Source organism: Bradyrhizobium sp. AZCC 2176 (genome assembly GCF_036924645.1).
Classification (GTDB): domain Bacteria; phylum Pseudomonadota; class Alphaproteobacteria; order Rhizobiales; family Xanthobacteraceae; genus Bradyrhizobium.
Genome location: NZ_JAZHRX010000001.1, coordinates 974,335 through 1,089,677 on the forward strand (window position 1 = coordinate 974,335; position 115,343 = coordinate 1,089,677).

79 protein-coding genes and 1 pseudogene (2 of these 80 only partly in view) are annotated in these 115,343 nt (G+C 63.9%); 47 read left to right on the forward strand and 33 right to left on the reverse strand.

Annotation, left to right across the window (positions count from 1 at the left end; all coding sequences use genetic code 11):
• Both V1288_RS04395 and nagA read right to left on the reverse strand, forming a co-directional pair.
• On the reverse strand, positions 1-716 hold the 5' portion of the coding sequence (locus V1288_RS04395; RefSeq protein ID WP_334355911.1) for an aspartate kinase. It extends 487 nt beyond the left edge of the window; 716 of the gene's 1,203 nt are visible here — the first part of the coding sequence; its start codon is at positions 714-716; its stop codon lies off the left edge, out of view.
• A complete protein-coding gene (gene nagA / locus V1288_RS04400; protein ID WP_334355912.1) occupies positions 717-1,901 on the reverse strand; it encodes an N-acetylglucosamine-6-phosphate deacetylase in 1,185 nt (394 codons plus the stop codon).
• A 118-nt stretch (positions 1,902-2,019) separates the two neighbouring features.
• Here nagA and V1288_RS04405 point away from each other — a divergent pair, with 118 nt between their 5' ends.
• Genes V1288_RS04405 through V1288_RS04415 form a run of 3 tightly spaced genes read left to right on the forward strand, consistent with a single transcriptional unit; the run spans position 2,020 to position 4,916 of the window.
• Entirely contained in the window at positions 2,020-2,943 is a 924-nt protein-coding gene (locus V1288_RS04405; protein ID WP_334355913.1) for a BadF/BadG/BcrA/BcrD ATPase family protein, read from the forward strand.
• Between the two features lie 15 nt (positions 2,944-2,958).
• The gene (locus tag V1288_RS04410) at positions 2,959-3,906 is read left to right on the forward strand and encodes an N-acetylmuramic acid 6-phosphate etherase (RefSeq protein WP_334355914.1); all 948 of its coding nucleotides are present in this window, start codon (positions 2,959-2,961) and stop codon (positions 3,904-3,906) included.
• Positions 3,903-4,916, forward strand: a complete 1,014-nt coding sequence (locus V1288_RS04415; protein WP_334355915.1) for an SIS domain-containing protein — start codon at positions 3,903-3,905, stop codon at positions 4,914-4,916. Before V1288_RS04410 ends, V1288_RS04415 begins: the two co-directional genes overlap by 4 nt.
• Before the next feature lie 26 nt (positions 4,917-4,942).
• Here V1288_RS04415 and V1288_RS04420 read toward each other — a convergent pair whose 3' ends face one another.
• Positions 4,943-5,305 carry a hypothetical protein gene (locus tag V1288_RS04420; protein WP_334355916.1) on the reverse strand — a complete coding sequence of 121 codons (363 nt, stop codon included), beginning with the start codon at positions 5,303-5,305 and terminating at the stop codon, positions 4,943-4,945.
• Between the two features lie 190 nt (positions 5,306-5,495).
• A complete protein-coding gene (locus V1288_RS04425; protein WP_334355917.1) occupies positions 5,496-5,945 on the reverse strand; it encodes a hypothetical protein in 450 nt (149 codons plus the stop codon).
• Between the two features lie 189 nt (positions 5,946-6,134).
• Between V1288_RS04425 and V1288_RS04430 the strand changes: the two genes are divergently transcribed.
• Positions 6,135-6,959: a 4'-phosphopantetheinyl transferase family protein gene (locus tag V1288_RS04430; RefSeq protein WP_334355918.1), complete on the forward strand. Its 825-nt coding sequence runs from the start codon at positions 6,135-6,137 to the stop codon at positions 6,957-6,959.
• Here the strand turns inward: V1288_RS04430 and V1288_RS04435 are convergent.
• From V1288_RS04435 to V1288_RS04445, 3 genes are all read right to left on the reverse strand, one after another.
• Complete coding sequence (locus V1288_RS04435) at positions 6,956-8,329, reverse strand: lysine N(6)-hydroxylase/L-ornithine N(5)-oxygenase family protein (protein WP_334355919.1); 1,374 nt, start codon at positions 8,327-8,329, stop codon at positions 6,956-6,958. The two genes, V1288_RS04430 and V1288_RS04435, sit on opposite strands and share 4 nt — an antisense overlap.
• Positions 8,277-9,278, reverse strand: coding sequence for a GNAT family N-acetyltransferase (locus V1288_RS04440; protein WP_334355920.1), 1,002 nt, complete (start codon positions 9,276-9,278; stop codon positions 8,277-8,279). Before V1288_RS04440 ends, V1288_RS04435 begins: the two co-directional genes overlap by 53 nt.
• Positions 9,279-9,571: 293 nt before the next feature.
• A complete protein-coding gene (locus V1288_RS04445; RefSeq protein ID WP_334355921.1) occupies positions 9,572-11,272 on the reverse strand; it encodes a cyclic peptide export ABC transporter in 1,701 nt (566 codons plus the stop codon).
• Positions 11,273-11,582: 310 nt separating this feature from the next.
• Between V1288_RS04445 and V1288_RS04450 the strand changes: the two genes are divergently transcribed.
• A complete protein-coding gene (locus V1288_RS04450) occupies positions 11,583-12,644 on the forward strand; it encodes a siderophore-interacting protein (protein ID WP_334355922.1) in 1,062 nt (353 codons plus the stop codon).
• A gap of 70 nt (positions 12,645-12,714) precedes the next feature.
• The gene (locus V1288_RS04455; protein ID WP_334355923.1) at positions 12,715-13,539 is read left to right on the forward strand and encodes an ATP-binding cassette domain-containing protein; all 825 of its coding nucleotides are present in this window, start codon (positions 12,715-12,717) and stop codon (positions 13,537-13,539) included.
• A gap of 34 nt (positions 13,540-13,573) precedes the next feature.
• Here the strand turns inward: V1288_RS04455 and fhuB are convergent, their stop codons facing one another.
• The 9 genes from fhuB to V1288_RS04500 form a co-directional block, all read right to left on the reverse strand.
• Positions 13,574-15,580 (reverse strand): Fe(3+)-hydroxamate ABC transporter permease FhuB, encoded by a 2,007-nt coding sequence (gene fhuB / locus V1288_RS04460; protein ID WP_334355924.1) that lies wholly within the window; start codon positions 15,578-15,580, stop codon positions 13,574-13,576.
• Positions 15,567-16,502, reverse strand: a complete 936-nt coding sequence (locus V1288_RS04465; RefSeq protein WP_334355925.1) for an ABC transporter substrate-binding protein — start codon at positions 16,500-16,502, stop codon at positions 15,567-15,569. The genes fhuB and V1288_RS04465 overlap by 14 nt, the downstream gene beginning before the upstream one ends.
• Positions 16,503-16,563: 61 nt before the next feature.
• Complete coding sequence (locus V1288_RS04470; protein ID WP_334361189.1) at positions 16,564-17,472, reverse strand: alpha/beta hydrolase; 909 nt, start codon at positions 17,470-17,472, stop codon at positions 16,564-16,566.
• 97 nt (positions 17,473-17,569) lie between these two features.
• Entirely contained in the window at positions 17,570-34,009 is a 16,440-nt protein-coding gene (locus V1288_RS04475) for a non-ribosomal peptide synthase/polyketide synthase (protein WP_334355926.1), read from the reverse strand.
• Positions 34,002-40,574, reverse strand: a complete 6,573-nt coding sequence (locus V1288_RS04480; protein ID WP_334355927.1) for an amino acid adenylation domain-containing protein — start codon at positions 40,572-40,574, stop codon at positions 34,002-34,004. The genes V1288_RS04475 and V1288_RS04480 overlap by 8 nt, the downstream gene beginning before the upstream one ends.
• A gap of 2 nt (positions 40,575-40,576) precedes the next feature.
• Positions 40,577-50,338, reverse strand: coding sequence for an amino acid adenylation domain-containing protein (locus V1288_RS04485; RefSeq protein ID WP_334355928.1), 9,762 nt, complete (start codon positions 50,336-50,338; stop codon positions 40,577-40,579).
• Positions 50,339-50,395: 57 nt separating this feature from the next.
• Positions 50,396-51,364, reverse strand: a complete 969-nt coding sequence (locus V1288_RS04490) for a TauD/TfdA family dioxygenase (protein WP_334355929.1) — start codon at positions 51,362-51,364, stop codon at positions 50,396-50,398.
• Complete coding sequence (locus V1288_RS04495; RefSeq protein ID WP_334355930.1) at positions 51,333-52,088, reverse strand: thioesterase II family protein; 756 nt, start codon at positions 52,086-52,088, stop codon at positions 51,333-51,335. The genes V1288_RS04490 and V1288_RS04495 overlap by 32 nt, the downstream gene beginning before the upstream one ends.
• Positions 52,089-52,109: 21 nt before the next feature.
• Positions 52,110-52,337 carry an MbtH family protein gene (locus V1288_RS04500; RefSeq protein WP_334355931.1) on the reverse strand — a complete coding sequence of 76 codons (228 nt, stop codon included), beginning with the start codon at positions 52,335-52,337 and terminating at the stop codon, positions 52,110-52,112.
• Positions 52,338-52,490: 153 nt separating this feature from the next.
• Between V1288_RS04500 and V1288_RS04505 the strand changes: the two genes are divergently transcribed.
• Complete coding sequence (locus V1288_RS04505; protein ID WP_334355932.1) at positions 52,491-52,727, forward strand: hypothetical protein; 237 nt, start codon at positions 52,491-52,493, stop codon at positions 52,725-52,727.
• Here the strand turns inward: V1288_RS04505 and V1288_RS04510 are convergent.
• Together V1288_RS04510 and V1288_RS04515 are read right to left on the reverse strand one after the other, a co-directional pair.
• The gene (locus tag V1288_RS04510; protein WP_334355933.1) at positions 52,717-55,101 is read right to left on the reverse strand and encodes a TonB-dependent receptor; all 2,385 of its coding nucleotides are present in this window, start codon (positions 55,099-55,101) and stop codon (positions 52,717-52,719) included. The genes V1288_RS04505 and V1288_RS04510 overlap by 11 nt on opposite strands.
• A 328-nt stretch (positions 55,102-55,429) precedes the next feature.
• On the reverse strand, positions 55,430-55,747 hold the full coding sequence (locus V1288_RS04515; protein WP_334355934.1) for a hypothetical protein: 318 nt from the start codon (positions 55,745-55,747) through the stop codon (positions 55,430-55,432).
• A 329-nt stretch (positions 55,748-56,076) separates the two neighbouring features.
• On the opposite strand from V1288_RS04515, the gene V1288_RS04520 reads away from it, so the two are divergent.
• Genes V1288_RS04520 through V1288_RS04530 form a run of 3 tightly spaced genes read left to right on the forward strand, consistent with a single transcriptional unit; the run spans position 56,077 to position 58,935 of the window.
• The gene (locus V1288_RS04520; RefSeq protein ID WP_334355935.1) at positions 56,077-56,622 is read left to right on the forward strand and encodes a TRAP transporter small permease; all 546 of its coding nucleotides are present in this window, start codon (positions 56,077-56,079) and stop codon (positions 56,620-56,622) included.
• A 1-nt stretch (position 56,623) separates the two neighbouring features.
• The gene (locus V1288_RS04525; RefSeq protein ID WP_334355936.1) at positions 56,624-57,931 is read left to right on the forward strand and encodes a TRAP transporter large permease; all 1,308 of its coding nucleotides are present in this window, start codon (positions 56,624-56,626) and stop codon (positions 57,929-57,931) included.
• 14 nt (positions 57,932-57,945) lie between these two features.
• Positions 57,946-58,935, forward strand: coding sequence for a TRAP transporter substrate-binding protein (locus V1288_RS04530; protein ID WP_442893910.1), 990 nt, complete (start codon positions 57,946-57,948; stop codon positions 58,933-58,935).
• Between the two features lie 149 nt (positions 58,936-59,084).
• Here the strand turns inward: V1288_RS04530 and V1288_RS04535 are convergent, their stop codons facing one another.
• Complete coding sequence (locus V1288_RS04535; RefSeq protein WP_334355937.1) at positions 59,085-60,533, reverse strand: DUF5107 domain-containing protein; 1,449 nt, start codon at positions 60,531-60,533, stop codon at positions 59,085-59,087.
• 38 nt (positions 60,534-60,571) lie between these two features.
• A complete protein-coding gene (locus V1288_RS04540) occupies positions 60,572-61,501 on the reverse strand; it encodes a DUF2066 domain-containing protein (RefSeq protein ID WP_334355938.1) in 930 nt (309 codons plus the stop codon).
• A gap of 367 nt (positions 61,502-61,868) precedes the next feature.
• Here V1288_RS04540 and V1288_RS04545 point away from each other — a divergent pair, with 367 nt between their 5' ends.
• The 25 genes from V1288_RS04545 (at position 61,869) to V1288_RS04665 (ending at position 89,472) form a co-directional block, all read left to right on the forward strand.
• Positions 61,869-63,119 (forward strand): ABC transporter substrate-binding protein, encoded by a 1,251-nt coding sequence (locus V1288_RS04545; protein ID WP_334355939.1) that lies wholly within the window; start codon positions 61,869-61,871, stop codon positions 63,117-63,119.
• A 140-nt stretch (positions 63,120-63,259) separates the two neighbouring features.
• On the forward strand, positions 63,260-64,087 hold the full coding sequence (locus V1288_RS04550) for a helix-turn-helix transcriptional regulator (RefSeq protein ID WP_334355940.1): 828 nt from the start codon (positions 63,260-63,262) through the stop codon (positions 64,085-64,087).
• A gap of 129 nt (positions 64,088-64,216) precedes the next feature.
• Positions 64,217-65,227, forward strand: coding sequence for a branched-chain amino acid ABC transporter permease (locus V1288_RS04555; protein ID WP_334355941.1), 1,011 nt, complete (start codon positions 64,217-64,219; stop codon positions 65,225-65,227).
• A 1-nt stretch (position 65,228) separates the two neighbouring features.
• A complete protein-coding gene (locus V1288_RS04560) occupies positions 65,229-66,308 on the forward strand; it encodes a branched-chain amino acid ABC transporter permease (protein WP_334355942.1) in 1,080 nt (359 codons plus the stop codon).
• On the forward strand, positions 66,301-67,083 hold the full coding sequence (locus V1288_RS04565; protein WP_334355943.1) for an ABC transporter ATP-binding protein: 783 nt from the start codon (positions 66,301-66,303) through the stop codon (positions 67,081-67,083). The genes V1288_RS04560 and V1288_RS04565 overlap by 8 nt, the downstream gene beginning before the upstream one ends.
• Positions 67,076-69,313, forward strand: a complete 2,238-nt coding sequence (locus V1288_RS04570) for an ABC transporter permease (protein ID WP_334355944.1) — start codon at positions 67,076-67,078, stop codon at positions 69,311-69,313. The genes V1288_RS04565 and V1288_RS04570 overlap by 8 nt, the downstream gene beginning before the upstream one ends.
• Positions 69,314-69,315: 2 nt before the next feature.
• A complete protein-coding gene (locus V1288_RS04575) occupies positions 69,316-70,149 on the forward strand; it encodes a phosphoenolpyruvate hydrolase family protein (RefSeq protein ID WP_334355945.1) in 834 nt (277 codons plus the stop codon).
• Positions 70,150-70,173: 24 nt separating this feature from the next.
• Positions 70,174-73,074, forward strand: a complete 2,901-nt coding sequence (locus V1288_RS04580; protein ID WP_334355946.1) for a flotillin family protein — start codon at positions 70,174-70,176, stop codon at positions 73,072-73,074.
• A 9-nt stretch (positions 73,075-73,083) separates the two neighbouring features.
• The gene (locus V1288_RS04585) at positions 73,084-73,521 is read left to right on the forward strand and encodes an SRPBCC family protein (protein ID WP_108517242.1); all 438 of its coding nucleotides are present in this window, start codon (positions 73,084-73,086) and stop codon (positions 73,519-73,521) included.
• Between the two features lies 1 nt (position 73,522).
• Positions 73,523-73,966 (forward strand): SRPBCC family protein, encoded by a 444-nt coding sequence (locus tag V1288_RS04590; RefSeq protein WP_334355947.1) that lies wholly within the window; start codon positions 73,523-73,525, stop codon positions 73,964-73,966.
• A gap of 16 nt (positions 73,967-73,982) precedes the next feature.
• Positions 73,983-74,801, forward strand: a complete 819-nt coding sequence (locus V1288_RS04595; RefSeq protein WP_334355948.1) for an FAD binding domain-containing protein — start codon at positions 73,983-73,985, stop codon at positions 74,799-74,801.
• 5 nt (positions 74,802-74,806) lie between these two features.
• Positions 74,807-75,286: a (2Fe-2S)-binding protein gene (locus V1288_RS04600; RefSeq protein ID WP_161852166.1), complete on the forward strand. Its 480-nt coding sequence runs from the start codon at positions 74,807-74,809 to the stop codon at positions 75,284-75,286.
• 11 nt (positions 75,287-75,297) lie between these two features.
• Positions 75,298-76,881 (forward strand): xanthine dehydrogenase family protein molybdopterin-binding subunit, encoded by a 1,584-nt coding sequence (locus V1288_RS04605; RefSeq protein WP_334355949.1) that lies wholly within the window; start codon positions 75,298-75,300, stop codon positions 76,879-76,881.
• A gap of 2 nt (positions 76,882-76,883) precedes the next feature.
• The gene (locus tag V1288_RS04610; protein ID WP_334355950.1) at positions 76,884-77,906 is read left to right on the forward strand and encodes a xanthine dehydrogenase family protein molybdopterin-binding subunit; all 1,023 of its coding nucleotides are present in this window, start codon (positions 76,884-76,886) and stop codon (positions 77,904-77,906) included.
• Between the two features lie 7 nt (positions 77,907-77,913).
• A complete protein-coding gene (locus V1288_RS04615; protein ID WP_334355951.1) occupies positions 77,914-78,795 on the forward strand; it encodes an AAA family ATPase in 882 nt (293 codons plus the stop codon).
• A complete protein-coding gene (locus V1288_RS04620; RefSeq protein ID WP_334355952.1) occupies positions 78,792-79,910 on the forward strand; it encodes a vWA domain-containing protein in 1,119 nt (372 codons plus the stop codon). The genes V1288_RS04615 and V1288_RS04620 overlap by 4 nt, the downstream gene beginning before the upstream one ends.
• The gene (locus tag V1288_RS04625) at positions 79,907-80,797 is read left to right on the forward strand and encodes an amidohydrolase family protein (RefSeq protein ID WP_334355953.1); all 891 of its coding nucleotides are present in this window, start codon (positions 79,907-79,909) and stop codon (positions 80,795-80,797) included. Before V1288_RS04620 ends, V1288_RS04625 begins: the two co-directional genes overlap by 4 nt.
• Before the next feature lie 45 nt (positions 80,798-80,842).
• Positions 80,843-81,691, forward strand: coding sequence for an MBL fold metallo-hydrolase (locus V1288_RS04630; protein ID WP_334355954.1), 849 nt, complete (start codon positions 80,843-80,845; stop codon positions 81,689-81,691).
• A gap of 19 nt (positions 81,692-81,710) precedes the next feature.
• Positions 81,711-83,288: an isochorismatase family protein gene (locus V1288_RS04635; RefSeq protein ID WP_334355955.1), complete on the forward strand. Its 1,578-nt coding sequence runs from the start codon at positions 81,711-81,713 to the stop codon at positions 83,286-83,288.
• Between the two features lie 13 nt (positions 83,289-83,301).
• A complete protein-coding gene (locus V1288_RS04640; RefSeq protein WP_334355956.1) occupies positions 83,302-83,928 on the forward strand; it encodes an FMN-dependent NADH-azoreductase in 627 nt (208 codons plus the stop codon).
• A gap of 73 nt (positions 83,929-84,001) precedes the next feature.
• Entirely contained in the window at positions 84,002-85,015 is a 1,014-nt protein-coding gene (locus V1288_RS04645; RefSeq protein ID WP_334355957.1) for a zinc-dependent alcohol dehydrogenase family protein, read from the forward strand.
• A gap of 303 nt (positions 85,016-85,318) precedes the next feature.
• On the forward strand, positions 85,319-86,392 hold the full coding sequence (locus V1288_RS04650; protein WP_334355958.1) for an efflux RND transporter periplasmic adaptor subunit: 1,074 nt from the start codon (positions 85,319-85,321) through the stop codon (positions 86,390-86,392).
• Positions 86,393-86,441: 49 nt separating this feature from the next.
• The gene (locus tag V1288_RS04655; protein WP_334361191.1) at positions 86,442-87,122 is read left to right on the forward strand and encodes an ABC transporter ATP-binding protein; all 681 of its coding nucleotides are present in this window, start codon (positions 86,442-86,444) and stop codon (positions 87,120-87,122) included.
• On the forward strand, positions 87,119-88,279 hold the full coding sequence (locus tag V1288_RS04660; RefSeq protein ID WP_334355959.1) for an ABC transporter permease: 1,161 nt from the start codon (positions 87,119-87,121) through the stop codon (positions 88,277-88,279). Before V1288_RS04655 ends, V1288_RS04660 begins: the two co-directional genes overlap by 4 nt.
• 2 nt (positions 88,280-88,281) lie before the next feature.
• Positions 88,282-89,472 carry an ABC transporter permease gene (locus tag V1288_RS04665; protein WP_334355960.1) on the forward strand — a complete coding sequence of 397 codons (1,191 nt, stop codon included), beginning with the start codon at positions 88,282-88,284 and terminating at the stop codon, positions 89,470-89,472.
• Between the two features lie 5 nt (positions 89,473-89,477).
• On the opposite strand, the pseudogene V1288_RS04670 reads toward V1288_RS04665, so the two are convergent.
• Positions 89,478-90,454: pseudogene (locus tag V1288_RS04670) on the reverse strand (Bug family tripartite tricarboxylate transporter substrate binding protein).
• A 203-nt stretch (positions 90,455-90,657) separates the two neighbouring features.
• On the opposite strand from V1288_RS04670, the gene V1288_RS04675 reads away from it, so the two are divergent.
• Both V1288_RS04675 and V1288_RS04680 read left to right on the forward strand, forming a co-directional pair.
• Positions 90,658-91,602 (forward strand): LysR family transcriptional regulator, encoded by a 945-nt coding sequence (locus V1288_RS04675; RefSeq protein ID WP_334355961.1) that lies wholly within the window; start codon positions 90,658-90,660, stop codon positions 91,600-91,602.
• 382 nt (positions 91,603-91,984) lie between these two features.
• Positions 91,985-94,660: a flavin-containing monooxygenase gene (locus V1288_RS04680; RefSeq protein ID WP_334355962.1), complete on the forward strand. Its 2,676-nt coding sequence runs from the start codon at positions 91,985-91,987 to the stop codon at positions 94,658-94,660.
• A gap of 47 nt (positions 94,661-94,707) precedes the next feature.
• Here the strand turns inward: V1288_RS04680 and V1288_RS04685 are convergent, their stop codons facing one another.
• Together V1288_RS04685 and V1288_RS04690 are read right to left on the reverse strand one after the other, a co-directional pair.
• Positions 94,708-94,869 (reverse strand): hypothetical protein, encoded by a 162-nt coding sequence (locus tag V1288_RS04685; protein ID WP_334355963.1) that lies wholly within the window; start codon positions 94,867-94,869, stop codon positions 94,708-94,710.
• Complete coding sequence (locus V1288_RS04690) at positions 94,866-95,093, reverse strand: TfoX/Sxy family protein (protein WP_334355964.1); 228 nt, start codon at positions 95,091-95,093, stop codon at positions 94,866-94,868. The genes V1288_RS04685 and V1288_RS04690 overlap by 4 nt, the downstream gene beginning before the upstream one ends.
• A gap of 168 nt (positions 95,094-95,261) precedes the next feature.
• Between V1288_RS04690 and V1288_RS04695 the strand changes: the two genes are divergently transcribed.
• The 3 genes from V1288_RS04695 to V1288_RS04705 all read left to right on the forward strand — a co-directional run bounded on the left by V1288_RS04695 (position 95,262) and on the right by V1288_RS04705 (position 97,141).
• Positions 95,262-95,645, forward strand: a complete 384-nt coding sequence (locus V1288_RS04695) for a nuclear transport factor 2 family protein (RefSeq protein WP_334355965.1) — start codon at positions 95,262-95,264, stop codon at positions 95,643-95,645.
• Between the two features lie 38 nt (positions 95,646-95,683).
• Positions 95,684-96,184 carry an L-2-amino-thiazoline-4-carboxylic acid hydrolase gene (locus V1288_RS04700; RefSeq protein ID WP_334355966.1) on the forward strand — a complete coding sequence of 167 codons (501 nt, stop codon included), beginning with the start codon at positions 95,684-95,686 and terminating at the stop codon, positions 96,182-96,184.
• A 105-nt stretch (positions 96,185-96,289) separates the two neighbouring features.
• Positions 96,290-97,141 carry a phytanoyl-CoA dioxygenase family protein gene (locus tag V1288_RS04705; RefSeq protein ID WP_334355967.1) on the forward strand — a complete coding sequence of 284 codons (852 nt, stop codon included), beginning with the start codon at positions 96,290-96,292 and terminating at the stop codon, positions 97,139-97,141.
• 33 nt (positions 97,142-97,174) lie between these two features.
• Here V1288_RS04705 and V1288_RS04710 read toward each other — a convergent pair whose 3' ends face one another.
• Both V1288_RS04710 and V1288_RS04715 read right to left on the reverse strand, forming a co-directional pair.
• Positions 97,175-98,839, reverse strand: a complete 1,665-nt coding sequence (locus V1288_RS04710; RefSeq protein ID WP_334355968.1) for a flavin-containing monooxygenase — start codon at positions 98,837-98,839, stop codon at positions 97,175-97,177.
• 167 nt (positions 98,840-99,006) lie between these two features.
• Positions 99,007-99,738 (reverse strand): gamma-glutamylcyclotransferase, encoded by a 732-nt coding sequence (locus tag V1288_RS04715; RefSeq protein ID WP_334355969.1) that lies wholly within the window; start codon positions 99,736-99,738, stop codon positions 99,007-99,009.
• A 191-nt stretch (positions 99,739-99,929) separates the two neighbouring features.
• Here V1288_RS04715 and V1288_RS04720 point away from each other — a divergent pair, with 191 nt between their 5' ends.
• A complete protein-coding gene (locus tag V1288_RS04720) occupies positions 99,930-101,522 on the forward strand; it encodes a gamma-glutamyltransferase (RefSeq protein WP_334361192.1) in 1,593 nt (530 codons plus the stop codon).
• A gap of 102 nt (positions 101,523-101,624) precedes the next feature.
• Here V1288_RS04720 and V1288_RS04725 read toward each other — a convergent pair whose 3' ends face one another.
• The 5 genes from V1288_RS04725 to V1288_RS04745 all read right to left on the reverse strand — a co-directional run bounded on the left by V1288_RS04725 (position 101,625) and on the right by V1288_RS04745 (position 106,475).
• A complete protein-coding gene (locus tag V1288_RS04725; RefSeq protein ID WP_334355970.1) occupies positions 101,625-102,914 on the reverse strand; it encodes a DUF1236 domain-containing protein in 1,290 nt (429 codons plus the stop codon).
• A gap of 100 nt (positions 102,915-103,014) precedes the next feature.
• A complete protein-coding gene (locus V1288_RS04730; RefSeq protein WP_334355971.1) occupies positions 103,015-104,307 on the reverse strand; it encodes an NAD(P)/FAD-dependent oxidoreductase in 1,293 nt (430 codons plus the stop codon).
• A gap of 16 nt (positions 104,308-104,323) precedes the next feature.
• A complete protein-coding gene (locus tag V1288_RS04735) occupies positions 104,324-105,055 on the reverse strand; it encodes an amino acid ABC transporter ATP-binding protein (RefSeq protein WP_334355972.1) in 732 nt (243 codons plus the stop codon).
• Entirely contained in the window at positions 105,052-105,705 is a 654-nt protein-coding gene (locus tag V1288_RS04740; RefSeq protein WP_334355973.1) for an amino acid ABC transporter permease, read from the reverse strand. Before V1288_RS04740 ends, V1288_RS04735 begins: the two co-directional genes overlap by 4 nt.
• Entirely contained in the window at positions 105,705-106,475 is a 771-nt protein-coding gene (locus V1288_RS04745; protein ID WP_334355974.1) for an ABC transporter substrate-binding protein, read from the reverse strand. The genes V1288_RS04740 and V1288_RS04745 overlap by 1 nt, the downstream gene beginning before the upstream one ends.
• A gap of 213 nt (positions 106,476-106,688) precedes the next feature.
• Here V1288_RS04745 and V1288_RS04750 point away from each other — a divergent pair, with 213 nt between their 5' ends.
• From V1288_RS04750 to V1288_RS04760, 3 genes are all read left to right on the forward strand, one after another.
• Positions 106,689-107,312 (forward strand): cupin domain-containing protein, encoded by a 624-nt coding sequence (locus V1288_RS04750; RefSeq protein WP_334355975.1) that lies wholly within the window; start codon positions 106,689-106,691, stop codon positions 107,310-107,312.
• The gene (locus tag V1288_RS04755; protein ID WP_334355976.1) at positions 107,309-109,630 is read left to right on the forward strand and encodes a molybdopterin-dependent oxidoreductase; all 2,322 of its coding nucleotides are present in this window, start codon (positions 107,309-107,311) and stop codon (positions 109,628-109,630) included. Before V1288_RS04750 ends, V1288_RS04755 begins: the two co-directional genes overlap by 4 nt.
• Positions 109,631-109,866: 236 nt before the next feature.
• Positions 109,867-110,148, forward strand: coding sequence for a hypothetical protein (locus tag V1288_RS04760; RefSeq protein WP_334355977.1), 282 nt, complete (start codon positions 109,867-109,869; stop codon positions 110,146-110,148).
• Between the two features lie 53 nt (positions 110,149-110,201).
• On the opposite strand, the gene V1288_RS04765 is transcribed toward V1288_RS04760, so the two are convergent.
• Positions 110,202-111,467, reverse strand: coding sequence for a D-amino acid dehydrogenase (locus tag V1288_RS04765; RefSeq protein ID WP_334355978.1), 1,266 nt, complete (start codon positions 111,465-111,467; stop codon positions 110,202-110,204).
• A gap of 64 nt (positions 111,468-111,531) precedes the next feature.
• A complete protein-coding gene (locus V1288_RS04770) occupies positions 111,532-112,860 on the reverse strand; it encodes an aspartate aminotransferase family protein (RefSeq protein ID WP_334355979.1) in 1,329 nt (442 codons plus the stop codon).
• Positions 112,861-113,012: 152 nt separating this feature from the next.
• Between V1288_RS04770 and V1288_RS04775 the strand changes: the two genes are divergently transcribed.
• Positions 113,013-113,561 (forward strand): cupin domain-containing protein, encoded by a 549-nt coding sequence (locus V1288_RS04775; protein ID WP_334355980.1) that lies wholly within the window; start codon positions 113,013-113,015, stop codon positions 113,559-113,561.
• Positions 113,562-113,648: 87 nt separating this feature from the next.
• Here V1288_RS04775 and V1288_RS04780 read toward each other — a convergent pair whose 3' ends face one another.
• Positions 113,649-114,260, reverse strand: a complete 612-nt coding sequence (locus tag V1288_RS04780) for a TetR/AcrR family transcriptional regulator (protein ID WP_334355981.1) — start codon at positions 114,258-114,260, stop codon at positions 113,649-113,651.
• Between the two features lie 106 nt (positions 114,261-114,366).
• Here V1288_RS04780 and V1288_RS04785 point away from each other — a divergent pair, with 106 nt between their 5' ends.
• The gene (locus V1288_RS04785) at positions 114,367-114,855 is read left to right on the forward strand and encodes a tautomerase family protein (RefSeq protein WP_334355982.1); all 489 of its coding nucleotides are present in this window, start codon (positions 114,367-114,369) and stop codon (positions 114,853-114,855) included.
• A gap of 45 nt (positions 114,856-114,900) precedes the next feature.
• A protein-coding gene (locus V1288_RS04790; protein WP_334355983.1) for a crotonase/enoyl-CoA hydratase family protein crosses the window boundary here: on the forward strand, positions 114,901-115,343 show its 5' portion. Its footprint extends 337 nt past the window's final position; 443 of the gene's 780 nt are visible here — the first part of the coding sequence; its start codon is at positions 114,901-114,903; its stop codon lies off the right edge, out of view.

Genomic DNA, 115,343 nt, shown 5'->3' on the forward strand with positions numbered 1-115,343 from the left:
TTAATGCCGCCCCACTGCTTGAGAACCAGGGGCACATCCTGACTTTGCGCCAGCTCTACGCTGCGAAAATGCAGGATCTTTGCACCCCAGAAGCACATTTCGGACAGGGATGCGAAGTCCACTCGCCGCAGGGGCTTTGCGTCCGGCACGATGCGCGGATCGGCCGAACAAATTCCGTCGACCTCTTTGATGATTTCACAGCGTTCGGCCCTCAGCGCCGCGGCCATCGCGACGGCCGTGGTGTCGCTGCCGCCCCGGCCGAGCGTGGTGATTTCCCTGGTCACCGGATTCACGCCCTGAAATCCTGCCAGCACCACAACGCGCCCGCGATCAAGTTCCTCACGCACGCGAATGGGCCGTACATCGACAATGCGTGCGGAGGAATGGGAATCGTCGGTCATCACGCCGGCCTGGCTGCCGGTGAAGCTGATCGCGGGCACGCCGAGATCGGCAAGCGCCATGCTCATCAGGGACATGCTGATGCGTTCGCCGGTCGTCAGCAGCATGTCCAGTTCACGGCGATTGGGAGCAGGGCTTACCTGATAAGCCATCTGGATCAATTGGTCGGTGGTCTTGCCCATGGCGGAGACGATCGCCACGACACGATGACCACGGCCATGCAGGTCGGCGAGACTGCGCGCAACCGCACGAATTTTCGCCGGTGTTTCAAGACAGGCACCGCCATATTTTTGCACGATGGTGGGATGGTTGCGCATTTAACCTCGGTGAGAAGCCTCGCTCGCCTCGCCCATCGAACCGGCACCGCCTATCCATGTGCCGACGATTTCAAAGTTCGGATTGAAGGCGACAAGGTCGGCGCAGTATCCGGGCGCGATCCGTCCAAGCTCGGACTCAAGGCCCAGAAATGCCGCCGGCGTTCGCGAGGCCATCACGAGCGCATCGGCCAGGGGGACGCCGAGAAGACTGACTGCGTTCCGCACCGCCTCGATCATGGTGAGGTGAGCGCCCGCAAGCGTGCCATCGGGGCCGGTCAGGCGATTTTCGTGCAACGTTATCTGTCTTCCCTGCAGCGTGAATTTCGTCTCGTTCGTGCCCACCAGCGGCATGGCATCGGTGACCAGCATCAATCGATCGCGCCCCTTGCAGCAGAAGGCGATGCGCAGGCTGGTAGCATCGACATGGATGCCGTCGCAGATGATTCCGGCAAACAGCCTGTCGTCCGCAAGCGCGGCGCCCACCAGCCCGGGCTCCCGCGCCTGTAGCTGCGACATGGCATTGAACAGATGTGTCACCCCTCGCACCCCGAGAGCGGCCGCCTGCTCCATCTCGGCCGTGGTGGCCTCGCTATGGCCGGCAGCGATACGTAGTCCAGCGCCCATGAATTCCTCGATCATGGATGGGGGCACGCATTCCGGGGCCAACGTCACGACAGAGCGGCCGCAACCGCCGAAGCCCTTGATGGCGGCGCGATCGCGGCCATCGGGCAAGCGTATCTCGGACTCTGGGTGAATGCCCTTGCGGGAACGGTTGAGGGCGGGGCCTTCGAGATGAAATCCGAGCACGCCGGGAATTTTCAGGCAAGCCTGCGCGACATCAGCCAATTGCCCGATGACTTCGCCGCGATCCGTGATCAGCGTCGGCAGGCAGCCTGTGGTCCCGGCCTTGCGATGCGCCTCGACGATGCGCCGCACGCCGGCTTCCGTTGGCTGGTCGTTGAGGAGAACGCCGCCGCCGCCATTGACCTGGATATCGATGAATCCGGGGGCGAGGATCGCATCTGGCGGCAACTGGATGGACGCGCGCGAGGCGGCCTCGCCGAAGGTGACGTTTTCAATCCGGCCGTTCGAAATCCTGACCGATCCCGGCCCGCGCATGTCGGCGCCGTCAAAGATGTGCTGCGCGGCAATGGTGAAAGAGCAGGAAGACCCAGCGTGGTCCATCAACATTCATCCGAGCATGGCGGTCACGGACTCGTGAGAGAAGTGCCGTTCAGGACTGCATATGTGCCCCAGAGGGCTTTTGAGAGGACCCGGAACGAGGCCCTGGCGTTAACTTTCGATGGCAACAAAAGATACCACGTATCTCGGCATTGACGGAGGCGGAACCCGCTGCCGTGCCCGGATCGAAGACAAAAACGGCAGGCTGCTCGGTGAAGCAAGCTCGGGGCCTGCCACGACGCGCATCGGCGTGGACAAGGCGTGGCGGTCCATCATGGAAGCCACTGAAGCCGCAGCCGTAAAGGCCGGCCTTGCGCATGCGGATTTCGCCCGGATGCACGCTGCAATCGGCCTTGCAGGCCTTGGCCGCCGTGGCTCGGAGGCGGCGCTCAACAAGATCTCGCATCCCTTTGCGTCCGTCATCTTCATCAGTGACGGCATGGCCGCCTGTCTTGGCGCCCACAGCGGTGCCGACGGCGCCATCGTGGTGGCCGGCACCGGCTCGGTTGGCGTCGGCCTGATCGGCGGTCGCGAAATCCGTCTCGCGGGTTATGGCTTTCCGGTCTCGGACGAAGGCAGCGGCGCCGACATCGGCCTGCAGGTCGTGCGGCTGGCGCTGCGGGCCGCAGATCGCCGCGGCGAGCTCACGCCCTTGCTTTCCGAAGTGCTGGACGCATTCGATCACGATCCCTATCAGGCGGTCGCCTGGTCTGAAGAAGCAAGGGCCACGGATTACGCTGCTTTCGCGCCTATCGTGATGCGGCACGCCAACCAGGGCGATCCGATCGGTCGTCGCATTGTCGAGCGCGCGGCCGACGCCATCGGCGACCTCCTCGATCTGTTCCTGGCCAAGGGCATCGAGCGGCTCTCGCTGGTGGGCGGGCTTGCCGATGCCATTGCGCCCTGGCTGACGCCGGATCTGCGTGATCGCCTGAAGCGTCCCGATGCCGATGCGGCGGCCGGCGCATTGCTGGTGGCGCGCGGGCGGCTTGCCGTGCCCAGAAGGGAAATTGCCGATGAACAGGCGGCAAAGTTCCGCGTTTAAGGATGGATCAACCTGATGGCCACCGAGGAAATCGACCCCCGCTTTGCCGATCTTGATGCATGGTCGCTTGCCTCGGCGATGGAAGCCATGTGGGAGGGCCAGCTTGCGGCGGTGGCAGCGATCGGGCACGCGCTGCCGTCCATCACGGCGGCCACGGAGGCAGCGAAGGCCGCCCTCGGCGATCGCGGACGTATTGTATATGTCGGCGCCGGCACCTCCGGCCGGGTGGCCGTCCAGGACGGCGCCGAACTGATGCCGACCTTTGCCTGGCCTAGCGAGCGGGTGCACTTCATCGTCGCCGGCGGCGACAGCGCGTTTGTTACCAGCGTCGAAGGTGCGGAGGACGATGTCGACGACGCGGTCAGGCAGGTCAATGCCGCACGGCTCACCCCGCACGACGTGGTGATCGCGGTAGCCGCCAGCGGGACGACGCCATTCACGGTAGCGGCGCTGCAGCAGGCAGGCTCCTGCGGTGCGGTGACGATCGGCATCGCCAACAATCCCGGCACCGCACTGCTGGAAGCGGCAAGGTTTCCGATCCTGGTCGAGACCGGCCGCGAACTGATCGCGGGCTCCACGCGAATGAAAGCGGGAACGGCGCAGAAGGTCGTGCTCAACCTGATCTCCTCGGGGATCATGCTGCGGTTCGGGCGGGTCTATCGCGGCATGATGGTGAACATGCAGCCGACCAATGCCAAGCTGAAGCGGCGCGCCGAGGCCACGGTTGCCCCCCAGATCGCGCACTGCGATCCATCGCAGGCGGCAAGCTCGCTCGAGCAGGCGGAGGGAGACATCAAGAGGGCTGTCCTTCTGGCGCTCGGTATCGGCAAGGATGATGCCGAGACCATCTTGCGCCGATGTGACGGCAACCTGCGCCGCATCTTTGCCGAGCTTGCCAAAGAACCTGACCGAAATTCCAAGGCGCCGGCCACGCGAAGGCAGGCTGGAGCGGTTGAGCCATGACGATTTCGGCGATGGCGGCTGAGATCGGAGAAAGTGCCGACGTCGTCGCCAGGATTGCCCGTAACCGCATCGCCACGCGTGACATCGCCCAACGAATCGGGATCGGCGCTGCGCCCCTGTGCGTCGTGTGCGGCCGGGGAAGCTCGGGACACGCCGGCGTCTTCCTGAGATATCTTGTTGAGACCCGGCTTCGCCTTCCCGTGTCAGCCAGCGCCCCTTCGGTGACGACGGCATTTCGCACGCCCTTGAAGCTGCGCAATGCGCTGTTCATCGTGATCTCGCAATCCGGACGCAGCCCGGATCTGGTCGCAGCGACCAGGTCGGCGCGCGCCGCAGGTGCCCGCACCATCGCCATCGTCAATGCGACGTCGTCGCCGGTGGCCGATGAAGCGGAGTTCGTTGTTCCAGTCGAGGCAGGCCAGGAGCACTCGGTGGCGGCGACCAAGACCGTGATCGGCTCGATGGCTGCGGGCGCTGCGCTTGTTGCGGAGCTGGCTGATGATCGCGCGCTACGGTCCGCTCTCGACAGACTGCCCGAGCGGCTCGATCGGGGGCTGGCGCTTGAATGGTCCGAAGTTGCCGATGATCTCGCCACGGCGTCGGCCGCCTTTGTAGCGGCACGGGGCATGGGCCTAGGCTCGGCGCGGGAGATCGCGCTCAAGCTTTCGGAAATCCTGCGCCTACCCTCGATCGGTCTGTCCGCCGCCGAGCTGCAGCACGGGCCGCGGGCCGCCCTCTCCTCGCGCACGCCGGTTGTCATGATGCGGATCATGGACGAAACGGCCGCCGCGGTCGACGCGCTGGCACAGGAGTTGCGCGAGCAGAAGATCGTGCTGCATCTGTGCGGCGGACCGCATGGCTCGTTGCCGTGGCTGCGCGAGGATGACCCCGCCACCGACCCGATCGCCATGCTCGTTCCGGCCTATCGGATGATCGAGCAGGCGGCACGCGCCCACGGATTTGATCCGGACCGCCCCCCTCGCCTGAGCAAGATTACCGAGACGTTTTGACAGCTCTCGGTCCGCTGGCTGCGCTCTCAGTTTTGAAGTGGATCGACGGGTACGAGAAAGGCAAAAACATATTTCGTATCGCCGTCTTCGGCTTCAGCCCATTTCCTGCCAATCTCCAGTTCAGCACTTTCGGAAAGATTTGCGCGCCGCACGGTGAGCGCGGCTTTTCCGTCCCAGACAGGGCGCCCGCCGGACGCGTAAGCGCCCAGTTCCTCTGCGAGCCACTTCTGCTTCCTGAATTTTTCAGCCGAACGCGCTGAAGTTGCAGAGAAGACCAGCACAGGGGTGCCTGCAACTTCCAGTACGAAGCCATCCTGTTTATCCAGGCTCGGACGTGTTCGAGATGCGTCTGTTGACGTAGATGTTGGAACACGAATGCCCTTGCTCATTGAACCGCCTTCTCCGGCATTGGCTGCCAGGACTGTAGGTTCTGAGCACCAACATGTGTCCCGGACATGTTGTCGCGCCAAATCTTCCCGATCAGTCATTTGATATGACGGCCGGCACCGAAAACGTTCAGGCGGGGATGCTCACCAGTCCTTCAAAAGCGCCCTCCGATGCAAGGCGGACGGCTTCGCTTCAGTTGCTCTGGCTCATCGACATCCGTCGATCCGGCCGGGGGAACTGTTCGTCGCACGGGCTGCATGCACGGAGCTCGTGCAAGATCCTGTCCCTGTCCTCGGGAGAGATAACCGATGCAGACGCGGACCGGCTTGGCTTTGACCCCATAAATACCTGCCGAACGCCGAAACGACAGATCACACTGTCCAGACTCTCCTCGTCGCGGCGAAGGCGGTGTCCATGGAATTTCATCCATCTTTCGATCCGGTGCAGGCTCAACCGTCCCAGGCCCGGCTGCTCAAGAAGCTCGCTTCTGGTATGCAGCGATGCGATCTCGAGGAGGTAATTGATGCGCGTGGATAGCTCCTTGCCGACGAGCCCGCCGTGCTGGCTGCGAAGCAGTATGGTTGCAATTCGTTCGGGCAAATAGATATCCATCTGCTGATCGAGAAGGACGGATCTTGTCATAATCAGTTCCACGTTGACCTGCAGCTTCCGCAGATGCGTCTAAGAATGAATCTACCAGCGCCACCGATGTCTGTCGCAGAACACATTGCCTTGCTGACGTCTGTTAGATGGATTCTAAGCCAGATCTTTTCCATGTGACGCCTAACACACGTAAAAGTTGCTTCCGGTTGTGTGTTTATCGAGTAGCCGATGGATATGGCGAACTCTCACGAAGCTGAACAGGGACCGCTTGCGGCATCGCTATCGATGGCGCGCGCAAGCCGCTCCCTCGCGTGGTCGATCGCGGTCAAATCCACGACGCCGCAGGATGCACTGCGCGTGCGATGCCTGCCGGAACCGGGCATCGTGAGTCCAATCGGGCAGCTACAGCCGGAAGAGATCGCACTCTGGCTCGCCGCGGTGCCTCCCGCCCCGGACTTCATCGGCGGTTCTCCCGGCGCGCTCAGTTTCGCGCAAGCCGCAAGTGTGATCGACAGCAGCGAATCCGATCGTCTGGCGCGGTTCCTGCACATTGAGGATCGAATCAGTTATCTGGCTGCGCATGCTGGCGCTCGCTTTCTGCTGGGCAGCCTTGTGGGGCAACCTGCCAATGCCCTGCGGTTCGAGCCGTCCACGCACGGCAAGCCGGTGCTCGTTGCTGGCCCGCCGAAGCTCGACTTCAGCCTGAGCCACTCCAGGGGTGCGGTTTCCATTGCAGCCGCATCCATGCCGGTCGGGGTCGATGTCGAGCCGTTGCGTGACATCACCGATATGGAGTCCGTCAGCGAAATCGTCCTGGCCGCAGAGGAGCGCAAGGTCCTATCGAAGGCTCCAGCGGCGTTCCGATCCCGGCTCTTTCTGCGCTACTGGACCCTGAAGGAAGCGGTACTGAAAGCAGCCGCTGTCGGATTTGCGATTGCCCCGAATACGCTGATTGTCGATGCAGGCCCATCACCTGCAGTGCTTTCGGTGCCGGCCACGCTTGGATCAGCCACGCAATGGCGGCTCATCGCCCCCGCGATCGAGCCGTTCTAGGCGATGAGCTCACGGCGCGAAATCGTCGAAAGCAGAGACTCGGCGATTTCCTGCGAGCGCGTCGCCAGAACAGAGAGCAACGTGTCGCTCAGGCCGTGAGATGACTCGGAATATCCCTGGAGATGAACTTGCGGTCGAAACGCGGGGCTGGTCGCGAGCCTGTAGTTGCGGTCGACCGCGGCATCGCGGATATAGCGTCGGATCGGTTCCAGAAACGCGTGCGGCGTTTCCCTGTCGTAGCCGGTGGCGAGGATGACGGCATCGTAGCAGGAGCGGCTGTCCCGGCCCTCGAATTTGTCAACCTTACCGATTTCGATGCCTTCAACTGCTGCTTTGACGCCCGTGATCTCGCTGCGCGGATGCAGCTCGACGCCTGTCGTGCCGCTGACGCGCTGCTGGTACAACAGCCGGTACAGTTGATCGAGCAGATCGGCATCGACGACGGCATAGTTGGTGTTCCGGAAGTTGCGCACGATCGCATCCCGCCGCTCGCCCGGCTGGGCGAAGATAAAGTCCGTGTAGTCCGGGTTAAAAATCTCGTTAACGAAGGGACTGCTGTCGGACGGCTTCAACGCATGGCCGCGAAAGATCAGATCAATGCTCGCTTCGGGAAAACGACCGCGAAGGTCGACGGTCACCTCGACCGCACTCTGCCCTCCCCCAATAACGGCCACGCGCGTCGCTTTTCGGCCAAGCCCAGCGGCCCCGACCGTATCGAGATAGACGCTTGAGTGAAACAATCTGCGATCATCGGCGATGTCAGCGAACATCTCTGGAATAAAGGGCTTTCCCCCTACTGCGACCACCAGGTTCCTCGCCAGCCGCACTGTTTCATCGCCGGCAAGCGTGCGCGAACGAACGCGCAAGGATGTCACGGATTGTCCAGCCATCACCGGCTCGACGGCGACGATGGCTTCCCCGTAGACCGCCTGAGATTTGAACTGGGCGGCGACCCACCGCAGATAGTCATTGAATTCCAGCCTGCTCGGATAGAACGTTCGGCAGTTGATGAAATCCTGCAAGCGACCGCGCTTGTGCAGATAGTTCACGAAAGTGAACGGACTGGTCGGATCGCGCAACGAAACCAGATCCTTGAGAAACGAGATCTGCATGTCGCTGCCCGGCAGGAGCATGCCACCATGCCAGGTAAATCGGGGCTGCTTCTCCACGAACAGAGGGGCGCATTTCAGGCGGAACTTTCTGGCGGACTCGTCCAGCGCGATCGCAAGCGCAAGATTGGAGGGCCCGAATCCGACGCCGATGACGTCGTGCTCGATCGCAAGCTGGTGAGACATGAAGCTGCGCTCCGTTCGCGCGTCAGGACGTGGCCGCCGGGACTGTGGCTGCCGGCAGCCACAGCCGGTCGCCAAAGAAGCGTTCGCGCAGCAGCATGACGAGGGTAGCCCGCTTGTGCGGAAAATCGAAATTCTTGATCTTCGCGAATCCCGAGAGGTCCAGATTGCGGAGTTGCTGCGAATGCGCCGCCGCCGGCTCACCGACGATTCGCTGCGTCCGGCAATCGTCCAGGAACACGTAGTGCATCAGCGATGGCAGCCAGGCACTGATGTAGCGGCGCCCGCGATAGGCATCCTCGCCGACGACGACATGCCAACCGCGATCGTAGTCGCCGGCATCGTAGAACGGCGCGATGCGGTTTTCCTTGGCCCAGTAGAGTTCGAAATAGCCGAATGGCTCGTCATCGAAGCAACCGATCAGCGGCAGCATATGCGGGTCCGCCAGAATGCCGGACAAATACCGCCGATGCTTATCGAGATCGCCCGCTTCGTTCCAGAACGCGTCGACGCGAGGATCATTCATCCAGCGGTGCAGCAGATGCAGGTCGTCGTCCGTATTGGCGACGCGAAAGGAGATCACTTCGCCGAGCCAGGGTATGAAGCGGGCATACACCTTTCCGGCCGGCTTTGGCGAGCGTCGCGGATGGCGCTTGCCGTCCGTCATGACGTGGAGTTGCGGCAATGGCGGCCGCTCGGCATTGACCAGCCAATTATCCCGCCGCTGCATGATCAGTTCAGGAAGCAGCACGAGATCCGCCTCCGCCATGACGGCGAGGCCATGGTCCATCAGCTCCCGTGCAACGGATTCTTCGCCGCTTGACTCCAGCACAATCCGGTCAAGGCCCGGGCGCCACCCGAACATGGCTTCTGCTGCTGCCGAAACCGCTGATATCGCGAGTTGCGGATCGTCGGGAGCGTTCAATATTTTCAGGCGATCCAGCCGATCGTCGAGGCGCAGACGCATCACCGTTGCGGCGCCCGCGGCAACACGGAGGTCTCTCTCGCCGTCTTGAACGACCGTCATGGCGGAATGCGGTCCGATCGGGAACGCGCGAGAGCCTGTCGCGGAGCTCGAAGCTTTGTTCATCAGGCCCTCGCATCGCAAACATGATTGCTCAAAACAGAACCGCGATCTTCACTCGCGCTTGCGATGTAAAGCACTCCCGCACAGGATGACAAGGAATGCCGGCACACGCAGATTAGATTCCTTACAAATCCCACGAGCCGGCATCGCAAAAGGCATCATATGCTTTTCGCGGAATACATTTTGAAAGAGCCCGAACTTCGACTCAAATTTTTATTGAGAATAAAATAGCTCTAAAGCGATGCGTCGGTTGGAACCGATGACGACTTGATGACGTCATGTTCCGTCGCCTCGCCTGTGACAATCTTGCCGTGGCGAAGTCGCACAAGGAGATCGGCCGCACCGAAATAGCGGTCGTCATGCGAGATCACGATGATCGTCTTGCCCATGCGCTTCAGGTCAGGCAGTAGTTCCGTGTAGAAGATATGCCGGAAGGCAGGGTCCTGATCCGCGGCCCACTCGTCGAACACGAGGACGGGCCTCTCCTCCAGCCATGCGTTCATCAGAGCCAGCCGCTTGCGTTGCCCGGTCGACAGGTCCGTCGTTGTAAAAACGCCGTTCTCGACCGAAACCTTGTGCGCGACCTCCAATCGCTCCAGATAGCGTTCCGCGACATCCGGCACCACTCCCGCGCCGTGAAGCAGGTCTTCAAACAGGTAGTAGTCGGAAAAGATCGTGGTGAAGAGTTGCCGGTAATCATCCCGCGTTTCCGTCACGACAGGCAGGCCGTCGCGAAGCAGCGTACCGTTCTGCGGCGCGTAGAGACCGAGCAGCAACTTGATCAGCGTGGTCTTTCCGCTTCCGTTTTCGCCGACAATGAAAACGACATCCCCCCGGCGGACATGCAGGTCAATCGGTCCGAGAATGAAGGCGGCGCTGCCGGGCAGCGCGCGAAAACCATACGATACGCCGCGGAGTTCGATCGATTCGATCCTGCCTGATCCGTCAGGCGCAGTCGAAGGCGCGGCCAGCAAGTCCGGTTCGGGTGTCGAGAACTGTTCGGAAAGCTCGGCAATGCGCTTCATCGCCACCTGCGCGCGGCCCAGCGCCGGCAGGATTCCGATGACCTGATCGATGGGCCCGCGCATATAAAGCAGCACCAGGACAAAGCCGCTGGAGACCGCAGCAGGACTGTCGGGCCAGAAGAACGGACGCAAGGTCAGCGCTACGCCGATCACGACGAAGAACAGTATCGTGCCCAATGCCCGCGCCGTCACGAACAGATTGATCGACTTCACCTGCACCGCGCTGATCCGGTCGACAGTGCGCTGAAGCTGCTCGACATAGACGCGCTGACGGCGGGCGCGATTCAGGCGCAGCTCCTTCGCACCCTCGGCTATCGCGCGGTAGTGCTTCTGCAGTTCGTCTTCCGACTCCCGGGCGATATTGAAGCCCTGAACGCCCCGCGTTCGCGCATATGCGTGCGCTAGCGAACCAAGGATGATGACCAGCCCCGTGATCAGAAAAAGCGGCCACGACAGCACCGCCAGGTAAACCATGCAGCCGAACGTGATGACGAGGGATACGAAGAAGGAAGAGAAGAAGAACGCGAAATCGCTGATCGTATCGACGTCCTGCGTCAGAACGGGGATCAGGCGATGTGTCCGATAGATTTCGAGCTGATCGATCGGGGCTGCCAGAATCTTGGCGGCGAGCGACTTGCGAAGCTCGGCGATGATCCGCTGTCCGACATAGTTGGCGCTGATATCGGCACCGACGGATCCGATCAGGATCAGCAGGCACAGGCCGGCGAACGCGTAAAGCAGCGTCGTAACGTCGTCCTGCGACGCGTAGAGCCCGCGATTGACGACCGCGAGCAATCCAGCAACGCTGGCGCCACCGGTAACGCCGAGGACGATACCGCCGAGCACGATCGGCCAGTATGGCCGCAGGAGATGCAGGATCTGCGCGGTCAGGCCGCTTCGTGGATTCATCATGAGTGCCGCGCGCTGGAGTAGAGCTGAAGCGAACCTACACGGCCCGTTGTGATACGAACAGCCTTGCCGGAGTGATGCGAATACATGATGGCACCATCGTTCTTCCAGAGCTTATTTTTCGGCCTTTTCGATGGATTCTAATTTGTGATCGGCAACGCGTTTAATAAAATGAGACGACTGGTACCGCCTTTGCATTGCAGCCGATGAGCGAGTAGGACATGGATCCAGCCGCCGTGTCGGCGCCGCGATATCCGAAAAATCGAAGCGCTTGCAGGCCAGCATCGGACAGGCCCGACTGGAGGACGACTTGGATTCGCTTATCTCCGAAACCCGCATCCGGCTTGCCGATGCCGCCGGTCTTGCCGCCCGGATGATCGATCATTTGGCAGAGCATGACATCGCCTTCGAGGACCAGGATGGCCTGATGGTGGCGAAGCTGCCGTTTGGAACCAGCTCGCTCGCCGTTGAGGCCGAGGCGCTCAAGATCCGCGTCGAGGCCAACGACAAGGGCAACCTCGAAATGCTGCGCTCCGTCGTCGCGTCCCACGTCATCGAGTTCGCCGGCGACAACGCGCCAGCCATCGTTTGGTCCGGCCATGAATCCAATGGCGGCACGCTTGCCAATTTCCGCGAAGTGCGACTGACGGCAGCGATCGACCTGACGCCGCGCATGCGCCGGCTGACTTTCACCGGAGACGACATCGCCCGCTTCGTGAACGATGATGACCTGCATGTTCGCCTGTATTTCCCGCCGGAGGGCCTCGCCAAGCCTGAGTGGCCGTGGCCTGCCTCGGACGGACGCATCCTTTGGCCCGAACCGGACCGCCGGCCGGTCACTCGCTACTATACGATCCGCCGCATCGACCTGCCGACCCGCGAGATCGATATCGATTTCGTGGTGCATGATCATGCCGGCCCCGGATCGGCATTCGCCCTCAACGCGCAAGCCGGCGCCATTTGCGGCATGGCCGGCCCCCTTGGGCGAAGTATTCGCCCGGCGCGCTGGTTTTTGCTGGCTGGCGACGAAACCGCCCTGCCCGCCATCGCACGAATTCTCGAGACGCTGCCGGCAACGGCTGCGGGTGAAGCCTTCATCGAAGTCGCCGATCGGCTTGAAGAGGTTCCGCTGATCGCGCCTGCCGGCGTGTCGATCCGCTGGCTGCATCGCGGCGACCGTCCGGCCGGGACGACGCAGTTGCTGGTCGATGCCGTCAAGGCCGTGCGATGGCCAGACCATCGCGAGGTCTTTGCATGGGTCGCTTGCGAAGCACAGGCGCTGAAGGCGCTGCGAAACCATTTGCGCGACGAGCGCAAGCTCACTCGCGAGCAGCATCTTGCGGTCGCGTATTGGAGCCTGCGTCAGCCATGACGTCCCCCCATTCGCGGATCGACGGGACGGCGTTCACCTCGCACCGCATACTTTGCTCAGGCGATTTCCCATGCACGTAGTTCGGCCAAGCGAAATCGCGCAAGCCTCGCCCGACGCGCCCGCGCCCCTGTTCGAGCTCGACCAGGTCGGCTTTGCAGTGGCTGGCCGCGCGTTGCTCGAACCGCTCACCCTGTCGCTTCCCGCGCGCAGCGTCGTGGGCCTGATCGGGCACAATGGCTCTGGCAAATCGACCTTGCTGAAGCTGCTGGCGCGACAGCAGCCAAGCTCATCCGGCACGATCCGTTTCGAAGGACGCCCGCTACGTGAATGGAGCGACCGGGAATACGCCCGCAAGGTCGCCTATTTGCCGCAGCAGACGCCGCCCGCCGCCGGCATGCTGGTCAAGGAGCTGGTCGCGCTGGGCCGCTATCCCTGGCATGGCGCGCTCGGCCGATTCGGCGACACCGACCGCGGCAAAGTCGCGCAAGCCATGGCGCTGACCCATATCGAGCCGTTTGCGGATCGGCTGGTCGATACATTGTCGGGCGGTGAGCGCCAGCGGGTCTGGATCGCGATGCTGGTTGCGCAGGACGCCGAATGCCTGCTGCTCGATGAGCCGACTTCGGCGCTTGATATCGCCCATCAGATCGAAGTTCTGTCGCTCGTGAAGCAGCTCGCCCGCGAGCGCAATCTCGGCGTGGTCGTCGTGCTCCATGACGTCAACATGGCGGCGCGCTTCTGCAACGAGATCATTGCCCTGCATTCGGGCAAGCTGATAACCCGCGGCGCGCCCGACAGGATCATGACGCCGGCCGAACTCGAAACCATCTACGGCATTCCGATGGGCGTAATGCCGTCTCCGGATCACAGCCATCTCATCAGCTTCGCGCGATGAAATGGGCGGTCATCCGCCCTTCCATCGCGGCATGTCATGTTCGCCGCGGGCGCAATAGCCAAACCAGATAGGGTCCGGCGAGCATCATCGCGAAAATTCCGGCGGGCATCTGGAACGGAAATATCACCATCCGCCCGGCCCAATCCGCTGATACCATCAGTGTAGCGCCAATCAGCGCGGCCAGCGCCGCCTGATGAAGCGCGCGCTGCGCTCCCATCATCCGCGCCATATGCGGCGCGATGAAACCGACGAGACTTAGAAGCCCCACCATCAAGGTCGCCGTCGCCGTCAGCAACGCGGTCAGCAGCATGATGATGACGCGGCTTGTCGCCATCGATACGCCCACCGAACGCGACGCCGCAGCGCCGAGCGGCAGGATATCGAGCCAGCGTGACAGCATCGGCACCATCACCAGCAGGACGATGGCGGCGGTGGCCAGTATCGCGGCCTCGGTCGGACCGATCTGATAAAGCGATCCCGCCAGCAACGACAGCAGCATGCCTATGCGGGGATCACCGGTCGCAAGCACCATGGCCATGATCGCGCCGAACGCCGCGCTCATGGCGACACCAGCCAGCAGCACACGCTCCGGACTGAATTCGGACCGCCGGCTGAACAGCAGAACCAGCCCGAGCACGATGAAGGCTCCGATCCCGCCGCCTGCAATCTGCGCCACGCGAGTGTGGGAAGGCAACAGGTACAGGAGAACGAGCACACCCATCGCGGCGCCGTAGCTGATGCCCATCACCTCTGGAGCCGCCATCGGATTCCCGGTCATGCGTTGCAGCAGCGTGCCGGCCACGGCCAGCGTAGCCCCCGCAGCCAATGCCGACACGACGCGCGGCCAGCGCCACGGCAGAAACTCCTGGATGCCGGTCAGGCCGCTCCAACTCCAGCCCTCTGAACCGACCCCGACGGCGAGCGCGATCCAGACCACCAGCAACAGCAAGGCGACGGCGGACAGGATCACCCGCCAAGGATGGTCAAGACGTGATGGAGCGGATGGCGTGAGGTTCCCTACCGGCACGGTGGCCCGTAGCCGCGGCAGCAACACAAGCAACATCGGCGCACCGATCAGGGCCGTGGCGGCGCCAGCCGGCATTTCGCGATAGCCGGGCGGAATCAGCAGCACAAGCTCATCTGTCAGCCACAGCAGCAGGGCGCCGCAAAGTGGAGCCCAAATCAGCCGGTCGCGAAAACGGCGCGCGCCAGACAGCATGACGATGGCCGGCGCCGCAAGACCCACAAAACCCATGACGCCGACCACGCTGACAACCGAAGCGCTGAGCGCGATCGCAATGCCAAGCGCGCAGACCCGTGCTCCCGTCAATCCGAGGCCGAGATTGCGCGCGGTCTCGTCATCGAAGCCGAGCAAGGTCAGCGGGCGGACCATCGTCGCGATGAGCACAAAGGAAATAATGAAACGCGGCGCGAGGAACGCGACGGTGTTCCAGTCCTGCTGATTGAGAAAGCCCGCGCCCCAGATGAACAGGCCGATCAGGTATTCATGATTGAGCAAGACCAAGGCCTGGGTCGTCACGGCGCAGTAATAGGCGACGATCAGCCCGGCAAGCACCAGCACGACTGGCGATAGCGCGCGGCGCCAGGTGAGACCGAACACGCACAGAAACGCGGCGAATCCGCCTATCAATGCAATCCACTCGCGGCCGAAGGCAAGCAGCGACGGCGCCCACAAGGTTGTCACGGCCAGCGCGAGATAGGCTCCATTCAGCACACCGAGGGTGCTCGGCTCGGCCAGCGGATTGCGCAGCACCTGCTGGCACACGGTGCCGGCCAGACCCAGCGCAGCGCCGGCGAGCAGCGCCACCGCGATGCGCGGAAACACCGTGTAGTGCACCAGCATCTGCTGCGGATCGTTAATCTCAGGACGCCACAGCACCGGCAACCATGCGCCAGCCGGCAGGTATCCCGACAGATGCCGCCACGTCAGCGCAGCGGCCGCCGCAAACAGCAAACCGATCAGCATCGCCGGATGCATCTCGATCCCGGACCGGGCGGGCAGCGCGTCAACCTTGCTCATTGTTTTCCTGCGGCAGACGTTCGGCGAGAAGACGTGCAAAGCGTTCGGCCGCCGGCACACCGCCATAGAAGAATTGATTTCCCAGCACCGTCAGCCGCCCCGACCGGAGAAACGGCAGGGTCCGCAGCACCGGGCTTGCCTTGAGCAGGGCTTCGATATCGGCGACCCGCGAACTCATCAGAACCAGTCGCGCGTCAGGGACCGCGGCGAGCACTTCGAGGCCCAGGCTGGTATGTCCCCACGGACCGCTCTGTCCGGTCCAGGCATTCTGCAATCCGAACTGGCTGAGCACCTCCTGATAGAGGCTGTTCGGGCCGAACACGAGCGCGCGGTTGCGCGCGATCTCGCTGACGAGATAGAGCGGCTTGCCGCCGCGGCCCTGAAGCTTCTCGCGATAGCCGGTCATCGCCGCATCGAAACGCGCCAGATAGGCCTCGCATGCGACCTGCACGCCGAGACGCTGCGCGAGCTCCATCGTCGAACGTCGCGCGGTTTCCAGCGGATGTCCGCCGGGCTTGAAAATGGTAAAGACCTCGACCGGCGCGATCAGCTTGAGCCGGGGCATTGCCGCCGTGATGCTGGGATCGATGATGATAATATCCGGCGCGAAGCTCTGCAGCAGTTCGAGATTTGGCTCCGAGCGCAAGCCGATTTCCTGAACGCTTGAGGGGACAGCCGGCTCGACGACGAGTCTGCCGTAGCGCTCGATTTCCGGAATGACCAACGGCACGACACCGAGCGCCAGTATGGTCTGTGCACAGGCCCAGCCAAGCGCGGCAACGCGGGGGCCGGATTGCGATCCACCGGTTTGCGCAAGCGCGATCGGCAAGCCACCCGCAAGCATCCCGCCGCCAAAGCCCAGACCCGCGGCCAGAAGCGCGCGGCGAGATGGCCTGTGATCGGAGACTGACCTTTTGCTCATGGGATCCGGTTCGGGAATGCCTTGCGGCGAGGCCGCGGTGGGTGAGAGCTATGACATACCTTCATCCGCGCCGTCTTTCCACATCATGCCGCGTTGCGCCAGCGGCCCGAAAAGCGCGGGCCAGCGCCTGCCCAATCGCGGCCCGCGCCTGCAAGGCATCGGCCACGACGTTTCCCATGCGCAGGAACTCATGGATCATGCCCGGATAGATCTGCAGATCGGCGGCAACGCCGGCGGCGCGGAGCCCTGCCGCGTAGTCGCGCCCCTCATCCACCAGAGGGTCATATTCGGCCAGCACGATGAGCGCCGGCGGCAGCCCTGAGAGGTCGTTCGCGGCCAGCGGCGCAAAGCGCCAATCGTCGCGATCGGACTCGTCGCGGAGATATTGCCGGAAGAACCAGTCGACGGTGCTGCGTTCCAGCAGATACCCGGAACCGTACCGTTCGTAGGAACTGGACGTTTGCCGCGAGCTCAGGCCGGGATAGGCGAGAACCTGAAGCACGGGCTGCGGCAGACTTCGATTCCCCCTGGCCTCGATGGCGAGCGCAGCGGCAAGCGTTCCGCCGGCACTGTCGCCGCCGACGGCCACGCGGCCGGCGTCTATCCCCACAGCAACCCCCTCGCGGCCGATCCAGGCCAACGCATCGACCGCATCCTCGAATGCGGTCGGAAACTTGTGCTCCGGCGCAAGCCGATAGCCGACCGACAGCACGGCCGCGCCGCTGTCTTCGGCGAGCCCGCGGCACAATGGCTGATGCGAATCGAGACTTCCGACGACAAAACCCCCGCCGTGCATGTAGAGAAGGACCGGCGCCGGATTGCGAGTGTCTGGCTCCCCGTGCGCGTAAAGCCGCGCGTCGATCATGGCGCCATCGCGTGTCGGCAGCGCGAGTTGACGCTCATACGCGAGCGCCGGCGGATCGACATCGAGCAGCGGCGAGGATGCATCGAAATCAGCCCGCGCCTGCACGGCCGTCAATTGCGGAAACGGAATGCGCGCGCCGCTTTCGGTCCCAACCTGCACCATCTCAAGCAGTGCGGCGATGTCAGGATCAAGACTCATGTGCTCACTCCGCCGGCTCCGGAACCGAGTCCTGCGAAGCCGTCGATGCTGTCTCCGGCACGAGCAAGGCGCAGATTTCATGGAGCAAGCCGGCATCCCTCAGGATCGTGAAATGGTTGTCTCCGACCACGCCGCGATCGATGGCGTCCGGCAGTTGCGTCTCCAGCCGATCGCGCTGCGCCAGGCGGCCCGATGTCCACCAGCACAACGGCACGGCCGCAAGACGGCGCGGCGGCGCGGCATTCTGCGTCAGGGTCTTGAGGTGCCGGCCGACCGTGAACGCGCCGGCCAGGTCTTCGACGCCGAGCAGTGTGTCGTCCGTCGGAGTTGCCTCTTCCAGTATCTGTGCGACCAGACGCCGGACAATCTCGGATGTCTCCGGCATGCCGGCACGCTTCGCAGCTTCGACATGCGGTTGGACATGAGCGGTTGCAGAGTGCGGAAGAACAGCCGAGAGCAATCCGGCGAGGTCATCGGTCCAGTGGACCACCGTTTCCTGCTGGTTCGATCTGCCATGCGGCCGCAGCACAAAGCTGTCGACCAGGGCGAGATAATCGACGCGTTCACCGCAGCGTTCGAGTTCGGCCGCAACGAGCGTGACGAGAAGGCCTCCGAGCGACCAGCCAACCAGGCTGTAGGGACCGTGCGGCTGCGCCTGCCTGATCTCGTTCGCATAGTCCGAGGCCATCGCCTCGAGCGACCGGTCGCTCCACGAACTATCGACAAGCATCCTGGATTGCACCCCGATCACCTGCCGGCGCCCTTCGAGGCGGCGCGCCAGCGGTCCATAATCGAACACGGTGCCGAAACCGCCATGCACGCAGAACACCGGATGCGCGCCACGAACCGCGGCATTCAGCGGCAGCAGCGCTGACGGCGCCAACGCAGCGGCGGGAGAGGCGCCGGCATCCGCGAGCAGCGCGCGGATCGTCGGCTTCTGCAGGAGATCGCGAAGCTTGATCTCGATGCCGAAGGTTTTGTCCTGCCGGAGCCGAGCCACGACCTTGAGGCTGAGGATCGAATTGCCGCCCAGCTCGAAGAAATTATCGGTGACGCCGACTTGCGGCAGCTTGAGAATGTCGGCCCACAGCCGCGCCATCGCGGTTTCCGCAGGTCCTTGCGGTGCCACGAAGCTTCGTCCAGCCGAGTCGGGAGCCGGCAGCGCACGCCGGTCAATCTTGCCGCTCGACAATGTCGGCAGCCGCTCAAGCACCATGATCCGCGCCGGCACCATGTAGACCGGCAAGGTCTGCTTCAGGAAACCGATTACTCTTTCGACCAGAGCCTCGGCCGCGGCTTCCGACGCGTCCCTTGCCGCCTTCGGCGCGATGTAGGCAACGAGCTGGCTTCCGGCAGCGCCGGCCAGCGCCACCACGGCCGCCTGCTCGATCTCCTCGTGACGAAGCAGCGAGGTCTGAATTTCTCCGAGCTCGATCCGGAAGCCGTTGACCTTGACCTGGTCGTCGCTGCGGCCGAGATATTCGACGGTACCGTCTTCGCGCCATCGCGCAAGGTCACCGGTGCGGTATAGCCGGCCCCCCGGCAGCGCAGAGAATGGATCAGGCACGAAACGCTCGGCAGTCATGCCCGCCTTGCCGTGATAGCCGCGCGCCAGTCCAACCCCTCCAAGACAAAGTTCACCGGCGACACCAGCGGGAATGACATTGAGCGAACTGTCGAGAATGTAGGCGCTGCGGTCGCCGACCGGCAAACCGATCGGCGCGTATGGTGTCTCGCATTCGGAAGCGCCGTCGACCTTCCAGACCAGCGGCGTGACGACGGTTTCGGTCGGGCCGTAGCCGTTGATCAGGATCCGCGGCTTCAGAACGCGCTTGACCTTGTCGAAGCCCGCCTTCGGCATCGCCTCGCCACCGAACGAGTACAGCTTGACCGGCGGCGGGTTGCCCGTCTGCTCGACGGCCTCCGCGACCTGCTGGAGGTAGGCCGGCGGCAGCCCGATATGGCTGACACGATGCGCGTGCAGGTTTTCGACCGTCTGCTCCGGCGTCCACAATTCGGCGTCACGCATCAAGAGGCGCGCACCATGCGACAATACTGTCAACCAGCGCTCATGGGCGCCGTCGAAGGCCAGCGACAGGAAATGCAACTCGCAGGAATTCTCGTCGATCTCGTAAAGGCTGCCCGTGACGTGGCAGTGCATCGCGAGCGGCCCATGGGCGACGGCCACTCCCTTTGGCGTTCCCGTCGAGCCGGAGGTGTAGATCAGATAAGCGAGGTTCTCGGGATGCAAATCCGGTTGCGGCGCATGGTCCGGCCCCACGTCGAAATCAAATGTAGAAAGAGAAATCTTTTCGACGCTATGCAACTCCTCTTCAACGTCGAGCTGTCCCGTCAGCAGGAACGAGATCCCGGCATCGCGCATGACAAATGCGCGCCGCTCGGGCGGAAGCTCCGGATCGAGCGGAACATATGCGCCGCCCGCCTTCAGGATCGCCAGCAGCGCGACCATCGTGGCTTCGGTCCGTTCGACCACGACACCGACGCGCTGCTCGGACTTGAGCCTGCGGGCAACCAGGTGATGGGCAAGGCGATTGGCTCTGGTGTCGAGCGCTCCGAACGAGAGCGTCTTGCCGCCGATGGTAAGCGCCGTCCGGTCCGGATGACGCTGCGCATGGCCGCTGATCGCTTCATGTACCAGCTGCAACGGGACGGCCGACGTGGCATGGCCGTTGCAATTCTCGGCGCGACCGGCGTCGATCGCCGTCACCGGATCGATGCTGCCAAGCACCACCGACGCGTTCCGCGTCAGCGCGGCCAGCAGATGCTCGAACTGCGCCTTGATCTGCGCCGCCTGTGCCGCCGTGAAATGGCTCGGCATATAGGTGTATTCGATCTGAAGCGTGTCCTCGACGAGCACCGACAGGTCCATCGGATAGTTCGTCACGTCGACATTCTTCAAGCCGCTGAACTGCAGCGAACCGTCACCGCGACGCATGCTGCGTTCGATCGGATAGTTCTCGAACACGATGATGCTGTCGAACATGGCCTGGCCGGCACGGCCGGCCCAGCCCTGGATATCGTAGAGCGGCGTATGCTCGTAATCCCGGATCGCCGAATTGCGGTCCTGAAGCGCCCGCAACCACTCTCCGATCGGGCTGGCGGACGGCGGCGTTTCGATTACGGGCAGCGTGTTGATGAAGAGCCCGAGCATCTGCTGCGATCCGTCGAGGCTCGCCGGACGGCCGGCGACGGTAACCCCGAACGTCACGGTCTGCTGGCCGGTATAGCGTTGCAGCAGCAGCGCCCATACGCCCTGGACGACAGTGTTGAGCGTGATCCGCTCACGGCGCGCGAATGCTTTTAGCTCCGCGGTCACCGTCTCTGCAAGGCGCGTGTAACAGCGCTCATGGCCGGATGCCTGATGGCGGCGAGCGCCGAAGGCATCGGCCAGTTGTGTCGGCTCGTCGAATGCCTTGAGCTGTTCGCGCCAGAAACCTTCGGCAGCCTGGGCATCCTGCGCCAGCAGCCAGGCGATGTAGTCGCGGTAACGCGTCGGGTCCGCCGCGGACGTCCCGCCGTAATAGCATTCCAGAACTTCCCTGATGAACCTGGCCGAGCTCCATCCGTCCATCAGGATGTGATGATAGGTCCAGATCAACCGATGGAGATCGTCCTCAAGGCGCAATAGGCGCACGCGCTGCAGCGGAGGCGTCGAGAGATCAAACTCGGCGGCGCGTTCGCCGGCAAGCGCCGCCGCAATCCGTTTGTCGCTAATGGTTTGCCCGCGCCAGTCCTCCTGTTCGAACGGCGCGACGGCATCGCGATAGACGGCTTGCAGCGGAGAGCCGGCAAGCTCGCGCCACAGGAAGCCGGTCCGAAGCATCTGATGACGCGCGCTCACCTCGCGCCATGCTCTCCCGAGACGCTCAGCGTCAAGCCCGCGGATTTCAACGCTGACCTGATTGACGTAAACGCCGCTGCCGGCGTCGCGCAGGCTGTGAAACAGCATGCCCTGCTGCATCGGCGACAGCGGGTAGATGTCCTCAATGCGACTCCAGTCCAGATCTAGCCGCCCAAGCTGTTCGCTGGTCAACCCCGAGAGCGAGCCGGGCGCTGATGCCGATGTGTCCGGGCTCGGGCCAACGTCACGGGATAGCGCGGCCAGCGCTTCGATCGTCTGGTGCCGAAAGACGTCGCGCGGCTCGATCAATACGCCTTCGCGGCGCGCGCGGCTCACCATCTGCAGCGAAATGATCGAGTCGCCACCGAGTTCGAAGAAGTTATCGGTGACGCCGATCTTGGGCTGGCGCAGCAGGTCGGCCCAGATCGCGGCGAGCGCCGCCTCGGCCGGCGTGCGCGGCGCGACATGCTCGGCCGGTACTGCGAGTTGATCCGGCGCCGGCAGCGCCTTGCGGTCGACCTTGCCGTTCGGCGTCAGCGGCAGCCGGTCCAGCACCACGATCCGGGCCGGGACCATGTAGTCCGGCAGCAGCGACGTCAGCGCCGTCTTGAGCGCCGCGCCATCGAGCGAATTCTCGCCGCTGACATAGCCGACGAGCTGGCGAGTAGCGCCAACCTCGCGCGCGACCACCACCGCCGATCGTACGCCATCCTGTGCCAATAGCCGCGCCTCGACCTCCCCGAGTTCGATCCGAAAGCCGCGGATCTTCACCTGGTGGTCGGAGCGGCCGATATATTCGATCGCGCCGTCGGACCGCCGGCGCGCCACATCGCCGGTGCGGTAGAGCCGCGCCCCTGCGGTACCGAACGGATCGGGGATGAAGCGTTCCGCCGTCAGCGCGCCGCGCCGCCAGTAGCCGCGCGCCAGGCCTGCGCCGCCGATATAGAGTTCGCCCGCGACGCCGACCGGCGCCAGGTGGAGGTCGTTGTCGAGGATGTGCAGCGTGGTGTTGCCGATCGGGCCGCCCAAGACCGGACGGTCGTCCCGCGCATCGAGGCGATGGCGGGCCGACCACACCGTGGTCTCGGTCGGGCCGTACAGGTTCCAGACTTCGCCGGCCTGCGCCACCAATCGTCGCGCCAGATCCGGCGCCAGCGCCTCGCCGCCACACAGCACGCGGCAGCTTGCCGGCAGCGATGGGCCGTCATGATCGAGCAACATCCGCCAGGTCGACGGCGTCGCCTGGATCAGGGTCACGCCTTGCTTGGCGACCATCGCCTTCAGCCGGGCCGGATCATGCGCGGCGGCGCGATCCGCCAGCACTACCCGAGCGCCGATGGTCAGCGGCAGCCACAGCTCGAGCACCGCGATGTCGAACGACAGCGAGGTCAGGCCGAGCACGCGGTCCTGCGGCGTCAGGCCCGGCCGCTCCGCCATCGTCGCCAGAAAGTTCGTCACCGCGTCGTGGCGAACCATCACGCCCTTGGGCAGCCCGGTCGAGCCTGACGTGTAGATCACGTAGGCGAGGCTGTCGGGATGGATGGCGATGTCGAGATTGCCGGCATCACCGCCCTCGCCGCCGTCCTGCTCGTCAAGCAGCCAGGCCTCGGCGCCGGTCTCCTTCAGCACCGGGGAGAACTGATCGAGCAATGTGCTTTGCGTCAGCACCAGCGCCGCGCCGCTGTCGCGCATCATGTGCGCCAGCCGCTCCGGCGGGTACTCCGGATCGAGCGGCAGATAGGCCCCGCCCGCCTTCAGCACCGCCAAAAGCGCGACCATCATCTCGACGCCGCGGTCGAGCGCCAGCCCGACCACCACGTCAGTTCCGGCACCGCGATCCCGCAGCCGCCACGCCAGCCGGTTGGCCCGGCCGTTCAACTGGACATAGCTCAGTTCCTCGTCGCCAAACACCAGCGCGACCGCGTCAGGTGATTGGCGGACCTGCGCTTCGAACTGCTCGACTATCCCCCGGCGCGGTTCATCGCGGCGCGTATCGTTCGCCCGGGAGAGCAGCACATCATCAGCCGGATCGCTGGCCGCGATCATGCCGACCGGCCGATCGGCATCGACGCTCAACGCTTCCATCAACCGCACAAAGGCACGCTGCAGCCGCGCGATCTGCGCCTCGCCAAAATGCTTGCGCTGATAGTTGAACACCAGCCGCAGGCGCTCATCGAAGCCGACGCTCGCGAACAGCGGATAATTGCTGGTTTCGACGATCCTGGTCTCGCCGACACGGATCTGCCGATTTTTCTCCATCAGCGCGTGGTCAACAGGATAATTTTCGAACACCAGGATGCTGTCGAACAGCGGCCGTCCGGGACGCCCCGCCAGGCGCTGAATCTCATAGAGCGGCGTCCAGCCGAATTCGCGCAAGGTCAGATTGCGATCCTGCAAGTGACGCAGCCACGCGCCGACTTTCTGCTGCGGACCGACATCGTCGACGACCGGCAATGTGTTGATGAACAGGCCCACCATGTCTTCGGCGCCGGCCAATTCCGGCGGCCTGCCCGACACGGTGACGCCGAAGCAAACCGTGCTCTGTCGGGTATGCTGACGCAGCAATTGCGCCCATGCGGCCTGCACCAGCGTGTTCATCGTCACGCGCTCGCGCGCCGCAAATTGCTGCAGCCGCCCGGTCAGCGCAGCGTCCAGCTCCAGTGCGAGCATGCAGTGGCCGGATGACTCCGCATCTGCATGCTCGGCCGGGCCGTTGGCCAGGAAGCTCGGTTCATCCAGCCTTGCCATTGCATTGCGCCAGAACGCCGCCGATGCGTCGGTATTCCGGCTCTGCAGCCAGCCGATGTAATCCCGATAGCGTCGCTGCAATGCCGGCAGCCGGCCTTCGCCGTTATGTTGCATCACCTCGGCGATCAAGCGCGCCGAACTCCATCCATCGAGCAGGATGTGATGGTGCGTCCAGATCAGCCAATGGCGATCTTCCCCGAGCCGGATCAGCCGCACCCGCTGCAAGGGCGGCCGCGACAGGTCAAACCCATCGACCCGCTCGCGCCGCGAAACATCGGCGAGCGCAGTCTCCAACTGAGGCTGCTCCCATCCCGCGGCCCGCGTGCGCCAGTCTTCATCGACAAACGGCACTTCGGCATGACGATAGACGATCTGCTGCGGCGAGCCGGAGAGATCGCGCCAGACGAAGCCGGTTCTCAGCACGGCATGACGATCGCTGACCGCCTGCCATGCACGACGGAGCCTCCCGGCATCGAGGCCGCGCACTTCCGCGGCGACCTGGTTGACATAGAGCCCACTTTCGCCGTCGTGCATCGCATGGAACAGCATGCCCTGCTGCATCGGCGACAACGGGTAGATATCCTCGATCTCTCGCCACTCGAGCTTCAGCCTATCGAGATCGACCTGGCCAAGGCCTGATAGTGCCACATCCGACGGCGTCAGGCCGCAGCCGCCGCCGCTGGTGCAGTGATCGACCAGCTCGCGCAGCGCCGCGTCGTACAAGGCGGCCAATCGCTGCACCGTCTCGCGCCGATAGCGCTTGCGGCCGAAACCGAACGATAGCCGCAACCGGCCTTCGCGCACCGTGCCGTTCACGCTCAGCCAGCGCCGCAACGGGCTCGATGTGTCACGCGACGGGCCCGCGCTTTCCGGCGCCATGGCGAACAACGCTGCCTCATCAACGCCGCCGTCGACCTGGCCGAGATAATTGAAAGCAATCTTCGGCTCGGCAATGTCAGACAGTGCCGCGCGCTGCCCTTCAGAGCCGAGATAACGCAACACGCCATAACCGAGCCCGCGGCCGGGAATGCCGCGAAGTTCCTCCTTCACGGTCTTGATCAACGACGCAGAGTCCTGTGACCCGCCAGCCAGCCGCACCGGAAAGGCCGTCGTGAACCAGCCGACCGTGCGCGAAATATCGAGATCGCCGAACAGGTCCTCGCGGCCATGGCCTTCCAGTTCGACCAGCACATCGTCCCGTCCGCTCCATTGCCAGACGGAACGCGCAAGGCCGGCGAGAAGGAGATCGTTGATCTGCGTGCGATAGGCGGACGGCGCATCCGTCAGCAGGCGCTGCGTCAATTCCTGTTCGAACGTCAGCAGGATTTCATCGGCATCGGCGACAAGATCGGTGCCATCATGGTCGTCATCGCAGGGAATATCCGCATCCGCACGGCGATCGAGCCAATAGGACAGTTCGGTCGCCAGTCCGGGCGATGTCGCATGGGCATGCAGCCGCTCACTCCACGCTGTGTAGGCATGCGTCTTCGGCGGAAGCGCAACCGTCGCGTCGCCCTTCGCAAGTTGCGCGTATGCGGCGGCGATGTCTTCCAGCAGAACCCGCCATGACACGCCGTCGATCACCAGATGATGAATCGCGATCAGGAAGCGCTGACTGCCATCGGCGACATCGATTCCGACCGCACGCAGCAACGGCCCCCGGGAAATAGAGAGGCTTGCCTGCGCCGACGATGCCAGCGCCGTCACGGCTTCTGCATCAGCCGCGGTGCGGACCCAAAGCAGATCCGCGGCGGCCGGTGCGACGCCGTGCTCCGCGCGCCACGTCCCTTCGCTTTCTTCGAAGCGAAGCCGCAGCGCGTCGTGATGATCGACCACGGCTGCGATCACGCGCTTCAGTACTTGCCAGTCGAGGCAGTCCCTCGGCCGCAACAGCACCGCCTGATTCCAGTGATCGCGCTTTCCCGCTTCTTCCGCAAAGAACCGGGCCTGGATCGGCAACAGCGAATGTGGGCCGGAGACCGGCCCCTGATCGACGGGTGCTTCGCTGCGCGGCTCGGTGCGCGCCGCGAGCGCCAGCGCCTCGAGCGTCTGATGCTGGAACACATCGCGCGGTTCGATCAGATAACCGGCACGACGGGCCCGGCTCACCATCTGCAGCGAGATGATCGAATCGCCGCCGAGTTCGAAGAAATTATCCGCAAGACCGACGGCTGAACGACCGAGCAGTTCGGCCCAGATCGCGGCGAGCGCCACCTCGGTCGGCGTGCGGGGTGCCTCATACGCCGCGCCGATGTATGGCGCGTCGGGCGCCGGGAGCGCCTGGCGATCGACCTTGCCGTTCGGCGCCAGCGGCAGCCGCTCCAGCACCGCGATCCGCGACGGCACCATATAATCAGGCAGAGCAAGCGACAGTGCCGCGCGCACGGCCTGCTCTGCGAGTTCGGCCGCCCCGCTGACGTACCCGATGAGCTGGCGGCCGGCTCCGACCTCGCGCGCCACCACCACCGCGGAGCGGACACCGGACTGCTCGAGCAGCCGCGCCTCGATCTCTCCGAGCTCGATGCGGAAGCCGCGGATCTTGATCTGATGATCGGATCGCCCGACATATTCGATCGCGCCGTCGCAACGCCAGCGCGCCAGGTCTCCCGTTCGATAGAGCCGCTCGCCCGTCCCTCCGAACGGATCGGGAATGAAACGTTCTGCCGTCAAGCCTTGCCGCTGCCAGTAGCCGCGCGCCAGCCCTGTTCCGCCAATGAACAATTCGCCGGTCACGCCGGCCGGAACCATGTTCAGGTCGGTGTCGAGAATGCGAATGACCGTACCCGGGATCGGCCGTCCGATCGGCACCCCTGCTGCGCCATCGTCACGACAGTTCCAGAACGTGGCATTGATCAGGGCTTCGGTCGGACCGTAGCGATTATCGAAGCGCGCATCGGGGAAGGCTGCGAGCACACGCGCCTTCAACTCCGCCGACAAGGCTTCGCCTCCGGCAAACAGGCGCTTGAGCGTGACGCAACGCTGCGCTTCGGGCTCGGCAACAAAATGCTCGAGCATCTGCGGCACGAAATGCAGCGTCGTTATGTCGTGGGCGATGATGGCCTCAACCAGAAGCCGCGGCTCGCGATGCACGCCGGGCGCTGCGATCGCAAGCCGTGCGCCGGCCGCAAGCGGCCACAGGATTTCCCAGACCGAGACGTCGAAACTGAATGGGGTTTTCTGCAGCAAGGTCTCGCCGGCATCGAGGCGATATTCCGCCTGCATCCAGCCGAGCCGCGCGGCCACTGCGCCATGCGAGCAGGCCACGCCCTTGGGCATGCCCGTCGATCCCGACGTGTACATTACATAGGCCAGGCTGTCCGGATGTAGCGCCACGTCGAGATTGCGCGTCGACTCGCCGGTCCGAGCCTCACACTCTCCTTCGATGGTCCAGGCCTCGACCGCCGCTCCCGCAATCACCGGCGCAAGGTGCTCCTGCAGCCGGCTTTGCGTCAGTATCAGCCTGGTTCCGCTGTCGCGCAGCATATGCAGAAGACGATCCGGCGGATAATCCGGATCGAGCGGCAGATAGGCTCCACCAGCTTTCAGCACGGCGAGAACACCGACGATCAGTTCGACGCTGCGCTCCAGCGCGAGGCCGACCAGCCGATCGCGACCGATGCCGTGACCTCTCAACTGCCGCGCCAGGCGATTGGCGCGAGCGTTCAGATCGCCATAGCGGACCTGCTCGTCCCCAAAGACCAACGCCATGGAAGACGGCGAAGCTGCGGCACGTGCCTCGATCCGGGCGACGATTCCGCGGCCAGAATTCGAGGTCTTGGCAATGCCGCCGCTCCAACCGAGCACCTTCCGCATCTGATCCGCATCGAGGCCGCCGAGTTCACCGAGCGGCCTGGAGGCGTCCGCTACGATCTCGGCAAGCAGTCGCGACAAGCAGGCCTGCAGATACCTGATCTGGCCGTCATCGAACCGGCGGCGATCATAGCGGAAGCCGAGATTGATGCCGTCGGTCCTGGCGAATACCGCCACCGTGAGGGCATAGTTGGTGATCGAGACCTGCTCGACCCGCCCAAAGCGTCGCCCGCTTTCGTTCTCCCCGCGGAGCGCTTGATCGATCGGGTAGTTCTCGAACACCAGGATATTGTCGAACAGCGCGCGTCCCGATCGGCCGCCGAGCCGCTGGATCTCGTAGAGCGGCATCCAGCCGTGATCGCGCAAATCGATGTTGCTTTCCTGCAGGTCACGCAGCCATGTACCCACAGCGGCTTGCGGGCTTGCCCGATCCACGACCGGCAGGGTGTTGATGAACAGGCCCACCATGTCCTCGGACCCGCTGATCTCTGCGGGCCTGCCGGACACCGTCGCGCCGAAGCAGACAGCGCGCTGGCCGGTATGGCGGCGCAACAGTTGCGTCCAAGCGCCTTGCAGGAGGGTGTTCAGCGTGACGCGCTCGCGCTTTGCAAACGCCTGCAGTTTTGCAGTCAGGTCCGCCGAGAGAAGCAGATCCAGTGAACCATGGCCGGATGCACCGATGGCCGCAGGTCCTCCCAGCGTATCCGCCAGAAAGCCCGGCTCGTCCAGTTCTGCCAATGCCGTACGCCAGAACGTCGCCGACGCATCGCGGTCCTGTCTTTGCAGCCAACCGATGTAGTCGCGGTAGCGGCCCTGCACGGCGGGCAACCGGTTGCCGCGTTCATGCTGCAGTATCTCGGCCACCAGGCGCGCCGAACTCCAGCCGTCCAGAAGGATATGGTGGTGCGTCCAGATCAGCCAGTGGCGGTTTTCGTCAAGCCGGATCAGCCGCACCCGCTGCAACGGCGCCTGCGACAGGTCGAATCCCTTGGCACGCTCGGCCTGTGACACACGCGCCAGTGCCGCCTCGAGTTCGCTGCGATCCATGGCTGCGGCCTGCCCGCGCCAGTCTTCGTCCACGAATGGCAGCGTCACATGGCGATACACCACCTGCTGCGCCGCGCCTGAAAGCTCGCGCCAGGCAAAACCGGTTCGCAGCACCGCATGGCGCGCGCTTACCTCGTGCCACGCCGCTCGCAACCTGTCGGAATCGAGACCGCGCACTTCAAGGCCGACCTGGTTGACATAGTTGCCGCTTTCTCCATCGCGCAATGCGTGGAACAGCATGCCCTGCTGCATCGGCGACAGCGGATAGATGTCCTCGATTTCCCGGCAATCGATCGTTGTACCGAGGGTGTCGAGATCGGCCTGATTCAACCCTGACAATGCGAAGTCCGAAGGCGTCATGCCGCGGGCGCCGCCGGTACAATGATCGACGAGTTCGCGCAACGCCGCCGCATAATGCTCTGCGAGGCGTTCGATCGTGGCCCGCCGGTAGCGCCTGCGGCCATAGCTGAACGACAGCCGCAACTGCCCTTCCCGCACCTGGCCGTTGATGCTGAGCCAACGGCCAAGCGGCGCGCTGTCGCTGCGCGCCGGCCCGGCGCTCTCCGAGGCGATGCTGAACGGCGTGCCGTCGCCGACGCTGGAATCAAACTGGCCGAGATAGTTGAAAACGATGCGCGGCTCGGGGAGCGAAGCCAGCGCGCGACGCTGCTCCTTGCTGCCGAGATAACGCAAGACGCCGTAACCCAACCCGCGAGCGGGAATCGCCCGAAGTTCCTCCTTGACGGATTTGATCAGCGAAGCGTCGTCGCCGCAGCCGCCCGGCAAGCGCACCGGGAAAGCGGTGGTGAACCAGCCTACCGTGCGGGAAATGTCCATACCGGAGAAGATGTCCTCGCGGCCGTGCCCTTCGAGCTCGACGACAACATCTTCAATTTCGCTCCAGCGCGATACCGCCCGCGCCAACGCCGCCAGCAGCAGATCGTTGACCTGACTCCGGTAGGCCGACGGCGCTTCCTTCAGCAGCCGCGTCGTCAACCCTGCATCGAATGCGAGCAGGATCTCCTCGCCCTCGGCAACGAGATCGACGCCGCCATAATCGTCGTCGCAGGGCAGGTCGGCGTACGATCCCCGTTCGAGCCAATAGGGTAACTCGGCAGCCAGTTCTTCGGTGCCGCCATACACCTGCAACCGTGCGCTCCACGACGCGTAGGACTGGCTCCTCGCCAGTGCGACCAGCGCCGCGCCTTGCTGAAATTGTCTGTAAGCCGCCGCGAAATCTTCGAGCAGCACGCGCCACGACACGCCATCGATAACGAGATGGTGCACCGATATCAGGAGCCGCTGACTGCGGTCGGCGAGCTCCATGCCGACCACGCGCAGCAGCGGTCCTGCCAACGACAGGCTCGCCTGGGCGGCAGAAGCGACTGCCGTCACCTCGGCTGCATCGCGTATGCCGCTTCGAATCCACAATAGTTCCGAAACCGCCGGTGCCGCGCCATAAGTTGCCCGCCAGACGCCATCGGTCTGCTCGAAACGAAGGCGCAAGGCGTCGTGATGCGCCACCACGGCGGCGATGGTTCGCTCCACGATCCCCCAATCCAATCGCGATTTCGGCATCAACAGGACAGCTTGATTCCAGTGATGACGCTCGCCGGCGTCCTCGCTGAAGAACCGTGCCTGAATCGGCAGCAGCGGATGTTCGCTGCCCTCCAGAACATTCCCGGGCGCGGTGCACTCCTCCGCCCGCTCGATGCGCGCGGCCCGTGCCAGCTCCTGCAATGTCTGGTGCCGGAACACGTCTCGCGGTTCGATCCGCAGGCCCGCCTGGCGGGCGCGGCCGACCAACTGCAGCGAGATGATCGAATCGCCGCCAAGCTCGAAGAAATTGTCGTCAACGCCAATGACGGATTGGCCAAGAAGCTCGGCCCAGATCGCGGCCAGCGTCGTCTCAGTCGCGGTGCGCGGCGCGACATGTGCCGCCGCAGCGGCTTGCATATCAGGAACCGGCAAAGCTTCACGGTCTACCTTGCCATGCGCGGTGAGCGGCAGCCGCTCAAGCTTCACGATACGGGCCGGCACCATATAATCGGGCAGTTCGTCCGAGAGGGCAGCGCGCATTGCCGCTTCGTCGAACGCGCGCTCGCCCACGACATAACCGACCAGTTGGCGGGTGACGCCGGCCTCGCGGGCAACGACGACCGCCGAGCGAACGCCGGGTTGGCGCATGAGCCACGCCTCGATCTCGCCGAGCTCGATCCGGAAGCCGCGGATTTTCACCTGGTGATCGGAGCGGCCGACATATTCAATCACGCCGTCGGCGCGCCATCGGGCCAGATCGCCGGTGCGATATAGCCGCGTGCCAAGCGCTCCAAAGGGATCGGGGATGAATCGCTCAGCCGTCAGCTCGGCGCGGCGCCAATAGCCTCGCGCCAGTCCTTCGCCGCCAATGAACAATTCGCCGGTCGCGCCGATCGGTACGATGTTCAGATCACCGTCCAGAATGTAGGCCGAGCGGCGCCCCACCGGACGACCGATGGGCGCATAATTGCCTTCGATCTCTTCGCTGGCATCGACCTTCCAGACCAGCGGCGTGACGACGGTTTCGGTCGGGCCGTAACCGTTGATCAATGTCCGCGGCTTGAGCGTGCGCTTGACCTTGTCGAACCCGGCCTTCGGCATCGCCTCGCCGCCGAACGAATAAAGCTCGACCGGCGGCGGATCGCCGCGCCATGCGGCAAAATCGGCGAGTTGCTGCAAATAGGCCGGCGGAAAGCCGGCGTTGGTGACGCGTTGCTGGCGCAGTATGTCGAGCGTCTGCTCGGCGGACCAGAGACTCTCGTCGCGCATCACGAGCGCGGCGCCGCAGGTCAGCGCGGTCCAGAGCCGCTCATGGGCGCCGTCGAACGTAAAGGACAGGAAGTGCAGTTCGCGCGAGTGCCGATCCATATCGTAGAGCATAGCCGTCACCTCGCAATGCATCGCGAACGGTCCGTGCTCGACCGCGACACCCTTCGGAATGCCGGTGGAGCCCGAGGTGTAGATGACATAGGCAAGGCTTGTCGGCCCTACGGCGATTCCCGGATCGTTCTCCGGCTCCCGGCTGGGATCGATCGCATCGAGCGGAACAATCTCGATCCCGGACGGAGGCGGTATCAGTGCCGAGCCTTCTGCATCGACCAGCACAAAACGCACGCCGGCGTCGTGCATGGTGGTGGCCTGCCGCTTCGCCGGATGCTCGGGGTCGAGCGGCAGATAGGCTGCGCCGCTCTTCAATATGGCCAGCAGCGCTACAACGAGGGATGGCGACCGCCGCGCCGAGATGCCGACGAGGTCCGAGCGACTGACGCCCAAATGGATCAGGCGATGCGCGAGCCGATTGGCGCGGCGGTCAAGCTCGGCATACGAGATCACATCGTCGCCGAAGATGAGCGCTGGGGCGTCGGGTGTTTTCGCGCCCAGCCGGGCGACTGTTTGATGTACCGGAGTGAACGGCGCGGCTGCGCCGGCCTCCGCGCCGTTCCATTGGCTCAGCCTGGCCAACTCCTGCTTGGAAAGCAGCGCGATGCCGGCGATCGATTGCGCGCGATCCTCAACCATCACCTTCAGGATCGTGACCCAATGCGACGCAAGGCGTTCGATCGTCGTCGCCTCGAACAGCGCAGTCGCATAGGTAAAGATCGCGCGAATCTCTCCTGATGGTCCCTCTTCGCTATCGAGAGCCAGGTCGAACTTGACGGTGTCGACTTCGGCGTCGATTTTTTCGATCTGCAGCCCGGTGCGATCGGGCGGGTTGCCCGACACACGGCGGCGCTGATGGTTATAGAGGACTTGAAACAGCGGATTCTGGCTCAAGCTGCGCTTGGGCTGCAGGGTTTCCAGCAATCGCTCGAACGGAAGGTCCTGGTTCTCCTGTGCTTCGATCGTGGCCAAATGGACGGATGCAATGAAGTCAGCGATCGTCGCGCGCCCGTCGAGCTGCGTGCGAAGCACCTGGGTATTGACGAACAGCCCGATCACGCCGCGGGTCTCATCGCGGTGCCGATTGGCGACCGGCACGCCAACGCTGATGTCGGACTGGCCGGTGTAGCGATAGAGCAGCAACTTGAAGCTCGCCAGCAGCACGACGAACAGCGTCGTCTGGCGCCGTCGCGCCAGCGCGCGCAACCCATCGGCGAGCGCCGGCTCAAGTGCCAAACGAATCGCGGCGCCGGCGAGATCAGGAGCCGCCGGCCGCGCCCGATCGACCGGAAGCTGCAGCACCGCCGGATCCGCAAGGCGCGTTGTCCAATAATTGACCTGCCGTTCGCCATCGACCGCGCTCATCCAGAGCCGCTGCCATTCCGCATAGTCGAGGTATTCGATTTGAGGTTCCGGCAGCGCCGGCGTCTCACCACACGCAGCCGCCGCGTACCAGCGCCAGAACTCGTCGACCAGCACGCCCATCGACCAGCCATCAGCCACGATATGGTGCAGGCTGACGACAAGAAAATGGTCGTCCTCGTCCAGCGTCAGCAACGCGGCGCGTATCAGCGGGCCGGCTTCGAGATCGAACGGCAGCGATGCTGCCCGCCGCGCCAGCAGGCGCGCCTGCTGTTCGCGGTCATGGCCATCAAGCGTTACATGCTGCAATGCGACCGGTTGCGGGTCGAGCACGAACTGTTCAGCTTCCTTGCCCTCTTGCCGAAACACCGTGCGAAGCGCGCTGTGGCGGGCGACCAGCCCATCGAAGGCCTGCTGCAGTGCATGTCGTTGAAGTCTGCCTCGAACGCGCACCGTTGCCGAGATGTTATAGGCAGCACTGCCCGGATCCATGCGCCACAAGAACCAGAGGCGCGACTGCGCAAAGGACAGCGGCGCTCGCGTTTGCTCCCGGCGTACAATTGGCAGCATGTCGAGATTGACGCCCTTCGCCGCGAGTTGCGTCAGGAACGCATGCTGCTTGTTCGCATCGAGGCGCATCAAGCGCCGTGAGATGTCGCGAAGCTGCTGCTTCTGCGTGGTGGCGGTGTCACTCATCGGAAAGTTCGACTTCCTTCAACATGTCGAGCATCGCGGCGATGTCATCGCTGCGCTTGTCGACCTGAATGTCCGGGGCGACCGCCGCCATCGCTTCGACGGTCGTCATCTCGAACAGGCGGTGCAGCGGCAGGTCGTGACCGAGGTCGCGCTTGATGCGGCTGACGAGCTGGACGGCGATCAGAGAGTCGCCACCGAGTTCGAAGAAGTTATCGGTGACGCCGATCTTGGGCTGGCGCAGCAGGTCGGCCCAGATCGCGGCGAGCGCCGCCTCGGCCGGCGTGCGCGGCGCAACATGTTCGGCCAGCGCCGCGAGTTGATCCGGCGCCGGCAGCGCCTTGCGGTCGATCTTGCCGTTCGGCGTCAGCGGCAGCCGGTCCAGCACCACGATCCGGGCCGGGACCATGTAGTCCGGCAGCAGCGACATCAGCGCCGTCTTGAGCGTCGCGCCATCGAGCGAATTCTCGCCGCTGACATAGCCGACGAGCTGGCGAGTAGCGCCAACCTCGCGCGCGATCACCACGGCCGATCGCACGCCATCCTGTGCCAATAGCCGCGCCTCAACCTCCCCGAGTTCGATCCGAAAGCCGCGGATCTTCACCTGGTGGTCGGAGCGGCCGATATATTCGATCGCGCCGTCGGACCGCCGGCGCGCCACGTCGCCGGTGCGGTAGAGCCGCGCCCCTGCGGTACCGAACGGATCGGGGATAAAGCGTTCCGCCGTCAGCGCGCCGCGCCGCCAGTAGCCGCGCGCCAGGCCTGCGCCGCCGATATAGAGCTCGCCGGCGACGCCGACCGGCGCCAGGTGGAGGTCGTTGTCGAGGATGTGCAGCGTGGTGTTGCCGATCGGGCCACCCAAGGCCGGACGGTCGTCCCGCGCATCGAGGCGATGGCGGGCCGACCACACCGTGGTCTCGGTCGGGCCGTACAGGTTCCAGACTTCGCCGGCCTGCGCCACCAGCCGCCGCGCCAGATCCGGCGCCAGCGCCTCGCCGCCGCACAGCACGCGGCAGCTTGCCGGCAGCGATGGGCCGTCATGATCGAGCAGCATCCGCCAGGTCGACGGCGTCGCCTGGATCAGGGTCACGCCTTGCTTGGCGATCATCGCCTTCAGCCGGGCCGGATCATGCGCGGCGGCGCGATCCGCCAGCACTACCCGAGCGCCGATGGTCAGCGGCAGCCACAGCTCCAGCACCGCGATGTCGAACGACAGCGAGGTCAGGCCGAGCACGCAGTCCTGCGGCGTCAGGCCCGGCCGCTCCGCCATCGTCGCCAGAAAGTTCGTCACCGCGTCGTGGCGAACCATCACGCCCTTGGGCAGCCCGGTCGAGCCTGACGTGTAGATCACGTAGGCGAGGCTGTCGGGATGGATGGCGATGTCGAGATTGCCGGTATCACCGCCCTCGCCGTCGTCCTGCTCGTCAAGCAGCCAGGCCTCGGCGCCGGTCTCCTTCAGCACCGGGGAGAACTGATCGAGCAGCGTCCGTTGCGTCAGCACCAGCGCCGCGCCGCTGTCGCGCAGCATGTGCGCCAGCCGCTCCGGCGGATAATCCGGATCGAGCGGCAGGTAGGCCCCGCCCGCCTTCAGCACCGCCAAAAGCGCGACCATCATCTCGACGCCGCGGTCGAGCGCCAGCCCGACCACCACGTCGGTTCCGGCACCGCGATCCCGCAGCCGCCACGCCAGCCGGTTGGCCCGGCCGTTCAACTGGACATAGCTCAGTTCCTCGTCGCCAAACACCAGCGCGACCGCGTCAGGTGATTGGCGGACCTGCGCCTCGAACTGCTCGGCAAACGAACGATCTCGTCGTCGATATTGAGCCTGCGTCTGATTCCACGTCTCCAGCAGAAGCTGACGCTCTTCGTATGGCAGCACATCCAGTTGCCGCACCGGAGCGCGAGGCGCGCGTTCCAGAGTCTCGGCCATTTGATCGAGCGCCTGCTGCATCAACGCGCAGATGCGATCAGGTGAAACTGGTTGGACCACCTGCACCGTCAATCCCAGTGCCTGGCCATAGTCCTCGATCGCCAGCATCAAGGGATAGTTGGTGCGCTCTTCGCCACCGAGCCACTCGATGCCGTGTAGGCCCACGGGGTCCTCATCTGCGGACGAACTATCCGGCTTTGCATTGTGCCGGTAATTCAGGATCGAACTGAACAAGGGCGCAGGCGCAGCGACGCGGCTGCAGCGTTGCGCGAGCGCCAGCGAAGCATGTTCATGCGCCATCAGTTCGGCCAGCCGGGCGTGCACGTGACGAACACTGTCTTCGATCGCTGTGCCATCGAGATCGAGCCGCAGCGGCAGCGTATTGATGAATAATCCCATCGGGCGATCGCCGCCGGCGCCGGCATGCATGCGGCCGAACAGGACGGTGCCGAACACGACCTGCTCACGGCCGCTGCTTCGCGCCACCACCCGGCCCCAGGCGAGATGGCAGAGGCTGGCAAGACTCACACCCAGCCGCCGCGCCAGAATGCGGAGCCGCGCGTTGAGCTCATCCGGCAGCGTTCGCCGGGCTTCCGCCACCCCGCCACCGTCGCCATGCACCCGATCCAGCCCAAACGGCATGGTCGGCTCATCGATATCAGACAGCATGCTGCGGAAGAACTGCTCGTGCTCTGCGGTGGCAGCCGATCCTCGCGACTGCGCCACCAGATTTCGGAACGGATACGGAGCGGGCAGTTCTGCACCGCGCCCTGACAACATCTTCCGGACTTCGTCGTGCATCACCTCCAGGGTGGAATGATCGCCGATTAAATGATGCAGCAATACCAGCAGCAGCCAGCGCTCCTTGCCGGGATCGCGGGCGACCGCAAATCGCAACAGCGGCGCCTGGCCGAGATCGATTCGATTGCGGCGCGGGTCGAAACGCCGCGCGAGCTGTTCATGCGCCGGACCGTCGCGGTCCAGTACGATCTCGGTGACGACCAAAGGAGCCTGTCGCCAAACCACCTGCGCCGGCGTGGCCAGGCCATCCCACGCGATGGATGTGCGGAGAATGTCGTGGCGAGCGATCACGCGCTCGACGGCGGCGAGATAGCGGTCGAGCAAGTCGCGGCTTGCAAACGCCATCTGGCCCACCAGCAGGTAGGGATCGCCCTGCGCGGATAGAAGATGATGAAACAGGATACCGTCCTGAAGTGGCGACAGGCCGTAGATGTCCTGGATGTTGGCAACGCCGCCGGGAACCCTGGCCACGATGCTGTCGATGTCGGATTGCTTCAATGCGATCAACGGCAACAGCTCGGGCGCAATTGCCGTCGTTTGCGGCGTGATCGGATTGGCCGGAACATCGGCGACGACACCGCCATTGAGGCTGGCGGCAAAATCGGCCAGCACAGGCTTGGCGAACAGCGTACGCACATCTGCGCTCAGCGAGTGCCGCTGCAGCCGTTCCAGCGTGCGGACCGCGAGCAGCGAGTGGCCGCCCAGTTCGAAGAAGTGATCGTTGCGGCCAATCCGATCAACGCCCAGCAGCTCGGTCCACACCTTCGCGACGATTTGCTCGATCTCGCCTTGCGGCGGTTCGAAGCTCCGTCGCGCAAACGCATCGTCCTCCGGCGCGGGCAGCGCCTTGCGATCGACCTTGCCGTTTGGCGTGAGCGGCAATGCATCCAGGCGCACAAACGCCTGCGGCACCATGTATTCCGGCAGGCACGCACGGAGGTGACTGCGCATCGCAGCCGCGAATTCGCCGGCCTCAAGTCTCGCGCCGCCCTTCGCGGCCACATACGCGACAAGCCGCGGGTCGCCGCTGCGATCCTGCCGCGCCAGCACCACCGCATCGGTCACGCCGGCGTGCTCGTTGAGGCGAAACTCGATCTCGCCCAATTCGATGCGGAAACCGCGGATCTTGACCTGGTGATCGTTGCGGCCGAGAAACTCGATATTGCCGTCCGGCAGGTAACGTCCGAGATCGCCAGTGCGATACATTCTCGCGGCAGCATCGCCACCGAAGCGATCCCGCACGAAACGTTCCGCCGTCAGATCGGCGCGATTGAGGTACCCGCGGGCGACCCCTGCCCCGCCGATGTGGATTTCGCCGATCGCTCCAAGCGGCACGGGTGCACCGAACCTGTCCAGCAGATAGAGCCGCGTATTGGGAAGCGGACGGCCGACGGGGACAACGTCGCCATCAAAGCCCGTCGGTCGCCGCCAGGCGGTGGCGCAGACCGTCGTCTCCGTCGGCCCGTAGCCGTTGAAGACGGTAACGGCCGGAGGCAGCCCCTTGACCAGCTCGGCCTTCGGCAATTCGCCGGCGAGAACGAGCACCCGCAGCGATGCCAGCCTGTCGAGATCGGCGCGTCCCTGCAGCATGGCCGGCGGCAAGGTCGCGTGCGTGATGGCATGGCGCGAGAGATAGTCGAGCAACTCCGACGTATTGCGGTGCTCCCGCGCGCTGAGGAGAAACAGCCCGGCCCCCGAACAGAGGGCCATGATGATTTCCCAGATACTGGCATCGAAGCTGAACGACGCAAACTGCACGATGCGGCTGCGTGGGGAAACGTCAAACATCGCCCTCTGGGCCAGCGCCAGATTCACCAGGCCGCGATGCTCGACCATCACCCCTTTTGGTCTGCCGGTAGAGCCGGACGTGTAGATGATGTAGGCGAGATGCCGCGATGTTAATCCGGTAACTGCCGGCGTGGATGTCGCCAGGCCGGCAATAACCGAAACGCTCGTATCCAGATCGACGATCTTGCACGGCGCATTCGCGAACGTCGCGCGTCCGGCACTATCAGAGATCAACAATCCTGGTTTTGCGTCATCGACGATCTGTCGCAGCCGCTCCGCCGGATAGGCCGGATCCAGCGGCAAATAAGCGCCGCCCGCCTTGAGCACGGCCAGCAGGCCGACGATCATGGAGATGCCGCGTTCCAGGCAGATCGCGACCGGCTGGTCCGGACCCACGCCCAAACCGATCAGGTATCGCGCGAGCTGATTGGCTTTTGCATCAAGTTCGCCATAACTGAGGCGAACGTCCTCGTGAGCCAGCGCAATGGCTTCGGGCGCCTTTCGGACCTGCTCCGCGAACAGTTCATGGATGCACTGCTCGGACGGGAACGGGGCCGCGGTTTGGTTCCATGTGTCCAGAACGAGCTTGCGCTCCCTGGCGTCTAAAATATCGATCCGCTCGACGATCTGATCCGCATCGGCAACCATGGCCCGCAGCATGCCGAGCAGGTAGTCCCGGTGACGCCTGATCGTCGCTTCGTCGAACAGCGCCGTCGCATAGTTCAAGGCGCCGACGATCCGCCGGTCTGCCTCCCCCAAATTGAGCTCGAGATCGAACTTGACCTGCTGCAGCGGGATATCGGCAATCTCGGCCTGGAGGCCGGGCAGTTCAAATTTTGCCGTCTCGTTGTTCTGCCAGGCGAACACGACCTGGAAGACTGGTGTGTGGTCCAGCCGACGCGGCGGCTGAATGATCTCGACGAGTTGCTCGAACGGCAGATCCTGATGGTCCTGAGCCCTGAGCGCTGCACCGCGTACGCGGCCGAGCAGTTCCACCACGCTCGGCTCTGCCGACAGGTCCACACGCAGCGCCAGCATATTGACGAAGAAGCCGACCAGGCCTTCGATTTCACGCCTGTTGCGGTTGGCCGTCGGCGTACCGATCACGAGATCGGCCTGGCCGGAGAGTTTTGACAACACCGCCGCCCAGGCCGCCAGCACCGTCATGAATGCCGTCGTGCGGTGTGATTGGCTGAGCCGCCTGATGCCGAGTGCAAGGTCGGCGTCGATCTCGATCGGCAGCGACGCGCCGGCGAGAGACCTCACCGGCGATCGCGGCCGGTCCGTCGGCAATTCGAGCACCGCTGGCGCGTCCTTGAGCGCGTGCCGCCAATAGTCGACCTGCCGCTGCAAAAGTTCACCCGCCAACCATTGCCGTTGCCAGGCAGCGTAGTCCGGATACTGAATTGCCAGCGGTGGCAGCGAATCGTCCTGGCCGGCCGTGAACGCCCGGTATAAGGCACCCAGTTCGCGCACGAGCACGCCCATCGACCAGCCATCGGATATGATGTGATGCTGGGTGAGCAGGAACAGGTATTCCCTCTCCGCGATCCGGATCAGGCGACCGCGGATCAATGGTCCCGCGGCGAGGTCAAACGGCGTGTCGGCCTCCTCGCAGCGCAAGCGCGCGAGTTCCTGTTCAGCATCGTCCCGTTGCCGCAAATCATGTTCGAGCACCGGCAGATGTTCGTGGGCCGGCAACAGTTCAACGCGCGGCTTTTCATCGACCACACGAAAGACACTGCGTAGCGCTTCGTGACGTCCAAACACCCGATCCAGGCTCCGACGCCATGCACGGACGTCAAGCTCGCCCGAAAGGCGCAACGCGCCGCGAATGTGATAGTTGGAACTGGCGCCATCGAGCTGCGCCAGCAGCCAAAGCCGCTGTTGAGCAAAGGACAATTCCAGCGGCTCGTCGCGTGGTACCGCCGGTATCGAGGCGGGTCCGTTCCTGTTGGCGTTTCGGCCGCGGTCCCTGGCTAGCGACAGCAGTTTTCTCACCTCCGCGGCATCCAGATCGCGCAAGTTCGGCTTTGATGCAGCCACCATGTTCACCGCCCCGCCGCGATCAGATCCTGGAGTTCTTCCGCATCGAACTCCTGCTCGATCAGCCTGATCGACACGACGCGCGCGAATGACGCGAGTTCCGGATGAACGAACAGATCCGAAACCGGTATAGACACGCCGATCTCCTGCGACACCCGGCTGAGCACCCGCACCGCGAGCAATGAGTGTCCGCCGAGCTCGAAGAAGTGATCGTTGCGTCCGATCTGGCTGACACCGAGCAGCTCGGACCAGATCTTCGCCAGCGCGATTTCGATTTCGTCTTCGGGCGCCTCGTAGCCGCGGCGCGCCTCGGCATCCTCGTGCGGCGGCAAGGCTCGCCGGTCGATCTTGCCGTTCGGGGTCAGCGGCAACTGTTCGAGCACCACGAACGTCGATGGCACCATGTAGTCCGGCAGAATAGCCGATAGCGCATCGCGCAATGCGCGGCCGTCGAGCGTCGGCTCGCCGCTCGCATAGGCGATCAACTGGCGCCCGGTCCTGCTCTCGCGCGTCACCACGGCGGCAGCGCGCACACCGCGCTGCTCCACCAGGCGCGCTTCAATCTCTCCCAGTTCGATACGGAAGCCGCGGATCTTCACTTGCTGGTCGGCGCGGCCGACATATTCGATCACGCCATCAGCGCGCCACCGCGCAAGGTCGCCGGTACGGTACAGGCGATCGCCGCTGCCGCCGAACGGATCCGGGATGAATCGTTCCGCCGTCAGCGCGCCGCGATTCAGGTAGCCACGCGCCAGCCCAAGGCCGCCGAGGAACAGCTCTCCGGTGACACCGATGGGTACGACGTTGAGGTCGGCGTCGAGGATGTAGGCGGACCTGACACCAACGGGACGTCCGATCGGCGCCGGCTGCCCCGACGTCAACGCGGCGTCGTCGACCAGCCACGCCGTCGGCGCGATCACCGTCTCGGTCGGGCCGTAGGCGTTGATCAGGAGCTCTACATCGGCGGCCTGGCGAAGCGCCGTGATTCCGGTATCCGACCAGGCTTCGCCGCCCACAATGCATGCCCTGATCGACAGCCTGCGTTCGCTCTGCCGCAACGCCGCACTCAATTGATCCGCATAAGCCGGCGGCAGAAAAATCGATGTTACGGAGTTTCCTTCGATCTCCTCGACGAGGTCGTCGATCAAAAGACCTGGCCTGGACGGCAGAACGAGCGCTCCGCCCGTCATCAGCGGCACCAGCCACCGTTCGTGGGCAATGTCGAAATTGATCGAGGCTGACTGGAATTCCCGGTCGCGGGCCGTCATGCGGTACAACCGGCCGATCGCCTCGCAATGCATGGCCAGCGGCCCGTGCGACACCGCAACGCCCTTCGGCATTCCAGTCGACCCCGACGTGTAGATCACGTAGGCGAGGCTGTCCGGATGAATCTCGACATTCAGGTTGCCTGCATCTTCGCCGGCGATGTGCCGCGGTTCGTCGATGCACCAGGCCTCGACGCCGGTTTCGCGCAGCACTGGCGCAAGCGGTTCGAGCAGCGCAGTTTGCGTCAATACCAGCGTCGCCGCGCTGTCGCGCAGCATATGGGCGAGCCGCTCGACCGGATAGTCCGGATCGAGCGGGAGATAGGCGCCCCCTGCCTTCAGCACAGCCAGCAGCGCCACCATCATTTCCGGGCTGCGCGACAAGGCGATGCCCACCAGGCGGTCCGGACCGACGTCCCCGAGACGAAGCCGTCGCGCAACCCGGTTCGCCCGGGCGTTCAGCTCGCCATAGCTGATGCGCTGGTCGCCCCACACAATCGCAACGGCAGAGGGCGCCTGCGCGGCCTGCGCCTCGATATACGTGACGACCCCGACATGGGACGCAGGCGACGCCAGACGCGCTGCACCGCTCCAGTCCAGTACGCGCCGCGCTTCATCATCGCCTGCTGATCCAAGACTACCGAGCGGACGGTCCGCATTGGCTATGATCCGCTCCAGTAATCCATGCAGCATGTCCCGCAGACGCAGGGCTGCCGCCTCGTCGAATCGGGCCCGGTCGTAGTTGAACTCCAGGTCTAGCCGCTCGCTTCCGGAAAACACGGCAACCGCCAGCGCATAGTTCGTCGGCGTCTCATGTTCCACGCGTCCCAGGCGAGGGCCGCTCGCCCCGGTTTGCCGCAACGCCTCATCGATCGGATAATTTTCGAACACCAGAATGCTGTCGAACAGCGTCTGTCCGGCATGACCGGCGAGACGCTGGATTTCGTAAAGCGGCGTCCAGCCATGCCCGCGCAAAGCCAAATTCATTTCCTGCAACTGGCGCAGCCAATCGCCAACGCTTGCTTGCGGGCTCGGCGCGTCGACGATCGGCAATGTGTTGATGAAGAGGCCGACGATCTCCTCGGAGCCTGGCAGTTCCTCTGGCCGGCCCGATACGGTGACGCCGAAGCAAACGGCGGCTTGCCGCGAATGCCGCCGCAGCAACTGCGCCCATGCGCCCTGTAGAAGCGTATTGAGCGTCACCCGTTCGCACTTCGCAAAGGCCTTCAGCCGCTCGGTCAGCTCCGCATTCAGTGCAAGCGCAATGCTGGCGTGCCCTGCGGCCTCGGATGCCTTGTTATTCGCGACCAGCGTATTCGCCAGCAAGGTCGGCGTTTCGAGCCCCGCCAACGCATCGCGCCAGAATTTTTCGGCGCCTGCATGATCGCGACTCTGCAGCCATGCGATGTAGTCGCGATAGCTGCCCTGCACCGCCGGCAGCGCGCCGCCCCTTACGTGCTGCAGCACCTCTGCCACCAGCCGCGCGGAGCTCCAGCCATCGACGAAAATGTGATGATGGGTCCAGATCAACCAGTGACGCCTGTCGTCGAGCCGGATCAAGCGCACCCGCTGCAGCGGCGGCTGCGAGACGGTAAAGCCGCTTTCGCGTTCCCGCCGCGATGCTTCCGCCAGCGCGGCATCGAGTTCGGCGCGTTCCAGCGCCGCCGCACGCGCGCGCCAATCCTCTTCGGTGAACGGCACCGTCACATGACGGTGCACCACCTGCTGCGCCGGACCGGACAAGGGCTGCCACACAAAGCCGGTCCGCAACGCGGCATGCCGGTCGCTCACCGCTTGCCACGCCATTCGAAGCTTGTCGGCATCGAAGCCGAACAGCTCGAGCCCAACCTGGTTCACATAGGCATCATTGTCGCCATCCCGGACCGCGTGGAACAACATGCCCTGCTGCATCGGCGAAAGTGGATAGATGTCCTCGATGCCACGGAGATCTAAAATCGTTCCGAGCCGATCGAGATCGGCCTGACCCAGCCCGGACAACGCAACGTCCGACGGCGTGAGGCCAGACGCGCCGCTGCAGCAATGCGCCACCAAATCGCGCAGGGCCGCCTCGTAAAGCCCTGCCAGCCGCTCGATCGTCTCGCGTCGATAGCGCTTGCGTCCATATCCGAAGGACAATTGCAGGCATCCTTCACGCACCATACCGATGATGTTCAGCCATCCGCGCAAAGGAGCAGCAGCGCTGCGAGAAGGACCTGCGCTCTCGGCCGCAAAGGCGAAGCGCTGGGAAGTACCCACGTTGCCATCGAACCGGCCGAGATAGTTGAAAACGATCTGCGGCTCCGCCAACTGCGCGAGGGCATTGCGCTGGAGCTCGGAACCAAAATAGCGCAACACGCCATAGCCGAGCCCGCGGTTCGGGACCGCGCGCAGCTTCCCCTTGACCGCCTTGATCAGGGAGGCGTCGTCGCTCGCCGCGCCATCGAGCCGCACCGGGAAGGCCGCCGTGAACCAGCCCACGGTACGAGAAATATCCGCGCCGGCAAATATGTCCTCGCGGCCGTGGCCTTCGAGTTCGATCGTCAGATCGTCGCGTTGGCTCCAGCGCGAGACCGCGCGCGCCAGGCTCGCCAGCATCAGATCGTTGACCTGCGTCCGATAGGCCGCGGGCGCGTCCTGCAGTAGCCTCGACGTCAATTCGGCATCGAAGACCAGCGACACCTCCTCGGCGTCACCGATGCGGTCGACGCCGCCATAATCGTGGTCGCATGGCAGGCCTGGACCCGCCCCACAATCGAGCCAGAACGGCAGTTCGTCGGCAAGCTCCACGGCCGTCGCGTAGGAATATAACCGCTCGCCCCAGGACGCATAGGAATCGCTCTTCGGCGGCAGCGCCGCGGCGGCAGCCCCTTGCTTCAATTGGTCGTAGGCCGAGGCAAGATCCTCGAGCAGGATGCGCCAGGACACGCCGTCGACAACCAGATGATGGATCGCGATCAGCAGCCGTTGGCCGCCTTCCGCAAGATCCATCCCTACTGCGCGCAGCAGAGGACCCGAAGACAGCGACAGACTTTCCTGCGCCGCCGACGCCAGCGCGGTGACCTGTGCCGCATCATCAACGTCTGCACGAACCCACAGCAGTTCCGACGGAGCCGGCGGAGCGCCCTGCTCCGCTCGCCACTTTCCGTTGACCTGCCCGAACCGCATGCGCAATGCATCGTGGTGATCCACGACCGCCGTGAGCGCAACTCGCAGCCTCTCCCAATCCATCCGCGTTTGCGGAACCAGCAGCACCGCCTGATTCCAGTGATTACGGTTGCCGATATCCTCCCCGAAAAAGCGCGTCTGGATCGGCAGCAAATGACGCATGCCGGTTGCCGGCTCGCCACTGGTCGATATCTTCGCGCCCGGATCCTCTTTCTTTGCAGCGGGTGCTGCCGTGATGGCAGCAACCGTTGCCAACCCGACCACGGTTTGCTGGCCGAAGACCTGCTTCGGGGTCAGGCGGATGCCGCGCTTGCGCAAGCGCGCGATGATCTGCAGGCTGAGAATCGAATCGCCGCCAAGCTCGAAGAAATTATCGTTGCGGCCGATGCGCTCGCGGCCGAGCACCTCCCGCCACACCGCTGCGATCGCCTCCTCGGTGTCCCCCACCGGCGCGGCATAGCTCGAGGCCACCGCCGCTTCGGCCGGCTCCGGCAGCGCCTTGCGATCGATCTTGCCATTGGGCGTGAGGGGCAACTGCTGCATGACAACGATGTGCGACGGCACCATGTATTCCGGCACGACCGCTGCCAGTTGCTGCTTGATCACGTCCGGTTTCGCTGTCGCGCCGTTCGCGGGCACACAGTAAGCCACAAGCTCCTGCCGCTCGGCGCTCGTGCCGGTGGCGCGCGCGACAACCACGGCGTCATCGATCCCGTGCAGAGCCTTGATCGCACGGCCGACTTCGCCAAGCTCAATGCGGTAGCCGCGCAGCTTGATCTGATCGTCGCTACGGCCGAGGAACACCAGCCGGCCTGCCCGGTCGCAACGAACGCGATCACCGGTTCGATACAGCCGCTCTCCAGAACGGCCGAACGGATCCGGCACGAACCGCTCGGCAGTCTGGCCGGCTGCGCCACGATAGCCCCGAGCCAGGCCGGCGCCTCCGATATAGAGTTCGCCGCTGACCCCAATCGGCACTTCGTTCAGTGCATCGTCCAGCACATGGGCGCGCAGATTAGTGAGCGGCAAGCCAATCGGAACCGGACCCGCCTCGCCTGCAACCTGCCATTCATGCGTAACCGCGCCGACCGTCGTTTCCGTCGGCCCATAGTGATTCAATATCCGGCACTGCGGCCGCAACTGCCGGATCTCATTCAACAGCGCGGCGTCGCAGGCTTCGCCGCCGAGGATGAGCACGTCGGTTGGCAGGAGATCGGCCGATCGCGACGCCTGCAACAGGCCGCGAAGATGGCTGGGTACGATCTTGAGAATGCCGATTTTACCATCCCGCATGGCTTGCGCGAACGAATCCGCATCGAACACCATTTCCGGAGACAGCAGATGCAGCGTCGCGCCAGACGCGAGCGCGCCGAACAGGACGGTGTGGCCGAGATCGGCCGCCACGGTCGAAACCATCGCCATGCTGGCGATCGGCTGTGGCTGCAGGCGCTGCAGCAGGGCCTGAACATAATTGGCCAGCGCGCCGTGCGAGACGGCTACGCCCTTGGGCGCACCGGTCGATCCGGAGGTATAGATGACGTAGGCGGTCTGCGCCGGGTGGATCAAATTGCCGGGCGGTGCGCTCGATGTTTCCCCGCGCGCCGTTTCGGCGATCGCATCGAGCACCAGGCAATCAAGCGCACGCGCCTCCGCCAGCTTCTCGCCAGCCGCCAGCACGATGTCGATGCCCCCATCCTTCAGGATGCCCCGAACCCGCGCCAGCGGCCATTTCGGATCGAGCGGCACATAGGCACCACCGGCCTTTAGCACTCCGAGCAGCGCCACGACAAAAGCCAGCGAGCGCTCGATCCACAGCGCAACCGGCACCTCGCGCGTCACGCCTTTGCCGGCGAGCATATGCGCGATGCGGTTCGACCTTTGCTCAAGCTCTGCGAAGGTCAATGCCTCACTGCCGCACCGGACGGCGATCGCCGTCTGCCTATCCGCTGTCGACGCGCGATGAAGGCTGACCACATCGGTGAACCCAAACGCGGCGGCCTGGCTCGGCACGAGCTGGCGGTTCGCCTCGTCAATGATGAAGTCCGATATTCGGCGTTCCGCATCTTCCGCGATCTGGCGCAGCAGCGAACCGAACTGCGTCGCCAGCCGCGCGATCGTCGGGACGTCGAATAGATCGGTGGCATAGTTGAAGATCGCCTTCATGCCGCCGGCACCGTCGACGATGTCAAGCGCGAGATCGAAATGCGAACCCGCGAGGTCCATAATGTCGATCTCGGCGGTGAGGCCTTCGACGCCATCGAAGCCGCGCGGCGCCGTCATGTAGTTGAACTTGGCCTGGAACAACGGATTGTGCCCGCCGCTTCGTTCAGGCCGCAGGCGATCGACAAGCATTTCGAACGGAAGATCCTGATGGGACAGCGCCTCGATCACTGCTTCCCTGACCTGCCGGAGCAGGCTCGGGAAGGTTGCTTCACTGACGATCTCGGCACGCAGCACCAGCGTGTTGACGAAACATCCGATCATCCGCTCGAGCTGCGCGTGCCGACGCCCCGCCACCGGCACGCCGACGCGCAGGTCGTTCTGCCCGGTATAGCGATACAACAGCGCCTGGTACGCGCCGAGCAGCAGCATGAAGACGCTCGCCCGATGCTTTCCGGCGATTTCACGGAGCCGGGCGACCAGCGCGGCGTCGATCGCAAGCCTGATCGTATCCCCGGCATGACTTTGCGTTGCCGTACGCGGCCTATCGTGAGGCAAAGCCAGAACCGGGTGGATATCGCCCAGCTTGGCCCGCCAATATGCCAACTGCCGCTCGCCCTCGCCTCCCGCGAGCCAGTTTCGTTGCCAGGCTGCGAAATCCGCATACTGAATCATTGGTATCGGCGGCGCAGCCGCGTCCTGCCCGACGCCGCTCCGATAGAGCCCGGCCAGTTCTTCGAGCATCACGTCGAGTGACCAGCCGTCGACAACGATGTGATGGGCGAGCAACAGCAATTCGTGCTCGTCGTCTGCGAGCTGAAGCAAAGCCGCGCGGAACAATGGTCCGTTCACGAGGTCGAACGGCCTGGCGAGTTCGGACCGCCTCAACTCGGCGGCATGCTCGGCGCGGTCGCGCGCGGGATATGAGCGGAGATCCCTGTGCCTGATACCACCGCTCATGGCATCGTGAATGATCTGCTTTGCGCGACCGTCGATGGCGACGAACGTGGTGCGCAGCACTTCGTGGCGCTGAACGACCTCGCTGATTGCGCGCGACAAGGCGGCATGATCGAGCTTGCCTTTCAGCCGAATCGCGCTCGCAACCGTATAGGCGGTGCCGCGGGGGTCCATGTTCCAGAGGAACCACAGTCGTTCCTGCGCGTGGGACAAGGTCGCGCGAGCGGCCGCCGTTGCCCGGGGAATTGGCGGCAGCACCCGTCCCGCGCCGGTCCGCGCCAGGCCATCGATGCGGCCCGCGAACGCTGCAAGCGTCGGCGCGTCGAACAAACTGCGCAGCTCAAGTTCGATACCGAAGCGTTCGCGGATCGCGGCAGCGACCTGTCCGGCCGCGATCGAGTTTCCGCCCAGTACGAAGAAATCGTCCTCCCGATACACGGCCTGGACGCCAAGCGCATCGCACCAGATCGAGGCCACGGCATGCTCGGTCTCAGTCGCCGGCACCGTCAACACGGCGCCGTCGCGGCGGCGGCCTCTTTCGAAGACCATAAAACTGTCGAGCGTATTGTTGGCCCAGCGCGTGGCGCAGGCCGAACGCTGCAATTTGCCACTGGTCGTCAGCGGCATCGCTTGCGGATTCAACAGGACGATGACGGCCGGATATTCCTGCGCCTGCCGGAGCACCGCCTCGCCGATCGCATGTGCAAGCGCCTCAGGATCGTTGCGCTTGAGGACGGTACGGCTGAACTCCGCCGCCACGCCAATGCTTTCCCGGCCATCCATTTCGACCGCGAACGCGGCAACGCGGCCGCTGCGGACCGACTCGACATCGGCTTCGACCGCCTGCTCGACATCCGTGGGATAGACGTTCTGGCCGCGAACGATCAGCAGATCCTTGAGCCGGCCGGTGACGACCAGGGCGCCGTCCCTGACGAAGCCGATATCTCCGGTACGCAGCCAGCGCACGCCATCGCGCTCGACGAAAGCTTTGTGCGTCGCTTCCGCATTATTCCAGTACCCAAGCGCAACACTGGGACCGGCGACCCAGATCTCGCCGACCTCGTCGGCCTGCGCCGCGGCCAAGCCATCGGTGCGCATGATACGCGTGACATGACCAGCGACCGTTTGACCGCACGCCACGAGATCGGTGCCCTGATCGGCGCTTGCAACACGGCCCGCAGCAAGTGCCGACGTGTCGAGCGTGTAGCTGACGGTCTCGGCGGCGAGGTCACCTGCCGTCACCAGTAGCGTCGCCTCAGCCAGGCCGTAGCAGGCGGTCAGTGCACGCCGATCGAACCCCGCCCGCGCGAATCGTTCTCCGAACCTCTGCAGCGTGCTTTGGCGCACGAACTCCGAGCCGGAGAATGCGAACCTCCAGCGGCTCAGATCGAGCCGACCGATCGTTTCATCGGAAATGCGATCGGTGCACAGCGCGTAGGCGAAATCAGGTCCACCGCTCAAGGTTCCGCCATGGCGATCGACGGCTTCGAGCCACCGTCGCGGCCGCTCGAGAAAACTGCGTGGCGACATCAGGACGGCGGCAAAGCCCACGAACAGTGGATTTAACAATCCACCGATCAAGCCCATGTCGTGATAGAGCGGCAGCCAGCTTACGAAGACGTCGTCGAGCGTTCCGTCCGTCGCGGCCTGAATGGCTCTCTCGTTGGCGGTCAGATTGGCGTGCGAGACGCAAACGCCTTTTGGCTGCGATGTCGATCCCGACGTGTACTGCAGGAAGGCGATGGCATCCGCCGCGGGCCTCGTCTCCCGCCATTCCGCAGCGAGTTCAGGCGGGATCGTATCCACCGCAATAATCTGAACGTTGGCCAGTTCGGGAAGCATGGCTTCCACAAGCGAACGGAGAGCCGTTTCCACCAGAATGAAGCGAGGCGCCGCGTCGCGCAGGATGCCGCTGAGACGTCCGGCATAGCGTTCCGCGCCGCCTTCCGGCGGATACGCCGGAACGGCGATCACGCCCGAATACAGACACGCGTAGAATGCCACGGCATAGTTCAGCCCGCTGGGCAGCAGGATGACCGCCCGCTCGCCCGCACCACCCAACTGCTGCAACCGGGCTGCGACGGCTCGAACCCGGGCATCGAGCGCCGCAAACGTCAGTTCATCCGCGACATCGTCGCCTTCGATGAAGCGCAGCGCCACCCGATGGGGACGCAAGCTGGCGTGGTCGCGTAATCGTTCGACGAGACTGTCTTTGTACATCTTCCAGAAATCCAGTGCGGACGCGATCGAAAATCTTCACCCGGTGACAAAATCCGATCAGCGCTGCCGATGAGCTTCCGCCATGGCGACGATCACTCTGCGCGGTCCTTTGAACGGTGCGCGCGCATGCGCGGTGAGCATATTGTCGAGCATGACCACGTCGCCGGCCTGCCAGGGAAAACTGATCTTGTGCGTCTCGAGGACGTCGCGAACGGTGGACAGCGTTTCATCGTCGATCGGCGAACCGTCGCCGTAGAAGACGTTACGCGGCAGCTCGACCTCGTCGCCGACCACGTCGAGCAAGCTCTCGCGAACTTCCGGCTCCAAATTGGAGACGTGGAACAAATGGGCCTGGTTGAACCAGACCCACTCTCCCGTTAACGGATGACGCGCCGTGCCCTGGCAGACCTGGCGCGTGCGAAGCTCGCCGTCCTCCTTCCACTCGCATTCGATGTCATGCCCGGCGCAATACGCTTCGACCTCAGGCCTGGAATCGGTGCCGAACACCTGCTGCCAATCGACGTCGAGGCCGTTGCCGTAGTTCCGCACATACATCACGCCCTTCTCGGTGAAACGCTCCCGAATCGACGGCGGCATATCGCGATAGATGGCGCGGCTGTCGGCGACAGGCGTTTCGCCGCCCTGCTGCGCCGGCTGCATGCAATAGAACCAGATCTTCATCGGCCAATCGCGTGTATAGGCCTGCTCGTTGTGCAACGGGATGTGCTGGTGCGGCGGATACTCGGTGGAAGTGTAGACGCCCGAGGTGACCTGCGAACGCGGCGTCGACCCGAATTCGTACGTCAGCAGCGGATGACCGAAATCGGCCGCGAAAGCCCGAAAGGCGTCGGGACCATCGAGCGAGAAATCGCGAAACACGATACCGCCGCAATCGGTCAGATGCCGATCGATGGTATCGCGCAGCATGGGAAGCGCCGCACCCAGCGGCTGCCCGACCTTGTCGGCCCTGAGCAACAACGGCAGGCGCTTGCCCTCAATGAGTGGCTGGACGGAGAATACGCTCATGATCCTCGCTCCGATGCAAACCAATCGATCGCCCCGATTGTCGGGCCACGGCCGCTCCAATCAGGTCGAGCAGTTCGGCTTGCTGCGTGTGAATAAAGAAGTGATGACCCGGCAGCACGTCGAGCGTGAATGCCGCCGAGGTCTCCTGCCGCCAGGCCTGCAGCGAATCGGGGCTGGTGTCGTCGTCGGTGCCGCCGAAGACGTGCACCGGGCACGGCAATGGATACCGCGGCCGATAGGCATAGGCCCCGCACATCAGGAAATCGGCGCGCAGAACCGGCAATGCCGATCGCATCAGTTCTGGATTCGACAGCGCTTCGTCCGGCGTGCCCTGCAGATCGCGCAATTCCTTCAGCAGCGCATCGTCGCTCAATGGCAGGCGCCACTTGCTGCCGTCTCGGACGGCCGGCGCCTCCGCGCCCGACGCAAAGAGAATGGCCGGCGCGGGCGCGCCGCGATCGAGCAGGCCATGCGCGAGTTCGAACGCAATCAGCGCACCGAGGCTATGCCCAAACAATGCGTAAGGCGCGTCAAGCTGCGCATGAAGTTCGGCCGCGAGTTGCGATGCGAGCGCCCGTGGATCCGTCGTGAGCGGCTCGTCCATGCGCGCGCCGCGCCCGGGCCACTCCACCGGCTGAACGTCGATCCACGACGGCACGAGCCTGCGCCACCGCGCATAGAACATGGCGCTGCCGCCGGAGTAAGGCAGACAAAGAAGCCGCATCGGAACACTAAGCTCCGTTTGCTAGGCCGACGTCTGCGGAGCTGTCTCATCCATGAATTTGCGCAAGCTCAGCGGGCGCATATCCGTCCACACCTGTTCGATGTGATCCAGGCATTCCTTCTTGCTGCCGGTCTTGCCTACTGCTTTCCAGCCATTGGGAATTTCCTTGAACGTCGGCCAGATGGAATATTGCTCTTCGTGATTGATAACGACGGTGAAGGTCACGTCGTCTCTGTCGAACACCATCATGGTTCGGTCCCTTTTGAGAAAACGAAAGCAATGGTGTTTGACTAAGTCAGAAGCAAATGCCGGTCAAAGCAATATCGCCGCCGAAGTTTTTAATAGCTCCAAGGTGGCGATATCGAGACACAATGCAACCTCCGCGCTTGCGGGCAAGCACGCATGCAAGTGGCTGATTTGCAAAACGATACGCTGTTTCTTGCAATTCTAGTTTGTTGGGTCGGAACAATTTTCGAGATTCGAAAATCGCACATCCAACGTCCGATGATTTTCATCGCATTGTCATCAATTTCTATGAGTCAGTTGCGACACCACCAGATCAAAGAAATGCCGCCGCGGATGAAATCCGCGGCGGCATTTATTTCAGGTAATGCGAACGGCGTAGTGTTCAGAAGTTGAACGTCGTTGACACCAGATAAGTACGCGGGGCAGCAAGCGTGATCACGCCGCTGTAGGCCGAGGCCCAGTAGGCATTGTTGCCAACGTTTTCGATGTTGGCGCGCACCACGATCGGCTTGCCGTTCCAGGGCGACGTGAAGGTGTATCGCGCTCCGATATCGACCCGTGTCCACTCGGGGATCGACAGCGTGTTCGTCAAGTTAGCGTATTGAGAACTGGTGTAGATGACCCGGCCCGAGAACGTCAGGCCAGGCACGAACGGGGTATCCCACTCCGCGCCGATATTGGCGTTGATCGCGGCAACGCCCATCGCCTTGTTGCCATTGTTTTTCGGATCTAGGGCGTTTACCTGTACGCCATCGATCAAGGCGACGCCCCCGAGAACGCGGATATCGGGCGTGATCTCGCCGAACACATTGACCTCCGCGCCGCGATTGCGTTGCCTGCCGTTGAGTTGCTGGGTCGCAGTCAGGCCGGAGCCCACCGAGATCACGCTCGGCTGCTCGATCTCGAACAAGCTCAGAGTCGTTGTGAAGCGGCCCGTATCGATCTTTACACCAGTCTCGGCCTGAGTGGTCTTGCTGGGTGGAAAAACGGTGCCGACGTTTTGGAAGTTTCCGGAGACGACGACAGGTGTCTGGAGCCCTTCAATATAGTTCGCGTAAAGTGAGATATTCTCGACCGGCTTGACGAGAATTGCATAGGCCGGGCTCCACACGGATTCTTCCTGAAAAGGCCGACTCGGATTGGCGGGGGTTGGCAAGAAATTTGTCACCTCGCTCCCGGCCGTCTGGCGACGAACGCCGACCGTCAACTGGACGCGCTTGTTCCAGATCGACATGGTATCGGATACGCCGACGCTCTTCAGAGTTACACCGGTATTTTGGCTGGCACTCAATGTCGTAAAGTTGGGCTTCGGAATGTTGGTCGGTTCGGTATAGAGGTTCCAGAAGATCAGGTCGGTGAGAGGAGAAGCCGAACGCGTCCGGACCTGCTGGTTGTAGGTTCGGTCGTTGATAGAGTAGTTGACATTGAACGCATGATTGACGGGACCCGTATCCACCGTTCCACGAACGCCAGCCTCACCCGCGAGCGTCTCGAATCTCTCCGCGCCAGTAAACGGTCGTGAAAACAAGCCTCCCAACTGGAATGTCGCCGGGGTGGTGGGCGTTAACACGCCCGGCACGGCATTGGAGATATTGGGCGAAGGATAGGCATAATTGATGTTGCTGTCGTGATAACCAAACGCCGCATAGGTGGTTAACCAATCAGTCACATCAACCTCGGCTCTTACGGTCGAGAAGAAGTCCGTCGGCGCATAATAGGCCCAAGGTACCTGGAAATTGGTTCCGGCTTTCGGCGGCGGAGGAATGATGGTGAGGGGAGGATTTGTAGGGAGTGTGAAGAAGCGTAACGGCGGATTCAGATTGTCGGCTTGATAGCCGACATCGACCGCCATGCGCGCATTCTCACCGCGGTAGTCAAGGCCAAGAACAACGTTGCCAAACTCGTCGGTCTGACGGTTCCAAGGCGTACCACCGTTCGAATAGGTGCTGTTCAGTCGAATGCCCCACTCTTTGTGCTCGCCGTAGCGCCGGCTGACGTCGGTAATCTGTCCAAACTGCGACCTGGAGACGTAAGTGCCTGTCAACTGTGTAATGTCGATGTCAGGAGCATGCTTGGTAATGAGGTTGACGCTGCCGCCGACGGCACCGCCGCTCGCAACGCCGGTACCGCCGGCCGTCATGCCGTTCAACAAAGCGCTCGGGCCTTTCAAGACCTCGACGCGCTCGACGAAATTTGCACCCGATGAGTAGTACGGCGCGATCCCGTAAAGGCCGTTCAACCCGTAATCGCCGCTATCATAATAGAAGCCGCGGATGAAGAGTCCGTCGGAGCCACCGCCGGCTGGCTGGATGACCCGGACCGAGGGATCGTTCATCAAGACGTCGCGGATAGTTCGAGCCTGCTGATTCTGTATCAGTTGCGCCGTGTAGTTGGTCTGGTTGAACGGCGTATCCATTACGCTGCGGTTGCCCAGGAGTCCCAGGCTCCCGCCCGTTGCCACTTGTCCACCAGCATAGGGGGCCGGGGGCGCGCCGAGCGTTCCCGTGGAGGGCGTCGCATAGGGAACCGGTTCAGCACGACGAGGCGCCGGCGCAGCGACGCGCCGCTGCACGCGCGACGTCGATGTCTGCGATCTCCGTACTGCGGGCCGCGCTCGTTGCTGGCTTGGAGCATCGACGGTGACGGGCGGCAAATTCTGTGCGAACGCTTGCTGGCCGCCGGCAAAATCCAGCGAAAGCGCAAGATAGCTCACCGCTCCCAGCGAAACAGCGCGCACAACATTTCTCGCAGCGACTTGATACGTCATACTTCCACCCCAAAAGCCCACAAGCAGGTCCCGGCTCGTTCTAACTTCCGGAGTAGAAACAGCGAGTAGAAGCCATCTAAGGTAATGGCGTGTGTACACAACACATTTCGTTAGTGACGATAGAGCAACACCACACATCTTCTGATTGCTCTAAATTGTCGCACCAAGATCCTTGAACGTTCGAACACGCGCTCAAGCGGATCAATTTCATTCTCGAGATTCCGCACGCCATCACGTTTTGAACCCTTCTAGTTTTTATCCGTTCTAATCTTCTGCATGACTGTCCAGCACGGCACAGATCGAACCAACACTATCGCCTTCCCCACGTTCAAATCTTTTCAATCCAACAGGTTACGCAGCGTGCTTCTCGCCTGGCTCCAAGCAAGAACATCGCGGCCTTTGATCGTTCGTTGAACCGTCCGAAATCCTCGGAGCCTCGCAGCGGAAGGCCTTGCGCAGAATGTCGCACGCCTCCCGCATCGAGCTCGGCTTTCAGATGCGCAACGGCCTCCGCGTTGTTCAGGCAATGGTCGAAAACGTCGCGGTGGGTGATCGCCACCGCCAATCCCTCACCTGCCGCCACGCGCCGGACCCCAAGCCCCGTGACGACCTTGTCGGCGCCGGTTGCATGGAGCAGCACCTGCACGGCTTTGGCGATCTTCCTGTCCGGACAGCTCAGGCTTGCTGCGGAGATCGTGCCGTCACGCCATCAATCTGTCAGTTCGCGTTCGGCCAGAAGCATGAGTCGCTCTTTATATTTGGCTCGGTTCGCGACAAACCTTGCTCGGTTTCGCTGGATTTGACTCCCCCGCCTTGACTGTCCGGAGCAACTCCGAGAACCTGTCCCCTTGGGGGCTGATTTCGGTAATCCACCTTCGGCCGGGCCAGGATCGACAGGCCCTTTCCGGAAGCAACGATTACCGAAATGGTACGTCTATTGCTTGCGGGCGACAGGCGTGCAGGGGAGGACAGATCATGGTTCGTGTGTTTCTGGATCGAATCTATCTTCTGTCCGGCTATCTCGCCGGACTTTTCCTCATCGCGATTTTTGTGCTGATGATGCTGCTGTCGGCTGGCCGGCCGCTCGGCCTCAATATTCCGGCTGGCGATGATTTCATCTCCTGGTGCATGGCGGCGACGGCCTTTCTCGGGCTCGCGCACACGTTCAAGCATGGCGAGATGATCCGTGTCGGCCTTCTGATCGACCGCCTCAGCGACAATGTCCGCCATTATGTCGAGATCGCAGCCCTCTTCGTCGGCGTCGGCTTCATCGGCTTTTTCGCGTGGCATGCCGTGATCATGACGTGGCAGTCGTGGAAATTTTCTGACATTTCGCAGGGCGTCATCGCAGTGCCGCTGTGGATTCCGCAACTCGGCTACAGCGGCGGCCTCGTGATTCTTCTCATCGCCTTCGTGGATGAGCTGGTCCATGTGCTGCGCGGCTTCGCGCCGCGCTACGAATTGCCGAAGCCGCAGAGCGCCGAGGAAATCGTCGAACGCGCCATGCAGAGCGGGGTCTGACATGGAGCTTCTCTCGATCGCCGCTATCCTGCTCGGCGTTCTTGCGCTGCTGCTCGGCGCCGGCGTCTGGATCGGCGTCGCCTTGATGGCGACGGGATGGGCCGGCATGCAATTCGCCGGCGGCGGCATTCCGGCGGGCAGCGTGCTGGCGACAACGGTGTGGGGCAACAGCGCGTCGTGGTCGCTGGCGGCTTTGCCGCTCTTCATCTGGATGGGCGAAATTCTGTTCCGCACGCGCCTGTCGGAGGAAATGTTTCGCGGATTTGCGCCCTGGCTGAACTGGCTGCCGGGCCGGCTCGTGCACGTCAATGTGCTCGCCTGCGGCGTGTTCGGTTCGGTATCGGGATCATCGGCCGCGACCTGCGCCACGGTTGCCAAGATCGCCCTGCCGGAACTGAAGAAGCGCGGCTACGACGAAGACTTGAGTCTGGGATCGCTCGCCGGCGCGGGCACGCTCGGCATTCTCATTCCGCCGTCGATCACTATGGTGGTCTACGCCGTGCAGGCGAACGTCTCCATCATTCAGGTGTTCCTTGCCGGATTTCTGCCGGGCCTGTTGGTGATGGCGCTCTATTCCGGCTACATCGCGATCTGGTCGCTCGCCAATCCGAAGCGCACGCCGCCGGCCGATCCGCCCATGAGCTTGCGCAGGCGCATCGCGGAGTCGCTCAATCTCATTCCTTGCCTGCTCTTGATCGTGTTCGTCTTTCTATCGTTGCTGATGGGCTGGGCGACGGCGACGGAATGCGCCGCCTGGGGCGTGTTGGGCTCGCTCGCGATCGCGTGGTGGCAAGGCGCGCTGAGCTGGCAATCCTTCTGGGCGAGCGTCATGGGCGCGACGCGGGTCAATTGCATGATCCTCTTGATCCTGGCGGGCGCTTCCTACATGGGTACGTCGATGGCCTATACCGGCATCCCGCTGGCGCTCGCGAACTGGGTGAACAGCCTCCAGCTCAGCCCCTATGCGCTGATCGCGGCGCTCACCGTCATGTACATCGTGCTCGGCACGGCGCTTGACGGCATTTCCATGATCGTGCTGACCACTGCAATTGTCATTCCGATGGTGAAGCAGGCCGGCTTCGACCTCGTCTGGTTCGGCATTTTCCTGGTATTGGTGGTGGAAATGGCGGAAGTCTCTCCGCCCGTCGGCTTCAATCTGTTCGTCCTGCAGACCATGAGCGGCAAGGATTCCAATACGGTCGCCAAGGCCGCCCTGCCGTTCTTCTTTTTGCTCGTTCTGGCGGTTGCCATCATCACGGTCTTTCCTGATATCGTGATGGTGCTGCCGCGGATAGCGTTCCCTGGCTAGAGAAAGGTATTGTCATGTTGAGGCTTATTAGGGCGTGCGCAACGGCCGCCTGCGTCGCGGCGCTTGCCGTTCCCGCGCTTGTCGTTCCCGCGATGGCGCAGACCAAATGGAATCTGCCGGCGGCCTATCCGGCGGACAATCCGCATTCGGTGAACCTGATCGCGTTTGCCAAGGACGTTGCCGACGCGACCGGCGGCAAGCTGCAGATCACCGTGCATCCCGCCGCGTCGCTGTTCAAGGCGCCGGAAATCAAGCGCGCGGTCGCAACCGGGCAGGCACAGGCGGGCGAGGTTCTGATCTCGCTGCATGAGAACGAAGATCCGATGTTCGGCATCGACGTTATCCCCTTCGTGGCGACGAGCTATCCGGCGGCCAAGAAGCTGTGGCAGGCGTCGAAACCCGCCATCGAAAAGAAGCTCGCCTCACAAGGCCTGATGCTGCTCTTCGCGGTGCCATGGGGTCCGCAGGGCATTTATGCCAAGAAGGACCTCAACACCGTCGAGGACATGAAAGGCCTGAAGTGGCGCGCCTATAATGTCGGTACCTCGCGCATCGCCGAACTTGTCGGCGCGCAGCCCGTCACCATCCAGGCGGCGGAACTGCCGCAGGCGCTGGCTACCGGCGTCGTGAACGCGTTCATGACGTCGGGCTCGACCGGCTATGACAGCAAGTCCTGGGAAACCATGACGCATTTCTATGACACGCAAGCCTGGATTCCGAAGAACGTCACCTTCGTTAACAAGGCGGCTTTCGACGCGCTCGACAAACCCACCCAGGACGCGATCCTCAAGGCGGCGGCGGTCGCCGAAGAACGCGGCTGGAAGCTCGCGGAAGAAAAAGCGAAGTGGTATCTCGAACAGCTTCAGGCCAACAAGATGAAGGTGCTGCCGCCACCTCCGGCGCTGAAGGCCGGCCTCGAAAAAATCGGAGAGCAGTTGACCGCCGATTGGCTCAAGAAGGCCGGCCCCGACGGTGAGGCCGTGATCGCCAGCTACAAGAAGTAGGACGATCGTTGTCATGCTCGTGCAGCGTCCGGCGCTCGATCGCCGGACACTACAATTTTTTGAACTCGCAGAGTTCGGTTTGGTCTCAAAAGCACATGGCTTCTTGAAGGTCAGGTTTCGACGCCGAACAGACTTTTATTTTATGTTTGTCATTTTATGCTCGTCTCAGCCGCGATCAGTTCCTTGCCTTCCGCGGTCCTGATCGTCAGCCGTACCGGTTCACCGCTGCCGCCGCCAGGGATCGTCGCTGAAATACGATTTCCATTGTTCGGGTCGGCTTTCACGGCATCGTTGGACAACACCGCATCGCCGCGTTTCAACGTTACGTGCAGCGGCTTGGCCGGTTCGATGCTGAAGAACTGAAGATTCACGCTCGCGCCCTCGGCCGAGAGATTGACCAGGATGTTCTCGTTCGCATGCGTCACGTTGCTCATGCCGACAGTCGGACTGTAGGTTTCCGGAATCGACACTTCGCCCTGCGCGGGAAATTCAGCGCTGTGGAAGAATTGATCCGACACGCCCGCCCACAATTCGATGTACGGCCGCTGCGGGTTCGGGTCTTTGCGTGGATCGGTTTCGTTCGTGAAGGACGGGAATCCCCACGTCCACATTTTCAAGCCCGGCGTGACCGCATTGTCGGCGATCCGGATGATCCCCTCTTCGTTGTCATGGTTGATCACGCCCCAGAAATTCCCGCCCTGCATATCGGGCGCCGCGTACGCGATGCCCATCGTTGGCCAGTTTCTGAAGTAGCGCAGTTTTTCGAAACGGCTGTTACCCATCCCCGAGCTCTTGTCGCCGCCGGACAGATTAGCCGACCAGCCGGGCGTGCGGTAGGCCGCGATCGGTGCAATGATTTCAGCGCCGCCGGTCGCCCTGGGATTCTTCGGGTCCGACCCCGGCGCTAGCGTCGTGCATGTCCAGTACTCGTATGGAATCGCCCTGTGTTGCGGATTTTTCAGCACCACGCGCGCATCGACCGCGGCGCGATCGGCTTTCAGCGTGACATAATAGGTTGCTTCGATGCCCGTCGAACCCTTCCTGAACTTCCTTGGTGCCGCGGAATACTCGAAATTGTCCTTGAGTGACATCGACACCGTCACTTCGCCGGCCCCCTCCTTCACAATCTTGAAATCCCACGGCTTCAGCCACGTCTTGCCGTGCTCGGCATCCGGGAAAGTGGGGAAGATGCCGCCATAGACCATCAGCCAGTCGTAATAAAAGGTGTCGCCGTTGATTCCGTAAGGCACGCCCACTTCCGTGCGATAAAGCTGTTCGTGGCCGGTCGGCTTGTAAATGATGGAAAGAATGCGCCCGCCAAATTCGGGCAGCAGCGTTACCCTTAGATAAGTGTTCTCGATCACGTAGGTCCTGAACGGGCGATCGAGGATGGTATTCTTGTCGAGCGACCCGCTGACGAATCCGTTTTCCAGATCGGTCGCGTATTTGACGGTGCTCCACGTCACCGTCGACTCGCTGAGCGACACCCTGCCGGGCACCGGCGTCTCCGCATGCCCGACGCCATCAAATGCACAGACCACCGAAAGCGCTGCAACCGCCAAGTGGAAACGGGTACGCGAGGAAGCATGAACGGCCATTGGCGTCGCCTTCGGATGAGCAGGAAGCCGCGAGGAAATCAATGAAGCTTGCTTCCTCCCGCTGACGACGACCGTGCCACCGGATCGCCGTTGCCTGACAAGACCTGGGCCGCACCGCCGATGCCGCGCCGGAAGGCTTCGTCGAAAGTGACGCCGCGAACCTGCCAACGGTGCGTCCGGCCGCCCCAGTCCATCTGCCACTGGGTGGCCCAGCCGAGTTCGCGGTCATCCCAGACCAATCGCCCGACCAAAACCACTTCGCCACCCTGTTCGGCCGCAGCCGGCGCCAGCGCCGGGAACGGTGCCGTCCTGAGCGCCTCGCCGGTGATGTTCGATTTCGCCAGCCCCGCCGTGCTCGGCAGCACAATGTCCATGCCACGCCTGTCGGCTGCAGCGAGCAACGCGTCGCGTTGCAAGTCGGATTGGGCTCCATCCGTTGTCACGATATAGTTCCTCGGGCCCTGCTCCATCTCGACAAAGACGGCAAGGCGCGGACGATGTGAAAGCCAGGGCTTGAGACCTAACGTCCTGAGAATGTCGTCGATCTTGCCTTCCTCGAAGGCCACGGTGAGATCGTAGGGCCGGTCGCGGGTACCCTGCTCGTCACGAATGGGTTTGCCCGAAAACTGGTCGCGATAGCTGAATGAAGTGACCAAACTTTTGGCCTTCGGCTTGTAGGCTGCCAACCGCCGGTCGCCTTGGAGTTTCTGTGCGCCGGATACCTTGATGAGGACGTCCTCCAGACAGGCGGCAAAGCCAATGATGCGGTTGGCCTCGCCCTGGCCGGTCACGGTGACCTTCGCACGATAAAGATCGGCGCCCGCGGCGGCCATGGTGCCGGCGCACCAGGCCCAGGCGGCTGCAAGGAATGTCCTGATAATCGCGCGACCCGCACCATGGCCTATCGGGTGAGAGTGGCGTCTCGTCCTGTGCAGATCGGCCATGACGATGCCTCCGCAGTTCCGCATGCTCTTCTCTTCGAACATTGGTTCGTTTTTGCGGAAAGGCAAACTTTCCCGATGCAGGGTTGCCAATTGACCACGTAGACGGAGCCCAAATCACCGCAAATCTCGTCGCGGCGCAACATGCAAAATGAGACTACCGGTCAAGTTGCGGCCGGTGAAGTTGCGCGCGAAGCCCCAGTCATCGGCTAGCTTTCGCACCGCGGTTCCAGTCGCAAATGCATTCCGGCACACGATAGGCAGCCGGCATCGACCGCATGGCGATTCCTGGAACGACCTCGATACAAGACCATCGATACGGGACTTCGCAACTCAAGACTTCACAATTCAAGGCCTGGCAATACAAAAACTGGCGATACAAGGGAGGGGTTCGATGTTTAGAAGCTGTGCGGGACTGATCGCGCTGAGCAGCCTGTTGCTTTCCGGCGCCGCCTTAGCTCAAGAGAAGATCAAGGTCGGCGTCACCGCGACGCTCGAAGGCACCTACACGGTGCTCGGCGAGGACGGCATACGCGGACACCAGACGGCGCTCAATACGCTCGGCAAGAAGGTCGGCGACAAGGAACTCGAATTCATCATCGCATCGACCGATGCCACGCCCGACTCCGCCATTCGCGCCGTGCGCAAACTGATCGAGCAGGACAAGGTCCAGATCCTGCTCTCGCCGCTGTCCGGCGACGAAGGCATCGCGGTCAAGAATTTTGCCAAGACGCGGCCCGAGTTGACCTTCGTCAACGCCGCCTCCGGCGCGCAGGAAACCACCTACGTCGACCCGGCGCCGAACTTCTTCCGCTACAACATGGACGGCGCGCAGTGGCAGGTTGGTCTCGGCAAATACGCCTATGAGACCAAGGGCTATCGGAAGATCGCAACCGTCGGCGAAGACTACTCATTCATCTATACGCAGGTGTTCGGGCTTGTGCTCGAGTTCTGCGGCGCCGGTGGGCAGGTCACGAACCGGCAATGGGTGCCGCTCGGCACCAAGGACTTTGCCTCCGTCATCGCCGCGCTGCCCGACGACGTCGATGCGATCTATCTCGGCCTTGGCGGCGCGGATGCCGTCAATTTCCTGAACCAGTATCAGCAGGCCGGCGGCAAGGCGCATCTGATGGGCGGCTCGATCATGGTCGACCAGACCATCCTCTCCGCCAAGGGTAACGCCAAGAATGCGCTGCTCGGCACCATTGCCGCCAGCGGCCAGGCCGACACCTGGGAGGATCCGGGCTGGCAGAAGTTCGTGAAAGCCTATCAGGACGCCTTCCCCCCGAACAAGCGGTTCCCGAGCCCCTCGCTGCTCGCCACCAACTACTACGGCTCGACGATGGCGCTCATCCTCGCGCTGCGCCAGGTCAACGGCGATCTCAGCAACAACCAGGCAAAACTCAAGGAGGCCCTCGCCAAGATCGAGCTCGACGCGCCGAACGGCAAGATCAAGCTCGACTCCAACCGCCAGGCCATCGGCACCAACTTCGTCACCGAAGTGGTGGATGACGGCAAGGGCGCCCTGTTCAGCAAGGTGGTGAAGGTGATCCCGAACGTGAACCAGACCCTGGGCTACGACCCGGCCGTGTTCTCCAAGATCGGGCTGCCGAGCCGAACGGTTCCCGAGTGCAAGAAGTACTGAGTTCTTCGCATTTGCGAACGGGCCCCGGTCACGCGCCGGGGCCCGGACGGGACCCGGCAGATTGTGATCTTCCCTTGCATTCTCGCGGCGGATGTTGAACGCTGGTTGAAAAGACAAGAACATCCCGCGGGAGGGAAGGCATGAGCAAGGCTCTGGCCGTCTTCCACGGCCGGTTCGGTCGCGCGACGGTCTATCAGTTGAACCGCCCCTTCAACATGCATGCGCATCGCGAAGGGCATCTGGTTTTTCATGTCGGCGGAACGCCGGCCCGCATCGACGTCTGCGACGAGCGATGGCTTCTCGCAGAAGACTCCGTTGTTGCCGTCAACCCTTGGGAACCTCACAATTTTATTCCCACCGATGTAGAGAACGGCGCGATCTTCTTCGTCCTCTACGTCAATCCCGAATGGTTCGCCCCAGATGCGGCCCGCGCCCATAGCCTGCGGTTCGGCCGCACCTGTTTCAAGCGCACGGCCACGCTCGACAGGCATATCCGGCGATCCGCGGCGCTGGTTTGCGGCGCGCCTTCACTAAGCAGCCTCGATTGCGAACTCAGGCAATTGATCGACAGTTGCTATGACGAGAGCTGGCAGCGGTCCGAGCCGGTGCAGGAGACGCGCACCGCCACCGCCGTCACTGATTTTCGCGTCCGCAAATCCATCAAGCTGATGTCCGAAAGCCCCGGCGCCGAGATCGAACTGGATTCGATCGCGCGGGCCTCCGGGCTGTCGCGTCCGCACTTCTACCGGCTGTTCCGCACCCAGACCGGCGTCACCCCGAACCTGTATCTCAATACACTGATCATGGAACAGGCGCTCGACGCGCTGGTCGCGACCGAGGTGCCGATCGCCGATATTGGCTTCGATCTCGGCTTCTCCTCCCAGAGCGGTTTCACGCGCTTCTTCGCCGCCAATGTCGGGATGGCGCCGACGGAATATCGCCGCGCCGCCAAAGTCTTGCGCCCCTGAGCGCACCCGGTGCGAAAAGATACTGACAATCAAGTGCAGGGTTTGCGGCGCCGTTAGGATGTCCCAAAACGCGAGCCGAAACGGCCGCGGCGTCTGGGAGGACGGTATGGCGACGGCCGGGCTTTTACCGTGACAGGATTCATCGAACGCCATCCGGCATGGGCGCTGATCGTTTTGATCGCGGTCGCGGTGATGCTGTGGCTGACCCTTGCCGTCTGGCCGCCCGGCCTCGAAGAGGCGATCGGCAGGAAGCGGGTCTTTCTCAACGCCGTCTTCAACGGCATCACGCTCGGCAGCCTCTACTTCCTGGTGGCCAGCGGCTTCACCCTGATTTTCGGCCTGATGCGCAACGTCAATCTGGCGCATGGCTCGCTCTATCTGTTCGGCGGCTATATCGGTTACGCCATCAGCGTCTGGACCGGCTCGTGGGTGCTTGGCTTCATCATCGCGTTTCTCGGGGTGGCGCTGGTCGGAATCGTCCTGCAAATCGTCGTCTTCCGCCGCATGGAGGGCGAGGATCTGCGCCAGACCATGGTCACGATCGGGCTCTCGATCGTGTTCGCGGATCTGATGCTGTGGATATTCGGCGGCGATTTCTATCAAATCCAGACCCCGAGCTGGCTGGTCGGCCCGATCGAATTGCCGCTGGTCACCGCGGTCAAATCATCGGGCGAGGCGGTCTATCTGCGCTATCCGATGGTGCGGCTCGTGATTTTCGCAGCCGCGGTGGTGATCGGCATCGTGATGTGGCTGGCGCTCAATCGAACCCGCGTCGGGATGATGGTGCGCGCCGGCGTCGATGACCGCGATATGCTGGCCGCGACCGGCGTACCTATTCAGCTCGTCTTCGTCGTCGTGTTCGCGCTCGGCGCCGGGCTTGCCGGCATCGCGGGCGTCGTCGGCGGAACCTTTCAGTCGATTTCGCCCGGCGAGGATACCCGCTTTCTGCTGGCTTCCCTCGTCGTCGTCATTGTCGGCGGCATGGGATCGATCCCGGGCGCGGCGCTGGGCGCCATCATCATCGGCCTCGCCGAGCAGCTCGGCTCCGTCTATATCCCGACCTACGCGATCGTGGTGACCTTCCTCATCATGGTGCTGGTGCTGGCGCTGCGGCCGCAGGGCCTTCTGGCGAGGCGCTGACATGTCGCTGGTCCAGGGCGCACATCAAGAGACCAGTCGGCCCGCAGGGGCGCGCGCGGCGTTGCTGGCGTGGCCGGAGTTCAACAAGCCGGCCGTCTGGCTGGTGGCGGTCATCCTCCTGATCATGCCGTTCATCGCCAACGGCTTCTTCCTGATCGAGATATTTGCCACGACGCTGATCCTCGGCACCATCGCGCTCAGCCTGATGTTCCTCGCCGGCTATGGCGGCATGGTCAGCCTGATGCAGCTCACCGTCGCCGGTTTCGCCGCCTACATGGTCGCGGTGTTCGGCATGAGCGCCAATACCAATATCAGCCTCGGCTGGCCGTGGTGGCTCGCAACGCCGATGGCGCTGGTGCTGGCGACCATCTTCGGCACGCTCGGCGGCACCCTCGCGGTGCGCACCGAGGGCATCTACACCATCATGATCACGCTGGCGATCGGTGCGGCCTTCTACTATTTCACCAACCAGAACTGGCCGATCTTCGGCGGCCATACCGGCATCAATACCATCGCTACGCCGAAATTCTGGGGCGTCGACTGGCGCTCCGATATCCCGTTCTATTACGTCACGCTGGGCGTCGCGGCGTTCTGCTATTTCGCCGTTCAATATGTCTCGCGCGCCCCGTTCGGCCTCGCGCTGCAGGGCGTGCGCGACAATCCCCGCCGCATGGCGGCGCTCGGTTTCAATGTCAATGCGCACCGCGTGGCGGCCTATGCGTTTGCGGCCTTCATCGCCGCGCTCGGCGGCGTCCTTCAGGTCTGGAACTACCGGCAGATCTCGCCCGGCTCGGTCAGCGTCGGAGCCTGCATCGATATCCTGATCATCGCCGTGGTCGGCGGCATCACCCGTCCCATCGGCCCCTTCATCGGCGCCTTCATCTTCGTCATCTTGCGCACCTTCGCGCTCGATCTGCTGGTCAAGTTCGGGCTCGACGGCAATCGCTTCCGGCTGCTGATCGGCCTCGGCTTCCTCGCCATCGTGTTCTGGTCGTCGGACGGCGTGATCGGGCTCTGGGAGCGGTGGCGGCGGCGCGTGACCACCGACAAGCGCACAGGCGGAGGCCACCGTCATGGATAGCGCCACGCAACGCTTTTCGGCCGTCGGTGCCGGCGCCGCGCTGGAGCTGCGCGGCGTGACGCGGCTGTTCGGCGCGCTCGCGGCGCTGACCGACGTCACCATCACGGTTCGCCCGGGAGAACGTCGCGCCGTGCTCGGCTCCAACGGCGCCGGCAAGACCACGCTGTTCAATTGCGTGACCGGCGACTTTCCGCCGTCATCCGGTACCATCCGCTTCTTCGGCGAGGACATTACCCACTTCCCGCCCTATGAGCGTATCCGCCGCGGCCTGCGCCGCACCTACCAGATCTCGGCGCTGTTCCCCGGCCTCACGGTGCGGGACAATGTCTACCTCGCCTGCCGCGGCGTTTCCCGCGGACGGTTTTCTCCGCTGCGTCCGGGCGCGACCGACGCCCTCATGCAAGCGACCGAGGCGCTGATCCAGGCGGTGCATCTGACGCCGGTCAGGGAGCAGCGCGTCGCGGAACTCGCGCACGGTCAGCAGCGGCAGCTCGAGATCGCGCTGGCGCTCGCCGGCGCGCCGCGCTTCATCCTGTTCGACGAGCCGGCAGCAGGCCTTTCCCCCACCGAGCGGCGCGAGTTGATCGAAATCCTGACGTCGCTGCCCGCCCATATCGGCTACATCATCATCGAGCACGACATGGATGTCGCGCTGCGCGTCGTCGAAAGCGTCACGATGATGCACAACGGCCGCGTCTTCAAGGAAGGCCTGCCGCACGAAATCGAAGCCGATCCCGAGGTCCAGGAACTCTATCTGGGGGCCGGCCATGAGTGAGATCCGCCGCGCCGCGCCCGCCCTCGAAGTCAGGGGCCTCGACGTCTATTACGGTCACTCCCATGCGCTGCAGGGCGTCGACCTGACGCTGGATTCCGGCGTGTTCTCCGTGGTCGGTCGCAACGGCATGGGCAAGACCACGCTGTGCAAGACCATCATGGGCCTGTTGCGGGCGAGCGGCGGCTCGGTTCGCGTTCGCGGCGAGGATATCACCCGCCTCAGCCCGGCGCGGATCGCGCAGGCAGGCGTCGGCTATGTTCCGCAAGGCCGACGGCTGTGGCGCTCGCTCAGCGTTGCCGAGCATTTGAGCCTCGCCGCCGGGATGCGGCGCGGCGCCTGGACCATCGATCGCATCTACGAGACGTTTCCCCGCCTTGCCGAACGCAAGGACCATGGCGGCGGCCAGCTCTCGGGCGGCGAACAGCAGATGCTGGCGATCTCGCGCGCCCTTCTGACCAATCCGCATCTTCTCATTATGGACGAGCCGACCGAAGGGCTGGCGCCGGTTATCGTCGCCCAGGTCGAGGAAATGCTGGTGGGCCTCGGCGAAGACGGCGACATGTCGGTGCTCGTGATCGAGCAAAATATCGGCGTCGCCACGGCGATCTCGAAAAATGTCGCGATCATGGTCAATGGTCGCATCAATCGCATCATCGATTCCGCGCGCCTTGCGGCCGACCGCGAGCTGCAACAACGTCTACTCGGTGTTGGCGTCGTTGGCGTCCATGCCGATCCGGAAATGGATATCGAAACAGCCGATGCGAGCACAGACGCCGAGGCACGTCCCGCGCCGCCCCGCGCCCCCGGCGCCGCGCCAATCCGGGTCTATATCTCCAATCCCACGCTGCCGACGCGCTGGTCGCAGCCGGCCCCCATTGCGCGCATCGAGGCCGCAGCACGTACGCTTTCGACGGGCGTTATGCGGATCGAAGACGCGGCCCGGCAAAGGCGCCCGGCCGGCGCCTCTGTACAAGGCGCGGCCGGACCACCCGTGGTCCTCATCGCCGGCACGCTCGATACCAAGGCCGAGGAACTGCGCTTCATTCGCGACGTGATCGCCGGACACGGCTTGCGGACGCGCCTGGTCGACGTGTCGACCAGCGGCAAGCTCTCCACCTGCGACGTCTCCGCGCAGGAAATCGCGCTGAACCACGGGCGCGGCGGATCTGCTGTGTTCGGGTCCGACCGCGGCGCGTCGGTGACGGCAATGGCGGACGCCTTCGCCAACTGGCTGCGCCGCCAAGGCAATGTCGCAGGCATCATTTCGGCGGGCGGTTCCGGCGGCGCCTCGCTGGTCGCGCCGGGCATGCGCACCCTTCCCATCGGCGTGCCGAAACTCATCATCTCCTCCGTCGCGTCGGGAGATGTCGGCCCCTATGTCGGACCTGCCGATATCACGATGATGTATTCGGTCACCGACGTGCAGGGCCTCAATTCAATCTCGCGCGCCGTGCTCGCCAACGGCGCCAACGCCATCGCCGGCATGGTAAAGGCACGTCTGGACGATCATGCCAGGCTGGAGCGCAACGCGCCTGCCGATTTGCCGGCGGTCGGCATTACCATGTTCGGCGTGACGACGCCTGCCGTGCAGAAGATCGCCGCCGACCTGCGCAATGATTTCGAATGTCTCGTCTTCCACGCCACCGGCGTCGGCGGTCGCTCGATGGAAAAGCTGGTCGATTCCGCAATGCTGGCGGCCGTCATCGATCTCACGACGACGGAAATCTGCGATCTGCTGATGGGCGGCGTGTTTCCCGCCACCGACGACCGCTTTGGCGCGATCATCCGCGCCCGCCTGCCCTTCATCGGCTCTGTCGGCGCGCTCGACATGGTCAATTTCGGCGCACCCGACACGATCCCCGAGCGCTATCGCCAGCGCAAATTCCACGTCCACAATCCGCAGGTGACCTTGATGCGCACCACGCCGGAGGAGAACGACCGCATCGGGCGCTGGATCGGCGACAAGCTCAACCGGATGGATGGGCCGGTGCGCTTCTTCCTGCCGGAAGGCGGCGTCTCCGCGCTCGACGCGCCCGGCCGGCCGTTCTGGGATCCGGAGGCCGATGCGGCGCTGTTTACCGCGCTGGAGCGCAGCGTGCGCCGGACCAGCAACCGCCAGCTCATCCGTATCAAGCGCCACATCAACGAACCCGAATTTGCATCCGCCATCGTCAACGCGCTCCGTCCTCTGGTCGGACGCCCGGGGACCCGTCGGAAAGTCGCGAGGTGACCATGGCGAAGTTCGAACGTTCAGCCATCCTGAAGAAGTTTCGCACCATGGCGGCCAAGGGCGAGCCGATCGTCGGCGGCGGCGCCGGCACCGGTCTATCGGCCAAATGCGAGGAAGCCGGCGGCGTCGACCTGATCGTCATCTACAATTCCGGCCGGTACCGGATGGCCGGACGCGGTTCGCTTGCCGGCATGATGCCCTATGGCGACGCCAACGCGATTGTCGTGGAGATGGCCGGCGAAGTGCTCCCGGTCGTCACCAAAACGCCGGTGCTGGCCGGCGTCAACGGCACCGACCCGTTCCGCGATATGGACAGTTTTCTCGACCAGTTGAAGGCCCTGGGCTTTGCCGGCGTGCAAAACTTTCCAACCGTCGGCCTGATCGACGGCGTTTTCCGCGCCAATCTCGAAGAAACCGGAATGTCCTATGCGCTGGAGATCGACATGATCACCAAAGCGCGTGACAAGGACATGCTGACGACACCCTACGTGTTCAGCGAAAGCGAAGCCGCGGCGATGGCGATCGCGGGCGCCGACATTATCGTTTGCCATCTCGGCCTGACCACCGGCGGCGCGATCGGCGCGCACACCGCACTCAAGCTCGAAGATTGCCCGGAACAGATCGACACCTGGGCGGCAGCCGCGCTCAGCGTCAATCCGGACATACTGGTGCTGGCTCATGGCGGCCCCATCGCCGAGCCTGATGATGCCGAGTTCATCATGAAACACACGCGCAAGTGCCACGGCTTCTACGGCGCCTCCTCGATGGAGCGTCTGCCGGTGGAGCGGGCGCTGACGGAACAGGTTCGCAAATTCAAGGCGATCGGCGCGCGGTAACGCCGAGACCAAAGGGAGGAAGAGATGTCGGGGACTCTGGTTGGCGAATTGATCCTCTGGCTGATCGTTGCGATCGTCGTGATCGCGATCGTCGTCTATATCGTGAACTGGCTTTACCACCGTTCGTCGAAGGAAGTCTCCTTCGTGCGCACCGGTCTGCTCGGCGAGCGCGTGGTGATCAACGGCGGCGCCTTCGTGCTGCCGTTCATTCACGACTATACGCCCGTCAATATGAACGTGCTGCCGATGGGCATCGTGCGGGCCAAGCATGACGCCGTAATCACCCGCGACCGCATGCGGATCGACATCGAGGCCGATTTTTACGTCCGCGTGCAGCCGACGCGCGAGGCGGTCGCGATCGCGGCCGCCACGCTCGGGCGGCGCACGCTCGAACCCGAGCAGTTGCACGCCCTGCTCTCCGGCAAATTCGTCTCCGCCATACGTTCGGTCGCGGCCGAAATGACCATGGAACAGATGCACGAGCAGCGCGGCGAATACGTCACGCGGCTCAAGGCCGCCGCCGCCGAGGCGCTCGCCCAGAACGGACTCGAACTCGAATCCGTCGCCATCACCGATCTCGATCAGACCGACCTGGAATATTTCAATCCATCCAACCGGTTCGATGCCGAGGGCCTGACCCGCCTGATGGAGGACATCGAGGCCAAGCGCAAGCTGCGCAACGACATCGAACAGGATTCGATGATCAAGATCCGTACCCGCAACCTCGACGCCGAGCGTCAGGCGCTGGAAATCGAGCGCGAGAGCGAGACCGCCCGCCTTGAACAGGAACGTGACATCGAGATGCGTCGCGCGCTGCAGCGCACCGAGGTGGCGCGCGAGCGCGCGTTGCGCGAGACCGAGGCCGAACAGGCGCAGATTTCCGCCCGTGAGGCGATCGAGAAGGCCCGCATTGCCAACGAACAGGCGATTGCCGAAGCCCGCATCTCCTCCGAGCGCGAGACCCGTCACCGCGAGATCGAGCGCACCCGCGCGGTGGAAGAAAAGGAACTGCTGGCACGCGAGGAAATCGAAAAGGCCAAGATCGCCAATCAGCGCGCGGTCGATACCGCCCGCATCGCCTCCGAGCGCGAAGTGCGGCAGCGCGACATCGAGCGCACGCGGTCGGTTGAGGAAGCCGAGATCACGGCACGCGAGGCGGTCGAGAAGGCCCGAATCCAGCAGGATCGCGCGGTCACCGACGCGCGGATCGCCAACGAGGAGGAAACCCGAAGGCGCGAGATCGAGCGCACCCGCGCGGTCGAGGAAGCCGAAATCGCGGCGCGCGAGGCGACCGAGAAGGCCCGCATCGCCCAGACCACGATCGTCAACGTCGAACGCATCGCCTCCGACGAACGCACCCGTGCCCTGGAGATTGCGCAGGTTCGCACCATCCAGGAAGCGGAGATCGAGGCACAAAAGGCGGTGGAAGCCGCGCGGATCGCGCGAGAGCGGACGCTGGCAGCCGAGCGGATCGGCGCCGAGCATGCGACGCGCAAGCTGGAAATCGAGCGCAACCAGGCGCTCGAAGTCGCCGGGATCACCGCGCGCGAGGCGACCGAAGCCTCACGTATTGCCCAGGAAGAGCGCGTTCGCTCGCTCGAAATCGCGCGCAACCGCGCCGTCGAGGAAGCCGATATCGCTTCGCGCGAAGCGATCGAGGCCGCCCGCATCGCCCAGGAGAAGGTGATCGCCGCCCAGCGCATCCGGGCCGAGAAGGAAACAAGGGGGCTCGAGATCGACCGCACCGAATCGATCGAGGCCGCCGAACTCAAGCGGCGCGATGCGATCGAACGGCGACGCGTCGAGGTCGAACTGGCGTTGGAGGCCGAGCGTATCGCCTCGTCAAAGACCCGCGAGGTGCTCAACATCGACCAGAAGAAGGCGGTCGAGATCGCCGACGAGGAGCGCGTGATCGCGCTCGCCGCCAAGCGTTCCGAGCGCATCGATGCCGATCGGCAGGTCAAGCAGGCCGAGATCAACGCGCGCAAGGAAGTCGAAACCACCGACGTCTCGCGCGAACAGGCGCTCGAGGCCGCGCGGCTCGCCCGCCGGCGCGCGATCGAGCAACTCGAGGTCGGCCGCGTCCAGGCGCTGCAGGAGGCCGAGATCGCTTCCCGTGAGGAAGTCGAGCGGGCGCGCATCGCCTCCGACCGCGGCCTCGACGAAGCGCGGATCGGCCGCGAGCGCGATCTGCGCAAGCTGGAGGTCCATCGCGAAAAGGAAGTCGAAACGGCGCTGATGGAAAAGGCCATCGCCCTCTATCAGAAGTCTCTCGAGGAATCGGCCGCCAAGGTGGCAGCCGAGGATGCGCGCGCGGGGGCGACCGAGGCGGCCGAGCGCGTCGTCACCGCCCGCGACAGCGAGATCGCCAAGCGACAGAAGACCATCGAGGTGCTGCTGGCGGAGAAGCGGGCCGAGGAGACGCGTATTGCGGCCGAGGCCGAGCGTGTGCGCGCCGCCGTCGAGGCCGAGGCGCAGCGGCTGCTGAACGAAGCCGAGAACGTGCTCACCGACCAGGCGCGCTACTCGCTGTTCCGCCGCAAGCTGCTCGATCGCATCGAAGGCATCGTGCGCGAGAGCGTCAAGCCGATGGAGAAGATCGAAGGCATCCGCATCCTTCAGGTGGACGGGCTCAACGGCGGTGGGGGCGGCAATGGCGGCCGCAGCGCCACCGACGAGGTGATCGACTCGGCGCTGCGTTATCGGGTGCAGGCGCCGCTGATCGATTCGATCCTTTCCGACATCGGCGTCGAGGGCGGCAGCCTCGCCAGGATGCCCGGCCTCATTCGCGAGGCGCGTGACATGCAGGGCATCAAGGAAGCCGCGCGCAAGGGTGGCCAAGGCAAACCAGAAGGCAGGCCCGATGCACCCCCCGCCACCCCCGGCGAACCCGCTCCCGAGCGCGGACCACGCAAGAAAGGGTAGCAGCACGCCATGGCCCGGGTCTACGTCTCCACCGTCGTCAACGCCCGCAACGACCGCGTCTGGGCGCGCGTGCGCGACTTCAACGGCATGCCCAACTGGCATCCCGCCATCGCGGAGAGCCGCATCGAGGGCGGCGAGCCGGCGGACAAGATCGGATGCGTGCGGGATTTTCGCCTGCGCAACGGCGATCGCATCCGCGAAAAGCTGCTCGGGCTCTCCGACTACGACATGTTCTGCACCTACTCCATCCTGGAGTCCCCCATGGGAGTGGAGAACTACGTAGCTACCCTGCGGCTCACGCCGGTGACCGACGGCGACCAGACCTTCCTCGAATGGACCGCCGAGTTCGACTGCGCGCCCGAGCGCGAGAACGAGCTCGTCAGCAATATCGGGACCGGCGTGTTTCAGGGCGGCTTCGACGCGCTCAAACGTGCCTTCGGAGGCTAGCGTGCCGCATATCGTCAAAAGCACGATCCTCGACGCGCCGACCGGCGCGGTCTGGAACGTGCTGCGCGATTTCAACGGCCACGACCGCTGGCATCCCGCGGTGGCGACCAGCACGATCGAGCGTGCGCAGGCCTCCGACAAGATCGGCTGTATCAGGCGCTTCAAGTTGCAGGACGGCTCGGAATTGCGCGAGCAATTGCTGGCGCTATCCGACCTCGAACAGACCTTCAGCTATTGCCTGCTCGATACGCCGATCCCGATGTTCAATTATGTCGCCCATGTCCGTCTGCTGCCGGTCACTGACGGCGACCGCACCTTTTGGCACTGGGAATCAAGGTTCACCACGCGGCCCGCGGATGCCGAGCGGCTGACACAGATGGTCGCGGAACAGATCTATCAAGCCGGCTTCGATTCCATTCGCCGGCACCTGAAAGGGGCCGCATAAACGCGGAGACGAAATCATGCCTGTCACGGTGAAGACATTCGCGAATTTTGGCGAGGCGGCGTCGGCGCTGTCGTCCGACCGCAGCGCGCGCTATCTCGGCGGCGGCACGCTGGTCATGCGCGCCCTTAACGAAGGCGACATCTCGATCTCGACTGTGGTGCGTGCGACCGACGGCGCGCTGACGCGCATCGATGTCGCGAGTTCACGCATCACACTCGGGGCCGGCGTCACCTTCGCAAGAATTCTGGCCGAGCGCGATCTCGCGTTTCTGCACGCGCCGGCCCGTTCGATCGGCGGGCCGGCGGTGCGCAACATGGGTACGGTGGGCGGCAATTTGTTCGCGCCCAGCCCCTATGGCGACTTCACCGTCGCGCTGCTGGCGCTCGATGCCACCGTCTCCGTCCAGGGCGGGCTGGGCGCCCGCGACATGCCAATCGAGGAATTCTTGCAATCCCGCGAGCGCCAGAGTGGCGCACTCGTGCTGGCTGTCTCCTGTCAGCGACCCGCAAGCGCCGACGCCTTCCGCTATCGCAAGATCGCCCGTATCAAGCCGAAAGGAGGCTCGGTGATCACGCTCGCTGCACATTTGCCTTCGAGCGGCGGCCGCATTTCAGGCGCCCGCATCGCGCTCGGCTCGATGGCCGCGACGCAGATTCGCGCAAGGGCCGCCGAACGCGCGCTGGAGGGCCGCCCGCTCGACGATGCGGCGATCAGCGCTGCGGCTGCGGCCGCAACCGAGGGCGTATCGCCCGCAGACAACGCGCTCGGTAGCGCCTGGTATCGCCGCGAGATCGTCGGCGTCCATCTGCGCCGCCTGCTTTCCGGCCTGGAGTAGGATTCATGACCAAGACCCCGCTCCAGTTTCGTCACAATGGCCGCGACGTCGCCCTGTTCGTCGACGGCGGAGTCAATCTCCTGGTCGCGCTCCGCGAACTGATCGGCGACATGACGCCGAAATTCGGCTGCGGCCAGGGCGGCTGCGGCGCCTGCAGCGTGCTGATCGACGGCGAACTCCACCTCTCCTGCCTGACGCTGGCGGAAACCGTGAACGGCCGCTCGATTGAAACGCTCGACGGGCTGAAGGACGGACCCAACCTGCACCCGCTGCAGCGCGCCTTCATGGAGCAGTTCGCGGCGCAGTGCGGCTACTGCACACCGGGCATGCTGATGGCGGCGAAGGCGCTGCTCGATCGCAATCCGTCGCCGACCCGCGCCGAGGTCATCGAGGCGATTTCGGGCAATATCTGCCGCTGCACCGGCTACGAGCCGATCATCAACGCCGTCCTCGCCGCCGCCACGAGCGGACGCGCCCGCGCCTAGGGGGAACGATCATGCTGGAATTGCGCAAGGACATATTCGCCGACGAGCGCGACGATAATTTGAAAGAGATCGGAAAGGGCACGCAGCGCCAGGACATGCTCGGCCATGTCACGGGCACCTCGACCTATTTCGACGACCACAAGCTGCAGGGCATGCTCCATCTTAAAGTACTGCGCAGCCCGCACGCCCATGCCCGCCTGCGCCGCATCGATACGATGGAGGCGGAACGCTCGCCCGGCGTGCGGCGCATCATCCGCGGGGCCGACGTGCCGGTCAATCTCAACACGCTGCTCAGCCTCATCAACTTCGGCAAGGACGACGAGCCGTCGCTTGCGGTCGACAAGGTCCGCTACAAGGGCGAGCCGATCGTTGCTATCGTTGCCGACAGCCCGCGTGAAGCCTATGAGGCGCTCGCGAAAGTGCGGGTCGATTACGAACCGCTGCCCGCGGTGTTCGACGTCGAGGAGGCGCTCAAACCAGGCGCGCCCGTCGTCAACGAGGTCTATCCCAAGAACACCTTCACCTATCATGATGTCTATGATCACCAGAAGCTGCGCTTCGGTGACGTCGAGCGCGGTTTCGCCGAGGCGGATCATGTGCTCGAACAGCGCTACCAGATGTCGCCGATCGAGCACGCGCCGACCGAAACCAACGGTTCGATCGCAGCGCCCGATACCAACGGCCGCTATGTCGTCTACACCTCGACGCAAGCCTTGTTCTTCTCGCTCGACACCTGCGCCAAAATCCTCGATGTGCCCTCCAACACCTTCCACTTCATCGGCGGCACCGTCGGCGGCGGTTTTGGCGGCAAGGTAGATACGCTTACCGAGCCGCTCGCCGTTCTCGGCGCGATGCTGACCGGGCGCCCGGTACGCTATCAGCTCGGCCGCGAAGAGGAGATGCAATTCGGCTCGCCGCGCGGCGCCGAGCGCATCTACATCAAGGACGGCGTGATGCGTGACGGGCGCATTGTCGCGCGCAAGATCCGCGCCTATTTCGACAGCGGCGCCTATACAAGGCTTTCAAGTTATGCCGTCGTCAAATGCGTGGCGCACCTGCCCGGTCCCTACACGATCCCAAACGTTTATGGCGACGTCTACTGTGTGTTCACCAACCGCACGCCGGCGACTGCGATGCGGGGCTTCGGCGTCACGGCGATGGACTTTGCGCTCGAATGCCAGATGGACAAGCTCGCCCATCTCGTCGGCATCGACCCGATGGAGTTCCGGATTCTCAACGCCTATCGTGACGGCGACATGAAGGCGCACCGGCGCGAGGCGAAAAACACCGCTCTTATCGAATGCGTTCAGGTCGCCGCCGAAAAGGCAAAATGGCCGCTGCGCGAGGAGGCCAGGCGCATGTCGTCGCGCAAGGACGGCGGCAACCGGGCGGCAATCTCGCCGACGCCGCTTGAACCTGTTCTGCAACGCGCCGCTGCTTCGCAGCAGCGGACCACGTACGATCGTGCGCCCCCTGCAACCATCCAGCCACCGCCGCCCCCCACCCCGACGCCGTCTCCCCCGAGGCCGCAGGCGCCGTCACCGTCGCATGGTGCCACCCGCTTTTCCTCCGTCTTCGGCACCAGGAGGCGCTGACCATGGCAAAGCATCGCGGACGCGGCATCGCCTCGATCAACTACCCCATCGGCATGAATCTCGGCGGCGATCCCAGCCAGGCGCTGGTTCATTCCAACCCCAGCGGCAAGTTCACGGTATCGCTATCGTCGATCGATCTCGGCCAGGGCATGAAGTCGGTGACACGGCAGATCTGCGCGGAGGCGCTCGGCGTGCCCGTGGAAGACGTCTATGTCGACACTGCGGATTCCGACACCGGCCCGCACTGCATGGGCTCGTTCGCCTCGCGCGGCACGCATCGCGTCGGCAATGCGGTCATGGCTGCGGCAAAGGAAGCGCGCGGCGTCATGATGGAAGCTGCCGCCGAGGAGCTGGAAGTCAACGCTGCCGACCTCGACACCGACGGGCGCGGCAACATCCACGTCAAGGGCGCGCCGCACCGCTCGATCTCGACCAAGGACGTCGCCATTGCCGCGCAGTTCAAGCAAGGCAAGACCATATCGGGACGCGGCATCTTTCTGGTGCCGCTTTCGGAGGTGAACCCCGAGACCGGCGAGATGTCCCCCGCCACCTGCTACGCGCACGCCTGCCTCGTCGCCGAGGTCGAGGTCGACGATGAAACCGGCGAGGTTGCGATGGTGCGCATGGACAGCGCGTATGAACTCGGCCGCGCGCTCAATCCGCGGCTGGTGGAGCAGCAGCTCGTCGGCGGCGCATGGATGGGGATCAGCCACGCTCTGTTCGAAACGTCCGAGCCCTATTATCCCGACCCGGCGCATGGCCCTCGCGACTTCGTCGAATATCTGATGCCCGGCCCCGGCGACATCTGTCCGCATGATATCGCGGTGCTGGAACGCCCCGCGGCCGATGGGCCGTTCGGCGCCAAGGGCCCCGGAGAAATGTGCGCAAACCCGGTGCTGCCCGCCGTCGCTAACGCCATCTTCAATGCCGTCGGCGTGCGGATGGATGAATTGCCGATCACGCCGGAAAAAGTCCTGCGGGCGATCAAGGCGCAGGGCGGCGCACGGCCGCAGGCGCGGCGCTGAGGCAAACATGACGGTCCGCGGCAACATCGTCGGCATCGACAGCCCCGAGGCGCTCGAACGGGCGTTGCGGACGGCATATTACCTGGCCGACGATGGCCTCGCGACGGCAGCCTATCTCGGGCTTGCGCTCGGTAAGCCGCTGCTACTGGAGGGCGCACCGGGTGTCGGCAAGACCGAAGCCGCGAAAGCCATCGCCGCCGTGCTCGGCCGCCGCCTGATCCGCCTGCAATGCTATGAGGGCATCGACGCATCAGCCGCGCTTTACGAGTGGAACTACCCGCGCCAGATGCTCGCGATCCGCCAGGCCGGCGAGGAAACAATCGACATCTATGGCGAGACCTTTCTAATCGAGCGGCCGATGCTGGCTTCCTTGCGCGCGCCTGACTCCACCGTCTTGTTGATTGACGAAATCGATCGCGCCGACCAGGAGTTCGAGGCGTTCCTGCTCGAATTCCTCTCCGACTTCCAGATTTCGATTCCCGAACGCGGCACGGTCCGCGCCGCGGAGCGTCCGGTCGTCGTGCTGACCTCGAACCGCACCCGCGACCTGCACGAGGCGCTGCGCCGCCGCTGCGTCTACCACTGGATCGACTATCCCACCGCCGAGCGCGAGGCCCGCATCGTGATGATGCGGGCATCGAGCGTCGCTGAATCGACCGCGCGTGCCGTCGTCGCCGCCGTCGGCAGGCTCCGCCGCGAACCGCTCAGCAAGGCGCCCGGCATCGCGGAAGCCGTGGACTGGGCCGAAGCAGCCACGCTGCTGCACGCGCGCGGTGCGCGCTGGCCGGATGCCTTCAAGCGCTCGATCGGCGTTGCGCTAAAGGAGGAGGAAGATCTCACCTTCATCTCCGGCCGGCTCGACGCCCTCATTGCGGAGGCTGCCGCGTGAGCGATGAACTTCAGCTACCGCATGCGGCCCGGGTGTTCGTGTCCTTTGTCGCGCTGCTGCGCGTCAACGGTTTCGCCGTGGCGCCGGAACAGACGACGGCATTCCTGGCGGCGATCGGGCTACTCGGCCCGCGCAGCATGGAAGCCATCCGGCAGGCGGGATTGGCGACGCTCGCCCCGCCGCCCGAGCGGCGCGCGACCTACGACCGCCTGTTCGACCTCCATTTCCTCGGCAGCGAAGCGATCGACCACGCGGGCGCGGAAGATGAGGAAGTGGTTCGCCTGCAGGAGGAAGGACGCGGCGAGGACGAAACGCTGCTGGCCGATGAGGTCAACGAGTCCGGACTTGCCGCGGCCCGCGCCGAGGCGCTGGTCGAACGCCGCTTCGCGCCAAGCACGACCGGGAGCGCTTTACGAAAACTGTCGCGCGAGGCGCCTGCCCGGCTGCCGCGGCGGCGGGGACATCGCCGCATGCGTGCCCGTCGCGGCCCATGGGCCGATCTGCGCCGCACCTTGCGCGAGAGCGTGCGCAACGATGGCGAAGTGCTGCGGCTCGGTCGGCTCAAACGGCGCACCCGTCCGCGCAAGGTTCTGCTCCTTATCGATGTCTCCGGTTCGATGAAGGGCCGGACAGAAGACAATATGAAGCTGGCGCATGCGCTGTCACACGCCATCTCTCACGTCGAGGTATTCACGTTCGGCACCCGGCTCACCCGCGTCACCCGCGCGCTCCGTCTCAAGCGCCGCGAGCAGGCGCTGTCCGCCGCCGCGCATCTGGTCAGCGATTGGGACGGCGGCACCCGGATTGGCGATGCGCTGCAGGCGTTCCTTTCGGTACCGCGGTTCGGCAGCTATGCGCGCGGCGCCGCCGTCGTCATCGTCTCCGACGGCCTTGAGCGCGGCGATCCTTCTGCCTTGCAGGACGCTGTCGCAAAATTGTCGCGGCGCGCCTGGCGCCTGAGCTGGCTGACGCCGCTGGCGTCAGGTCCCGGCTTTCAGCCCCAGACCGAAGCGCTGATCGCGATCCGGCGCTTCGTGGATGATCTGGTCGACGGTGGGTCCACCGCCGCGATCGTCTCGCATGTGCTCTCGCTCGGACAAAGGAAGGCTGCGTGACCGAACTCGTCGATGCCCATCATCACATCTGGCGTCAGGCCGACCTGCCCTGGCTGAGCGGCCCGATGCAGCCGCGCATCTTTGGCCCCTACGAGCCGATCCGGCGCGACTATCCGATCCAGGAATATCTTGATGATCTCGCAGGCTCCGGCGTGACGCGCTCGGTCTATGTGCAGACCAACTGGGCCAACGACCGCTTCGAGGATGAAACCGCCTGGGTGCAACAGACCGCAAAGGATCACGGCTGGCCGCACGCGATCGTCTCCTATGCCGATTTTGGCGTCGATGACGTCCGCCCGCAACTGGATCGTCTGGCACGCTATCCCTTGGTGCGCGGCGTGCGCATGCAATTGCACTGGCACGAAAATCCGCTCTATCGCTTTGCGGCGCGGCCGGACCTCTGCGCCGATCCGACGATACGGCGCAACGTCGCGCGGCTCGCGGAGTATGGTTTTAGCTTCGACCTGCAGGTGTTCGCGCCGCAGATGGCCGATGCTGCCGGGCTCGCCGAAGCCTGTCCTGACGTAACCTTCATCCTGCAGCATGCCGGCATGCTGGAAGACCTTTCGCCGCAGGGCCGCTCCGACTGGCGTGCTGGCATGACCCGGCTCGCGGCGTGCCCGAATGTCGTCTCAAAACTTTCCGGCCTCGGCACCTTCATCCACCGCAACGACCCCACGCATGTATCCGATATGCTCACCCAGACGGTGACGATCTTCGGCGCCGAGCGGTGCCTGTTCGGCTCCAACTTTCCGATCGAGAAACTTTGGACCAGCTATCGCGAACTGGTCGATGCCTATCTTGCCGCGACCGCGTCGCTTCGGGCGGACCAGCGCGATGCGGTTCTGCGAACAACAGCATCGCGCGTCTACCGGCTTGACCGATGACGGCGCACGCGGAACCGCCAATCAAGAGAATGTGGGAGGGAACATATGCCGCTTGAAATCAAGATTTTGGATTATGGCGATATCGAACTGGAATCGAGTTTTCTCGTGCTCGGCCGTGATTGCGGCAGGACCCGCCGTGTCCTGACGCTGGGCTTCCTGATCGTCGGCGGCCCCTACCCGGTCGTGGTCGACACCGGCTACCGCTCCAACCAGATCATGGAAACGCTGGGCATGCGCGGACTTCAGTTCCACGAAAACATGATCGAGAACCAGCTCGCCCGCCACGGCGTCCGCATGGGCGACGTCCGCTACGTCTGCCACACCCACCTGCATATCGACCACGCCGGCAAGGACGATTTGTTTCCCATGAACACCACGGTCGTGCTCAACCGCAAGGAATTGGAATATTCCGTCTCCGGATTGATGCATCCGCAATATCCTGCGCCCGACATCAAGCATCTGATCGATCGCCTGCACACCAAGAGCGCGCTGCGCTTCCTCGATCTCGAGATGACCGGCCCGATCGAACTGATGCCGGGCGTCTATTGCGACGCCGCCAACGCCCACACCGAAGGCTCCATGAACATCCACGTTCATACCGCCGACGGCATCGCCACCATCTGCGGCGACGTGATCTACGACTTCAACGACCAGATCGTCACGCCCTTCAACGAGATCCACGACGCCGAGCCGCGCACCACAGGCAATCACGGCACCAGCAAGCGCGCCGAAAAGGCGGCGATCAAGAAACTCCTGAGCAACTCGCGCTATTTGCTCCCGGTCCACGACCGGCCGGCCAAGGTCGAAGGCGGCACGGTGGTCGGCCGGCTGCACGATCAGGTGCCCGGCCCGGTGGTGCAGAGCTTGCCCCAGCGCAACTGGTTCCCGGCCTGAGCGCTGAGAGGACGGACCGATGACGCACGTCACGCTGCGCGCGGAATTCGAAACCCTGATCGATCCCTATGCGCCGGTCGGCCAGGTCGGCACGGGCTTCGATTTCACAGAAGGGCCGATCTGGCATCCGGTCCATCACTATCTGCTGTTCTCGGATATGCCCGGCGATGTGCGGCGGCGATGGGACGCCAAGCGCGGCGTCGTCGAGGTCAAGCGTCCGTCGAACAAATGCAACGGCATGACCTATGACGCCGAGCTCAACCTGCTCGTCTGCGAGCATGCTACCTCGTCCTTGATCCGCGAACGGCCCGACGGAAGGCGCGAGGTGGTCGCGTCGCATTTCGAAAACCAGGAGCTCAACAGCCCGAACGACGTCTGCGTCCATTCGAGCGGGGCGATCTATTTCAGCGATCCCTGGTACGGCCGCATGCCGGTCTACGGCGTCGAGCGGCCACGGCAGCTCGGCTTCCAGGGCGTCTACCGCGTCCCACCAGGCGGCGGTCCGCCGAAACTCGTGGTCGACCGCCATCTGTTCGACCAGCCCAACGGCCTCTGCTTTTCGCCCGACGAGCGCCTGCTGTATGTCAACGACACCACGCAGGCGTTGATCCGCGTCTTCGACGTCGAAACCGATGGCTCGCTCGCCAATGCGCGCGTTTTCGCCAGCGGCATACGTTCCGAGCTCGAGCCCGGCCTGCCCGACGGCATGAAGTGCGACCAGCGCGGCAATGTCTGGGTCACCGCGCCCGGCGGCGTCTGGGTTTACTCCCCGGCGGGCGAGTTGCTCGGCAAGGTCCGTGTGCCCGAACTCGTCGCCAATCTCGCCTGGGGCGGGCCGGATTTTCGCACGCTGTATTTGGCCGCGACACATTCGGTCTATGCCATCCCGGTCAAGGCGGGGCCGCGCCACGAACCCTATATGAGCGGCCGCGCTTCGACCGGCGCCGATGCAGCCTCCTCCCCGGCTGCCGCACCTCAATTAGCCGGCGGCGACATGCAGCTCGATCCGCGGCGCTGTGCAATGATCATTCAGGATCTGCAGAACGACGTGATCATGGAGGGCGGCGCGTTCGCCGATTCCGGCTCGCCTGCGCACGCGCGCCAGCAGCGGGTGGTCGACAATGTCCGCCGCCTCGCCGAAGCCGCACGGGCGCGCGGCGTCGTCATCATCCATGTCTGGTTCATCGTCGAGCCGGGCGCGCCCGGCGTCACGCTCAACGCGCCGCTGTTCGAAGGACTGGTCGACAGCGGTGCGATGGTGCGCGGAAGCTGGGGCGCTGCGCCGGTTCCCGGGCTGGAGCCGCGCGCCGGCGATTTCGTCGTCGAGAAGATGCGCATGAGCGCCTGGGAAGGCACCAGGCTGGAGACGATCCTCAAGGCAACTGGCCGTGACATGATCATCAATACCGGCGCGTGGACCAACATGTCGATCGAGCACACCGCCCGCACCGGCGCCGACAAGGGCTACTTCATGATCGTCCCTGAAGATTGCTGCTCGACCATGAACGCCGACTGGCACAATGCCTCCATCAACTTTGCGATGCAGAACGTCGCCGTCGTCACCAACGCCGATGCGGTCATCAGGGGGCTGGGATGAACAGAGCGCGGCCATGCCCAAACTCTTTCACCTGAGCTGCTCGCCGCGCGCAGACTCGGAATCCTCCGCCGGCGCGCGGGTCTTTATTGACCGCTTCCGTCAGGCACGACCGGACTGGGACATCGACGTGATGAATCTGTGGCGGGATCACCTGCCGGAATTCGAGGGTTATGTCCTGGAGGCCAAATATGCCCGCATCAACGGGCGGGCATTCACGGATTCGCAGCGCGATGCGTTTGCGGTCGCCGAGCGCATCGCGCTCCGCTTCGCGCTCGCCGACCGCGTGCTGATTTCGACGCCGATGTGGAATTTTGGTATTCCCTACAAGCTGAAACAATGGATCGACGTCATCACCCAACCCGGGCTGGCGTTCCGCTATGATCCGGCGCAAGGCTATCTGCCGCTGTTCAAGGATCGGCCGACGGTCGTGATCCTGGCCAGCGGCAGTGATTTCATCACCGGTATGAATCGCGGCCGCATCGACATGGCGACCCCCTATCTGCGCGAGGCGCTGCGTTTCATCGGCGTGAGCGACGTCCGTTTCGTGCCGATCGGACCGACCACCGGGCCGGATGAGCCGATCCGCACCGCACGCGAAGGCGCGCATCGGCGACTGGCCGAGATGGCCGCGCGGTTCTGATCCACAGGCGTGGCGGAACCGGAACATTTGCGGCAATATCGCGCTTACACGGCTGCGCCGAAGGAGAACCCCGTTGAAGTGCTACGAGCTACAGGGCCCGAACGGAATCGATGGACTTGCCCTCGTCCACAAGCCTGTGCCGGAACCCGGTGAGGGCGAGGTGCTGGTTCGGCTCAGGGCGGCAACGCTAAACTATCGCGACCTTCTCACCGTAAAGGGCGGGTACGGTTCGCGTCAGAAATTTCCGCTCGTGCCGGTTTCGGATGGGGCTGGTGTCATCGAGCGGGTCGGCCCGGGCGTGCGGGAATTTGCGCCTGATGACCGCGTCATCGGCAGTTTCTTTGAAAGCTGGGTCGCCGGCGAACCGAGCGAAGCGAAGATGCGTTCGGCCCTCGGCGGCGCGGTGGACGGCGTCCTTAGCGAGTATCGGATCTTTCCGAAGCACGCGCTGGTCAGAACGCCGGCGCACCTCAGCGAGATCGAAGCCGCCGCACTGCCCTGCGCGGGGCTCACGGCCTGGAGCGCAGTCGTCAAGCTTGGTGGCATAAAGCCCGGCCAGACCGTTCTGACGCAAGGCACCGGCGGGGTCTCTCTCTTTGCAATTCAGTTTGCGAAGATGTGCGGCGCGCGCGTCATCGCAACCTCATCCAGCGACGCCAAGATCGAACGCCTCAAGACGCTCGGCGCAGACTTCACCTTGAACTACAAGGCGACGCCCGACTGGGGAAAGAAAGCCCGCGAGTGGAGCGGCCACGGCGTCGACCTCGTCGTCGAGGTAGGCGGGGTCGGTACGCTGAACGAATCGATCAGGGCGACCAGGATCGGCGGCACGATCGCCTTCATCGGCGTGCTCGCCGGCCCGCCCCCGTCAGACCTGCGGCTGCCATTGATGGTCATGCAACAGCAGCGGCTGCAGGGCGTCACCGTCGGATCGGTCGAGGACCTCAAAGCGATGGTGGACGCCATCGCGTTTCACCGGATGAAGCCGGTGGTCGACAAGGCCTTCTCGTTCGATCAGGTGAAACAGGCGTTCGCCCATATGGAAAGCGGCGCACATTTCGGCAAAGTGGCGATCGAGATCGGGTGAACCACTGCACACCAAAAATGGCGGCATCTGGTCACATGCAACTCTTGCTGGTTCCAGCAATTGCTTCCGCCGCCATTAAGCTTTAAATTCCCGCTATTCGCCTCGTCGAAAAACGGGCGCCGCCTGGCGCTCGCGAGAGCTGAACGGGATTTACAACCGAGCTGGGGTCGCTGCCTCATGGAAGCTGAGGGCCCGCCCCCTACGATGGCGAGATATGTAGACCGGCTGTGAGCGAGACCACCAGCGCGAGAAATGATGCCGCCCGCGCGGAAGTTGCAGCGAGCAGCCGCATGGAAATGAACGATGACCGAAGACAAGAGCAAGTTGCTGAGATCGCTGACCATCGATCGCAGCGCTGGCAAGGCGGAGCGACCTGGTCGCCGCTGGTTGCCGATCTCGGCGGCAATTGTCGCCTGCGTCGTCGCGTTCGCCGCCTTTGCCGCTTTCGAGCTCCACAGGCAGGATTCGCCCAAGGAGACGACCGCATCACAGACCGCACAGCAGCCCGCCGCGCAGCCGCAGGCAACGCAGCAACCTCAGCAGCCTGCGACAAACAACAAGGCGGCCGGCAATCTGGCGGCCTCCGGCTATGTGGTGGCGCGCCGCAAGGCAACCGTTGCGGCCGAGATCACCGGCAAGGTGGTCGAGGTCTTCATCGACGAAGGCATGACGGTGACCAATGGTCAGGTCGTGGCGCGGCTCGACAGCGTGCTCGCCGAAAAGGATTATGAGCTGGCGCGCTCGCGGGTCGAAACGGCCGATGCCGCGATCGCCGCGATTACCGCCGATCTGGACGACGCGACCCGGATCATGTCGCGTGTACAAACCCTGTCGCAAAAGAATTTCGCGACCGAGGCCGATTTGACCAAGGCGCAGGCCCGGGTCGGTGTGCTCAGCGCGCAATTGCGCCAGGCGCAGTCGCAATTCGAGACCGCCAAGATCGACGCCAAGCGCAGCGCCTCGATGCTCGACAAGCATCAGATACGGGCGCCGTTTGCCGGCGTCGTCATCGACCGCAGCGCACAGCCCGGCGAGATGATTTCACCGATGTCGGTCGGCGGCTACACGCGCACCGGCATTTGCACCATCGTCGACATGGATTCGATCGAAATCGAAGTCGACGTCAACGAAGCCTTCATCGGCCGGGTCGCCCCTGGAGGTGCCGTGAACGCGATGCTGGATGCCTATCCGGACTGGACCATTCCCGCCTCCGTCATCGCCATCGTGCCGACCGCGAACCGCGAGAAGGCCACGGTGAAGGTGCGCATCCGCTTCGACAAGAAGGACCCGCGCATCCTGCCCGACATGGCGGTGAAGGTGAACTTCCTGGCTGACGCCAAGACAAAGGGCGCCACTGAAGCCACCGCCGCAAACTAGCATCCAGCCGGAATCCCTGGAGGAGACAAGCGTGACAGCCGAGCATCCGATGGTTCGCCTTACCGGCGTAGCTAAGCGTTTCACCAAGGGCAAGGAGACGATCTCGATCTTCGATCATCTCGATCTGGCCATTCCCCGCGGCGATTTCATTGCCGTCATGGGGCCGTCCGGTTCGGGCAAGACCACGCTGCTCAACCTGCTGGGCGGCATCGACCGCGCCGACGCCGGCGAGATTGCGGTTGCAGACCAGCGCATCGACGGCCTCTCCGAGAGCGAATTGGCCGCCTGGCGAGCCGCCAATATCGGCTTCATCTTCCAGTTCTACAATCTGATGCCGATGCTGACCGCGGCGCAGAACGTCGAATTGCCGCTGTTGCTCACCAAATTGCGGAGCAAGGAGCGCGCCGAGCGTGTTCACACCGCGCTTTCCGTGGTTGGGCTTACCGATCGCGTCAAGCACCGTCCGCGCGAGATGTCGGGCGGCCAGCAGCAGCGCGTTGCGATTGCGCGCGCCATCGTCTCCGATCCGAACCTGCTGCTGTGCGACGAGCCGACCGGCGATCTCGACCGGCAATCGGCCGACGAGATTCTTTCGATCCTGCAACTGCTCAATAGCGATCTCGGCAAGACCATCGTGATGGTCACGCATGATCCTGCCGCAGCAGACTACGCCAAGCGTATCCTGCATCTCGACAAGGGTCGCTTCGTCGAACGGGAGCTTGCCGCGTGAACGACTTCGACCTGGTCCGGAAGAACCTGTTCCGCCGCAAATTGCGCGCCAGCCTGATGATCGCGTCGATCCTGATCGCCTTCATGATCTTCGGCGTGCTCGCCGGATTCTACCGCGCCTTCACCGCCGGCGAAGATGCCGCCGCCGCGGACCGGATGATCACCGTCAACAAGATCAACTTCACCCAGCCGATGCCGATCGCCTACTTCAATCGCGTACGCGCGGTGGAAGGGGTACGGCAGGTGACCTTCGCCAACTGGTTCGGTGGCTATTACCAGGACCCGAAGAATTTTCTGATGGCGCTCGCGATCGAGCCGAACACCTATTTCGACGTTTACCGCAGCGAATTCGAGGTTCCGCCCGAGCAGCTTCAGGCCTTCATGCGTGACCGCGGCAGCGCGGTGGTCGGCGAAAAACTGGCGCAGAAGTGGGGCTGGAAGATCGGCGATCGCATCCCGGTAGCGAGCAACATCTTCAGCCAGAAGAGCGGCGGCCACACCTGGGACCTCACCATTACCGGCATCGTCAAGGGCAAGGCCGAGCATGTCGACACCAACTTCCTGCTGTTCCAGTACGCCTATTTCGACGAGACCCGCAGTTTCGGAAAGGACACCATCGGCTGGATGATCCTTCAGACCACGTCGCCCGAAAACAACGACCGCGTGGCCAAGGCGATCGACGCGATGTTCGCCAATTCCACCGCCGAGACCTCCACCGACACCGAGAAGGCGTTCGGCAAGGCGTTCGCGGCCCAGTTCGGCAACATCGCGCTGATCGTGTTGCTGGTGGTTGGCGCGGCCTTCGTCACCATCCTGATGATCGTCGGCAATACCATGGCGCTGTCGATCCGGGAGCGTACCCGTGAGATCGGCGTGCTGAAGACACTCGGCTTTTCAGGTCCGCGGATCCTCAGAATGGTGCTCGGCGAATCCGTGCTGCTGGCGCTGCTCGGCGGCATTCCCGGACTGGCGATTGCGGCGCTGATCGCAGCGGCGCTTCGCACCAGCCTCTCCAACATCGCGCCCGCTTTTGCGGTATCGCCGACCATCGTCCTGCAAGGATTGGCGCTGATGATCGCGCTGGGGCTGATCACGGGGATCATTCCGGCGCTCAACGCCATGCGGCTCAAAATTGCAACCGCGCTCGGACGGGGATAGGCATGCGTTCGCTCTGGCTTCAAGTGGCGGCGGTTACTGTCATCAACCTCAAGAGCATTGCGCAGCGGCGCTGGCTCTCGCTCTCGACGGTGATCGCGATCGCGCTGGTGGTGATCGTCCTCCTCGCATTCCTCGCAATGGCCAACGGCTTCCAGCGCACGATCGCGGGATCCGGCGCCGATGATATCGCGATCGTGCTGCGGGCGGGTTCGCAGGCCGAGATCAACAGCACGGTTAGCCGCGATCAGGTGCGGCTGATCGAGGACGGTCCCGGCATCGCCCGCGGCAGCGACGGCAAACCCCTGATCTCGCCGGAGCTCTATCTGGTCGTCGACGGCATCAAGCGCTCGACCAAGACCAAGGCCAACCTGCCGCTGCGCGGAATCGGCGAACAAGGCAGTACGCTGCGCAAGGACATCGTCATCACCGCAGGCCGCATGTTCAACCGCGGCAGCAACGAGGTGGTGGTCGGCAAGGCCTTGCTGCGGGAGTTCGAGGGCTTCGACCTCGGCTCTACCGTGTCGTTCGGCGCCACGCGCTGGACCGTCGTCGGCGTGTTCGAAGCCGGCGGCAGCGTGTTCGAATCCGAGATCTGGGCCGATCTCAACGTGGTGCAGAGCCTGTTCAACCGCAACAACGTCGTTCAGACCGTGCGCGCGCGCCTCACCGGACCGGCCGCACTGAACGAACTCAAGAGCTACAGCGACAACGATCCGCGGCTGAAGCTCGATGTCAAATCCGAAGCGGCTTACTTCTCCGAACAGGCCTCGCAGACCTCGGATCTGATTCAGAAGCTCGGCTGGCCCTTGGCGATCGCGATGGCGCTGGGCGCGATCGCCGGCGCGCTCAACACGATGTATTCGTCGGTCGCCGCCCGCGCGACGGAGATCGCAACGCTGCGCGCCATCGGCTTCGGTGGCTTCCCCGCCTTCGTCGGGACGCTCGCCGAATCGCTGCTGCTCGCCGTCATCGGCGGCATGTTGGGCGCCGCCGCTACCTATTTGATTTTCGATGGCGTCACGGCGTCGACCCTTGGCGGCAACTTCACCCAAGTGGTGTTCGACTTCAAGCTCAGTCCCTGGCTGATCGCCGAGGGTGTGGCGCTTGCGCTGATCGTGGGCCTGATCGGCGGACTGTTTCCCGCCCTGCGGGCCGCGCGACTGCCGATCGTCGAGGGTCTGTACGCGAACTGAGCCTGTTATTCGCCCTTGAGGCCTGCCGCGCGGATCACCTCACCCCATTTGCGCGTCTCGTCGTCGATGAATTTGCCGAACTCGGCGGCTGTGCCGCCATTCGCTTCCAATCCCTGGGCCAGCAGCTTTTGCTTCACCTCGGGATCGGCAAGCACGCGAATAACCTCCGCCTGCAGCCGGTCGACGATCGGTTGCGGCGTGGCGGCCGGCGCCATGAAGCCATACCAACCGGAAGCGATCACGTTGGAAAGCCCTGTTCGCGCAAAGTAGGAGCCTCGGGATAAATCGGGCTGCGCGCGGCCGACGCCACCCCCAGCACACGCAACTGACCGCTCTGGATGTGCGGCAAGGCGGTGCTGATCGCAGTCAGCGTGGCGTCGAGACGGCTGGCCAGCAGTTCGGTGTACGCCATGTTGTCGCCGCGGAAGGGAACGATGAGGCCTTTGACGCCGGCGTCCCGAAACAGCAGTTCGGCGGCCAGATGGGGCTGCGAGCCCGCACCCGGAGAACCAAAGGTCAAGCCGTCCGGTTTTGACTTGCCGTAGGCGATCATCTCCTGAAGGGTCTTGAAGGATGCCTTCGCGTTCACCACCAGGAACAACGGTGCCATCATCGCCATCGCCACCGGCTGCAGATCCCTGCGGTTGTAGTTCAGTTTCTCGAACAAGGCTTCGGCCGTCGCAAACGGCGCGGCCGCATAGAGGAAGGTGTATCCGTCCGGCGCTGCGCGCGAGACCAACTCGTTGGCGACGCGCGTGCCCGCCCCCGGCTTGTTCTCGACGATGAACTGCTGGTTAAGGCTGCGCCCGAACTGCTCGGCCAGGATGCGCAACGAGATGTCGCTTGCCCCGCCCGCCCCATAGGGCGACACCAGCCGCACAACCCGCGACGGCCACTCGCCCTCGGCAAACGCAGGAAGATGCGGACCTGCGGCAAGACCGGCGGCGATGGTCCCCACCAGGGTTCGGCGTGTGACTTTCATGAGTGCCTCCTGGGAAGAAGAGCCGCCTGGAGTGGCGGCTAGTCCGTCCCGTTTTCATCGGGCCGCGTTTGACGCGATCGCATTGCTGGATCGCCGGGCCTTCGTCTTATCGAGGTCAACGATAGAGACGCGCTTTCTATCGAACAATGTGTATTTTTTGACCGATTGATAAGTTTGACCTATAAATCCAGACTGGAGGCGACATGGCAATGGACGTGACACTGCGGCAGTTGCGCGCCTATCTCGCCGTGCTGGAGACCGCAAGCTTCTCGGAAGCTGCCAAGGCCATGCACCTGTCGCAGGCGGCGCTCTCAGGCCTGATCAAGGAACTCGAGAGCCGCGTCGGCGTCCGCCTGCTGGACCGCACGACGCGAAAAGTTTCGGCGTCCGCGGTTGGCGAAACCTTTGCACCGATGGCGCGGCGCGTGCTCTCAAACCTGGACGAGGCGCTCGACAACCTGACCAATCTCAAGGAGCTCCGCCGCGGCCTGGTGCGTGTCGCAGCGCCCGAAACGTTATCCTGCACGCTGCTGCCGGAGCTCATCGCCGGATACAACGACAGCCATCCGGGCGTCGACGTCCGCTTCGACGACGTGCCGATCCAGGAGGTGCTGGCCGGCCTGCAGAACGGCTCTACCGACATCGGCTTCGGGCCGGCCGGCGTCGTCCCTGATCAATCGGTCGAGGTGCACATGATTTGCGCCGATCCACTCTGGGTGGCGTTGCGCAGCGATGACCCGTTGACAAAGGGCAAGTCGGTCAGTTGGAAGGATCTGCGCGAGCGGCCGCTGCTCAACTACATGCCGAACATCGCAATCAACGTGTTGAGCAACGTACCGTCCCGGCATCACCCCAAGGAGTTGGTGCCGGTGCACCGGGTGAACACCGCGCTGTCGATGCTGCGGGTGAGACGAGGCGCCGTGATCTGCCCCTCGATGGCGGAGCCGCTGGTGCGCGGTTTCGGAATGGCGTTCCTGCCGCTGCTGCAGCCGGCCGTCAAATGGAACATCGCGATGTTCGTGCGGCACAGCGCATCACTCTCGCCCGCCGTGGAGAGCTTTCGTGACTTCACGCTCGGTTTCAGCCCTAACTGGGCGGCACGAGTAATCGAACGCCGCCGCACGAACGAACGGCGCAAGCGCATATAGCGAGCGAGTGCGTAGCACACTCGGTGTCGTCCCTGCGAACGCAGGGACCCCCGCGTGAGCGCCCTGCGCGCATCGCGATACCGCGTGATCCATCGAGAAAGCGCGGTCGCAGACGCCCTGCGTTAGCCGACTGCTGTTGTGAATTGCTGAAGCAAAGCCGTCTCTCCTCCTGCCCATTCCGACGGCCGCGGCGTATGGGCCCCGCGTTCGCAGGGGCGACACGTTGATAGGTTCTCGCATTTTCCCGCGGTGTCTCTGCGGGGCATGGACGACGACGGAGAGCGCAGACTGAGGAACATCCAACGATTGCATTTGTCCTGATGACAAACTGAGCACGCGGCAGTAGCCTACCCAAAATTATAAAACATACGGGAGGAGTAGCATGCCGGACGCAGCGGTCGCAGCACGTTCTTCTGAAACGACAAACAGCGATACGACGCAACAGGTCGATGTCGCCGTCGTCGGCGCCGGATTTGCCGGCCTCTATCTCCTGCATCGCCTGCGCAAGGCCGGGTTCTCGGTTGTCGTGATCGAGGAAGCCGGCGATGTCGGCGGCACCTGGTACTGGAACCGCTATCCCGGCGCACGCTGCGACATCCAGACCATCGACTACAGCTACACGTTCGATCCGGAGCTTGAGAGCGCGTGGCGATGGTCGGAAAAATACGCCACCCAACCTGAAATCCTGCGCTATCTCGGCTTCGTCGCCGACAGATATGAGCTGCGGCGCGACATCCGCTTTTGCACAAAAGTCACGGCGGCGAACTGGGATCAGAACGCGGAACGTTGGCGGCTCACGACAGACAATGGCGCCGGTGTTTCCTGCCGCCATTACATCATGGCCACCGGCTGCCTCTCCGCGCCCAAGCCGCCGGAGATCGATGGCGTCAAGGACTTCAAGGGCGAGATCTATTTCACCGGCCGCTGGCCGCATGAGGAGGTCAAGCTCGCCGGCAAGCGCATCGCTGTCATCGGCACGGGATCATCGGGCATCCAGTCGATCCCGCTGCTCGCGGAGCAGGCGGCGCATCTCACCGTGTTCCAGCGCACGCCGAATTTCGCCCTGCCCGCTCATAATGGTCCTGTCCCAACGGAGCGCACGACGCTGCTGGAGGGCGACCGCGCCGGTTACCGCGAGCAGGCGCGCTGGTCGCTCGCGGGCGTCCCCTATCCGCAACAGATGGCGGTAAGCTGGCAATTGAGCGATGCCGAACGTCGCGAGCGGTTCGAGCAGGCCTGGGCCACCGGCGATCTCGTCTACATCCTGACCCAGCTCTGGGCCGACCAGGGCGTCGACGTCGACGGCAACACGCTGCTCGCTGACCTGATCCGCGAGAAAATCCGCGACATCGTCAAGGACCCGGAGACGGCTGAAGCCTTGACCCCGCACGACCATCCGTTCGGCGCCAAGCGGCCCTGCCTCGATACCAACTATTACGCGACCTACAACCGCCCCAACGTCACGCTGGTCAATCTGCGGCAGGAGCCGATCACGGAGATCACGGCTTCCGGCATCACGACCGACAAGCGCACGTTCGACGTCGACGTGATCGTGTTCGCTACCGGCTTCGACGCCATGACCGGCGCCATCAAGGCGGTGCATCCGATCACGGGCCGCGATGGCAAATCGCTGTCCGACGTCTGGGCCAACGGCCCGCAGAGCTATCTCGGGCTCACCGTCTCGGGCTTCCCGAATCTGTTCCTGATCACGGGCCCGGGCAGCCCATCGGTGCTGTCGAACATGGCGGTGTCGATCGAGCAGCATGTCGACTGGGTGGTCGACCGGCTGGCGGCGATGCGCGAGGCCGGCTTCACGACCATCGACGCAACCGAGACGGCGCAGGCCGGCTGGGCACAGCACATGGCCGACTGCTCGATGATCACGCTGCATCGGCTGGCCAACACCTGGTACACGGGCGCCAACGTTCCCGGCAAGCCGCAGGGCGTGATGCCCTATACCGGCGGCGTCGGTCCCTACCGCAGCATCTGCAACGAGGTGGTCGGCCGCGGCATGCTCGGCTTCAAGCTGACCGGCCCGAACGTTGCAGAGCAATGCAACGACGGCGAGGTGGTTCGCCTGCAGCCGGACGTGCGGCTGGTGCTGGGCATGCTGGCGGAGATGAACCTGCCGCAAATCGAATCACTTGGAGCGCAAGGCGCGCGCGACTTCCTCACCGAATTCAACAAGGGCCGTCCTGCCGGCCGCCCGGTCGGTGAGGTCGGCGACGGCGTGCTGCACGGCGCCGATGGTCTGTTGTCCTACCGTCTCTATCGGCCGGCAACGCCGGGGCCGCATCCGATCGTGGTCTATTTCCACGGCGGCGGCTGGGTGCTCGGCGACGAGCAGTCCGACGATCCGTTCTGCCGCGACATCTGCCGCCGCAGCGGCATGATCGTCGTCAGCGTCGGTTACCGCCATGCGCCCGAGCATCGCTTCCCGGCGGCGGCCGAGGACGGCTATGCGGCGACGCGCTGGATCGCCGAACATGCGGCCGAGCTCGGCGGCAGACCGGGCCCGGTGCTGGTCGCAGGCTGGAGTGCCGGCGCCAACATCGCCGCTGTCACCTGCCAGCTCGCGCGCGATCGCGGCGGCCCGCCAATCGCGGGCCAGTTGCTGGTGTGCCCGGTCACCGATTGCAGGTTCGACCGTCCCTCCTATGCCGACAATGCGGTAGGCTATTTCCTGACGCGATCGCTGATGTTCTGGTTCTGGGACATCTATTGTTCGCCCGCCGACCGCACCGATCCGCGCGCCTCGCCGCTGCGCGGGAATCTGGCAGGCCTGCCCCCGGCGTTCGTCGCCACCTGCGAGTTCGATCCGCTGCGCGACGAGGGCATCGAATATGCCGAGGCGCTGGCTGCCGCAGGTGTCCCGATCGAGCAGCTTCAGGCGCGTGGCCACATCCACACGTCGCTGATGATGGTGGACGTGGTGATCACCGGCGTCAGCGGCCGTGCGAAGATGGCCGAGGCCCTGCGCGGCTTTGCGGGACTGCCGCGGAAGATGGAAGCGACTGAGGATGCCGCGCCGATCGCGGTCAACGCTGCCGCGGGGTAAGCGCGCACGAATGGCCGCGCGACTTCATTTGCGCGCCCTCTGAAGGCTCACGGGCGCTTGCGTTGCCTTGACGCTTTGTGCTGCTTTGGCGCCGGCCTCTTCGCTGCAACCCGGTGTGCCGCCGCCAGTGCGGCGCGCGCCCATGCGATGAACTCGTCGGGCTCGTCGAACAGCCGTTCCGGCACGCGCCAGAATGCGAGGTCTATCATCTGGCCCTTCTTCGCGTAATTAGCGGCGGGAACGCCTCGGCTTCCCTGAACGTCTCCCGGTTCTCATCATCCACCCGGAAATACAGCGTGTTTTCCGTCACCACCCCAAGCATCACCCCGTCGCAGAACACGCCGGTCTTGCCGAACATGCCCCGCATGGTGACACGGCCGAGCGGGGCGAGTTGCTCGCGCAGAAATTCGGCATAGGTTTCGCTCGCAACCATTTTCAATCCGCGTTTTGCAAGGGACCCGACAGATCGTCTTGCAATAGATTTTCTACGTCAACCACTCAATGAATTTCGCTTATTGTCGCGGTGACGCCTGCAATATCCTGGCTCTTCGCCAGATTGATCGAGACTCCCAATAAACGAAACATCGAAAATTCAGATCTCATGACCAGTACAGACGACACAAAAGCCATCGAAAGCGTGATCCAGTCCTACCTCGACGGTCTCCACGAGGGCGACGCCAGCAAGATCGCCAGCGCCTTTCATCCGACCAGCGCGCTGACCAGCGTCTCCGAGGCGGGCGAACTGACGATCACGCCGCGTGACGTCTGGCTGGACAATGTCCGGAACAGGCCGTCGCCGAAGCAACGGGACCTGTCGCGCCATGACCAGGTGCTGTCGATCGACCTCGTCGGTCCGACGATGGCCTACGTCAAGCTCAAATGCGCGATCCCGCCGCGCTTCTTCACCGACCAGCTCTCGCTGTTGAAGATCGACGGCCGCTGGCAGATCGCCCAAAAGGTCTTCATGACCGAGTTGCGGGAATAGTCCGCCAGAGGCGCGTCGCGACATGGAAGGAACAGCCGATGAACGTACTCGACGATTATATGGTCGATCCCCGCCTGTCGCTTTTGGACAAGACGCGGATCCAGGCCCAGGTGCTGGTGCCGGTGCTGCGGGCGTTGCGCGCGGAACTGGGTAAGGAAAAGGCCGACGCGATCGTCAAGCAAGCCTTGCGCGATTGGTCGAAGCAATTGTTCGCCGCCATAGGCGACCGCGTCGAGGGCAGCGCGCGGCGCAAATGGGCAGCCATGCAGACCGCGCTGATCGAAATCACCGAACGCGAGGTGACGGTGGAGATGCACCGGCACGACAAGGAAGCGCTGGAATTCGACGTCACGCACTGCCGTTTCGCAGAATTCTTTCGCGCGCTCGGCGAGCCCGAGCTCGGCGCGCTATTGGTCTGCGCCACCGATTTCGATATCGTCGCGGCCGGCGGCAGCGAGGTAGGCCTCACGCGGGACCAGACCCTGATGCAGGGCGCGCCGAGCTGCACGTTCCGCTACAGATTTGCGCCGCGATCATGAATGCCGGTGCGCTCTGCGCCGCAGAAATCCCGTGAAAAACGTCTGCGGTTGCGTATGATACCCCCAAGAAGCCCGGCTTGACCGGCCTCGCAAGGGAGAGCGCCGATGGCAACGGCAGCGGAGCAAGCGTTACCCTGGCTCAACGGGCGATCATTCGCCTCCTTGAGGGAAGAGTTCGACCGCAGCGGTTACCTGATCTTCGAACGCGTTCTGGCGCCCGATCGCGTCGCTGCAATTCGCGCGGCGCTGGCGCCGCATCTGGCGCGCGATCTGCTCGGCCGCAACGATTTTGAAGGCACCAAAACCAACCGGGTGTATGCGCTGCTGGCGAAATCTCCTGTTTTCGCGGAGCTCGCGATTCATCCGCTCGCCATGGCCTTTGTCGAAGCCGAACTCGGCGAGAGCTGCCTGCTGTCGGCCATGCTCGCGATCAACCTGCATCCCGGCGAGACGGTGCAGCCGTGGCACTTCGACGACAGCGGCGCCAGGATCCCGCGGCCCCGTCCTGCCCTTGGCATCAGCACGTTCTGGGCGATCGACGACACGACCGAGCAAAACGGCGCTACCGAAATCATTCCGGGAAGCCACCTGTGGGACGGGCAGTATATCGAGGGCGCGGTGCAGCCCGCGCACTTCACCAACGAAGCCGGTCACGAAGAGGGCGACAGGCCGGATGCCGTCAAGCTGATCATGCCGTCGGGATCGCTGGCCATCACCAAGGGAACGCTGTGGCACCGCGGCGGCGCCAACCGGTCAGACCGGCCGCGCCTGATCGTCACGCCGCAATATTGCGTCGGCTGGGTGCGGCAACTCGAGAACATGGCGCTCGCTGTCCCCGCCGGCCTCGCGAGCCAATTGCCGGAGCGCGCACGCGAGCTGATCGGCTATTCGATCCATCCGCCGTTCATGGGATATGTCGACGGCGTTCATCCCAGGCGCCTGCTGCGGACGCAGTGACGGATGCAACGCGTCGCCACCTCACCGCACGCCTTACTCCGCGGCGCTCGCGGATCTCGCCGAACCCCGCGCGTCCGCATCGAACACGATGCCCTCATACCCCTTCTGCGCGACCTCGGTGATGACAGCGACATATTTCGGGGTGCCGCCATTATAAACGAGGTATCGCGTCTTGCCGTATTCATGGCCGGGGACGTTGGAGTTGTAGCCGGTGAACCATGACCTGGCTTTGCGCATCAGCATGATGGCGTACATCTTCGTCACATGCGCGGTCCAGCGCGCCTGCGCTTCAGCCGTCGGCTCCGCCCGCGTGTAGCCGCGGCGCCAGATGTGCTCGAGCAGGCCCATGCACCAGCCGACGCCGTTCTCGATGCCGCGCGGAAAATTCGTCGAGGCCGAGCCGCTCTGCGGCCCGGTCGGCATCAACAGGTTCGGAAAGCCGTGGGCCATCATGCCGAGAAAGGTCGCGGGTCCGTCGCGCCACTGGTCGGCCAGCTTCACCCCGCCGACGCCGGTGATGTCGATTGCATCAAATGAGCCGGTGATGGCATCGAAGCCGGTGGAATAGACCAGGACATCGAGCTCGTAGTCGCGCGCGCTGGTGCGCAGGCCGGTCTCGGTCACCCGCTCGATCGGGGTCTCGCTGATGTCGACGAGATGCACATTGTCGCGGTTATAGGCCTCGAAGTAATTGGTTTCCAGCGGCACCCGCTGCACGCCAAAGCCGTGATCCTTCGGGATCAGCTTCTCCGCCGTCACCGGGTCCTTGACGCGACGGCGGATGCGGCCGGCGATGTAGGCGGAGAATTCGGCGTTGGCCGCCTCGTCGGTAAAGATCTCGCGGAAATTGCTCAGCCAGATACCGAAGCCGGGCTCGTCATAGAGCTTGTCCCATAGCGCGATGCGCTCCTCGGCCGTGACCTCGTAAAAGCCGCGCCGGTCCGGCTCATGCTCGAAGCCGCCGGGCGTGCGCCTGCAGGCGGCAAAGATGTCGTCGTAGCGCGCGCGGATGTCGGCCATCTCCGCTTCGGAGATCGGGCTGTTGTTGAGCGGTGCGCTCCAGTTCGGACGGCGCTGAAACACCGTGAGTTCGCCGACCTTGTCGGCGATCTCGCCGATCACCTGAATTGCGGTGGCGCCGGTGCCGATGATGCCGACCTTCTTGCCGGCCAGCTCGACCGGTTCATGCGGCCAATGAAACGTGTGGAACGATCGGCCCTTGAACGTCTCCATGCCTTGCAGCCGCGGCAGCGTCGGTATTGCCAGCAACCCGACCGCCAGAATCACGAACCGGCAGCTCAGCTCGCCTCCATCGTCGAGCCTGAGCCTCCACAGATGATCGGCCTCATCGAAAGCCGCCGCCGCCACCTTGCGGTTGAACCGCATGTATTTGCGAAGATCGAACTTGTCGGCGACGTAGTTGAGGTAGCGGAGGTTCTCCGGCTGCGCCGAGAACCGCTCCTTCCAATGCCACTCGTTGAGTAACTCCCTTGAGAAGGAATAGCCGTAGGTGTAGCTCTCGGAATCAAACCGTGCACCCGGGTAGCGATTCCAGTACCAGGTGCCGCCGAGATCGGGGGCAGCATCCAGCACAAGGGCATCCACCCCGAGATCAGCCAGCCGCTTGATCTGGTAAATACCCGAGACACCAGCGCCAACGACGACGACCTCGTAATGCGACTTGATGTCCCCGGCCATGCGCGGCTTCCTCGTTGTTGTTTCTTGGACGATTGGCGCAGTCGGGTCGGACTATACCCAATAATTCGCACCATGCACTTGCGTCAGGATGCCGGGTTGCGCTGCGAAAATGGGTTGTCAAACATTGTTTGAAAGCGGAGCATGTCGTCGCCCCCCGCCTGTCTACATCACATGCCCGGCGCGGCGCCGATCTTGCTGTGGAGCTGTGCGACATAAGGATCCTCGATCCCCAGCGCGTCGAGTTGCATCGCCAGTTGCACGAGGTATTCCCTGTTGGTGCCGAGGATACCCTTCCCGCTCGCGATCAGGCGTGCAGTCTCCGCAAACGGCAGTTCACCGACATAGCTCGGGTGCGAAGGGTTCGAAACGAAGGCAAGCGCCTCGATCGGCCCCTGCGGTGTGCGCATCGGCACCACCGCCGGCGCATAGCCGCCGCGCAGCATCTCGCGGCGCCACAGGATCGCGGTCTCTGTATGGACGGAGGAGGCGGCGATACGGAACGCCAGTCCGCGGCAACATCCTTGCTGTGGCTCCAGCGAAAGCATCAGCGCCGGATAGTCCTGCGATCCCCGGCCGAGGTTGATCTTCAGCGTGAAGCGGCGCTGATAGCCCTCGACGTCGGCGAGCCGGACTTCGGCGAAATGAAATCCAGGGTCCCACATCAGCGAGCCGTAGCAGTAGATCCACAGATCGCGGCCCGCCTTGTGATCGCCGAGCACCGCAAGCCGCGACGCCTCGATCACCTCATCCGACAGCCGCCAGCCTGCGGGCCATCCCGCGGCCCGCGCACGCTGCTCCCACATCGAGAACATCTCGGGCGTCAGGCGCAGCAGCGATTTTTCGGGATGCGTCACCCGGGTTCGAAGCTCGGGCAAATGAATGAATGCGTCCGCGGTCAAGCCGGCATGCCCCTTTTGGTGATGCGACAATCCTCCGCAGTGTGCCATTGTCGCCTGCCTGACGCCAACCGTGAAGACCGACGAATGTGCTCGCCTTGCATGTTATTCTGTCATGGCTCCCCCAAGATTTTTAGGGTGTAATGAAGCTCACGCCCCCGCCGCAACTTTCTCCCGATATCAAAGGCCATCCGATGCGCGACTTGTTCTCCAACACGCAAGCGATCCGCAAACCCGCAATCAGTTCCAAGGGCGGCATCGTTGCGGCACAATCCAGCAAGGCAGCGCAAGTCGGCGCCGAGGTGCTGGCTGCGGGCGGCGACTGCGTCGACGCTGTGATCGCGACCACCTTTGCGCTGGGCGTGCTGGAGCCCTGGATGAGCGGGCTCGGCGGCGGCGGGGCGATGGTGCTCTACCGGGCGCGCGAGGACCGCTATGAAGTGATCGACTACGGCATGCGCGCGCCGGCAAGCCTCAACCCTGCGGATTATCCGCTGACGGGCGGTGGCGCGGCGTCGGATATTTTTCCATGGCCGCGCGTCGAGGGCGACCGCAATCTTCATGGCCCCGGCTCGATCGCCGTGCCCGGCGTGGTGGCCGGCATGGAGGAAGCACATCGCCGCCACGCCAAACTGCCGTGGCAGGAATTGCTGGCGCCGAGCGTCAAGCTCGCCGGTCAAGGCCTTGCGGTCGACTGGTGGACCACGCTGATGATTTCGAGCGTGGCTGCGGATCTGCGGCGTTATCCCGCGAGCGCCGCGGCCTATCTCGTGGATGGCCTGCCGCCGAATCCGCAATGGGGCATCAAGGCGGATGTCCGCATGCCGCAGGACCGGCTCAAGGCCACGATGGCGCAGCTCGCCAGCGCCGGCCCGCGCGACTTCTACGATGGCGATCTGGCGAACAGCCTCGCCGCCGACATCCAGGCCGCCGGCGGCGCGCTGTCGGTTGCGGACCTCAAGCCGTTCCGCGCGCATCTGCGCGAGCCGTTGGCCATTCCCTATCGCGGCGGCAAAGTGTTCGCAACGCCCGAGCTCACCGCTGGACCGACGCTGTCGCGCACGCTCGGTCTCTTGCAGAAGGATCTCAACCCCGCGCGCGGCGCACCGGATGCGGTAGCCTATGTCGCTTACGCCTCGGCACTGCAGGCGGCCTATCGCGAGCGGCTAAAGGACATGGGCGATGAAGACGGCAGGCGATCGCTCGGCGCCGAAGCGCTGGCACCGGCCTGCACCACGCATTTCTCGGCAGTCGACCGCGACGGCAACATGGCCGCGGTGACGCAGACGCTGCTGTCGACCTTCGGCTCCAAATTCGTATCCAGCCAGACCGGCATCACCATGAACAACGGCATCATGTGGTTCGACCCGGCGCCGGGCGCGCCGAACTCGCTGGCGCCAGGCAAGCGCTGCCTGACCAATTACACGCCGGTGCTGGCGCAGGCCAGCGACGGCCGCCGCGCCGCCATTGGCGCGTCCGGCGGGCGGCGCATCCTGCCGGCGGTGAGCCAGCTTCTGTCCTTTGTGATGGATTACGGCATGGACCTCGATGCGGTGATCCACCAGCCCCGCATCGACGCCAGCGAGGGCGCCATCGTGATCGGCGACGTGCGTCTGCCGCAGGCCGCGCGCGAAGCACTTGGCGCGCGCTTCGACTATGAAGAAGCGCGCATCCAGACCCTGCCGATGAAATTCGCCTGCCCCAGCATCGTGCTGCGCGACGGCGACACCAACAGCGGCGCAACCGAGGTGTTCCAGCCGTGGAGCGAAGCAGTCGCGGAAGGGTGAAGGCCGCAACACATCGTGCCAACACAAGGAAAGTGCGGCAGTAGTACCGCACTTTCTCTTGCTCAGCGACGATCAAGCATACTACGGCGCCGGTTCACTTCCTTATTTGGCCGGCGGCTCGATCGTCACCATGCAATCGGCGCCGCTCTGGCCGGACACCACGATCTGTCCGTCCTGCGCACCCATCGAGATCGGCGCGGTCGTCGCTCCACCGGGGACACGGACCGTGACGCTGATGGCTTCCTGCTGTGCCGCCGAGCCGACGGTCTGCGGCGTGAGTTCGGTGACATTGCCAGCGGTGTCGCGCCGCATGATGCGGCACGGCGAGGCGCCACCAGCGGCGGCCGTCGAGCTGGTGTATCCGGCTGTACCGCTCGTGCTGCCAGTGTCGCCCGCACCGCCGGCGGCACGAATGCGGGAGGCATCACGCGGGATCTGGCTGACGATGCGCTTGGTGCGAGGCTCGACGATGACGATGTCGTCATCGGTCGAGAAGTACTCGTAGTCGCGGTACTCGGGTTCGATCGAGACGATTTCCGGCGGCAGCCGATGGAACCGCACCCTCGGCGGGACCGGTTCGCCGATCCGGATCGCGATGTTGAGGTTGCGCTCCGGCGGCGCCAGACGCTCGCGCGTCAGGGTCTGGGAAATCCGTACCTGCTTTTCGGTCGAGATGTTGGACTGCTGGCTGGTCTGCGTCTGGCCGGTCTGGCTCTGGCTGGTCGAACCAGCAGGAGCCGTCTGCGCACTGGCGGGAGGCTGCGTGCGCGTTGTGTCCGTCGCGGTAGATGGCCGGCCCGCATCCTTATCCTGCTCCGCAGCACCCTTCGAGCCATCGCGCCGATCGCGGCCGGATTCCTTCTGCGTCGCCGGCGTTCCCTCGCGCTGCTTCTGAGCGGCCGAGGTTCCACCCTTCGACTTTTCCTGTTCGGCGCTGGATTTGCTGCGCGCTTTATCGCGATCCATCTCGGCGCTGCCTTTGCTGTCCTTGGCGTCCTTGCCTTCACGGGCTGTTTGTGCGTCGCGGCCGCCCTGACGGGAATCCTGCGCGCGCTCACGGGATTTTGCATCCTCGCCGCGCCCGCGCTTGTCATCGCTTGCGGTCGACGGACGCTCGCCTGATGGCGCGGCCTTGCCCTTTTCCTCGCTCTGTCGGGAACCGGCTCCCCTGTCTTCGCGGCCAGCCGCCCCTTGGGTCTTTTGTTCCGCGCCCGGCGCGCGTCCCTGCGTGCGCTCGGCGCCGCGCTCTTGCGATGCAGCACCCTTGCCGGCCTCGCTCGGCCGCATCTGCTTCTGCTCTTCGCCTCTTCCGCCAGGCGCCTGACCGAACGAAACGGCCGGGGCCAGCATCAGGCAGATGATTCCAGTCGATAACAACAGTTGCTTGCGCATGTTGACCTCCCACACAAAGGCGTTACGCAAGCGAACGCTCGCCGCCGGTGGAGGTTCCTCACGCCACAAACCGTGACGGCCTATTTCGGCAACGAAGTAACTAGATCCCCACCCTGTCCCGCACCCGCCCTGCCACGACCGCGGCGGTGACGCCGAGCGGCCAGAACGCATGCAGCGCCATCGGCTTGATGCCGGTAATCGGCATGTCGATCTCAGCGCTTCTCCCGCCGATCAGCCGACGTGCCAATTGCCGCCCCATCGCAGTCGAGAGCGCGACGCCGCGGCCGTTGCAGCCGAGCGAGATCAGAAGATTGTCCGTGGGCTCATGCACATGCGGATAATGATCGGGTGTGATCGCGAGCCGGCTGTTCCAGCCGTGCGTCCAGGCCGCGCCCTTCACACCCGGCCACAGCCGTTCTGCATAGCGGATGAGATAGGCGACGTCGGCAGGCTTGCTGATCCAGCGCATCGGCCCGCGGCCGCCCATCAGCAGGCGATTATGCGCTTCGATGCGGTAATAGACCGTGATGTGGCCGCTCTCGTACAGCACGGAACGCGTCGGCATGATCGCGCGCGCAACCTCGTCGGACAGCGGCGCGGTGGCGGCGATCGACGAAAACACCGGCACGATGGTGCGGCGCAGGCCCGGCCACAAATCATCGGTGAAGCCATTGGTCGCCAGCAGCACCTTTTCGGCGCGAACGATTCCGCGCGGCGTCTCGATGCGCCAGCCAGCACCTTCACGCGACAAGGACAGCGCGGGCGTCTCGCCATAAACCGCGGCCCCCGCCGTGATCGCCGCGCGCGCCAGCCCGCGCGCGTAGCTCAGCGGATGCAAGTCTCCGCCGCGGTTATCCAGCATCGCGCAGAGATAGCGGTCGGTGCCGGTCATCTCCCGCATCTGCTCGCGATTCAATAGCGTCACAGGCATGCCGCGGCGGATGCATTGCTTCGCCGTTGTCTTGATCGCAGCCGCGCTTGCTTCATTGTAGGCCGCGCGCAGGGTGCCGTTCTGCCGTGCCTCGCAGGGAATCTGGTGACGGCGGATCAGATCGAACGTGTAGTTGGTGGTGCCATAGGAAAACGCGATCATGCGACCGCCAAGGTCGGCGCCGAAATCGGCCTCGATCTGATCGGGATCATGCTTGAGTCCCGGATTGACCTGCCCGCCGTTGTTGCCCGATGCGCCCCAGCCCGGCTGTTGCGCCTCCAGTACGATTGCTTTCACGCCCTGTTCGGCCAGATGCAGCGCGGTCGACAGCCCGGTAAAACCGCCGCCGACGATCGCGACCGAAACGTTTTTATCCGCATCGAGCGGTGGCACCGGCATCGGCGCCACCGCCGTATCAGCATAGAGGCTTGGAGGCAGCGGCAACGAGACAGGCGATTTCATGGACAGCGACCGGAGTTTAGAGCGGATGCAGCACGCGGCGCAAAAAGTCCTGCGTGCGCGCATGCTGCGGCTGGTTGAGAACGGATTTCGCCGGCCCCTGCTCGACGATCACGCCGCCATCGATGAACAGCACACGATCGGCGACGTCCTTGGCAAATCCCATCTCGTGGGTAACGACGACCATGGTCATGCCGTCATCGGCGAGTTTTCGCATCACGCCCAGCACGTCGCCGACCAGTTCGGGATCGAGTGCCGAGGTCGGCTCGTCAAACAAAATCGCCTTCGGCTGCATGGCGAGCGCACGTGCGATCGCCACGCGCTGCTGCTGGCCGCCGGAAAGCTGCGGCGGATGGACATCGGCTTTTTCGGCCAGCCCAACCCGCGCCAGCAGCGCGCGGCCGCGCTCCAGCGCCTCGGCGCGGGGCTCCTTCTTCACATAGACCGGGCCCTCGATGACGTTCTCGAGCGCAGTCCGGTGCGGGAACAGGTTGAAGCGCTGGAACACCATCGAGACCTGCGTTCGGATCGAAACGATCGAGGGCGTGTTGCGGTCGACCTTTGCTCCTTCGACAAGGATGTCGCCACTGTCATAGCCTTCCAGCCCGTTGATGCAGCGCAGGATGGTGGACTTGCCCGAGCCCGAGGGGCCGATGATACAGACCACCTCGCCCTTCTCGACCGACGCCGTAATGCCCTTGAGCACCTCGACCTTGCCAAAACTCTTGTGAACGTTGGACAGCTCGATCATTTCTGGCCCGCCCGCTTTTCGAAGTGACGGACCAGCAGGATGAGCGGAATGCTCATGGTGAGATACATCAGCGCGACAAGCGTGAACACGCTGGTGTTCTTGAAGGTCGACGACGCGATCAACTTGCCCTGCAGGGCGAGTTCGGCGACCGTGATGGTCGAGGCCTGGGAAGAATCCTTCAGCATCATGATCATGACGTTGCCATAGGGCGGCAGCACGATTTTTACCGCCTGCGGCAACACCACGCGGCGCATGGTCGGCCACCAGCCCATGCCGATCGCCTGCGCCGCCTCGATCTGCCCCTTGTCAATTGCTTCGATGCCGGCGCGGAAGTTCTCGGCCTGGTAGGCCGAATAAGCGATGCCGAGACCGAGAATCGCCGCCTGCAACGCCGTCAGTGTCAGGCCGAATTCGGGCATCACGAAGTAGAGATAGAACAGCAGCACGATGATCGGGATGCCGCGGATCACGTTGATCAGCCCGGCGCTGAACCCCGTGAGGACGCCGATGCCGGAGACGCGCATCAGAGCCCAGATCAGGCCGAGCACCGTCGACAGCAGGAGCGAACCGATCGTGACGACGATCGTGAGCGCCACGCCGCTCATCAGGATCGGCAGGAACTCGACAGTATCGCGCCAGAAGGCCTGCATCAGGTCCCCTGCGCCTTCAGGCCCCATTTATCGAGGATCTTTTCTACCGTCCCGTTCGCCTTCAGCTTCGCCAGCGAGGCGTTGATCTTGGCGAGCAGCTCGGTGTCACCCTTGCGCACGCCGATGCCGACCGCGCCGATGGTCGCGGGCTTGTAGCTCTCGACGATGCGGGCCTCCGGGAAGCCGCCCTGCTTCAGGTTATAGGCGAGGATCGGATAGTCGGCGAAGCCGGCCTTCAATCGTCCAGCGTTCACATCGCGCAGAATATCCGGAATCGTGTCGTAGGCCTTCACCTCGCTGAACAGGCCCGATTTCTTCAGCGCATCGACAAACGCCGTTCCAACCTGCGCGCCGACCACCTCGCCCTTCAGATCATCCTGCCTGGTGTAGGTCTTGGTATCGCCCTTCGGCACCAGCAGTCCCTCGCCATAGCTGTAGAACGGCTCGGAGAAATCGATCACTTCCTTGCGCGCCGCCGTGACGAACATCGCCGCCGAGATGATGTCGATCTTGTTCGACGTGAGCGAAGCAATCAGCGTCGAGAACTGCATCGGCTCGATCTGGACCTGGAAGCCGGCGTCCTTGCCGATCTCGGTGATGAGATCGACCATGATGCCCTGAATGCTGTTGGTCTTGGTATCGAGAAAGGTGAAGGGCACGCCGGTCGGCGTCGAGCCCACTTTCAGCACTTTTTGCGCGAATGCCGGCATCGCGGCGGTGAGAATTACAGCCGCCGCTACCGCAGCCTGAAAGAGACGCTTCAGAGCCATCGCACCACCTCCTGAATCGAACACCGCTACCCGCGTTAGACCAAAGAGTTGCGGGAAACGCCGTTCCGGCATATTTTCACCATTATGAAATTGTGGTCACACTTCCCGGCGCATTGCAAGCAATTTTCATGCACATGAAGGAAGCGGTCTGACGTGAGCGGTGGCAGGAGAATAAGGAAGCTGGCGCCCAAAGCCAAAGCAAGGGCCGCGGGAATGGCGGCGCGCAGGCCAAAGGCGAAGGCTGCCAGAAGGCCGGCCGAGCCGGCGATGGATCTGGCGGTCGGCCGGCGCATTCGCGACCTGCGCCGTGAACACAAATTGTCGCTGGAGACGATTGCTGATCGCACCGATCTGTCGATCGGTTTCCTCAGCCAGATCGAGCGCGGCCTATCGTCGCCTTCGCTTCGCGTGCTCGCCACGCTGGCAGACGTGCTCGGCGTCGGCATCGCAGCGCTGTTCGGCTCGCGGCCGAGCGATGATGCCGCTTCCGGCGGCGTGGTAACACGCCAGTTGCAGCGCGCCGAACTGAAGCTGTGGCGCACCGGCATATCCAAACAATTGCTGAGCCCGGCCGGAACGGAACACCGCCTCAACCTGTTTCTCGTGCACCTGGAACCGGGCGGCAACACCGGCGACGAGCTCTACACCCATGACGGCGAAGAGGCCGGCCTGGTGCTGGAGGGCGAGATGACGCTCACGGTGGACGCCGAAACCTGGTCGCTCAAGACAGGCGACAGTTTTCGCTTCGCCAGCCGCCGCCCCCACCGCTTTTCAAATCCGGCGGAAGATGCGAAAGCGGTGGTGCTGTGGGTGAATTGCGTGACGCAAGCGTCATGAATGATAGTCTGGAACACGGAATGGATCAGGCCCGAGACGATTGGAGCCCGCACAGCGCACATTGGGGCGCGTTCTCCGCGCGATGGAACGGCGCGACGCTGGATATCAGGCCTTACGAAGAAGATCCTGCGCCCTCCTCGATCTTGCAGAACTTCACCACGGCGATGCGTCACAAGGCCCGTATCCTGCGGCCGATGGTGCGCAAGAAATGGCTGGACCGAAGCACACGCAGCGAGCGCACGTTCGACCAAAAATTCGTCGCGTGCCGCTGGGACGAAGTTTTCGATTTGCTTGCGAATGAATTATCGCGGATCCGAGCCGAACATGGCGCCGCCGCGGTGTTCGGCGGCTCCTATGGCTGGTCCAGCGCCGGACGTTTCCACCATGCGCAAAGCCAGGTTCATCGCTTCCTGAACGCAGCCTTCGGCGGCTATGTGCGTTCGGTGAACAGCTACAGCGCCGGCGCCTCGGCCGTGATCCTGCCGCATGTCCTCGGGGCTTACGAAGACATCTCGCGCCGAAACGTGACGTGGGATCAGGTCGCCGAACATACCGATACAGTGCTGGCCTTCGGCGGCATGGCGCTGAAGAATTCGGACGTCGCCAGCGGCGGCATCAGCCGCCACATCGAGCGCGACGCAATGGCGAAAGCTGCGCGCCGCGGTGCCATCTTCTACGGCATCTCGCCGTTGCGCGACGATATGCCGGAAGAGGCCGGCGCCCGGTGGCTGCCGATCAAGGTCGGCACCGACGTCGCGCTGATGCTGGCGTTCGCGCACACACTGCTCGTCGAAAACCTGTGGGACCGCGACTTTGTCGCGCGCTACTGCACCGGCTTCGAGATCTTCGAGCGCTATTTGCGCGGCCGCGACGACGCTACGCCAAAGGACGCGGCATGGGCGGCCGAGGTTACCGGCGTTCCCGCTGCCACGATCGTCGATATCGCCCACCGATTGCCGCGCGGGCGCACCCTGATCACGGTCTCGCATTCGCTGCAGCGGGCCCAGTATGGCGAGCAGCCGGTGTGGATGGGCGCAGTGCTCGCGGCCATGCTTGGCCAGATCGGCCTGCCCGGCGGCGGATACAATTATGCGCTTGGTGCGCTCGGCCACACCGGCCGCCGGTTCAACGCGGTTCCGATTCCGACGCTGCCACAAGGCAAGAACAGCGTCAGCGATTTCATCCCGGTCGCACGCGTCGCCGACATGCTGCTCCATCCGGGCGAGAGGTTCGAATACAACGGCCGCTCGATGCAATATCCTGACATCAAGCTGGTCTATTGGGCGGGCGGCAACCCTTTCCACCATCACCAGGACATCAACCGGCTGCGGCGGGCCTTCAATGTCCCGCAAACCATCGTCGTGCACGAGAGCGCCTGGACGCCGATGGCGAAATTTGCCGACATCGTGCTGCCGGCGACCATGACGCTGGAGCGCGACGACATCGGCGCCGCGGCCACCGATCAGAGGCTGATCGCGATGCGCAGGGCCGTGGATCCCGTCGGCGAAGCGCGCGACGATTTCGATATCTTTGCTGCGCTGTCGCGGCGGCTGGGCGTCGAACAGACCTTCACCGAAGGACGCGACGCCAGGCAATGGCTGGCACACCTTTACGAGCCGACGCGGCGGGCGCTGGCCGACGCCGGCTGCGATGCGCCTGACTTCGAAGAGTTCTGGCAGCGCGGCGGACTGGCGCTGCCGTCAGCCCCCGATGACGGCGGCTTCCTGCGCGCCTTCCGCAACGACCCCGTTGGCAACAAGCTGCCGACGCCAAGCGGCGAGATCGAGATCTATTCGAAGACCATCGCAGGCTTCGGCTACGACGATTGCTTGGCCCACCCGGCCTGGCTACCCTCGACCGAACCGCCAGGTTCGCGTCACCCGCTGACGCTGATCGCCAACCAGCCGGCGACGAGGTTGCACAGCCAATTGGATTTCGGCGCCTACAGCCAGTCCAAGAAAATTTCCGGCCGCGAAGCCGTCCGTCTCAACCCCGCTGATGCGGCGCGTCGCGGCATCGCCGATGGCGATATCGTCCGTCTGTTCAACGATCGGGGCGCGTGCCTGGCCGCCGCCGCGGTTACAGATGACGTCATGCCCGGCGTGGTGCAATTGTCCACCGGTGCCTGGTACGATCCCGCGCCCGGCGCAGCGGAACAACCGCTCTGCGTCCATGGCAATCCGAACGTGCTCACCCGCGACATCGGCACATCGCGGCTGGCGCAAGGCTGCTGCGGCCAGGTGACGGTGGTTGAGTGCGAGAAGTATTCGGGCCCGGTGCCTCCGATCCGCGCCTTTGATCCTCCCGATCAGGATTGATGCAGGCAGTGACAACACTCCGCACATCGGCTGCCCGCCTACCGGGGAACATCGTGAAAGAATTTAGACATACCCGAATGAAATCGAACATCCGAACTTAGGACTGTCGATTCAGACGCCGTCAATCCCTGCGGCCTAGGCTTCCCGGAGCCGTATGGTTGCATCAGGAGCCGAGCATGCCGAACCGAGGGAAGCACGGGAAAGCACGAGCCGCCGCCGAGGACCGAGAAGATATCATGAGCTCGGCCGCCTTAAGCGCGATGAGCGCAGGCGCCGTCAATGCCATGGCGGCCGTAGGCGCCGCCGTCATCAAGCTGCACAAAGAGACGATGGACAAAAAGCCGGAATGGTTCTGGCACCTGTTTTCGAAGTGCGAGGCCAAGGCCGCACGTATCGCGGCGCAGGCCGCGGACATCCCTCGCTCCAATGGCGACGCCACATTCATTGAGATCTACGCCAGGACCTTGCCGGCGCTGGTGAACAAAGCTCTGAGCGCTCGCGAGCGGGCGCTGCACTGAGCGTGAGGGGCAGCCTTCGCAAATTCGAAAGATGGGTACGCCCAGAGTGCCTCTCACCCAAACCGGTGATCGTAGCGGCTCACCGCGAGTTCGCTCACGTCGATGTCCGGCTTCCGTCCCGACATCAGATCCGCCAATACCCTCCCCGAGCCGCAGGCCATGGTCCAGCCGAGCGTGCCGTGGCCGGTGTTGAGATGCAAATTGCCGTAGCGCGTGGCGCCGATCACCGGCGGTCCGTCCGGCGTCATCGGACGCAGGCCGCACCAGAAGCTGGCTTTGCTCAGGTCGCCGCCGCGCGGAAACATGTCGGTCAGCGAATGATCGAGCGTCGCGCGCCGAGCCGCGTCGAGCGTATCGGAATAGCCCGAGATTTCCGCGGTGCCGCCGACGCGGATACGATCGCCAAGCCGGGTGATCGCGACCTTGTAGCTCTCGTCCATCACGGTCGATACCGGCGCGCCATCCGCGTCGATGACCGGCACCGTGATTGAATAACCTTTTACGGGATAGACCGGAACGGAAATGCCGATCGGTTTCAGCAGCCGCGTCGACCAGCTCCCGAGCGCTGCGACATAGGCATCGGCCTGCAACAGCCCAGCGCTGGTGACGACGCCGGTGATCTTGCCGCCGTCCGCGACCAGCCGCTCGATTGTCGTATTGAACTTGAACTGCACGCCGAGCTTTGCGGCTTCCTTGGCGAGCGCCTGCGTAAACATGTGGCAATCGCCGGTCTCGTCCTGCGGCAGCCGCAGCCCGCCGACGAACCTGTCCTTCACGCCGGCCAGCGCGGGCTCCGCACCGATGCAGCCATTGCGATCGAGCACCTCGAAAGGCACGCCATATTGTTTGAGCACCGCTATATCGTCGCCGGTCGAGTCGAGCTGCTTCTGCTTGCGGAAGAGCTGCAGCGTGCCGCGGCTGCGCTCGTCATATTTGATCCCCGTTTCGGCGCGCAGCGCGCGCAAGCTATCGCGGCTGTATTCGGCGATCGGAATCATCCGGCTCTTGTTGATGGCGTAGCGCTCCGCCGTGCAGTTGCGCAGCATCTTCAGGCCCCAGATCCACATAACGGGATCGAGTTTGGGCCAGATCACCAGCGGCCCGTGCCGCATCAACAGCCACTTGATGGCCTTGACCGGCACGCCGGGGCCGGCCCAGGGCGAGGAATAGCCGGGCGAGACCTCGCCGGCATTGGCAAAGCTGGTTTCCTGCGCGGGCTCGGCCTGACGGTCGACGACCGTTACCTCGTGGCCGGAACGCGCCAGATAATGGGCTGTCGTAACGCCGATGACGCCACTGCCGAGTACGATGATTTCCACGATCCCTCACGCATCCGCCGCGGCGTCGCACGCCGCGGCCGCTCTATTTTCTTCAGAGCAAGGATCAGGCCACGCGCTTGATCGAGTCGCCCAGGATCGAAACCATGTCGTCGATATGGCTTTTCTCGACGATCAAGGGCGGCGACATCGCAAAGGAATCGCCGCTCATGCGGAAATAAAGCCCGCGATTGAAGCAATCCACCATCACGTCATAGCCGCGCGCGCCGACGCCGTCGCTGCGCGGCGACAGCTCGACCGCGCCCATCAGGCCGACATTGCGGATGTCGATCACGTTCGGCAGGCCTTTCAGCGAATGCAGCGCATCGCGCCAGTATTCGGCCAGTGACGCGCCGCGCGTCAGCAGCCCCTCGTCCTTGTAGATGTCGAGCGTCGCAAGGCCCGCCGCACAGGCGACCGGATGCGCGGAATAAGTGTAGCCGTGGAACAGCTCGATCGTCCCTTCCGGGCCGTTCATCAGCCCGTCGTGGATCTTGCGGCTCGCAAACACCGCGCCGCAGGGCACAGTGCCGTTGGTGATGCCCTTGGCCGTCGTCATCATATCAGGCGTGACGCCGAAATAATCCGCCGCGAACGGCGCGCCGAGGCGGCCGAAGCCGGTGATCACTTCGTCGAAGATCAGCAGGATGCCGTGCTTCTCGGAGATTTCGCGCAGCCGCTTCAGGTAGCCCTTGGGCGGCGGTAGCACCGCGGTCGAACCCGGCACCGGCTCGACGATGACGGCAGCGATGGTATCGGCGCCATGCAGCGCCACCATCCGCTCGAGATCGTCGGCCAGATCGGCGCCATGCTCGGGCTGATCCTTCGCAAAGGCATTGCGGGCGAGATCATGGGTGTGACGGATGTGATCAACGCCCGGCAGATGGGTCGCGAAGGCGCGGCGGTTGGCCACCATGCCGCCGACCGACATGCCGCCGAAACCGACGCCGTGATAGCCGCGCTCGCGGCCGATCAGGCGCGTCCGCGTCCCCTGTCCGATGGCGCGCTGATAGGCCAGCGCAATCTTCAGCGCGGTGTCGACCGACTCGGAGCCGGAATTGGTGAAGAAGATGCGGTCGAGCCCCTTGGGCGCGATCTCGGCGAGCCGCTCAGCGAAATCGAACGCCAGCGGATGACCCATGTTGAACGACGGCGCGAAGTCGAGGTTCATCAACTGCCGCTCGACGGCAGTTGCGATCTGGCGGCGGCCATGGCCGGCATTGACGCACCACAGGCCGGCGGAGCCGTCGATCACCTTGCGGCCATCGACAGTGGTGTAGTGCATGCCCTCGGCCGAAGCGAACAGCCGCGGCGCTTTCTTGAACTGCCGGTTGGCCGTGAACGGCATCCAGAACGAATCGGTTTGCAGGGTGTTCGGCTTCTGATGAAGGGTCACGGGTAGCTCCTGTGCTGGCAGCTCAAGATACCAGCGGGCCACGCTCGGGAAGCCACAACAAGTCCTTTTCTTCGCTCCTGCAACCCATTGATTTTGTTGGGTCGGCTGGGGCATATTTGTTCGATCCGAAACACTTGCAACAGGGATTTTCGATGAGCGTCGATATCGGTGGGCGACTCCGCTTCGTTCGCGCCCGTCACAAGCTGTCGCAGCGCGAACTGGCGAAACGCTCCGGGGTAACCAATTCGACGATCTCGCTGATCGAATCGAACCAGATGAACCCGTCCGTCGGCGCGCTCAAGCGTATCCTCGACGGGCTGCCGATGGGGCTCGCCGAATTCTTCGCCATCGAACCGGAGCGGCCGCGCAAGGCGTTCTACCGGTCCGACGAACTGACCGAGATCGGCAAGCAGCCGATCTCGTATCGCCAGGTCGGCGACACCATGTTCGGCCGAAGCCTGCAGATCCTGAAAGAACGCTACGAGCCCGGCAGCGACACCGGCCGGGTGCCGCTGACCCATGACGGCGAGGAAGGCGGCATCGTGGTAAGCGGCCGGCTGGAAGTGACGGTCGACGACGAGCGCCGTATTCTCGACCCCGGCGACGCCTACTATTTCGAAAGCCGCCGCCCGCACCGGTTTCGCTGCGTCGGCGGCAAAGCCTGCGAAGTGATAAGTGCTTGCACACCGCCGACGTTTTGATGATCCAGCCGACAAAGCGACGGCATTTATTCCGTCATGGCGGGGGTGAGGCTATGACGCCGCGCGACGTTGACCGCAGCCACCGATTCACTTCGCCAGCGCGCCCGAAAGCACCAGCTCCAGTTCCTGCCTGACATCGTCGAGCGGCTGGACGCTGCGCGCGGCCCGGCACATGGCGACCGTGCCTTCCAGCGACGCGATAACGAGTGCCGCAAGCCGCCGGGCGCGCGCGGCGGTAACGCCCTCGCGCCGCATCGCCGCGATCATGATTCCCTGCCAGTCGGCGAACACGCCTTCGGCCAGATCGAGCAGGCGCTGTTGCGCCGCTTCATCCCGTTCGCCGTCCTTCTCCGTCGCATCGTTGACATACTGCTCGACCGCGACCGCGAGCACCGGACATCCGGCCTGGAATTTTGATCGCTCCAGCGTCTGCCGCCACAGCGCGATGAAGGCACGGAGCCCGCTGATCGCGCCGTGTTCCTGCGTCAAGTGCCTGAGCGGTCCGCTGACTTGGTTGCCTGCAAAGACCAGCGCGTCCTCGATCAATTGCTGCTTGCCGCGCGGAAAATGATGGCCAATCGAGCCGCGCGGCGTCCCGGTATGGCGGACCACATCGCGCATGCTGGTGGCATTGACGCCACGCCGGCTCATCAGGTCGGCGGCGCCTGCCACCATTTTTGCACGGGTATTGGACGACATCGGAACTCCCCCTTGAGTCGCGCCATTGTAGAATATGACGCTTGACATAGCCAGTCGGAGCACACTATGCCAATTGTCATAACCGGCAACGGGGAGGCAACGATCGATGACGTTTATCCATGTGATGACGCCGCAGGGGCGGTTGACCTGCGATCAGCGTCGCCTGCTGGCGAAAACCCTGACCGACGCCGTGCTGGTGCCCGAAGTCGGCAAGCTCACGCCGGAGGCACGCCGCGGCTATCAGGTGCATTTTGCCGAGCGGCCGCTGGACATGATCGCGCACGGCGGCGAACTGCTGTCGGACAAGCCAAGCGACGTCATGGTGCTTGATGTGGTGGTGATGGACTGCTGCTGGACGCGCGAGGACCGCGCCACCGTCATCCGCAACATCCATGCTGCACTTGCCGACGCGTGCGGAATGAAGGCGCCGTCGCCGGGCTGGTGGATCAATTTCCGCATCATCGAGGAAGGCAGCTGGGGCTCACGCGGCGGCGTGCTGTCGTTCCTCGACCTGCTCGAACATGGCGCACCGCATTTTTCGCCGGAACGCGCCGCGGCGATCCGCACCGCGCTTGCGGTGAAGTACGAGCGATAATTGCGCACGATGGCATCCGATACATCCGGAGAGGAAACGAACATCATGAGCACCGAAGGAAAAATCCGCACCGAGACCAATGATCGCATTTTCAAGATCATCATCGACAATCCGGCGAAGAAGAACGCGTTCTCGCCAGCGATGATGGAGCAATTGTCGGACGCGCTGACCGAGCTGCACAACACCGACAGCCTTTGGGTTGGCGTCATCTGCGCCGAGGGCAAGGATTTCACCGCCGGCCTCGACATGCCAAAATTCTTCGGCCCAACCGCCGAGAAGCGGAACGTCAAAGAAGGCAATGTCGACGTATTCGGCCTGCAAAAGCGCTGCAGCAAGCCGATCGTCACCGCAGTCCAGGGCATCGTCTTCACCATCGGCATCGAGCTGATGCTGGCGGGCGATATCGTCGTTGCCGCCGATGACGCGCGCTTCTGCCAGATGGAATCCAGGCGCGGCATTGCGCCGTTCGGCGGCGCGCATTTCCGCTT

Coding starts and splice junctions, on each gene's coding strand:
- nagA (WP_334355912.1), bottom strand. CDS start 1,901: ATGGACCACGCTGGGTCTTCCTGCTCTTTCACCATTGCCGCGCAGCAC.
- V1288_RS04405 (WP_334355913.1), top strand. CDS start 2,020: ATGGCAACAAAAGATACCACGTATCTCGGCATTGACGGAGGCGGAACC.
- V1288_RS04410 (WP_334355914.1), top strand. CDS start 2,959: ATGGCCACCGAGGAAATCGACCCCCGCTTTGCCGATCTTGATGCATGG.
- V1288_RS04415 (WP_334355915.1), top strand. CDS start 3,903: ATGACGATTTCGGCGATGGCGGCTGAGATCGGAGAAAGTGCCGACGTC.
- V1288_RS04420 (WP_334355916.1), bottom strand. CDS start 5,305: ATGAGCAAGGGCATTCGTGTTCCAACATCTACGTCAACAGACGCATCT.
- V1288_RS04425 (WP_334355917.1), bottom strand. CDS start 5,945: ATGACAAGATCCGTCCTTCTCGATCAGCAGATGGATATCTATTTGCCC.
- V1288_RS04430 (WP_334355918.1), top strand. CDS start 6,135: ATGGATATGGCGAACTCTCACGAAGCTGAACAGGGACCGCTTGCGGCA.
- V1288_RS04440 (WP_334355920.1), bottom strand. CDS start 9,278: ATGACGGTCGTTCAAGACGGCGAGAGAGACCTCCGTGTTGCCGCGGGC.
- V1288_RS04445 (WP_334355921.1), bottom strand. CDS start 11,272: ATGAATCCACGAAGCGGCCTGACCGCGCAGATCCTGCATCTCCTGCGG.
- V1288_RS04455 (WP_334355923.1), top strand. CDS start 12,715: ATGCACGTAGTTCGGCCAAGCGAAATCGCGCAAGCCTCGCCCGACGCG.
- fhuB (WP_334355924.1), bottom strand. CDS start 15,580: ATGAGCAAGGTTGACGCGCTGCCCGCCCGGTCCGGGATCGAGATGCAT.
- V1288_RS04465 (WP_334355925.1), bottom strand. CDS start 16,502: ATGAGCAAAAGGTCAGTCTCCGATCACAGGCCATCTCGCCGCGCGCTT.
- V1288_RS04475 (WP_334355926.1), bottom strand. CDS start 34,009: ATGAGTGACACCGCCACCACGCAGAAGCAGCAGCTTCGCGACATCTCA.
- V1288_RS04480 (WP_334355927.1), bottom strand. CDS start 40,574: ATGGTGGCTGCATCAAAGCCGAACTTGCGCGATCTGGATGCCGCGGAG.
- V1288_RS04485 (WP_334355928.1), bottom strand. CDS start 50,338: ATGTACAAAGACAGTCTCGTCGAACGATTACGCGACCACGCCAGCTTG.
- V1288_RS04490 (WP_334355929.1), bottom strand. CDS start 51,364: ATGAGCGTATTCTCCGTCCAGCCACTCATTGAGGGCAAGCGCCTGCCG.
- V1288_RS04495 (WP_334355930.1), bottom strand. CDS start 52,088: ATGCGGCTTCTTTGTCTGCCTTACTCCGGCGGCAGCGCCATGTTCTAT.
- V1288_RS04500 (WP_334355931.1), bottom strand. CDS start 52,337: ATGATGGTGTTCGACAGAGACGACGTGACCTTCACCGTCGTTATCAAT.
- V1288_RS04505 (WP_334355932.1), top strand. CDS start 52,491: ATGCAAGTGGCTGATTTGCAAAACGATACGCTGTTTCTTGCAATTCTA.
- V1288_RS04510 (WP_334355933.1), bottom strand. CDS start 55,101: ATGACGTATCAAGTCGCTGCGAGAAATGTTGTGCGCGCTGTTTCGCTG.
- V1288_RS04520 (WP_334355935.1), top strand. CDS start 56,077: ATGGTTCGTGTGTTTCTGGATCGAATCTATCTTCTGTCCGGCTATCTC.
- V1288_RS04525 (WP_334355936.1), top strand. CDS start 56,624: ATGGAGCTTCTCTCGATCGCCGCTATCCTGCTCGGCGTTCTTGCGCTG.
- V1288_RS04530 (WP_442893910.1), top strand. CDS start 57,946: ATGTTGAGGCTTATTAGGGCGTGCGCAACGGCCGCCTGCGTCGCGGCG.
- V1288_RS04535 (WP_334355937.1), bottom strand. CDS start 60,533: ATGGCCGTTCATGCTTCCTCGCGTACCCGTTTCCACTTGGCGGTTGCA.
- V1288_RS04540 (WP_334355938.1), bottom strand. CDS start 61,501: ATGCGGAACTGCGGAGGCATCGTCATGGCCGATCTGCACAGGACGAGA.
- V1288_RS04545 (WP_334355939.1), top strand. CDS start 61,869: ATGTTTAGAAGCTGTGCGGGACTGATCGCGCTGAGCAGCCTGTTGCTT.
- V1288_RS04550 (WP_334355940.1), top strand. CDS start 63,260: ATGAGCAAGGCTCTGGCCGTCTTCCACGGCCGGTTCGGTCGCGCGACG.
- V1288_RS04560 (WP_334355942.1), top strand. CDS start 65,229: ATGTCGCTGGTCCAGGGCGCACATCAAGAGACCAGTCGGCCCGCAGGG.
- V1288_RS04565 (WP_334355943.1), top strand. CDS start 66,301: ATGGATAGCGCCACGCAACGCTTTTCGGCCGTCGGTGCCGGCGCCGCG.
- V1288_RS04570 (WP_334355944.1), top strand. CDS start 67,076: ATGAGTGAGATCCGCCGCGCCGCGCCCGCCCTCGAAGTCAGGGGCCTC.
- V1288_RS04575 (WP_334355945.1), top strand. CDS start 69,316: ATGGCGAAGTTCGAACGTTCAGCCATCCTGAAGAAGTTTCGCACCATG.
- V1288_RS04580 (WP_334355946.1), top strand. CDS start 70,174: ATGTCGGGGACTCTGGTTGGCGAATTGATCCTCTGGCTGATCGTTGCG.
- V1288_RS04585 (WP_108517242.1), top strand. CDS start 73,084: ATGGCCCGGGTCTACGTCTCCACCGTCGTCAACGCCCGCAACGACCGC.
- V1288_RS04595 (WP_334355948.1), top strand. CDS start 73,983: ATGCCTGTCACGGTGAAGACATTCGCGAATTTTGGCGAGGCGGCGTCG.
- V1288_RS04600 (WP_161852166.1), top strand. CDS start 74,807: ATGACCAAGACCCCGCTCCAGTTTCGTCACAATGGCCGCGACGTCGCC.
- V1288_RS04605 (WP_334355949.1), top strand. CDS start 75,298: ATGCTGGAATTGCGCAAGGACATATTCGCCGACGAGCGCGACGATAAT.
- V1288_RS04610 (WP_334355950.1), top strand. CDS start 76,884: ATGGCAAAGCATCGCGGACGCGGCATCGCCTCGATCAACTACCCCATC.
- V1288_RS04615 (WP_334355951.1), top strand. CDS start 77,914: ATGACGGTCCGCGGCAACATCGTCGGCATCGACAGCCCCGAGGCGCTC.
- V1288_RS04630 (WP_334355954.1), top strand. CDS start 80,843: ATGCCGCTTGAAATCAAGATTTTGGATTATGGCGATATCGAACTGGAA.
- V1288_RS04635 (WP_334355955.1), top strand. CDS start 81,711: ATGACGCACGTCACGCTGCGCGCGGAATTCGAAACCCTGATCGATCCC.
- V1288_RS04640 (WP_334355956.1), top strand. CDS start 83,302: ATGCCCAAACTCTTTCACCTGAGCTGCTCGCCGCGCGCAGACTCGGAA.
- V1288_RS04650 (WP_334355958.1), top strand. CDS start 85,319: ATGACCGAAGACAAGAGCAAGTTGCTGAGATCGCTGACCATCGATCGC.
- V1288_RS04655 (WP_334361191.1), top strand. CDS start 86,442: ATGGTTCGCCTTACCGGCGTAGCTAAGCGTTTCACCAAGGGCAAGGAG.
- V1288_RS04665 (WP_334355960.1), top strand. CDS start 88,282: ATGCGTTCGCTCTGGCTTCAAGTGGCGGCGGTTACTGTCATCAACCTC.
- V1288_RS04675 (WP_334355961.1), top strand. CDS start 90,658: ATGGCAATGGACGTGACACTGCGGCAGTTGCGCGCCTATCTCGCCGTG.
- V1288_RS04680 (WP_334355962.1), top strand. CDS start 91,985: ATGCCGGACGCAGCGGTCGCAGCACGTTCTTCTGAAACGACAAACAGC.
- V1288_RS04685 (WP_334355963.1), bottom strand. CDS start 94,869: ATGATAGACCTCGCATTCTGGCGCGTGCCGGAACGGCTGTTCGACGAG.
- V1288_RS04690 (WP_334355964.1), bottom strand. CDS start 95,093: ATGGTTGCGAGCGAAACCTATGCCGAATTTCTGCGCGAGCAACTCGCC.
- V1288_RS04695 (WP_334355965.1), top strand. CDS start 95,262: ATGACCAGTACAGACGACACAAAAGCCATCGAAAGCGTGATCCAGTCC.
- V1288_RS04700 (WP_334355966.1), top strand. CDS start 95,684: ATGAACGTACTCGACGATTATATGGTCGATCCCCGCCTGTCGCTTTTG.
- V1288_RS04705 (WP_334355967.1), top strand. CDS start 96,290: ATGGCAACGGCAGCGGAGCAAGCGTTACCCTGGCTCAACGGGCGATCA.
- V1288_RS04710 (WP_334355968.1), bottom strand. CDS start 98,839: ATGGCCGGGGACATCAAGTCGCATTACGAGGTCGTCGTCGTTGGCGCT.
- V1288_RS04720 (WP_334361192.1), top strand. CDS start 99,930: ATGCGCGACTTGTTCTCCAACACGCAAGCGATCCGCAAACCCGCAATC.
- V1288_RS04725 (WP_334355970.1), bottom strand. CDS start 102,914: ATGCGCAAGCAACTGTTGTTATCGACTGGAATCATCTGCCTGATGCTG.
- V1288_RS04730 (WP_334355971.1), bottom strand. CDS start 104,307: ATGAAATCGCCTGTCTCGTTGCCGCTGCCTCCAAGCCTCTATGCTGAT.
- V1288_RS04735 (WP_334355972.1), bottom strand. CDS start 105,055: ATGATCGAGCTGTCCAACGTTCACAAGAGTTTTGGCAAGGTCGAGGTG.
- V1288_RS04740 (WP_334355973.1), bottom strand. CDS start 105,705: ATGCAGGCCTTCTGGCGCGATACTGTCGAGTTCCTGCCGATCCTGATG.
- V1288_RS04745 (WP_334355974.1), bottom strand. CDS start 106,475: ATGGCTCTGAAGCGTCTCTTTCAGGCTGCGGTAGCGGCGGCTGTAATT.
- V1288_RS04750 (WP_334355975.1), top strand. CDS start 106,689: ATGGCGGCGCGCAGGCCAAAGGCGAAGGCTGCCAGAAGGCCGGCCGAG.
- V1288_RS04755 (WP_334355976.1), top strand. CDS start 107,309: ATGAATGATAGTCTGGAACACGGAATGGATCAGGCCCGAGACGATTGG.
- V1288_RS04760 (WP_334355977.1), top strand. CDS start 109,867: ATGAGCTCGGCCGCCTTAAGCGCGATGAGCGCAGGCGCCGTCAATGCC.
- V1288_RS04775 (WP_334355980.1), top strand. CDS start 113,013: ATGAGCGTCGATATCGGTGGGCGACTCCGCTTCGTTCGCGCCCGTCAC.
- V1288_RS04780 (WP_334355981.1), bottom strand. CDS start 114,260: ATGTCGTCCAATACCCGTGCAAAAATGGTGGCAGGCGCCGCCGACCTG.
- V1288_RS04785 (WP_334355982.1), top strand. CDS start 114,367: ATGACGTTTATCCATGTGATGACGCCGCAGGGGCGGTTGACCTGCGAT.